General features: G+C 35.3%; 89 protein-coding genes and 2 tRNA genes (1 of these 91 running past the window's edge). 41 read left to right on the top strand and 50 right to left on the bottom strand.

Features of this window, described 5'->3' with window-relative positions; genetic code table 11:
- The 3 genes in view from A8143_RS10380 to modA are tightly spaced (each overlapping or abutting the next) and all read right to left on the bottom strand, a layout consistent with a single transcriptional unit that may run on beyond the window.
- A protein-coding gene (locus tag A8143_RS10380) for an ATP-binding cassette domain-containing protein (RefSeq protein ID WP_066758772.1) crosses the window boundary here: on the bottom strand, window positions 1-272 show its beginning. 394 nt of this gene lie to the left of the window's left edge; only the first 272 of its 666 coding nucleotides appear in the window; it begins with the start codon at window positions 270-272; the stop codon falls past the left edge of the window.
- Window positions 265-936 (bottom strand): molybdate ABC transporter permease subunit, encoded by a 672-nt coding sequence (gene modB, locus A8143_RS10375; protein WP_066758770.1) that lies wholly within the window; start codon window positions 934-936, stop codon window positions 265-267. The genes A8143_RS10380 and modB overlap by 8 nt, the downstream gene beginning before the upstream one ends.
- Complete coding sequence (gene modA / locus A8143_RS10370; protein WP_175437529.1) at window positions 933-1,580, bottom strand: molybdate ABC transporter substrate-binding protein; 648 nt, start codon at window positions 1,578-1,580, stop codon at window positions 933-935. Before modA ends, modB begins: the two co-directional genes overlap by 4 nt.
- Before the next feature lie 216 nt (window positions 1,581-1,796).
- Between modA and aspS the strand changes: the two genes are divergently transcribed.
- Complete coding sequence (gene aspS, locus A8143_RS10365) at window positions 1,797-3,566, top strand: aspartate--tRNA ligase (protein WP_066758766.1); 1,770 nt, start codon at window positions 1,797-1,799, stop codon at window positions 3,564-3,566.
- A 108-nt stretch (window positions 3,567-3,674) separates the two neighbouring features.
- Window positions 3,675-4,388 (top strand): SCO family protein, encoded by a 714-nt coding sequence (locus tag A8143_RS10360; protein ID WP_066758765.1) that lies wholly within the window; start codon window positions 3,675-3,677, stop codon window positions 4,386-4,388.
- A gap of 2 nt (window positions 4,389-4,390) precedes the next feature.
- On the opposite strand, the gene A8143_RS10355 is transcribed toward A8143_RS10360, so the two are convergent.
- Genes A8143_RS10355 through A8143_RS10345 form a run of 3 tightly spaced genes read right to left on the bottom strand, consistent with a single transcriptional unit; the run spans window position 4,391 to window position 9,401 of the window.
- Window positions 4,391-5,143, bottom strand: coding sequence for a response regulator (locus A8143_RS10355; RefSeq protein ID WP_066758764.1), 753 nt, complete (start codon window positions 5,141-5,143; stop codon window positions 4,391-4,393).
- A 2-nt stretch (window positions 5,144-5,145) separates the two neighbouring features.
- A complete protein-coding gene (locus A8143_RS10350; protein WP_066758763.1) occupies window positions 5,146-7,905 on the bottom strand; it encodes a histidine kinase dimerization/phosphoacceptor domain -containing protein in 2,760 nt (919 codons plus the stop codon).
- The gene (locus A8143_RS10345) at window positions 7,905-9,401 is read right to left on the bottom strand and encodes a toxin-antitoxin system YwqK family antitoxin (protein WP_066758762.1); all 1,497 of its coding nucleotides are present in this window, start codon (window positions 9,399-9,401) and stop codon (window positions 7,905-7,907) included. The genes A8143_RS10350 and A8143_RS10345 overlap by 1 nt, the downstream gene beginning before the upstream one ends.
- Before the next feature lie 532 nt (window positions 9,402-9,933).
- Here A8143_RS10345 and rpiB point away from each other — a divergent pair.
- On the top strand, window positions 9,934-10,365 hold the full coding sequence (rpiB, locus tag A8143_RS10340; RefSeq protein WP_066758761.1) for a ribose 5-phosphate isomerase B: 432 nt from the start codon (window positions 9,934-9,936) through the stop codon (window positions 10,363-10,365).
- Between the two features lie 2 nt (window positions 10,366-10,367).
- Here rpiB and A8143_RS10335 read toward each other — a convergent pair whose 3' ends face one another.
- A complete protein-coding gene (locus tag A8143_RS10335) occupies window positions 10,368-11,585 on the bottom strand; it encodes a TlpA family protein disulfide reductase (protein ID WP_066758760.1) in 1,218 nt (405 codons plus the stop codon).
- A 112-nt stretch (window positions 11,586-11,697) separates the two neighbouring features.
- Here A8143_RS10335 and A8143_RS10330 point away from each other — a divergent pair, with 112 nt between their 5' ends.
- The 3 genes from A8143_RS10330 to A8143_RS10320 all read left to right on the top strand — a co-directional run bounded on the left by A8143_RS10330 (window position 11,698) and on the right by A8143_RS10320 (window position 15,814).
- Window positions 11,698-12,261, top strand: a complete 564-nt coding sequence (locus A8143_RS10330; protein ID WP_245676498.1) for an RNA polymerase sigma factor — start codon at window positions 11,698-11,700, stop codon at window positions 12,259-12,261.
- On the top strand, window positions 12,251-13,384 hold the full coding sequence (locus A8143_RS10325; RefSeq protein WP_066758759.1) for a T9SS type B sorting domain-containing protein: 1,134 nt from the start codon (window positions 12,251-12,253) through the stop codon (window positions 13,382-13,384). The genes A8143_RS10330 and A8143_RS10325 overlap by 11 nt, the downstream gene beginning before the upstream one ends.
- 105 nt (window positions 13,385-13,489) lie before the next feature.
- Entirely contained in the window at window positions 13,490-15,814 is a 2,325-nt protein-coding gene (locus A8143_RS10320) for a CotH kinase family protein (RefSeq protein WP_066758757.1), read from the top strand.
- A 52-nt stretch (window positions 15,815-15,866) separates the two neighbouring features.
- Here the strand turns inward: A8143_RS10320 and A8143_RS10315 are convergent.
- From A8143_RS10315 to gltX, 3 genes are all read right to left on the bottom strand, one after another.
- A tRNA-Cys gene (locus A8143_RS10315) sits at window positions 15,867-15,937 on the bottom strand.
- A 59-nt stretch (window positions 15,938-15,996) separates the two neighbouring features.
- The gene (gene folB / locus A8143_RS10310; RefSeq protein WP_066758755.1) at window positions 15,997-16,350 is read right to left on the bottom strand and encodes a dihydroneopterin aldolase; all 354 of its coding nucleotides are present in this window, start codon (window positions 16,348-16,350) and stop codon (window positions 15,997-15,999) included.
- 9 nt (window positions 16,351-16,359) lie between these two features.
- A complete protein-coding gene (gene gltX, locus A8143_RS10305) occupies window positions 16,360-17,886 on the bottom strand; it encodes a glutamate--tRNA ligase (protein ID WP_066758753.1) in 1,527 nt (508 codons plus the stop codon).
- Between the two features lie 188 nt (window positions 17,887-18,074).
- Here gltX and A8143_RS10300 point away from each other — a divergent pair, with 188 nt between their 5' ends.
- The 5 genes from A8143_RS10300 to A8143_RS10280 are packed head-to-tail and all read left to right on the top strand — an operon-like array spanning window position 18,075 to window position 25,068.
- Window positions 18,075-21,455 carry a coiled-coil domain-containing protein gene (locus tag A8143_RS10300; protein ID WP_139134330.1) on the top strand — a complete coding sequence of 1,127 codons (3,381 nt, stop codon included), beginning with the start codon at window positions 18,075-18,077 and terminating at the stop codon, window positions 21,453-21,455.
- Window positions 21,456-21,857, top strand: a complete 402-nt coding sequence (locus A8143_RS10295) for an ATP-binding protein (protein WP_066758746.1) — start codon at window positions 21,456-21,458, stop codon at window positions 21,855-21,857.
- The gene (gene ybeY, locus A8143_RS10290; protein ID WP_066758744.1) at window positions 21,850-22,281 is read left to right on the top strand and encodes an rRNA maturation RNase YbeY; all 432 of its coding nucleotides are present in this window, start codon (window positions 21,850-21,852) and stop codon (window positions 22,279-22,281) included. Before A8143_RS10295 ends, ybeY begins: the two co-directional genes overlap by 8 nt.
- Window positions 22,282-22,320: 39 nt before the next feature.
- Window positions 22,321-24,195 (top strand): tRNA uridine-5-carboxymethylaminomethyl(34) synthesis enzyme MnmG, encoded by a 1,875-nt coding sequence (gene mnmG / locus A8143_RS10285; RefSeq protein WP_066758742.1) that lies wholly within the window; start codon window positions 22,321-22,323, stop codon window positions 24,193-24,195.
- Complete coding sequence (locus A8143_RS10280; protein ID WP_066758740.1) at window positions 24,196-25,068, top strand: class I SAM-dependent methyltransferase; 873 nt, start codon at window positions 24,196-24,198, stop codon at window positions 25,066-25,068. It begins immediately after the preceding gene.
- Window positions 25,069-25,250: 182 nt separating this feature from the next.
- Here the strand turns inward: A8143_RS10280 and A8143_RS10275 are convergent, their stop codons facing one another.
- From A8143_RS10275 to A8143_RS10260, 4 genes are read right to left on the bottom strand one after another with little or no spacing between them, the layout of a single operon-like run.
- Window positions 25,251-25,958: a hypothetical protein gene (locus tag A8143_RS10275; protein ID WP_066758738.1), complete on the bottom strand. Its 708-nt coding sequence runs from the start codon at window positions 25,956-25,958 to the stop codon at window positions 25,251-25,253.
- A 46-nt stretch (window positions 25,959-26,004) separates the two neighbouring features.
- Entirely contained in the window at window positions 26,005-28,092 is a 2,088-nt protein-coding gene (locus tag A8143_RS10270; RefSeq protein WP_066758736.1) for a type IA DNA topoisomerase, read from the bottom strand.
- Window positions 28,093-28,108: 16 nt separating this feature from the next.
- Window positions 28,109-28,627, bottom strand: a complete 519-nt coding sequence (locus A8143_RS10265) for a dihydrofolate reductase (RefSeq protein ID WP_066758734.1) — start codon at window positions 28,625-28,627, stop codon at window positions 28,109-28,111.
- Window positions 28,628-28,637: 10 nt separating this feature from the next.
- A complete protein-coding gene (locus tag A8143_RS10260) occupies window positions 28,638-29,462 on the bottom strand; it encodes a thymidylate synthase (RefSeq protein WP_066758732.1) in 825 nt (274 codons plus the stop codon).
- 195 nt (window positions 29,463-29,657) lie between these two features.
- On the opposite strand from A8143_RS10260, the gene A8143_RS10255 reads away from it, so the two are divergent.
- Entirely contained in the window at window positions 29,658-30,050 is a 393-nt protein-coding gene (locus A8143_RS10255) for a hypothetical protein (protein WP_066758730.1), read from the top strand.
- Here the strand turns inward: A8143_RS10255 and A8143_RS10250 are convergent.
- The 5 genes from A8143_RS10250 to A8143_RS10230 are packed head-to-tail and all read right to left on the bottom strand — an operon-like array spanning window position 30,047 to window position 37,898.
- Complete coding sequence (locus A8143_RS10250; protein WP_066758728.1) at window positions 30,047-33,931, bottom strand: adenylate/guanylate cyclase domain-containing protein; 3,885 nt, start codon at window positions 33,929-33,931, stop codon at window positions 30,047-30,049. The genes A8143_RS10255 and A8143_RS10250 overlap by 4 nt on opposite strands.
- 5 nt (window positions 33,932-33,936) lie before the next feature.
- Complete coding sequence (locus A8143_RS10245) at window positions 33,937-35,763, bottom strand: SpoIIE family protein phosphatase (RefSeq protein WP_083261325.1); 1,827 nt, start codon at window positions 35,761-35,763, stop codon at window positions 33,937-33,939.
- A gap of 28 nt (window positions 35,764-35,791) precedes the next feature.
- A complete protein-coding gene (locus tag A8143_RS10240) occupies window positions 35,792-36,802 on the bottom strand; it encodes a hypothetical protein (protein WP_066758724.1) in 1,011 nt (336 codons plus the stop codon).
- Window positions 36,799-37,338, bottom strand: a complete 540-nt coding sequence (locus A8143_RS10235; protein WP_066758722.1) for a YfiR family protein — start codon at window positions 37,336-37,338, stop codon at window positions 36,799-36,801. The genes A8143_RS10240 and A8143_RS10235 overlap by 4 nt, the downstream gene beginning before the upstream one ends.
- Before the next feature lie 47 nt (window positions 37,339-37,385).
- Entirely contained in the window at window positions 37,386-37,898 is a 513-nt protein-coding gene (locus tag A8143_RS10230) for a ferritin (protein ID WP_066758720.1), read from the bottom strand.
- A gap of 118 nt (window positions 37,899-38,016) precedes the next feature.
- Here A8143_RS10230 and rnr point away from each other — a divergent pair, with 118 nt between their 5' ends.
- Window positions 38,017-40,146, top strand: coding sequence for a ribonuclease R (gene rnr / locus A8143_RS10225; protein WP_066758718.1), 2,130 nt, complete (start codon window positions 38,017-38,019; stop codon window positions 40,144-40,146).
- 4 nt (window positions 40,147-40,150) lie between these two features.
- Here rnr and A8143_RS10220 read toward each other — a convergent pair whose 3' ends face one another.
- Both A8143_RS10220 and A8143_RS10215 read right to left on the bottom strand, forming a co-directional pair.
- A complete protein-coding gene (locus A8143_RS10220; RefSeq protein WP_066758717.1) occupies window positions 40,151-40,852 on the bottom strand; it encodes a DUF2490 domain-containing protein in 702 nt (233 codons plus the stop codon).
- On the bottom strand, window positions 40,852-41,268 hold the full coding sequence (locus A8143_RS10215; RefSeq protein ID WP_066758715.1) for a hypothetical protein: 417 nt from the start codon (window positions 41,266-41,268) through the stop codon (window positions 40,852-40,854). The genes A8143_RS10220 and A8143_RS10215 overlap by 1 nt, the downstream gene beginning before the upstream one ends.
- A gap of 103 nt (window positions 41,269-41,371) precedes the next feature.
- Here A8143_RS10215 and A8143_RS10210 point away from each other — a divergent pair, with 103 nt between their 5' ends.
- Window positions 41,372-41,596, top strand: coding sequence for a hypothetical protein (locus A8143_RS10210; RefSeq protein WP_139134329.1), 225 nt, complete (start codon window positions 41,372-41,374; stop codon window positions 41,594-41,596).
- Here the strand turns inward: A8143_RS10210 and A8143_RS10205 are convergent.
- The 7 genes from A8143_RS10205 to A8143_RS10175 form a co-directional block, all read right to left on the bottom strand.
- Window positions 41,586-41,918 carry a T9SS type B sorting domain-containing protein gene (locus A8143_RS10205; protein ID WP_066758711.1) on the bottom strand — a complete coding sequence of 111 codons (333 nt, stop codon included), beginning with the start codon at window positions 41,916-41,918 and terminating at the stop codon, window positions 41,586-41,588. The two genes, A8143_RS10210 and A8143_RS10205, sit on opposite strands and share 11 nt — an antisense overlap.
- A gap of 47 nt (window positions 41,919-41,965) precedes the next feature.
- Window positions 41,966-44,767 carry a S9 family peptidase gene (locus A8143_RS10200; protein ID WP_066758709.1) on the bottom strand — a complete coding sequence of 934 codons (2,802 nt, stop codon included), beginning with the start codon at window positions 44,765-44,767 and terminating at the stop codon, window positions 41,966-41,968.
- Between the two features lie 7 nt (window positions 44,768-44,774).
- The gene (locus A8143_RS10195) at window positions 44,775-47,213 is read right to left on the bottom strand and encodes a TonB-dependent receptor (RefSeq protein WP_066758707.1); all 2,439 of its coding nucleotides are present in this window, start codon (window positions 47,211-47,213) and stop codon (window positions 44,775-44,777) included.
- A gap of 53 nt (window positions 47,214-47,266) precedes the next feature.
- Entirely contained in the window at window positions 47,267-48,184 is a 918-nt protein-coding gene (locus tag A8143_RS10190; RefSeq protein ID WP_066758705.1) for a PorP/SprF family type IX secretion system membrane protein, read from the bottom strand.
- A 3-nt stretch (window positions 48,185-48,187) separates the two neighbouring features.
- A complete protein-coding gene (locus A8143_RS16775) occupies window positions 48,188-57,196 on the bottom strand; it encodes a T9SS type B sorting domain-containing protein (protein WP_066758704.1) in 9,009 nt (3,002 codons plus the stop codon).
- Between the two features lie 111 nt (window positions 57,197-57,307).
- Window positions 57,308-58,252 (bottom strand): PorP/SprF family type IX secretion system membrane protein, encoded by a 945-nt coding sequence (locus A8143_RS10180; protein WP_066758703.1) that lies wholly within the window; start codon window positions 58,250-58,252, stop codon window positions 57,308-57,310.
- A gap of 1 nt (window position 58,253) precedes the next feature.
- Window positions 58,254-59,489, bottom strand: coding sequence for a gliding motility-associated C-terminal domain-containing protein (locus A8143_RS10175; protein WP_175437528.1), 1,236 nt, complete (start codon window positions 59,487-59,489; stop codon window positions 58,254-58,256).
- Window positions 59,490-59,738: 249 nt separating this feature from the next.
- Here A8143_RS10175 and pepT point away from each other — a divergent pair, with 249 nt between their 5' ends.
- Window positions 59,739-60,992, top strand: a complete 1,254-nt coding sequence (pepT, locus tag A8143_RS10170; protein ID WP_066758700.1) for a peptidase T — start codon at window positions 59,739-59,741, stop codon at window positions 60,990-60,992.
- Window positions 60,993-60,994: 2 nt separating this feature from the next.
- Here pepT and A8143_RS10165 read toward each other — a convergent pair whose 3' ends face one another.
- Window positions 60,995-62,146 (bottom strand): aminotransferase class V-fold PLP-dependent enzyme, encoded by a 1,152-nt coding sequence (locus A8143_RS10165; RefSeq protein ID WP_066758698.1) that lies wholly within the window; start codon window positions 62,144-62,146, stop codon window positions 60,995-60,997.
- A 92-nt stretch (window positions 62,147-62,238) separates the two neighbouring features.
- Here A8143_RS10165 and A8143_RS10160 point away from each other — a divergent pair, with 92 nt between their 5' ends.
- From A8143_RS10160 to A8143_RS10115, 10 genes are all read left to right on the top strand, one after another.
- Entirely contained in the window at window positions 62,239-62,760 is a 522-nt protein-coding gene (locus A8143_RS10160; RefSeq protein WP_066758691.1) for a glutathione peroxidase, read from the top strand.
- A gap of 118 nt (window positions 62,761-62,878) precedes the next feature.
- Window positions 62,879-63,619 (top strand): electron transfer flavoprotein subunit beta/FixA family protein, encoded by a 741-nt coding sequence (locus tag A8143_RS10155; RefSeq protein ID WP_066758689.1) that lies wholly within the window; start codon window positions 62,879-62,881, stop codon window positions 63,617-63,619.
- Between the two features lie 12 nt (window positions 63,620-63,631).
- Complete coding sequence (locus A8143_RS10150; RefSeq protein WP_066758687.1) at window positions 63,632-64,573, top strand: electron transfer flavoprotein subunit alpha/FixB family protein; 942 nt, start codon at window positions 63,632-63,634, stop codon at window positions 64,571-64,573.
- A gap of 48 nt (window positions 64,574-64,621) precedes the next feature.
- Window positions 64,622-65,209: a bifunctional nuclease family protein gene (locus tag A8143_RS10145; RefSeq protein ID WP_066758685.1), complete on the top strand. Its 588-nt coding sequence runs from the start codon at window positions 64,622-64,624 to the stop codon at window positions 65,207-65,209.
- Window positions 65,210-65,253: 44 nt separating this feature from the next.
- Complete coding sequence (locus A8143_RS10140; RefSeq protein WP_245676497.1) at window positions 65,254-66,996, top strand: NupC/NupG family nucleoside CNT transporter; 1,743 nt, start codon at window positions 65,254-65,256, stop codon at window positions 66,994-66,996.
- A 199-nt stretch (window positions 66,997-67,195) separates the two neighbouring features.
- On the top strand, window positions 67,196-73,465 hold the full coding sequence (locus A8143_RS10135) for a T9SS type B sorting domain-containing protein (protein WP_066758684.1): 6,270 nt from the start codon (window positions 67,196-67,198) through the stop codon (window positions 73,463-73,465).
- Between the two features lie 41 nt (window positions 73,466-73,506).
- Window positions 73,507-74,442 carry a PorP/SprF family type IX secretion system membrane protein gene (locus tag A8143_RS10130; RefSeq protein WP_066758683.1) on the top strand — a complete coding sequence of 312 codons (936 nt, stop codon included), beginning with the start codon at window positions 73,507-73,509 and terminating at the stop codon, window positions 74,440-74,442.
- Between the two features lie 4 nt (window positions 74,443-74,446).
- Entirely contained in the window at window positions 74,447-76,732 is a 2,286-nt protein-coding gene (locus tag A8143_RS10125; RefSeq protein WP_066758681.1) for an OmpA family protein, read from the top strand.
- Window positions 76,733-76,847: 115 nt separating this feature from the next.
- The gene (locus A8143_RS10120; protein ID WP_066758679.1) at window positions 76,848-77,537 is read left to right on the top strand and encodes a LytR/AlgR family response regulator transcription factor; all 690 of its coding nucleotides are present in this window, start codon (window positions 76,848-76,850) and stop codon (window positions 77,535-77,537) included.
- A gap of 18 nt (window positions 77,538-77,555) precedes the next feature.
- Window positions 77,556-77,933, top strand: a complete 378-nt coding sequence (locus A8143_RS10115) for an Hpt domain-containing protein (RefSeq protein ID WP_066758677.1) — start codon at window positions 77,556-77,558, stop codon at window positions 77,931-77,933.
- 16 nt (window positions 77,934-77,949) lie between these two features.
- Here the strand turns inward: A8143_RS10115 and A8143_RS10110 are convergent, their stop codons facing one another.
- The 4 genes from A8143_RS10110 to A8143_RS10095 all read right to left on the bottom strand — a co-directional run bounded on the left by A8143_RS10110 (window position 77,950) and on the right by A8143_RS10095 (window position 81,160).
- Complete coding sequence (locus tag A8143_RS10110) at window positions 77,950-78,402, bottom strand: hypothetical protein (protein ID WP_066758675.1); 453 nt, start codon at window positions 78,400-78,402, stop codon at window positions 77,950-77,952.
- A 200-nt stretch (window positions 78,403-78,602) separates the two neighbouring features.
- A complete protein-coding gene (locus A8143_RS10105) occupies window positions 78,603-79,436 on the bottom strand; it encodes a universal stress protein (protein WP_066758667.1) in 834 nt (277 codons plus the stop codon).
- A gap of 117 nt (window positions 79,437-79,553) precedes the next feature.
- Window positions 79,554-80,477, bottom strand: a complete 924-nt coding sequence (locus A8143_RS10100) for a DMT family transporter (protein ID WP_139134328.1) — start codon at window positions 80,475-80,477, stop codon at window positions 79,554-79,556.
- Between the two features lie 26 nt (window positions 80,478-80,503).
- The gene (locus tag A8143_RS10095) at window positions 80,504-81,160 is read right to left on the bottom strand and encodes a hypothetical protein (RefSeq protein ID WP_139134327.1); all 657 of its coding nucleotides are present in this window, start codon (window positions 81,158-81,160) and stop codon (window positions 80,504-80,506) included.
- Between the two features lie 129 nt (window positions 81,161-81,289).
- Between A8143_RS10095 and holB the strand changes: the two genes are divergently transcribed.
- The 4 genes from holB to A8143_RS10080 all read left to right on the top strand — a co-directional run bounded on the left by holB (window position 81,290) and on the right by A8143_RS10080 (window position 84,560).
- On the top strand, window positions 81,290-82,420 hold the full coding sequence (holB, locus tag A8143_RS10090) for a DNA polymerase III subunit delta' (RefSeq protein WP_066758652.1): 1,131 nt from the start codon (window positions 81,290-81,292) through the stop codon (window positions 82,418-82,420).
- A gap of 100 nt (window positions 82,421-82,520) precedes the next feature.
- On the top strand, window positions 82,521-82,685 hold the full coding sequence (locus tag A8143_RS17245; RefSeq protein ID WP_245676496.1) for a hypothetical protein: 165 nt from the start codon (window positions 82,521-82,523) through the stop codon (window positions 82,683-82,685).
- Window positions 82,673-84,094: a PSP1 domain-containing protein gene (locus A8143_RS10085; protein WP_245676495.1), complete on the top strand. Its 1,422-nt coding sequence runs from the start codon at window positions 82,673-82,675 to the stop codon at window positions 84,092-84,094. The genes A8143_RS17245 and A8143_RS10085 overlap by 13 nt, the downstream gene beginning before the upstream one ends.
- Entirely contained in the window at window positions 84,075-84,560 is a 486-nt protein-coding gene (locus A8143_RS10080) for a gliding motility lipoprotein GldH (protein ID WP_070138046.1), read from the top strand. Before A8143_RS10085 ends, A8143_RS10080 begins: the two co-directional genes overlap by 20 nt.
- Before the next feature lie 10 nt (window positions 84,561-84,570).
- On the opposite strand, the gene A8143_RS10075 is transcribed toward A8143_RS10080, so the two are convergent.
- The 3 genes from A8143_RS10075 to A8143_RS10065 form a co-directional block, all read right to left on the bottom strand.
- The gene (locus A8143_RS10075; RefSeq protein WP_083261320.1) at window positions 84,571-84,894 is read right to left on the bottom strand and encodes a BlaI/MecI/CopY family transcriptional regulator; all 324 of its coding nucleotides are present in this window, start codon (window positions 84,892-84,894) and stop codon (window positions 84,571-84,573) included.
- Between the two features lie 59 nt (window positions 84,895-84,953).
- The gene (locus A8143_RS10070; RefSeq protein WP_066758645.1) at window positions 84,954-85,553 is read right to left on the bottom strand and encodes a suppressor of fused domain protein; all 600 of its coding nucleotides are present in this window, start codon (window positions 85,551-85,553) and stop codon (window positions 84,954-84,956) included.
- 98 nt (window positions 85,554-85,651) lie between these two features.
- Window positions 85,652-86,029, bottom strand: a complete 378-nt coding sequence (locus tag A8143_RS10065) for a hypothetical protein (RefSeq protein ID WP_139134326.1) — start codon at window positions 86,027-86,029, stop codon at window positions 85,652-85,654.
- 276 nt (window positions 86,030-86,305) lie between these two features.
- Here A8143_RS10065 and pheS point away from each other — a divergent pair, with 276 nt between their 5' ends.
- Genes pheS through A8143_RS10025 form a run of 8 tightly spaced genes read left to right on the top strand, consistent with a single transcriptional unit; the run spans window position 86,306 to window position 93,241 of the window.
- Window positions 86,306-87,340 carry a phenylalanine--tRNA ligase subunit alpha gene (gene pheS / locus A8143_RS10060; RefSeq protein WP_066758643.1) on the top strand — a complete coding sequence of 345 codons (1,035 nt, stop codon included), beginning with the start codon at window positions 86,306-86,308 and terminating at the stop codon, window positions 87,338-87,340.
- 10 nt (window positions 87,341-87,350) lie between these two features.
- Entirely contained in the window at window positions 87,351-87,731 is a 381-nt protein-coding gene (ytxJ, locus tag A8143_RS10055) for a bacillithiol system redox-active protein YtxJ (protein ID WP_066758641.1), read from the top strand.
- A complete protein-coding gene (locus A8143_RS10050; protein ID WP_066758636.1) occupies window positions 87,728-88,453 on the top strand; it encodes a LytR/AlgR family response regulator transcription factor in 726 nt (241 codons plus the stop codon). The genes ytxJ and A8143_RS10050 overlap by 4 nt, the downstream gene beginning before the upstream one ends.
- Window positions 88,454-88,456: 3 nt before the next feature.
- A complete protein-coding gene (locus A8143_RS10045) occupies window positions 88,457-89,530 on the top strand; it encodes a glutaminyl-peptide cyclotransferase (RefSeq protein WP_066758634.1) in 1,074 nt (357 codons plus the stop codon).
- Window positions 89,530-90,204, top strand: coding sequence for a 16S rRNA (cytidine(1402)-2'-O)-methyltransferase (rsmI, locus tag A8143_RS10040; RefSeq protein WP_066758632.1), 675 nt, complete (start codon window positions 89,530-89,532; stop codon window positions 90,202-90,204). Before A8143_RS10045 ends, rsmI begins: the two co-directional genes overlap by 1 nt.
- Window positions 90,205-90,209: 5 nt before the next feature.
- Window positions 90,210-91,229 (top strand): quinone oxidoreductase family protein, encoded by a 1,020-nt coding sequence (locus A8143_RS10035; RefSeq protein ID WP_066758630.1) that lies wholly within the window; start codon window positions 90,210-90,212, stop codon window positions 91,227-91,229.
- A gap of 18 nt (window positions 91,230-91,247) precedes the next feature.
- The gene (locus A8143_RS10030; RefSeq protein ID WP_066758629.1) at window positions 91,248-92,189 is read left to right on the top strand and encodes a lysylphosphatidylglycerol synthase transmembrane domain-containing protein; all 942 of its coding nucleotides are present in this window, start codon (window positions 91,248-91,250) and stop codon (window positions 92,187-92,189) included.
- Complete coding sequence (locus A8143_RS10025; RefSeq protein WP_083261319.1) at window positions 92,186-93,241, top strand: glycosyltransferase; 1,056 nt, start codon at window positions 92,186-92,188, stop codon at window positions 93,239-93,241. The genes A8143_RS10030 and A8143_RS10025 overlap by 4 nt, the downstream gene beginning before the upstream one ends.
- 305 nt (window positions 93,242-93,546) lie before the next feature.
- Here A8143_RS10025 and A8143_RS10020 read toward each other — a convergent pair whose 3' ends face one another.
- From A8143_RS10020 to A8143_RS09965, 12 genes are all read right to left on the bottom strand, one after another.
- Window positions 93,547-94,770: a T9SS type A sorting domain-containing protein gene (locus A8143_RS10020; protein WP_066758625.1), complete on the bottom strand. Its 1,224-nt coding sequence runs from the start codon at window positions 94,768-94,770 to the stop codon at window positions 93,547-93,549.
- A complete protein-coding gene (locus tag A8143_RS17060) occupies window positions 94,767-94,934 on the bottom strand; it encodes a hypothetical protein (protein WP_175437527.1) in 168 nt (55 codons plus the stop codon). The genes A8143_RS10020 and A8143_RS17060 overlap by 4 nt, the downstream gene beginning before the upstream one ends.
- A gap of 92 nt (window positions 94,935-95,026) precedes the next feature.
- A complete protein-coding gene (locus tag A8143_RS10010) occupies window positions 95,027-96,532 on the bottom strand; it encodes a T9SS type A sorting domain-containing protein (RefSeq protein ID WP_066758623.1) in 1,506 nt (501 codons plus the stop codon).
- The gene (locus A8143_RS10005) at window positions 96,486-99,791 is read right to left on the bottom strand and encodes a S8 family serine peptidase (protein WP_066758616.1); all 3,306 of its coding nucleotides are present in this window, start codon (window positions 99,789-99,791) and stop codon (window positions 96,486-96,488) included. The genes A8143_RS10010 and A8143_RS10005 overlap by 47 nt, the downstream gene beginning before the upstream one ends.
- A 103-nt stretch (window positions 99,792-99,894) precedes the next feature.
- Window positions 99,895-101,832 (bottom strand): SpoIIE family protein phosphatase, encoded by a 1,938-nt coding sequence (locus A8143_RS10000; RefSeq protein ID WP_066758614.1) that lies wholly within the window; start codon window positions 101,830-101,832, stop codon window positions 99,895-99,897.
- An 80-nt stretch (window positions 101,833-101,912) separates the two neighbouring features.
- A complete protein-coding gene (locus A8143_RS09995) occupies window positions 101,913-103,307 on the bottom strand; it encodes a short-chain fatty acid transporter (RefSeq protein ID WP_066758612.1) in 1,395 nt (464 codons plus the stop codon).
- A 22-nt stretch (window positions 103,308-103,329) separates the two neighbouring features.
- On the bottom strand, window positions 103,330-103,914 hold the full coding sequence (locus tag A8143_RS09990; RefSeq protein WP_066758610.1) for a pseudouridine synthase: 585 nt from the start codon (window positions 103,912-103,914) through the stop codon (window positions 103,330-103,332).
- Window positions 103,915-103,937: 23 nt separating this feature from the next.
- Complete coding sequence (locus tag A8143_RS09985; protein ID WP_066758608.1) at window positions 103,938-104,630, bottom strand: hypothetical protein; 693 nt, start codon at window positions 104,628-104,630, stop codon at window positions 103,938-103,940.
- Window positions 104,627-104,995, bottom strand: coding sequence for a T9SS type A sorting domain-containing protein (locus A8143_RS09980; protein ID WP_139134325.1), 369 nt, complete (start codon window positions 104,993-104,995; stop codon window positions 104,627-104,629). Before A8143_RS09980 ends, A8143_RS09985 begins: the two co-directional genes overlap by 4 nt.
- Before the next feature lie 310 nt (window positions 104,996-105,305).
- Window positions 105,306-105,974, bottom strand: a complete 669-nt coding sequence (locus A8143_RS09975; protein ID WP_066758605.1) for a YceI family protein — start codon at window positions 105,972-105,974, stop codon at window positions 105,306-105,308.
- A gap of 120 nt (window positions 105,975-106,094) precedes the next feature.
- Window positions 106,095-106,448 (bottom strand): DUF3127 domain-containing protein, encoded by a 354-nt coding sequence (locus A8143_RS09970; protein ID WP_066758604.1) that lies wholly within the window; start codon window positions 106,446-106,448, stop codon window positions 106,095-106,097.
- A 15-nt stretch (window positions 106,449-106,463) separates the two neighbouring features.
- Window positions 106,464-107,360 carry a flavin reductase family protein gene (locus A8143_RS09965; RefSeq protein WP_066758602.1) on the bottom strand — a complete coding sequence of 299 codons (897 nt, stop codon included), beginning with the start codon at window positions 107,358-107,360 and terminating at the stop codon, window positions 106,464-106,466.
- A 206-nt stretch (window positions 107,361-107,566) separates the two neighbouring features.
- Between A8143_RS09965 and A8143_RS09960 the strand changes: the two genes are divergently transcribed.
- The 3 genes from A8143_RS09960 to A8143_RS09950 all read left to right on the top strand — a co-directional run bounded on the left by A8143_RS09960 (window position 107,567) and on the right by A8143_RS09950 (window position 110,000).
- The gene (locus A8143_RS09960; protein ID WP_066758597.1) at window positions 107,567-108,055 is read left to right on the top strand and encodes an RNA polymerase sigma factor; all 489 of its coding nucleotides are present in this window, start codon (window positions 107,567-107,569) and stop codon (window positions 108,053-108,055) included.
- Window positions 108,056-108,059: 4 nt separating this feature from the next.
- The gene (locus A8143_RS09955) at window positions 108,060-109,106 is read left to right on the top strand and encodes a hypothetical protein (protein ID WP_066758595.1); all 1,047 of its coding nucleotides are present in this window, start codon (window positions 108,060-108,062) and stop codon (window positions 109,104-109,106) included.
- Window positions 109,107-109,193: 87 nt separating this feature from the next.
- The gene (locus A8143_RS09950) at window positions 109,194-110,000 is read left to right on the top strand and encodes an outer membrane beta-barrel protein (RefSeq protein WP_070138045.1); all 807 of its coding nucleotides are present in this window, start codon (window positions 109,194-109,196) and stop codon (window positions 109,998-110,000) included.
- Between the two features lie 277 nt (window positions 110,001-110,277).
- Here the strand turns inward: A8143_RS09950 and A8143_RS09945 are convergent, their stop codons facing one another.
- Together A8143_RS09945 and A8143_RS09940 are read right to left on the bottom strand one after the other, a co-directional pair.
- A complete protein-coding gene (locus A8143_RS09945; RefSeq protein WP_066758591.1) occupies window positions 110,278-110,898 on the bottom strand; it encodes a polysaccharide deacetylase family protein in 621 nt (206 codons plus the stop codon).
- Window positions 110,899-110,907: 9 nt separating this feature from the next.
- On the bottom strand, window positions 110,908-114,948 hold the full coding sequence (locus A8143_RS09940; protein WP_066758589.1) for a glycosyltransferase family 117 protein: 4,041 nt from the start codon (window positions 114,946-114,948) through the stop codon (window positions 110,908-110,910).
- A 238-nt stretch (window positions 114,949-115,186) separates the two neighbouring features.
- Between A8143_RS09940 and A8143_RS09935 the strand changes: the two genes are divergently transcribed.
- Window positions 115,187-115,259: transfer RNA gene (locus tag A8143_RS09935), tRNA-Gln, on the top strand.
- Window positions 115,260-115,343 lie beyond the last annotated feature (84 nt).

Raw genomic sequence — 115,343 nt, 5'->3', positions numbered from 1 at the left:
GGAAACAAATTGTCTTCCTGAAAAACCATCCCTATTTGCCGATCTGCAATAGGTTTGTTAATTTTAGCATTAAACCAAATGTTATTTCCGAATTGAAGTGTTCCTGAATCAGGCTTTTCTAATCCCGAAATCATTCGTAATACAGTGGTTTTTCCTATACCAGATTTCCCATATATAGCCGTAGTTTTACCCGCAAGTATCTCTGCTTTGCAAGAGATTGAAATTTTGCGCCTTTTATGATTATAAGCTTTATTTACATCTATTTTAAGCACCGGGAATAGTGTTTTTCTTTCGCGACAAAAGATTGATTATTAAAATAAGGATAAAACTAATTATCAGTAGAATGAAAGCGTATAAATCTACAGCTTCATAATTCATGGCATTCATTTCATCATAAATGGCAACTGCAGCAACTTTGGTGTCATTTAATTTTCCTCCTATCATCAAAACTAATCCAAATTCACCTATCGTATGGGCAAATGTTAATAAAGTTGCATTTAGCAAGTTCTTTTTAATCATCGGAAGATATACAAACCATAAAGCATTGAATCTCGATTTATTTAATATCATGGTTGATTCAATAATATTCTTAGGTATTGATTTAAATCCGTTTATAATCGGTGTCAACATAAAAGGTGTACAGAAAATTAGAGAACCCAATAAAATTCCTTCAAAAGTAAACGCTAATTGTATTCCAAATACAGCTTCTAATAGTTGACCAACCCTACTTTCCGGACCCAATAAAACAATAAAATAGTATCCCAAAACTGTGGGAGGTAAAACAATTGGTAATAATAAAATACTCTCAATAAAAATTTTGCCCTTCATTTTCGAAAATGCCAAAAAATAACTCAAAGGAACGCCAATGATAAATAAAATTAACGTTGTGAAGAACGCCAATTTAAACGTGATATAAAATGGTAAAAAACTTATCATATTCGGTAACCAAAATAGGTTAAAATTTGCTGAGCCCTTTCATTTTTTAGATAACTCGTTAGTTCTTTCACAAATATATTTTCTTGTTGTTTTTTAGAATTTAAAACAATATAAGCCTGATTTATTGGTTGATAATAACGCTGATCTATTTTGAAACATTGCGTGTTCTGTAACTTTGCAAAGTAAGAAGCACTTGTAAATCCAGCATCAATAGCATTACTTTTTAAATAAGCATTTATTTGCCCTACATTTTCTCCGATTATTATTTTAGATTCCAATTTATCCCACCATCCCTGGTTATCAATATACTCTTTTGCTGCCATACCATATGGTGCAGTTTTAAGATCAGCAATACCTATCCGTTTTATCTTTTTATCAAATAGTATTTCTTCTATCTGATTATATTTTTGATTAGAATTCACCATTAAAATCAACTGTCCTTGAGCATATACTTGCGGTTTATTTCCAAAACCCAAATGGTATAAGTCTTGCGGAAATGTCATATTAGCAGAAAAAAATATATCGTATGGAGCACCGTTTTTAATTTGGTTGGTAATCATCCCTGAAGCACCATAAGTAACCTGGCAATCAATCCCAAAATCTTTTTCAAAATGGACTAAAATAGAATCCAAAGCAAACTGCATATTTGACGCTGCAGCGATATTTATGGTATTCTTCCCTGGTGTTTTACACGAACAAAAGAGAATTAATGTCAAAAAATATATTCCGTTTCTCATTGATAAAAGGGGAATTAACCAGTGTCAAAATTAAACATTAAATTCTGACTTGTTCTCGTATCAAATAGCAATATGACATCTGAATTAATTATCTTTACAGCTTAATTTTGAGAACTGAAATAAATGTATAGATCACATAATTGCGGAGAGTTAAGAGAAACTCACATTGGAGAACACGTAAAACTAGCTGGATGGGTGCAAACCATTCGTGATAAAGGAAATATTATTTGGGTTGATTTAAGAGATCGTTATGGTCTAACTCAAATAGTTGGAGAAAAAGAAGTTGTTTCTGACGAAGTATTGAATGCTATGAAACAATTAGGACGTGAGTTTGTGATTCAAGTTGAAGGGGAAGTGATTGAACGTTATCAAAAAAATCCTGACCTGATTACCGGTGCAATTGAAATTAAAGCAAGTAAAATAACTATTTTAAATGCAGCATTGACACCACCTTTTACCATTGAAAATGAAACAGATGGTGGAGAAGAATTAAGAATGAAATACCGTTACCTTGATCTTCGCCGAAACCCAGTACAAGATAAACTAAAACTCAGACATAAAGTTTCATTAGAAACTCGAAAATATTTAGATTCGGTTGATTTTATGGAGGTTGAAACACCCTACCTTATTAAATCCACGCCTGAAGGAGCACGAGACTTTGTTGTTCCAAGCCGAATGAATCCTGGACAATTTTATGCTCTTCCCCAATCCCCACAAACGTTCAAACAACTCTTGATGGTTTCAGGATATGATCGGTATTATCAGATTGTAAAATGCTTTAGGGATGAAGATTTAAGAGCAGATCGTCAACCTGAGTTTACGCAGATTGACTGTGAAATGGCTTTTGTCGAGCAAGAAGATGTCTTGAATACATTTGAAGGATTGGTAAAGCACTTATTTAAAACGTGCCGTAATCATGAATTTGAAGGTGATTTTCCAAGAATGACTTATGCTGAAGCCATGGAGCGCTATGGTTCTGACAAACCAGATATTCGATTCGGAATGGAGTTTGTTAACATGAATGAAGTTACTCAAAATAAAGGATTTGGTGTTTTTGACAGTGCTGAACTTGTTTTAGGAATTACTGCTAAAGATTGTGCTGTTTATACAAGAAAACAATTAGATGCACTTGTCAATTGGGTTAAACGACCACAAATAGGTGCAAAAGGATTAATTTATTGTAAATACAATGAAGATGGTACTTTTAAATCTTCTGTTGACAAATTTTTTGATCAAAATGCGTTAGCAGAATGGGCGAATAAAGCAGGCGCTGAAAAAGGTGATTTAATTTTAATTTTATCGGGTGACACAAATACAGTTCGTTCTCAAATGAATGAATTACGATTGCATATGGGGAATGAATTAGGACTACGAGATCCTAATAAATTTGCACCATTATGGGTTTTAGATTTTCCGCTGTTAGAATGGGATGAAGAAAGTCAACGCTATCATGCCATGCATCACCCTTTTACTTCTCCCAAAAAAGAAGATTTAGCACTGATTGATTCCGATCCAGGAAAGGTTAGAGCAAATGCTTATGATTTAGCGATGAATGGCGTAGAGTTAGGAGGAGGATCTATTCGAATACACAATAAAGAATTACAAGCCAGAATGTTTGAATTACTTGGCTTTTCAGATGAAGAAGCAAAAGCTCAATTTGGATTTTTAATGAATGCGTTTGAATATGGCGCTCCACCACATGGAGGATTGGCTTTCGGATTTGATCGTTTGGTAGCTACTATGGGAGGTTCAGAGTCGATTCGAGATTATATTGCTTTTCCTAAAAATAATAGTGGAAGAGATGTGATGATTGACTCTCCAGCATCAATTGATCAAGAACAATTAAATGAGCTGTTTTTGTCCAATACAAATTTACCAAACCCAGAAAATTAATCGCCTGATTGAAGAAATTATCGCGCTTGGTTGAAATATTTAAGCTTTTCGATTAAGTGCGATTAAAATTCTGCCTTTTTACCCTTATTTTTGCAAAAAATAAAGGTTATGAACAAAGCTGTTTTAGGTTTTATAATTATTGCAGTGTCCGGAATAATTATTGCTGGAATTTTAAATTATACACATTATTCTGATGATCCAGAGTCTGCGTATAATCGAAGTGAAACCAATCGATTAAAAGTATATAATCCTGCAGACATAAATCCAACTCTTGTTGATACCTCGCTTCGCGCAATTCAAAAAGACCATAAAATCAGTGATTTTTCATTTCTCAATCAACTTGGCGATACCATTACCAAAAAAGATGTTGACGGTAAAATTTTTGTAACAGATTATTTTTTCACGACATGTGGAGGAATTTGTCCAAAAATGACTAGACAATTACAACGGGTTCAATCCGAATTTTCTGATGACCCTAATTTCTTAATTCTCAGTCATACCGTTAACCCTTCTCGCGATTCAGTTGAGGTAATGTATAATTATGCTAATCGTTTTAAAGCAAATCACGAAAAATGGTGGTTTTTGACGGGATCAAAAGCAGATTTATACACAATGGCACGAAAATCTTATCTCATCGTTCCTGATGAGGCTGATGCCAATTTCGATCATGGTGGTGAATCTGACTTCATTCATACAGAGAACTTCGCTCTAATCGATCCTGATGGCCGCATAAGAGGAATGTATGATGGAACAAATGTAGAAGAGGTCTCAGAACTTATTCGAGACACCTATGATTTAAAACGAGAATATAATTTTGAATAAACTTAAAGTAGGTTTAATTTCTCCATTAATTGATCTTTAAAGGATCCTCCAATTGGAATTGTCTTTTTGTCTTTCTCCAATTGTAAATTAGGATATTCAATTGAAGCAATCTTATCAATGCGTACGATAAATGAACGATGAACGCGGATAAAATGATCCGAAGATAATTTTGTTACAATATCCTTCATTGTCGAATGGATAGTATAGCGTGTTTCAAGCGTATTAATTACCACATAATCTTTTAACGCCTCTACGTAGTAAATATCATTCGTTTTTATCTTAACAAGTCTACTTTTTGATTTTACAAAAATGAAATCTTTAGAATCTTTATTTTCAATTAACGAATAGAATAGATCACGTTCTTTTAAAACCTCTTTTTCTTTTGAGTATTTATACAAAGCCATTTCAATGGAAGTATGAAGATCAACTTCTTTGAAAGGTTTGATTATATAACCATATGGTTCGGTTACTTTTGCTTTTGCCAATGTAGCTTCATCCGCATAAGCTGTGAGATAAATAACCGGTATATTCAATTCTTTTTTAACTCGCTCTGCAGTTTCAATACCGTTAATGCTCCCTTTTAACATGATATCCATAAGAATGATATCTGGGCGTTCAGAACTTGCCAATTCAAAGGCTTTTTCACCCGTAGAAGCGGCTCCTACAACATTATAACCTAGTTTTTTCAAACTGTGTTGAATGTCTTTAGAAACAATACTTTCGTCCTCAACGACGAGTACATTAGTTTTGGCCATAGCTATAGTTCTTGCTTTTCAAATATAATTAAATATTTGGTACCTTTCTCAGTTTTTAAAATTAACTCCCCATCTATCTGATCTACTAAAGTGTCAACCAGACCCAAACCGAGCGAATCACTTTCTTCAATTTTAAATCCTTCAGGCAATCCAACCCCAAAATCCTCTACTCTAATTTGAACCTTCCCATCCATTTCTTTAATTTCAATTTGTATTTCGCCACTTTCTCCTTCTGGATAAGCATATTTTAGGGAATTTGAAACTAACTCATTTAAAATCAATCCACAAGGAATTGCTTGATCTAAAACCAATTCCACTTGATCAATATCCAAGTTCAATTTAGTTTTACCGGAGTATAATTGGTAAGAATGTACTAAATTTTGAACCAAATTTGTAATGTAATCGTGAAAATTAATTGAAGCAAAATCCTTTGTTTGATACAAACTTTCATGAATATAAGACATCGATCGAATTCTATTCTGACTTTCATTAATGATTTCTAACGTTTTTTCGTCTTCTACATAGGATGATTGTAAATTCAAAATACTACTAATAACTTGTAAATTATTCTTGACGCGATGATGAACTTCTTTTAATAAAATTTCTTTTTCCTTAACTGATTCTATTAACCTCGTTTCAAACTCCACTTTATCTGTAACATCTCGAGTTAAAACAATTACTTCCGAATCATCAACACTTGAATATCGATTTTCGAAAACCATTTTTTTATCAGTTTTTCCAATAATAAATGGAATGATAAAATTTTGCGTATGCACTGTTCCTGTACCAATTGCTTTTTTAATATTGTATAAAAAGGAGCGTGCAATTCTTTTATCTTTAAACACTTGCAAAACATGTTCTCCAATCAATTCTGTTGTTACTGCAAAATTCTTTAATATTTTCTCGCCATCTTCATTCAACCTAAAATCAGTAAAATAACCGTCTTTGCTTACTTTAAAAAGCATATCCGGAATGGCAGAAACTGTTGCTCGATTATTGGCTTCACTATCTAAAACTTTTCGTTCATTTTCTAGTTTTTCAGTTATATTATGCGCAATAAATGCAATCTCTTTTATCGGTTCATTTTCTACTTTAACAGGACTTATAAAGCATTCTAACCAAACCTCTCCTTTTTTAGTAGGAAAATGAATAATTATATTTACTGATTCTCCTCTCAACGAAGATTTAAAATCTTTAATTAATTCACTGTAAGTATCTTCGTGTATTGGAACTGTATTTAAAAAATCATCCCCAACATTTAAATCAACGTCTAAATAATCCTTCATCATTGTTTTAAAACTTTGATTAAAGGTTGATATGGCTAAATCACGGTCAATGGTAAGGACAAATAAGTTTTTTGAACTTTCAAATAAGGCATTTAACTTAGACGTATTCTCTTGTAAATCAATTTGAGTTGCGCGGTGTCTTTTAATTTCTTCGGATAATTTCTTATTGGTTTCTTCAGCAATTTCAGCACGAATTTTTTGAATACTATATTCATTTTGTAAAGTGATGTCTGTTAAAATCAATAAAATCGAACTTTCTCCTTTATAAATTACTTTTACTAAACTGATGCTAAATCGTTTTTCATAACCCGGCTCACCTAAATCAATTTCAGTATAAGAACTCACTTTTTGACTAGCCTCTGCCAATAATTCGCGCAAAAGAAATTTTTGTTTACTCGGAAAAATTTCAAAAATATCTTCTGAATCTTTATTTAAAAACTCACCCGCCAATTCATCCGCTTTCGGATTTTTATAAACTAATTTGTTTTTGGTAAAAATAAAGGTACTTGCTTGAGAATTATCAACAATATTTTTAAAACTCTGCGCCATTTCAGATAATTCAAGCGCATGTTGTGTCTTAGATGATACATCATTAATTAAAACTTGATAAACCGCTCCTTCTGATAAGTTTAATCGAACAAAAGAAACTTCAGCTTCAAATATGCGCTTGTTTTTAGTTTTAAAATTGCAGTCAAAATCAATTCTTTCTAATATATTCAACTGTAATATTTGTTCACCAATACGTGTTTTTTTTTCAGTTGTTTCAATCGACAACTCACCAAAATATTGCGATAATAACTCATTTCTAGAAAATCCAAAAACATCCTCAGCTCTTGCATTTGTATCCACAATCAGAAACTTTTTATTGACCGGTTTTAAAATTAATATGGCACTATTTCCATGTTCGAATAAAATACGGTACTTGTTCTCAGAAATCTGCATTTCTTTTCCACTATTAATCAAAGTACTCAGCCAACGAGTAACCACAAAAGAAGCGGATGAATAAATGAGTGAATATGCAATGTAACGGTATTCAAAAATATCAAATTGCGTTGCTAATAGAAGTAAGGTTAAATGATAAATAATAAAAAAAAGGATCGTAATTTGGCGCTCAAATAAGAGGTAACAACTATTAGCACCTACTATTAAAACAAGTAAAACAGCATTAATTGTGGGATGAAAAACAAACCAAATCAAGCTTGTTAAGCTCAATAAAATAACTAATGTTTGATGAATTAGTAATTGGTTTTTCTTTAAAAACAATGAGTTACGGCCCAATTTGAATATTAATAAACCAACCAATAAAAATGCTAAAAGCGTAATAATTTCATTGTTATTATCTATAACTATAAAATAACCTAGAAAAAAAGTGACGAGCGGAAAGGCAAATATAAAAACCTCATTATATAGCTTTAAAGTTGTATCATTTGACTGTTCATCAAATGTACTTTTATAATCAAATTGTGGTTGTTCCATTAAAGTTCTTCTGTTACCGGTATCACTTTTACCCCGTCAATTTTATAAATTTCTCCTCGTTTGTATATAATTTCTTGAGTAATTATTCCCATTCTATCGTAGGTCCTCCATTTTCCATGCATCTCACCTCCTAGATATTTCCCCACTTTTTTTGTTATTCCATTTTGATGATAATAATAATGTTTTCCTATTGGTTCACCATCATTATACTCGCCTTTAAAAGCTATTTTTCCGTTTTTATAATAGGAATGCCATAAACCATCTTTATACCCTAATACAAAACTTCCTACTTCCTTAAAATCGTTCACATGATAAAACCATGGCCCTTCCCTTACGCCATCGAAATAATCACCTTCTGTTAAAGCTGTTCCTAAGGAATCGTATTCATATACGGTGCCTTCTAAGTTTTCGTTTCGATTATAATATTCTTCTCTCCTAACTTGTCCATTATGATAATACCAAATCCACGAACCACTTAACTTATCTTCTTTAAAACTTCCTTCTTGTTCTTTTTTACCATCTGAAAAAAAGTAAATCCATTTCCCTGTCTTTTTACTATTTTCATAGGCTCCTTTTGCCTTAATCGCACCAGACTTAAAGTAATAAACCCAATCACCTTCATAAATTCCATAGCCAGTTATAATACCTTCAGCTTCAAGTGTATCATTAGCATAGATATACCCGTTTATAATCTCTCCATCTTCACTATACTCTCTAAATATTCCATTCTTCTTACCTTGATTAATTCCACCAATCAACTTTAAATTTCCATTTGGATAAAAAGTTTTATACAAATCAATAATTACCAGCTCATCACGATGCCCGGCTACGGTATCTCCCTGCATTTTTTGAAGATCTATCAATTTACCTTTCTTATTATAAATTTTTGATAATCCATTTTTACTTCCAGCCTTGTACACAATTTCAGAGGCAATATCTCCATTCTTAAAATAGGTTCTCCAAACTCCTGTTTTTTTCCCCTCTTCATCATAGCGGTTATATTTTTGTTGATCCTTTAGAAACCCATTATCATAAAGAGCTTCAGTGATTACAATTCCGTCTTCATTGTACTCTAATAATAAACCTTCCTCTTTACCGTCGATAATTTCTACGAATGATTTTATGTTGCCATCTGGAAAATATTCTACCCTTTCCCCTTGTGGTACATCATTGATATAAAACATTTCTTTCACAACATTCCCCAACGTATCTAAAAATACCGCACAACCATTCTTTTTATCATTCTCATATTGGAAAGTTTTACGTTTCCTTCCTTCTTCATCATAAAATATCCAAAGACTATCAGAAAGACCGAGCTTCTTTTGCCCAATGCTCTTTATAGTTCCATCTTCGTAATACGATTTCCAGATTCCAACAGGCAAGCCATCTTTAAAATATCCTTCGCTTGCTTTTCGTCCATTTTCATAATAAAATACATTCTTTCCATTCGGATCTATTTCTTGCGCATTTCCTTCAAAACATAATCCAAAAATCATTATCCATAAATAACTATATCCAATAAATTTTTTTTTAAAAAGAGAGAAGTATATATTATTATTAGGGCTGTTCATTTGTTAATAAGTGCGTATGTTTTTTTAGGATTTCTAAATTACGTCTTTTTTTTAATAAATTGCTAACAGTTCATAACATAAATATGCCTTGTAAATCAAAGGGAAATGTAGGTTATTAACAATTTATTATTTTTTCAAATTGTGTATATTTCTTTTTTTAAAACCTCATTTTTGTGTCGATAAATTTGTGTCAAAATATCTGCTAAATAATTATTGTTTTACAAATATTCCGTTACCTGAAATTATTTTTTTAGAAAACAAATAAACTTATTACAATTAATTCATGCTTTGTTATGGGTTTATTAACATTGTGCTAATCTTACTTGTGAATTACGGAGCTTTTTTAAGCTGTTGATTTTCTTAAGGTTTCAATTTTATTAAATAAGATATAAACATTTATCAACAGGTGCTTTTGGGTGTTTAGTTAGAAAAGCATAGCTTTGTAAAAAAAGATTTTATGATTATTCCTATAGGTTGCGATCACGCTGGTTTCGAGTTAAAAGAAAAGGTAGTGAAATACTTGAAAGAACAAGGCTTTGAAGTTAAGGATTATGGTGCTTATTCAGAAGAAAGTGTTGACTATCCTGATTTTGGTCATAAAGTAGCAAAACATGTAGTAGAGGCAAAGGATGGTTTAGGAATTGTTATATGTGGAAGTGGAAATGGAATAAACATGACGGTTAATAAATACCAAGATATTAGATCTGCTTTGTGTTGGACCGTAGAAATTGCTGCTTTAGCAAGACAACATAACAATGCCAATATCATTGCTGTGCCAGCTCGTTTTGTTGCTGAAGAATTGGCATTAGAAATGGTTAATACTTTTTTAACAACCGAATTTGAAGGTGGACGTCACGAAAGACGTGTGAATAAGATTAGTTGTTCGTAGTTTTATTCTTTGATTAGCGTGTTGAGAAAAGCATCTGTTCTCTCCACAAAATTTTCATAATATATTCCTGTTCCAGGTCCGTTAAATCCTGTGTGCACTTTACGAATTTTACCTTTTTTATCAATAAAAATTAAGGTAGGGAAGGAGATGATGTTATTCAGTTGCGGAAATAATTCTGATGCACATGATTTACAGGCACTTCCTCCCATTAAAAAAGTATAATTGAGACCTAAAACGGCTTTATAGTTTCTTATTTTTTGAATACGATCTTCTAATTTTTCGGGCATTTCAAATGTTACGGCGATAATTTCTAATTCATCACCATATCGCTGTTTTTGTTGAGCTAAATAACGACTTTCGTCTAAACAATTAGGACACCAACTTCCCATTATTTGTATTAAGGTCACCTTGTCTTCAGTATCTTTATTTGGGTAGGTGTAAGGTAAATTATCACTACTTGTTAAGGATAATTCCAAAGGAATATCGTTAATGACATAGGTTAACGAATCAGGATGTTTTAATTCAAAATTTTCATTTTTAATGGCGTACCATTTACTTTTATAATGTGTACCAGATAAAAATTCACCCCAAAGGGTATCTTGCTTCAATTGTGCACTGAATAAAAAAGCATGTGATCCGTCAAAGGTGGAGAGGTATAAACTGTCTTTAGTCGCAATTCCTTCTAAAAATCTATAGTCTCCCGTTTCAGTTAAAAATGTTCCTTCAATTTCATTTAAATTATTGACGGATGAATAATGGAATAAACCTATGGCTTTTTCTGCTTGCTTTTCATAATTAAATGTGACTTCCCATTTTCCTGGAATAGTTGTTTTTTCTTTTTTGTAGGGAAAGCGCTTTTTAATACCGAATTCCGCTGTAAAAGGTATTTTATAATTTGGCCCTTTAGAATAATTATGCCAGTTGCCAAGTATCTTATTTTTTGATTTTATTTGTGCTCGTAATTCAGAGTCAAAAGTTGCAAAAGGAATGTAAAGTGAGTCATTTTGGAGGTTAATATTGGTTAATTCAATTCGCTCTTTCCCGTTTATTATGTAAACTAGGTAAGATTTTTTTATCTTTATTACATCAATAGTTACAGGTAAATTTTTTTTTGCACTTAATTGAAATTCTACATGCCAATTCCCGGTTTTAATTTTTGTGTTTTTAGCAATAGCAGGAATTGTAAATAGGATAATAAAGAAGAAGTGAATAAGTTTCATTTAGTGTAGGCATTTATTGAATGAAAGTAGATTCAGCCAATTTTTGAGGGTTAAATATAGGAATTTTACAATTAGCCGTGCAACTTTTAAAAAGATTGACAGGTCTACTTATATGGAAAGCGTAAATATGACGGAAGAGCAATTAGTAAAAGAATGTATTTCCGGAAATGCGAAGGCTCAGAAAACGTTCTATGATTTATTTGCAAGAAAGATGATGGGTGTTTGCTTACGCTACACAAAAGATCCTATTGAAGCTCAGGATGTATTACAAGATGGGTTTGTTAAAGTGTTTACGAAATTGCCAAAATTTGTAAATAAAGGATCGCTAGAAGGGTGGGTGAGAAGAATTATGGTGAATACCGCATTAGACCAATATCGTAAGAATAAAAAATTTCAACGAGACGTAGAAATTGATTCAGTTTCGTTTAAATTGGAAAAGGATGATTTTATTGTGGAAGCAATGAATGCTGAAGATCTTTTAAAAATCATTCAATCTATTCCAGAAGGTTATCGTATTGTGTTTAATCTTTTTGCAATTGAAGGGTATTCGCACAAGGAAATTGCACAGCAGCTTGGAGTTACTGAAAGTACATCAAAATCTCAGTATTCTCGAGCAAAAAAAATGTTAAGGAAATTATTAGTAGAAAACAATTTAGTTGAAGAAGGTGAAAGATAATTTAAATATAGAGGAGCTATTTAAAGAAAAATTTAGCTCATTTGAAGGGGAGGTAAGTCCAGATGCTTGGACTAACATTCAACAAGGAATGCAGGCAGCCAAAGCTACGTCTTCGGTAGTTGCGGCTAAATCTGGACTGAGTTTATTCTCTAAAATTGCGATATTATCGAGTGGTGTTATTCTTGCAACAGCAACAGCTTTATATGTGGTTAATGACAATCATGAATCATTGGCGGAGAACAATATTATTAATGATGCCCAATCTAAAGATACGAAAGAATTACATTTTGATGAGCAGGTAAATTTCGAAGAAAGTGATGAAATGAACACTCATTTAAATGAAGCGTTAAATCCAAGTAATTCGAATGATAATCAGAAATTAAAAGATAGCGATAATGGTGTTAACAATGATAATATCGATGAATCAGAAATACACAACGATGAGCTTTTAATTGATGAAAATTCTTTTCAAAACGAACAAGATATTTTTGGTTTAGAAGATTCGGATAACAGTAAGGAGAGTACCTCTAAAACAAATACTACGGTTGATAAGACTGAGCAAAATAAGAGTGAAACTGAAATGAATAGTACGGCTACTTCAATTGCCGAAGTTAAAGGGCGTATAACTTTTACAAAAGGAGATGAATTTGCTCCTTCAACTTATGTTTTTAATTCGAATGCTGAACATGCTAATCGTGTTGTATGGGATTTAGGTAATGGTGACAAATTAGAAGGCGAATCAATTGAATACACCTTTGAACAACCTGGCGATTATACAGTTGTAATGAATATACATGGTGATGATCAAATTTACCAAGAAACGCAATTGGTTACTATTAAAGCATTATCAGGTATTGATGAAATTTCGAATGTGATAACGCCAAATGGTGATCGAATTAATGACTTTTTTATAGTAAATACGCACAACATCGAAGAGTTCTATATTATCATTAAAGATAAAAATGGACAAGTTGTTTTTGAAGAGACTGATCCCGAGTTCAAATGGTATGGTGTAGATTTAGGTGGTAATCAACTTCAAAAAGGTTATTATTATTATTCTGTTTATGCAAAAGGTGTTGATGGCCAAGAGTATAAAAAGGGTGGACATGTTGAAATTCAGTAAATTTTAATTTGATAATAAAAAAAGAAACGCTTGCCTAATATGGTAAGCGTTTTTTTATTTTACCTTTTCAGTTAACTTTGACTGTATTATTCAAGTACAATTAATTTGAAAAATTTATTGACTTATATATTCATTTGTGCTGTTTCCTTGGCTCATAGTCAAGGAAACGATACGTTAGTACGTTTTAGTCCTGTTGGAGGATTGTATGAGCAACAAATGGAAGTCCAACTCTATGCTGAAGAGGATGTTTCAATCTATTATACCTTAGACGGATCAATTCCTAATTCAACTAAAATCAGGTATCGCGATCCAATTAAAGTAGATGGAGTAGCTGTTATAAGGGCAATAGCTTATAAGAATGGTCAAAAATCTGCTATTGTTACACATTCTTATTTTACGGATAGAAAATATACTTTACCTGTTGTGTCAATAACAACAAATCCTGGTAATTTATGGGATTCATTATACGGAATCTATGTGAAAGGATGTTGTGCCGACACGGTAGAACCATATTTAGGAGCCAATTTTTGGAAAGATTGGGAAAAATTAGCGCACATTGAAATGTATGAACCGGATGGTAAACTCTGTTTTAATCAGGATGTCGGAATAAATTTGTTTGGTGGTTTTAGTCGCGCTTTACCGCAAAAATCCTTGGCAGTTTTCGCACGAAAAAAGTATGGAAATAATCGTATTGAATATCCAATTTTTCCTGAACGAGATCATGATAAGTATAAATCTTTTATAATTCGTAATTCAGGTGGTGATTTCCTTCGAACGCATTTTAGAGATGCATTAATGACTCAGATGGCTGCACCAACAGGTTTAGCAATTCAAGCTTATCGACCTGCTGTTATTTTTTTAAATGGTAAATATTGGGGAATACAAAACCTAAGAGAGAAAATAAATGAACATTACTTAAAAGCCAATTTTAATGTCGACAAGGATAATGTTGATATATTGCGACATAACGGGGTGAAAAGGCATGGTTATTCAACCAATTATAAAAAGTTATTGGCCTATCTAAGATCTCATGATTTAGGTCTTGATTCTAATTTAAACTATCTACGAACTTTCATGGATGTTGATGATTATATTCGTTATAATATCGCAGAAGTATATTCTGATAATCGTGATGCAGGTGGTAATATTCGTTATTGGCGTGAACGTAATGATTCGGCAAAATGGCGTTGGGTTTTTTATGATTTAGATTTGGGATTGGGTAATAACGAGCCGAATGGTTATAAACGCAATACACTTAAAAAATTTACATCTGCTAATGCAGAGGCTTGGCCTGATCCTGCATGGTCAACGTTTATTATCAGAAAATTATTGGAGAATAGAACGGTACAAATTCAGTACATTAATACCTTTTGTGACCATTTAAACACAGTATATCATCCCGATACTGTATTAACCATGATAGATGAGTTTAAAATGACGTTACAACACGAAATGCCTTATCATCTTAAACGCTGGGGTTCAAGTTATGAGAATTGGGAGCATCATATTGAAATAGTGAAGCATTTTGTTAAAGAAAGACCCAGTTATTTAAGAAAATTTATTGCGGAAAAATTTGATTTAAGTGGTGAAATAAAAGTAACTATCAAATACCCAGGTTCAAATAAAGGTATCGTTCAATTTAACTCTTTAACGATAAATCGTGATTTTGTGGGGACTTATTTTAAAGATATACCGTTAACAATTGAAGTTAAACCCAAGCATGATTATGTTTTTGTTGGATGGGAGGGAAGAGTGGAAAGTGAACCTCTAATAAGCGTACAAAGTTTAACAGATATTGAATTAATTCCAATAATTGAAGCAAAACGTAAAAGTGAATATTATGATTCACTCCTTTTTACTGAGATCTGTGCTTTTCAAACAGAAAGTGATTCTTCAGAAGATTGGATTGAAATTTATAATCGATCCAATTCTAGTATAGACATTTCTAATTGGATTTTTACAGATAAGTCTTATCACGATGGTTTTGTTATTCCAGAAAACACAGTGATTTTACCAAATGAATATGTGATTTTAAGTGAAAGTATTAACGCTTATAAAACGCGGTTTAATACGGATACTGTAAAGGTTATTGGGGATTTTGATTTTGGCTTATCAGCAGATGGTGAATTATTAAAACTATATGATAGTGATGGTTTTATGGTAGATTCTATCAGTTTTGGTGGTGTAGATTTGGATTCATCTGCATCCTATAATCTAATTCATCCTGATTCGTTATCGCATCAAATTGTAAGTTGGAAATTAGAACAACCCAATCCTGGTATTGGTAGTAGAACTTATCGTGATTTCTTAAAACATGAGGCGGATAAAAAACGTTGGACCCAATTGTTTTATATCGGAGGGGGTAGCTTTTTTTTTATCTTGGTGGTTGGAATATTGTGGCGCCGATTTTCTAAAAAAAGAAGAAAATAATTCGTATTTAGGATATAAAAAAACCTTCACGTAGTACGTAAAGGTTTTTTAGAGGTCCCGAGCGGATTCGAACCGCTGTAGATGGTTTTGCAGACCACTGCCTAGCCACTCGGCCACAGGACCATTTTTTGGTAGGGGCAAAGATAAAAATAAAATTCTAAAAGAACAGCAATATAGTTGAATTATCCTTCAATTATTACTGCCACCTCTTTAACAACTCCTTGAATAGGTGGATTTAGCTTTCTAACTTTAACTTTAGCTTTAATTAAACTCGGAAATTCTTTTTGAAAACGTGTAATTATACGATGTGCAACATGTTCGATTAGCTTTGATCGTATTGCCATTTCTTCAACTACAATATTTCTCACTTGTACGTAATCTATGGTGTCGGCTAATTCGTCTGTTTCTGCAGATTTGCTAAAATCAGTTTTGAGTAGTGTATCAACAATATATTTTCCACCAAGTACGGATTCTTCATTCATACAACCATGGTATGCAAATACTTCAATCCCGCTAACTTCTATTTTATTAATCATTTTATAACTTTATAGGGAAGCTTTTAAGGCATTTACTTTTGCGATTCCTTCTTCCATTCTATTTATAACTTTTTCTTTGCCTAGTAGGGCGCAAATGTCAAACATTGATGGACCCATTCCTTTTCCGGTAACGAGCAATCTAAATCCAGGGCCTACTTTACCAAAACCATATTCGTTCTTGTTAAGGTATGCGCTGAAACATGTTTCAATATTTTCGGTGTCGAAATTATTAATCGTTTTTAATTCGGCTAATAATTCTTCCATTATTGGGGTGGTGTCGTCTTTCCATTTTTTTCGAACGGTTTTTTCATCGTAGGATTCTATCTCGTTGAAAAAGTAATCACCTTCCGCAAAAATATCACCTAAAAATGTTGCACGTTCTTTCATTAAGCTACAAACAGCTGCTACATATTCATTTTCATAGGTAGATAATTCGTTGAATTCGCTCTTCATTTGTTGGGCCAATTCAGAATTATCGGTAGCTCTTAAATACTGTTGGTTAAACCATTTAGTCTTATCAGGATCAAAACGAGCGCCAGATTTACCTACACGATCTAAGCTGAAGATTTCAACTAATTCGGCTAAAGTGAATAATTCTTGATTATCACCAGGATTCCATCCTAATAATGCTAACATATTAACAAATGCTCCCGGAAAGTATCCATTTTCTTTGTAGCCTTGATAGGTTTCTCCTTCTTTACTAATCCAGTTAATCGGAAATACGGGGAATCCTAATCGATCACCGTCTCGCTTACTTAACTTACCTTTACCATCAGGTCTTAAGATCAATGGTAAATGAGCAAATTTTGGTCGTTCCCATCCAAAGGCATCATAAAGTAATACGTGAAGTGGGGCAGAAGGTAGCCATTCTTCACCTCTTATCACATGAGTGATTTCCATTAAATAATCGTCTACAATATTGGCGAGATGGTAAGTAGGCATTCCTGTTTCTTTAAACAAAACCTTATCATCAAGATTATTTGTGTTTACAGTTACCCAACCTCTAATTTCATCTTCAAATTTTACATCAACATTCCTTGGCATTTTCATACGAATGGTGTAAGGCTCACCAGCGTCTAATCTTTTCTCAACTTCTTCTTTTGATAATGATAAGGAGTTTTTCATCGAAGAACGTGTCACACCATTGTATTGCCAATTGGGTAAACCCATTTCCTTGGCTTGTTCTCGCATGCGTTCAAGATCTTCACTGGTATCGAAAGCTATGTAAGCTTTTCCACTTTCAACGAGTTGATCTGCATAAGGTTTGTAAAGTGCTTTTCGTTCTGATTGAATGTAAGGGCCTTTATCTCCACCGTAACCAACACCTTCGTTGGGTTCAATGCCACACCACTTTAATGATTGGAGGATGTATTCTTGTGCCCCAGGAACAAATCTTTTTTCATCGGTATCTTCAACTCGGAGAATAAAATCTCCGCCATGTTTTTTAGCGAATAAATAATTATACAAAGCTGTTCTTACACCTCCCATGTGTAAAGGACCTGTTGGACTTGGAGCAAATCGAACCCTAACTTTCATAGTTGTTTATTTTAATTATTGGCGCAAAGATACAATATTGATGCGAATAACTTGTTCGATTTATGGTATAGGGAGATTTGTGAAAAGGTCTTCGAAAATATTTGTTAATTAATTGAACTAAATTAAGGGATTATTGTATGATCTTTATGATTTCCTTAATTTAGTCTGTATAATCTAAAAGTTTACCATTGAATAAGTTTCAAAAGTTAATCGAACAGATAGAACGTTTCATAAAGAAGTTCTATAAGAATGAAATGTTAAAAGGGGGTGTACTCGTTTTAATCGTTTTATTGTTGACCTATTTAACTGTTACAGGTCTAGAATATTTTGGTCGTTTTGGATCTTCGATGAGATTGTTCTTATTATTGAGTTTTATTGTTGTAAATAGTTATATATTAGTTAGATATCTGATAATACCTTTATTGAAATTATACAAACTTGGTAAACATCTCAGTCTTTTAGAAGCTGCGGATATGCTTGGTCGAATCTTTCCGGATGTGGGGGATAAGCTTAGAAACACCTTGGAGTTAAAAAGTGATGAAGCTGCCATGGTACAGAATGTCGAACTTGTTAACGCGAGTATAGAACAAAGATCTGATGCACTATCTGCAATTCCCTTTTCTGGCGCAATTGATTTAAAGGAGAATTGGCGCTATGGTAAATTTCTTATACCTGTTATAATTTTGTTTGTTTTGGTTGGCGTGTTAAACCCTAATTGGTTTATAGGCGGGTCTGAACGGGTGATTAATTTTAATACAGAGTTCATTGAGCCGGCACCTTTTAATTTTGTTTTAGTTAGTGATAATAAGGCAGTAGAAGGAGAAAATTATAAGTTACAATTAAAATTAGTTGGTGAAGAAATTCCTAATGAGGTCAAAATCTTTACCAACAAAGGAAATTATAATCTAAAACAAAGCTCAAACATAGAGTTTGATTATGAATTTGTAAATCTTTCTGAGCAGCTTAGTTTTTATTGTGTTGCCAATGATTATCAATCTAAAAATTTTAAGGTTGATATCTTAAAGAAACCAATTATAGAAGATATGAAGTTATATGTCTCTTATCCTGCACACACTGGACTTGAGGATGAGGTTTTCGAAAATTCTGGTGACATTGAAATTCCTGAGGGGTCCAATGTAAAATGGGAACTTCAATCCAAAAATATGGCCGAAGTTAAGGTTATGTTTAGGGATTCTTTATTCGAATTAAAAAGTACTATCTCAAATAAACACACTTTTTCAAAATCATTTTTTAAGTCTGAAGAATACCAGCTTTTATTCAGCTCTGATGACATTAAGAATGCCGATTCTGTGAATTATATGGTTGGGGTAATTAAGGATAAATTTCCTGTTATTAGTGTTGATGAAATTGTTGATAGCACGGATGCGATGGTGCGTTTTTTTGAAGGTAAAATTTCAGATGATTATGGCTTTACCAATCTTAATGTTCGCATGCGTATTAAACGTAATGATTCCACGAATACAATTACTAGGGCGCTTAATTTTAGTCCGAGAGCTGGAACTCAGTTGTTTTCTTTTGGTTTAAATTTGAGAGATTTCAATCTAAAGCCGGGTGATGAGCTTACTTATCTTTTTAGTGTTACCGACAATGATAAGATTAATGGTTTCAAGTCTAGTGCTACTCACAGAATGAAATATGCAGTTCCTGAGCTTGATCAACTCGAGAATCAATTGGGTGAGAATGATCAAAAAATAAAAGATAATATCGATAAAGCCACCAAGGATGCAAAGGATTTAAAGGAGGATGTTCGTAGGACAAAACAGGAGCTATTGAACAAACCAAATTTAGATTGGAAGGATAAACAGCAACTTCAAAATTTAATTGATAAGCAGAACGAATTAAAGGATAATATAGAAGAACTTAAGAAGGATTTTGATGAGAATAAAGACAATAAAGAACAATTTCTTGAGAATTCTGATCAATTAAAACAGAAGCAAGAGGAGTTACAGAAATTAATGGAAGAGTTATTGGATGAAGAACTACTGGACTTATTTGAGGAATTAGAAAAATTACTTGATGAAATGAATAAAGATGATATCATTGAGAATTTAGAGGAGATGGAAATGAATTCAGAAACATTAGAAGAGGAATTAGATCGTACATTGGAGTTATTTAAGAACATGGAGCTTGATCAAAAGCTCGAAAATTTAGAGGAGCAATTGAATAAATTAGCGGAAGAGGAAGAGGCTCTCAAAGAGAAAAGCGAAAATAAAGAATTGACCAATGAAGAGTTATCTAAGGAACAAGAAAGGTTAAATGAAAAGTTCAATGAAATTCAAAAAGATATCGATGAAATAGAGGAGAAGAATGACGAATTGGAGCGACCTAGGAATATGGAATTTGATCAGGAGATGGAAGATGCTATTGAGAAAGAAATGAATGAGTCAAAGGATAATTTAGATAAGAATAAAAGAAAAAAGTCTGAAGAAAATCAATCTAAGGCGTCTGAGATGATGAAACAAATGGCTGAAAGTGCGCAAGCGATGCAGTCAGTGGGTCAACAACAGCAGAAAAAAGAAGATATGGAAGCCTTACGTTTTTTATTAGAGAATCTTATAACGTTATCTCATGATCAGGAAGATTTAATGGGAACTTACAATATAACGGATAAGAATGATCCATTTTATTTAGACTTGAATAGAAAGCAATTGGCTGTGTCGAAAGCAACCGTTGTGGTTAAAGATTCTTTAATAGCATTAAGCAAAAGAGTATTTGAATTGTCTGAAACCATAAATAAAGAGTTAAATGATTTAAGTTATAACTTAGATAAGTCATTGAATTATTCGGAAGATCGAAAAACAGGTATGTTGATGCAACATCAGCAATATTCGATGACGGCGTATAATAACTTAGCTTTGCTTTTGTCAGAAGTCTTGGATCAAATGCAAAATGCGATGAAGAATCCTATGCCTGGAAATGGAAGTTGTGATAATCCTGGTGGGCAAGGGCAAGGTAAATCAGGTAAAAAACCATCAATGCAAGACTTGAAACAACAACTGCAAGATCAAATAAACCAAATGAAAGGTGGAAAGCAACCAGGCGGAAAAGAAGGTAAAGGGGAAAAAGGAGAAGGTATGGGTGAAACTCCAGGCTCAGGTTCGAATTTAATACCGCAATTAGGAGCAAAGGAGCGTGCAAAAATGGCAGCTGAACAAGGTAAATTAAGAGAAGGACTAAAACAACTCAAACAAGAGTTAAATAAGGATGGTAGTGGTGCTGGAAATGGATTAGATGAGATCATAAAAGATTTAGAAGATTTACAGAATGAATTATTAGATGGTAAGGTAGGTTCTGATTACCTTAAACGACAAGAAGATATTTATACGCGTTTATTGGAGAGTGAAAAGGCTTTGAGAGAGCGAGGTTATAGTGAAGAACGAGAGTCTAAAGAAGGAAAAAACACAAAGGAAGGTAACCTAAAAGAATTTACTGAGTATAATAGAAAAAAGGATGCGGAGATAGAATTTCTACGTACGCTTCCGTTGGAATTAAAGATTTATTATAAGTCTTTAATCAATGATTATTTTAACGCAGTAAATAAGGAGTGAATGCATAGTATAGAGATTAGGTCTGATTTGAAGTTTATGTCAGAAGTTGAACTTTTGGTTGATCAAGTTTGTGAGGATCTAAAATTAAATGAAGATCATTATGGTAATATTTTAATTGCAGTTACAGAAGCTGTGAATAATGCAATCATTCATGGTAATAATTCGGAGGAGGATCGTAAGGTGAAGATTGAAGTAGAGGAGGAGAACAAGGCGGTTACATTTACTGTTTATGATGAGGGAAATGGATTTGATTTTATGAATTTGCCAGATCCTACTGCTCCAGAAAATATTGAGAAGCCTGATGGTAGAGGTATTTTCTTAATGAAGAATTTAGCAGATGATGTGAGTTTTGATTTGAATGGTTCCAAAGTTAGTATTACCTTTGCATCGAAAAATGGATAAGAACATTATATATAATTTCGAAGATGTAAAAATTCCGGACTTCAATCCGGAATTTTTTAGTTTATGGCTTAAAGAAGTTATTAAACAATACGACAGAGAGGTCGGTGAAATAGCGTATGTTTTTTGTTCAGATGATTATTTACTCGATGTGAATAAAGAATATTTAGACCATGATTATTATACCGATATTATAACATTTAACTATAACGAAGGTTCTAGTTTAAATGGAGATTTATTTATAAGTTATGATCGTGTTTTAGATAATGCTAATCAATTAGAAATAGATAGATTTGATGAATTGTGTCGGGTGATGGTGCATGGTGTGCTTCATTTGATCGGTTTTAATGATAAAACGGAAGAAGAGGAAGTCGAGATGCGAAGAATAGAAGATGAATGTTTAATGTTAAGAAAAAGTTTCACGTGAAACATTTTAGAATTGTTCCACGTGAAACATAGGAATTTTATGTTGCCAGAATATGATATAATTGTTGTGGGCGGTGGTCATGCAGGTTGTGAAGCTGCTTATTCCGCTGCTAAAATGGGGTCGAAGGTTTTGTTGGTGACAATGAATCTTGCGACTATTGCGCAAATGTCTTGTAATCCTGCTATGGGAGGTGTTGCTAAAGGTCAAATCGTTCGTGAAATTGATGCGCTTGGTGGGGGTTCGGGCTTGATTACTGATCGTTCTGCTATTCAATTTAAAATGCTGAATTTGTCGAAAGGGCCGGCGATGTGGTCGCCTCGCGCCCAAAGTGACCGAATGCGTTTTGCGGAAGAATGGAGGTTGTTGTTAGAGCGGACGGAAAACGTGCATTTTTGGCAAGATATGGTGAATGGACTTATTGTTGAAAATGATGAGTTGAAAGGTGTGACTACGTCAATGGGACAACGAATATTTTCAAAGTCGGTAATTCTAACCAATGGAACTTTTTTGAATGGTTTAATTCACTTAGGAGAAAAGAACTTTAAAGGAGGTCGTTCAGGTGAAGGAGCAAGTTATGGAATAACGGAACAATTGGTAGAATTGGGCTTTGAAACTGGACGAATGAAAACAGGAACTCCTCCGCGTGTTGATGGACGTTCTCTGGATTATTCGTTAATGGAAGAACAGCCTGGAGATGAAAACCCTTTAAAATTTTCATACGATGTAAATACAAAACCTCTTAATAAACAAAGAAGTTGTTACATAACTTATACTAATATTGAAACGCACGAAATTTTAAGGTCTGGTTTTGATCGAAGTCCAATGTTTAATGGAGCAATAAAAAGTGTAGGTCCAAGGTATTGTCCTTCAATCGAAGATAAAATTAATCGATTTGCAGAACGTAACCGCCACCAAATTTTTGTTGAGCCAGAAGGATGGAATACAGTTGAAATTTATGTCAATGGATTTAGTACTTCTTTACCAGAAGAAATTCAGTTAAAAGCATTAAAGACGATACCTGGATTTGCAGACGTTAAAATGTTTAGACCGGGTTATGCAATCGAATATGATTATTTTCCGCCAACACAATTAAAACATACATTGGAAACTAAATTATTGAGTAATTTGTTTTTTGCCGGTCAAATAAATGGTACAACTGGTTATGAAGAGGCAGCATCTCAAGGTTTGATGGCGGGAATTAATGCTCATCTTAAATTGAATGATAAACCAGAGTTTATTTTGGGAAGAGCGGATGCGTATATCGGAGTATTAATTGATGATTTAATTACTAAGGGAACGAAAGAACCTTATCGTATGTTTACCTCTCGGGCAGAATATCGTATTTTATTAAGGCAAGATAATGCTGATTTACGATTGACTCCTAAAGGTTATGAAATTGGATTGGCATCCAAAGAACGTCTGAATAGAGTAAATGAGAAATTGAAATTTACGGAGGAATTGAAAAAGGTCTTAGCAAAAACTAGCGTTAATCCCGAGGACATAAATTCGTATTTAGAAGCAATAAATTCTGCGACGATAAAACAAAAGGTTAAAGCAGATTCAATTTTGAAAAGACCACATATAACATTAAAAGGTTTAATGAATAGTTCAAATGATTTGCGAAATGAATTGTTGGCTGTTTGTGATGCAGACGATGATGCATTTGTTCAAGCTGAAGTTCAAATTAAATATGAGGGTTACATCGTTCGTGAAGAAGAACAAGCAAACAAGATGGATCGTTTGGAGAATGTAAAAATTCCGCCTGATACGGATTATTCTTTACTATCATCATTGTCGGCAGAGGCGGTTGAAAAATTAACCAAAATTAAACCAGTAACAATTGGCCAAGCGAGTAGAATTAGTGGTGTTAAACCGTCTGACATTTCTATTTTATTGGTATATCTCGGAAGATAAATGAATACAATATCAAATTGTCCTATATGTGATCATGATGCTTTTAAATTGTTTTTAAAAGGGAAAGATTATAGTGTTTCGCAAGAATTTTTTAATATAGTTTCATGTAATAAATGTGGATTTCATTTTACAAATCCAATTCCTAGCGAAGCCAAAATAGGGGCGTATTATAAATCTGAATCCTATGTGTCGCATTCTTCTTCTAACAAAGGATTAATTAATAAAATCTATCTACAGGTTAGAAAATATACACTTAAGAAGAAAGTCGATTTGGTTAAACAATTTACGAAATCAGATGGATTGTTAGATATAGGAGCTGGTACGGGACATTTTATTAATGCATGTCAATCAAAGGGAATTAATGCTTTGGGCCTAGAACCTGATGAGGATGCACGAAATTATGGTGTTAGTAATTTTAATGTAAATGTTAAAGATATTAATGAGCTCCATGTATTAAAAGATAATTCACGTGACGTTATAACGATGTGGCATGTCTTAGAACATGTGTACCATTTAAATAGGGACGTTGAAAAGATTACTAGAATCTTAAAGGATGATGGTAAATTAATAGTTGCTGTTCCTAATATGAATTCTTATGATGCAAAAATTTATGGTGAGTTTTGGGCAGCTTTTGATCTTCCGATTCATCTCTACCATTTTACCCCATCTGATATAGAAGCTTTATTTGATAAGTATAACCTTAAGATTGATGAAATTCTTCCAATGAATTTTGATTCATTTTATGTTTCAATGCTCAGTGAAAAATACAAAGGAGGAAATCTTATGCGTGCCTTTTGGAATGGTCTTTTATCTAATATTAAGGCAAAAAAGGGTACATATTCTTCTCAAATTTATATTTTATCTAAAAAATAGCTTTTTAAGCGTTTTTAAGCGACTTTAATTGTTTTTTGATACAAACGTATAGGATGGTTGGTGTTCGTTGATTAGGTTAGACGTAAATTTCACACCTTAAAAATGTATTAATACATTAATATTCAGCTAAATATAGTAATACGGCTTATTATTTAACTTTTTATTAAGATTTTAACTCAATGTTATATTTTAAATCGTATTGAATTATGGTTTTCTTTTAGGTTGAATATTTCTTTTTCTAAAATTGTTCGATATAATTCTCCTAATAAAACTTGCATGCCAAAACTGTAGTAGGGTTTATTAAAAGCGGTCTTAATTTCTGGATTGGTGTTAAATAAAAATCGCTGGCCAATTGAAATTCTTGGAGCGAGCCAATTAAAGACAAAATATTTTGTTTGAAAAGCGATAGATAAGGCATTATAAGCTTCATTTGTTGTTTTTTGGAATATTCCCACGCTGTCTTCATAATATGCGCTTATTTCTCCTGTGCTGAACTCTAAAGGTGTTGCGAATTCCCATTTGGGTAACCGGTAAATGACGCGTTCGTAGAAAACAGAAGCATAGTTTGTGGTAAATACCATTAGAGAGGTATCGGTGGCATCTGGATAATTAAGGGGAATGTCGGAAAATATTACATGTTTGTCAAGTTCATAAAATCCAATGCCGAAACGGTGAACTCCCCTGAATTCAGAACCAAAACGTATGCCGTTAATTTTGACAGGTTTGGTTTTAAAAAAAGAGCGTCTAGCGTCTAAGCCTAAAACAATTTTCCAGTTTTTCTCACCGATAGAATGAGGAAAGAGTATATTATAGCCTTCTTGCTTAGTTTGGGCCAAACTTGGAATCGTTAGCAACAAAATAAAAACGAATATTAATAAACGCGTTGGCATATAATTTATGTGTATACTTCTGATTTAATTCTAATTAAAAAGTGAATTAAAGTTGCTCTTCAAAACTGATATTAAAATCATCTGTGAGTATTAATTTACCGTTCTTTTTTTGATCATTTGCGGTTTTAAAACCCTTGATGAGTTTTGTTTTTCCCTTTTGTATTAATTCTTTGGTTTGGTTTTCGGTTAACTTTTTACCCATCATTACAAAAGGCAGAACAAAGTCGCATCCACTTTTGTGGTTGGAACAACCATAAGCTTTTTTACCTTTTAAAATACTTCCTTCTTTGCACTTTGGACATTCTAAGGATACAAGTATATTTTGATTTGCACTATCGTTTTTCTTTTCATTCACTAAGGCAATTTTTTTATGATCGGATTGCATGACTTCATTTGTTAAGTCTACAACCATATCAATAAGTTCATTTCGAAATGCTTTCACATCGTATTCGCCTTGTTCTATTTGTCTTAATTTGTATTCCCATTGTCCCGTTAATTCTGCAGATTTTAATAGATCGGATTGTATTACGTTTATCAAATCAACACCTGTCACAGTGGCGTGAATATTCTTTTTTTTCTTAACGATATATTTTCTTCTAAATAGAGTTTCAATTATGTTTGCTCGGGTGGAGGGCCTTCCAATTCCGTTTTCTTTCATCGCTTCACGTAAATCATCGTCGTCAACATTTTTACCAGCAGATTCCATTGCTCTAAGTAGAGTTGCTTCAGTAAAATATTTTGGTGGCCTCGTTTCTTTCTCTTGGATTTCTGGAGTATGAGGACCACTTTCACCTTCTTTAAATTCTGGCATTATGTTTTCCTCATTTTTGCTTTTAGCGTCTTTTTTTTCATTCTCAAAAACGGTTCGCCATCCCGGTTCAATAATTTGTTTGCCAGTTGCCTTAAACTCAACTTTATCAACATTTCCTATAACCGTTGTATTGGATACTTTACAGTCTGGATAAAAGGCCGCGATAAAACGTTTAGCAATAGTTGCATATATTTTTTGCTCATCAGGATTAGTTCCAGATGGACTTATTCCAGTAGGTATTATCGCGTGGTGATCAGTGACCTTATTATTGTTAAAAACCTTTTTAGATTTTGGAATTTTTTTTGCCAATACTGGGGCAGTTAGCTGAGAATAAAATTTTAAGCCTTCTAAAATTTTAGGGACTTTCGGATAGATGTCATCAGAAAGAAATGTGGTGTCAACTCTAGGATAGGTGACCAATTTTTTTTCGTAAAGCCCTTGAACAAGTTTTAAAGTTTGTTCGGCTGAGAAGCCAAATTTATTGTTTGCTTCAACCTGAATTGAGGTTAGATCAAACAAACGGGGTGGTGATTCTTTTCCTTCTTTTTGCTTATAGTTTTTAATTGTAAACGGCTTATCTTTAACGTACTCAATTGCCTTTTCGGCTTTTTCGATCTGGTTGAGTTTGCCAACCGTGGAAGAAAAAAGGACATCGCGATAGTTCGTTTTTAATTCCCAATATTTTTTAGGTTTAAAGTTTTCTATTTCTTGCTGACGTTGAACAATCATTGCCAAGGTTGGTGTTTGGACTCGACCTATGGACAATACTTGTTTATTTTGACCGTATTTTAAGGTATATAGACGAGTGGCATTCATTCCTAATAACCAATCTCCAATAGCACGGGAGCTTCCAGCAGCATATAGATTAATAAAATCATCTCCGTTTTTGAGCTGTTGAAAACCTTCTTTTATTGCTTCTTCAGTTAGCGAAGAAATCCATAATCGTTTAATGGGTTTTTTGTTATTTGCTTTTAATAAAACCCATTGTTGAATTAGTTCTCCTTCTTGACCAGCATCACCACAATTTATAACCTCATCACATTGTTGAACAAGCCGTTCAATCGTTCTAAATTGTTTTTGTGCCCCAGAATCTTTCATGAGTTTTATACTAAACTTAGAAGGTATCATAGGCAAAGTTGCCAAGTTCCACCATTTCCAAATAGGCATATAATCATGGGGTTCTTTTAAAGTACAAAGGTGCCCAAATGTCCAAGAAACCCAATATCCATTACCTTCAAAATATCCATCTTTTTTTAGGTTGGCACCTAAAATAGTGGCAATTTCTCGAGCTACACTTGGCTTTTCGGCAATACAGAGTTTCATTACTTTCGTTCAGTGTTTATTTTTTCGTATAGTGATAAACAGCGAATGCATATGGATTTTTCTCATCGACTGGATGTTCAAAATGTAATTTTTTATTCCATTTCTCTTCATCAAATTCAGGAAAAAAGGTGTCTGCTTCAAAATATGCATCAATAAACGTGATAAACATTTCATCTAAAAGGTTATGCGTAAGGCAATAATCATATATTTGCCCACCACCAATGATATACAGGTCTTTACCTTTAGAAATATCTGAATTTGTTTTATAAAATTCAATTGCTTTTTCAATTGAATGGAAGACGGTGCAATCGTTATGTTCGAAGTCCTCGTTTTTAGTAATCACTACATTAATACGGTTGGATAATGGCCTATACTTGGGAGGAATTGAATCCCAATTTTTTCGCCCCATAAGAACAATATGCTCTTTTGTTGTTTCCGTAAAGAATCGCATATCAGCAGGTAAATGCCATATTAAATCATTGTCTTTACCAATTTCGTTATTTGCTGCCTTTGCAACGATGAGTTTTATCTTCATGCTCTAAACTTTATACAGAAACGGCCCCTTTTATGTGTGGGTGATATTCATAATCCACCAATTCAAAGTCCTCGTAGGTAAACTCGAAAATAGATTTTATTTTAGGATTAATCTTCATTGTCGGTAAGGATTTAGGCAGTCGTGTCAATTGTAAGTCAATTTGTTCACGATGGTTGTTGTACATATGAACATCACCGAATGTGTGAACAAAATCACCGGGTTCTAGATCACAAACTTGCGCAACCATCATAGTTAAAAGCGCATAGGATGCAATGTTAAAGGGCACCCCTAAAAATACGTCTGCACTTCGTTGATAGAGTTGACAAGATAATTTTCCTTCAGCTACATAAAATTGAAAAAAGGCATGACAAGGTGGCAAAGCAGCTTTATTATTGGCTACATTTTCAGCAAAAGACACTGTGGTATCCGGCATTACACTCGGGTTCCACGCTGAAACAATTATTCGTCGGCTGTTTGGATTGTTTTTAATTTGATCAATTACAGCCGATAATTGGTCAATGCCTTCATTATTCCAATTCCTCCATTGTGCTCCGTAAACGGGACCAAGATCACCGTTCTGATCGGCCCATGAATCCCATATTTTGACGCCATTTTCCTGAAGGTATTTTACGTTTGTATCTCCATTAATGAACCATAATAATTCGTGAATAATGGATTTCAAATGTAATTTTTTGGTGGTTACCATTGGAAACCCTTTAGACAAATCAAAACGCATTTGATGACCGAAAATACTCTTCGTGCCTGTACCTGTTCTGTCGCCCTTTTCGACGCCATTTTCTTTTATTAATCGGAGTAAATCAAGGTAATTTTGCATAATGGAAAAAAAATTGAGGTTTAAAGTTAAGGCATTCGTAGCTCATATCCGATGTTTAGTAGCCTTAAAAACTCAACAAAGCGAAATTTTTATTCACAATCTTGTATTTTGTTGGTTTCAGAGCTATATTGTAACTGGAAAATGAAGATGAAAACCCCCTAAAAATCAGCAGTATTTTAGGGAAAAGGAACCAACATGAAATACATTACCCTATTCTTACTGTTTTTTCTAACAGTATCGGCGACCTATAGAGGAGAGCTTCCTAAAGATTGTTATGGAAAGTATGGAGGAGAAATGCCTGCTTATTCAGTTGAGCATAAAGGCATGCAAATCGATATTGATAAACATGACATTTACATCACCATTAATGAGGATGAAATAATTTACATTGGCGGGCACCTAGAATTGTCAGGATTGTATAGCGTGTTCAAGCAAAGTAGAGATGAATACTTGTTTAAAACGAAATTGAGTAACGGAAAATCATTGTCTTATGATTTTGATTTTATTTTGAATAAAAAAGAACAACGGCTTTATATTACCCCAAAAAATGGACAATCGGAAGCAGTTTTAGAATTATTAGATGCCTAATCTTTATACTCGTTTCTTGCGTATCGTTCTTCAATTTCTCGTATGTGCTTTTCTTTTTTCTCTTGTCTTAGTTTTATGGCGGATTTAGTAAAATAAGTGTGTTGGTTTAGGAACTTTATTTGAATTTCATCCCATAATCGATCACTATCTAGCTTGCCATGTTCTCGCAGTTCTCTTCTTAAATAATCGGCTATCACATGAAAATCATCTCTACCTAAGTAATCCAGGTCAGCGTCGCACATAATTTGTTCTAAGTGAGTTTTAGGACTTTGTGGTATTTCTGTCGATTTTATCAAACCATCGATGATGTCTAATTGAGCTTGTGTATAACCATATTTAGGTAAAATGTCTCGTGCCATTTTAATACCTATTTCTTCATTTTTGTCATAGCGTTCCACAAAGCCAGCATCGTGATATGTGGCTGCGGATTTTAATAGGAATAAATCTTCATCTGTTATTCCTTCCATTATTGCAAGCCTTTCTACCGCTTGTGTAACATCTATGGTGTGATTGATACTATGATATAGTAATTTGGGAGACAATTCTTCTTCTAACAATTTCATGATATGGCGTTCAGCCTTCATGTAGTTAATCGAACTATATAAGTGGAGGTCTACAATTTTCCAAAAATCATCATTCGGTTCAATTCCTTCTCGGTTAACCGATAATTCTGGTTTAATTCCCTTGACATAGTACATGTCCAACATCCCTTTATGTTTGGTCTGTATTTTCCCACGGTAAACGCAATCAAAATAGGGTGCAATAAACTCATAGGTATTACCGGATACATTTACGGTTCCTGGTTGGCCATGCATTTCCATTCGCTGTGCTTGATTTACGGTAGATCCCCAAATATCATAAGCAAATCGCTTTAAACCAATTACACCTGCAATGACTTCACCCGTGTTTATTCCAATTCTAATTTTCCACGAATTTTCACCTCTTTTTTTAGCTTTTTCGGCAAAATCCTGCATAAAGTTCTTAATTTCCAATGCAGCAAGGGTCACTTCGATTGCGTTACTTTTGTTTCGAATTGGAACACCTCCAGCACACATGTAAGAATCTCCAATTGTCTTAATTTTTTCTAAATCATATTTTTCGATAATACCGTCAAAAGAGGAAAAATAATCATCCAATTGTTGGACAAGTTCTTGCGGCTTCATGTCTTCCGCAATCTTAGAAAATCCTACAAAATCAGTGAACATTACGGACACATTTTTATAATAACGCGCTTTTGATCTACCTTTATTTTTTAATTCTTCAGCTGTTCCAACTGGTAAGATGTTTAAGAGCAATTGTTCAACCCTTTCTTTTTCTTTTTCTAGTAGTTCGTTTTGATGTTCAATTTTGGCTTTTTGGACCTCTACTTTCTGTTTTTGATCTTGTATTTTTTTACTTTGTTCGGTGACCTGTCTTGTTCTTTTTACGACTTCAATTTCAAGGCGTACTTTTTGTCGTCTAATAGTATCAATGCGTCTTCGATAGAAAACTAATCCAACAATAATTACAAATAGTGCAGAAATTGTTCGAAACCACCAAGTTGAGTAGAATGGTGGTGTTATAATTATTTTAATTGTGGTTGGTTCTTTTGACCAAACTCCGTCGGCACTTTGTGCATAAACCTTAAAGGTATATGTTCCATGAGCGATGTTCAGGTAATGTACAGTATTTTCGAGTTTTGAACTGGTGAAATCCGGATCGTGTCCTTCTAAACGATATTTATAATGATTTTGACGTGGATTAGAGAAGTTTGTAGCGCTAAACGTGAAGGAGATGTCATTTTGATCGTGATTGAGTCTTAAAACTTCATTTGTGACTACATTTTCAGCGATTATATTTGTTGCGTTGCTGCCTTTTGTGGAAAGCGTAATTTGCGTAATAATTGCTTTTGGTGGATTGGGATTAATCGTAATTGATCGTGGATCGAATATATTATACCCATTAATTCCACCAAAATATAATAAGCCGTTCTGTGATTTCATATAGGCTTGCATGTTAAATTCATTACTTTGCAATCCGTCTTTTACACTATAATTGGTAAATCGCTTCGATTTAGGATTGAATTTAGAAATTCCCTTATTTGTGCTCATCCATAAAAAACCGTCATCATCTTGCAGTAATCCGTAAACAACATTATTCGACAAACCTTCTGTTTCGGTGTAGTTCGTTGTTTTTCGTGATACAAGGTCTAATTTTTTTATACCCTCTCCGTAAGTACCGAGCCATAAGCTACCAGGCTTGGTTTGTAATATACAGGTAATGTGTGCGTTGGATTCATCATAATCTTCAATATTACAATATTCGAATACATAATTGTTTTCAGAATTTTCATGAATGGCGTAAAGGCCTTTGTTTGTTGTGACGACCCAAGTTTGGTCGGATAAATCTTTGTAGATTAGTTTAACCGCCCCTTCATCTAGGCCATTGGCACTTGAGTAAAAATTGAAATTGTGGTTGGTGGTATTTAAGTGCGTAAGTCCTTCTCTAGAACCTACCCATATGGAATTTGAATCGGCAGCAGTTATTGAATAAACTCTTACATTAGGACGTAAATCATCGGGCAAAAAATTGATGCGCTGTAGCTTATAATCGAAATTTCTGTTTTCTTCAAGGGTTAATAAGAATAGGCCGTCATCAAATCCTAACCAAATTCGATTGTTTTTCTCAACATGGATACTCAATAAATTATGTGTTGTGTTAATATCACGTATGATGTGAAAGAATTTTTGCTTTTGATAATTATAGATAGTTAGGTCTTTTTTGGTACCTATAAAGGTATTGCCTAAACTGTCTTCTGCAAATGACCATACACCATAGTCGATAAGGCCCTTTGATGGTTCACTATTTAATGTAATTGTTGTAAATCCTTGTTTGTATTTATCAAATTTTGATACGCCTTGAGCTGTTCCTACCCAAAACACACCAGATTCATCTTCATAAATACATGAAATATTATTGTCGGCAATTGAGGCATCATCCAATTGATTATTTTGATATTGTGATATTATTTCTTTGCCGTCTTTAGTTGTTTGTAAGAGAATGAGTCCTGCATCTTTAGTTCCGATCCATAGGTTTCGATGGTCTTCTTGATAAACACAGTTGATATTGCCGTAACGAACTTCAAGTATGTCGGTATAGGGATGAAGTTTTTTAGTAGAATCAATTTTAAAAAGGCCTTTTTCTGTTAGCATCAACAGATCGCCTAAGTCGTTTTCGTAAAATCCATTTACCGGGGCAATTGAAAATATAGAATTGTAATCGATACTTTTGAAATCACGATAGGGGTAAGGGGCATAAAATGCTTGACCTGAGGCTGTACCAATCCATAAATTTTGGGATTTGTCAATGTAAATGGAATTGAGTTCTGCATCACCGTTAATGGAACGAATGGTTTCTATATCTTTTGTTTTTAAATTGATACGATTTATTCCGTTCTTTTCTGTTAATGCCCATAAAGAGCCATCTTTATCAAAGGTTAATGATTTAAAAATAAACCCTTGGAGATTTTGAATTGTGTTTTTACTTATTCTTTTTACGGAATAGTCCTTGGGATTCATGGTGCCTATTCCTCGATTAGTTCCAAACCATAAATTACCTGTTAAAGGATTTTCTTTAAAGAAGTGAATATAGTTGTTAGGAATAGTGTTAAGGCTGTCAGGGACGTTCTTAAAAACGCGAAAACCATATCCATCAAACCGGTTTATACCATCTTGGGTTGATATCCAGATATAACCATACTTATCTTGTACTATTCCTGTAACGGAACTTTGAGAAAGTCCATCCTCTAAAGAATATGTGTCAAATTTGATGGTTTTTTGTTGACCCAGTGAAGTAACTGATAGACAAACTAGCAGGATTAATGTGGTCAGTACTTTAGGCATACAGGTTATATTCTAACACCAATAACAAGAATATCATCTACTTGTTCAAAGTTTCCTTGCCATTCTTGCATTGTTTTTTCTAAATATGATTTTTGGGCAGTCATTCCTTCTTGATGGATGGCTAGAAGGTGTTTTCTAAAGCGGTTGTATAAGAATTTTTTCCCTCTTTCACCACCAAATTGATCGGCGTATCCATCGCTAAATAAATAAACTAAATCACCTCTTTGTAGTTGTATTGAATGTTGTGTGTACTCTTTCGTGTTTGGCTCAAAAGATCCGATTGCGTATTTATCTGCCTTAATAATAATAAATTCGTTATCTCTGATGATATAGAGTGGGTTATTCGCTCCGGCATATTTTAATTCTAAAGTTTCGTAGTCAATCGAGCAAAGGGCGATATCCATGCCGTCTCTAATCTGATTTTCTTCTCTACTTTTATTTAATGCCTCACTAACAAAACTATTTAAATTGTTTAGAATTTGCGCAGGTTCAACATTATTGTATTCTCTAACAGAAGTGTTTAAACCATTGGCACCAACTAAACTCATGAACGCTCCAGGTACACCATGTCCGGTACAGTCGACTGCTGCAAAGAGGTTGGCGTTTTTATTTTGCTCAAACCAATAAAAGTCTCCACTAACGATATCTTTTGGTTTGTATAAAACAAATGATTCAGGGCAAATTGAGCGTATGGTTTCCGTTGGAGGAAGAATTGAATTTTGAAGTCTTTTCGCATAGCGAATACTGGCTGTGACGGCCTTATATAAATCTTCCAGTTTAAGTCGTTGACGCTCATTTTCATCACGTTGTTTAACAACTTCTTCGGTTCTTTGTTGTACCTTTTGCTCCAGTATTCTTTCCGTTTCAGCTAGTTCATCACGCATTTTTAAAAGTGCATGACCAAGAACATCATCTTTACTAAGTGGTTTGTATGGAGAATTGAAATTACTTTGACCGACTTCTTTCGCAAAATGAGTGGTTTTTTCTAAACCATCAACTAAATCAACAACCGCAGAAGACATATCTCCAATTTCGTCATTTCTAACTTGAATGGATTCCTTTGGAAAAATACCTTTGCCTAGCTTCAAAAGAATTTCTCGAAGATGATTTACTGGTTTTACTATTGTTCGAGTAGTGAATACAGCGATAAAAATGGCTACAAATATTAAAATGGCTCCCAAATACCAATAAAATTCTAAAGCTTGGAAATTAGCACGAGACTCTTCTGAAGATTTACTGTTTAATTTTAAAGCTTCTTCTTCTTTATGAATAAGGTTGTCTTTTAGTTTATCAATGTTTTCACTTAAAGTAAATTCGCTTTGACCTAAGTTGTTTTGGTCGACTAACAAACGGGCGGAAAACACCATAATAGGATCATCATAACTACTGATATCTGGTAGTAAAGTCATGATTTGACTGTAGTTTTCGCGCAAATCATCGCATTGTTCAACGATATCCTCTAAAATGAATACATCAGAACTATCCGACCATTTTTGAGCAATAATTTCGAGCTGTTTTAAATTTGCAGGAATAGAGACAGCTATAATTTCTTTTAATTGTCTTTTACCAGCCACATCATTCACGCTTTGATCATTTACCCATTGGGTCGCTAATTGTCGCGATTCTCCCGTAAGTGATTTTAAAGCCATCACATACTCTTTTGAAGGAGTTAAAACGTTGATAAGCTGTTTCGAAGTTTTGTCGTTTTCTTCAAACGTTTTGATACCGTTGTTAACAGCAATAAAGGTAGCTCCAAACACAATGATAATGAATAGTATAAGCACCCCAAATCCAGTACCAATCTTTTTTCCTATCGTAAATCTAAAGCTCATGCTATTGATCAGGGGTTTTATCTATTCGTTATTGTGGAAGTTCTTGTAATGCTTTTCTGTAAAATTTTTCTTTTTCAGGGTTAACAATAGTAAAGGAATATACACGAATCAATTCCTTAATGTTTTTTTTGTCTTTAGGATCTTTTCGGTATTGCTCTTCGTAAAAAGCGATATTCTTTTTATCAACTAATGTTTGGTAATGGATATATCTTTCGTTATTGTTTAAACCATAATAACAACCCATTAAAGCTTCGTGTAACTCTTTACTATTTGGTTTTATTTTTTCAGCTCTGTGAGCATAAGGAAGAGCTTTTAAAAATGCGTCTGCGGCTTTTTGTTGACTTAAAATTAATTGTTCTATTGTAATTTCTGCTGGTTGATCCATGATGAAGTCCGCACCAGTATTGTAATGAATAATGGCTATGTTGAAATTAGCGGTGTAGGCAGTTGTGTCTAGGTCGAGTGCCTTATGACAGAATAAAAGTGCTTTATCCCTTAAATCATCTTTCTCTTTTGTAGATACTACAGTTGCTTTAGTCATATATTCGACACCAACAGCATTGTAGTAATTAATGTCTGCTTCAGTAAAATCGTGATTTGGATCGATTAATGTAACATAATGATTCTTGTAAGTTTCGTATGAGTCTAAAGATTTTTCAAACTCTTTCTCAACGAGTAGCCAAGTTACGGCATCATTAAAATAACGAATTACGGTGTTTTTTATGTAGCCATCGATTTGTGCTCTGTACAACCCTAAGCTGTCAATATCTTTCGCTTGAACAAAAGATTCTAATGCAATTTTTCGATTAAACAAAGAATCCCCCTTAGTGACATTACGATAAATAATACCACGTAGTTGCCACGTTTGTGAATCGTAGCGTTCATTCGTTTTAATGGCCGAATCTATCGCTATTTGCGCATTGTTATAATCATTCGCTTTATAAGCTTCATAGGCCTTTCCTGTCCAGCTCGTTTGGCTGAAGGTTTGCCCTGCCGAAAAAACGACGATTAAAAATGATATGTATTTAATCAACCTCATTTGACTACCTTTGCTGCTAAATTCGAGAGCTTTTTAGCAATTACTAATTTATTTTTCTTTGCGTTTGTCTTGTTAATTTCATATTTCTGTTGATTATCTTGAATGATGAAATTAACAACCGCCCCGCTTGATAAACCACCTGATTGTTCGGTTACCAACAGTACATTGTTCTTCTGCGATATAGACACTAAGCTCGGCAAATTTTGCGAATTACGTTTCGTCACATATAGTATATGACTTTCGTATACTGCTTTTTCGTCCGTATAGTTACGAATTTCTATTTTTTGACTTCCAATATAGCGATCAGAATATTTCTTTTTTAACTCATCAAAAACAGCTGTTTGATCTCCATAAACACCAATAATGAAGTTACCGGTACGTTTCTCAGCAGGCCATTCAACTAGAGTAGCAAAAGTGTAGATATACAAGGCTTTAACTACGGATCTTGTGTCCGGCATTTGCGCTGTTCTTACAGTTGTACTTTGTAAGCCAATCAACGCAATAAATAAAAGTAATATGTAAGGTGCTCTTTTCAAAAAAAACTTTTTTTAAATCGATTGACGTATTACCAAAAGCATGCCAATTATTCAATTCCGCTGCTTGTATTAATGTTTTGAAGTGTTTCTAAATCTCTGTCAAATAAGTAAAGACCAGCCTTATCGTTGCCAATCATTTTTAACTTATCTAAGATGTTTCTCGCTAATGCTTCCTCCTCTAGTTGTTCCGCCACAAACCATTGCATGAAGTTGTGTGTTGAATAGTCTTTTTCTTCTAAACAAACAAAGACAACTTCATTAATCATATTTGTCACTTTAATCTCATGCTCGAGTAATAAACTGAAAATTTGTGTTAACGATTCAAATTCTGTTTGTGGTAATTCAATTGAAGGAATTTCAGCTTTTCCTCCGCGTTCATTGATAAATCGAACCAGCTTAAGCATGTGCATTCTTTCTTCATCAGAATGTTTGTATAAAAATTCTGCCGTTCCATTGATTCCAGCACACTCTGCCCATGATGCCATAGCCAAATATAGCTGAGAAGAAGTTGCTTCGGCTTTAATCTGTGTGTTCAATATGTCTTCTATTCTCTTGTTCAAGGTTCAGTTGTTTTAAAGTTTGTAAAATACTTAAGCGATAAAAATAATCTAAAATTTAGAAACAAAAAGAGTTTAGACTCAAATAATTCATAATTTTATTGTGAATTTAAAAGACTTCATGGGAAATAAGAAAAAGAAATCTGGGCAAAAGTTGAACAAAAGAATTCGTGAAGATATTGTCAATATTTTTAAAGATAATCCAAACTCAAGTTTTAATTATAAACAAATTTCGGGCTTTTTAGATATCACAGATAAAGCGATAAGAAAATTGGTTTTTCACATTTTGTTAGATTTAACAGATGATGATGTATTGGTAGAAACGCAACGTGGAAAATTTAAGTATTCTCAAGTGCGTCCAGTGTTTGAAGGTAAAATTGATATCATTAGGAGAGGTGCTGGCTACTTAATTACACCAGAATTAGACACCGACATTTTTATTCCTGCTAAATATCTTGATCGTGTTATTCATGGAGACACTGTTCAGGCCGAACTAACATCTTCAAAAGCTAAGAAAAAAATTGAAGGTAAAGTTGTTGCCGTGATTGGACAGACTGATCGCCGATTTGTAGGAACAATTGAAGTGAACAGAAATAACGGATTTATTATTTTGGATGATCCAAAAATCGATGTTGACTTGTTTATTCCGAAGTCTAAATTGAAAAACGCTGTAACAGGTGATAAGGTTATTGCCCGTATTACCGATTGGCCTGAATCAGCCAAGAGTCCTTTTGCTGAAATTATCGAGGTATTGGGTAATGTTGAGTCGCATGACGTTCAGATGAAATCTATTTTAGCGGCACAGGGAATTAGTTATGAGTTTCCAGAAGAGGTTTTAACTGAGGCGAATAAGATTAATTTTGATTTAACTGATGAGGAAATTTCAAATAGATTGGATTTAAGATCAGTATTGACTTTTACGATTGACCCGATAGATGCGAAGGATTTTGATGATGCAATTTCATTAGAATATTTAGAAAATGGAAACGTAAAAATTGGTGTACATATTGCGGACGTATCTCATTACGTTCAGCCTGGTTCTGCCATTGATAAAGAAGCCTTGGAGCGTGGAAATTCGGTTTATTTAGTGGATCGTGTTATACCAATGCTTCCTGAACATCTGTCAAATGGTGTTTGTTCTTTACGACCGCATGAAGAAAAGTTTGCATTCTCGGCGATTTTTGAAATGACTGATAGCGGATCCGTTGTTTCAGAATGGTTTGGAAAAACGGTAATTAATTCTAACAGACGTTTTACTTACGAAGAGGCGCAAGAGATTATCGAAACAGGGACGGGTGATTATGCCAAAGAGATTCTTTTGGTTGATAATTTTGCTAAAAAGTTAAGAGCTGAACGATTGGGTAGAGGCGGTTTGGAAATCATGTCTTCTGAGATTAGATTTGAGCTGAATGATGAAGGTTTTCCCATTGCTGTTCACAAAAAAACAAGTAAAGATGCCAATAAATTGGTGGAGGAATTTATGCTTCTCGCGAATAGACGAGTTGGTCAATTCGTAGGAAATACAAAAAGGAAAACTAAAATCCCGCTTATTTACCGCATCCACGATAAGCCGGATCGTGAGAAAGTTGAGCAATTTCGCGTGTTCGTATCTAAATTTGGTAAATCCTTTAATTTTAAAGATGATCATGATATAGCTGTTCAAATGAATCAGCTCTTTAAAGAGATGAAAGACGATGGCAATTTTAACATGGTGCAGCAAATGGCAATCAAATCGATGGCTAAAGCTATTTATGATACCGAAAACATTGGTCACTATGGTTTAGGATTTGATTACTATGCACATTTTACATCTCCAATTCGAAGGTATGCTGACCTAATGGTACACCGTATTTTATTTGAAACTTTAAACAACACACCAGTTAAGCATAAAGATTTGTCTGATATAGCCAATCATATTTCATCGACAGAACGGAGAGCTGTAGAAGCTGAGCGTGCTTCTAAAAAGTATTTTCAAGCTCAATTCTTAAATGATCGGGTAGGTGAACGTTTTCAAGGCTTTATAACCGGAATTACGGATTGGGGAATTTATGTTGAAATGTATGAAAACTATTGTGAAGGTATGGTCACGTTAAAATCGATGAAATGGGATAATTTTCAATTCGATGAGAAGGAATATGCAATTGTTGGTCGTCGATCAGGAGAAACCTTTACTGTTGGAGATGAGGTAGATGTTGTGTTAACTAGAGTTAGTTTAGTTAAAAAGCAAATTGATCTGGAGTTTGTGGATTAAAGGTTTATTTCTTTTTTTTGAAGAGTTTATTTGGAAGCTTATAAGCATATTCAATAGCATAAATATGGCCGTTGAATGGCGCATTACCCAGCTCTTTTTCGAAAATATATTTTACGCTAACTTCGTGTCGAGCAGGTAAATCAAAATCCATTCCTGCGTAAAGCCGATAGGCGTCTACTCCATTTTTAATTGAAGGTTCGTATAAAGTTTTAAAAATTTCTGCCCCGGCAAATGGCTCAATACGCTTAATTTTTTTGTCGCTATAGGATAATTCGAGTTTAAAACGAAATGTCGATTTTTGATCGGGATAAATGACATCATTGATAACTTGAAACCGGTCATATGCAAACTGATAACGTGCTCGTCCTTTTACTTTTAAGTTTATCGGTTTTATCTTATCTCCATATTCCAAATTGAAGGAAAAACGATTTTCATTCTTAAAATTAACGTCGTTCCATTTTTGAGAAAACCGATACGATAATCCTAATTCTACATTGTTAATCAATTCGTAATCTAAGGAAATTTCGTTGTAGATTTGACGTAAAACAGATGCATTTTTAAAGAATCGCGTTTGACCTTCATATTTGAGGCCAAATTTGTCGCCAAGATCTGCTTTTAGAGCAATCCCTGTCCATAATTCAGCATCTTTGGTTTGCGTAATGCCAATAAATGGGAGGAATAGAAAGAAGATTAAAATTTTTTTCATTACTCTAAAATAACTATGTCTTCTAGCACTATTTCTTGTTTCTTTTCTGATATTTCAACGGTACGAATTACGGCCCTTTCACCAGATGGACAAGCATCACACCCCGTAGGGCATTCAACACATTCTGAATAAGCATAAATGGTATACGATCCAGGAGTGAGATAGTTAAATTCAAAACTGCCGTCGAAGCTGGTTGCAAATTTATCATCATAGGTCTGGTTTTCATCTCCGTATATAATAAATACATCTTGATCCATAGCGTAATATGGAGCTTGAACTGTATCACCTTCAGCGTTTAGGTTTACGACGAGAATTTTACCTCTTATGGTTGATGTTCCTCCTTCACCTGGTTCTTTTTGGCAAGAAATTAAAGTGGTAAAACATAGTAGTGTGAGGAATGTCGTAAAATTTTTCATCGCAATTTTTTTTCAATACTACAAAATTAATAAAATGGTTGTACCAATTATCACCTAAATAATTTGAGCAGAAGTCAGAAGGGATTTTTAATTTCTACTAATTTTGACAAGAACAAACTTCAAGAAATTTGTGACGCAAGAAGATAAAAAATTAGACTTAAGAAAATTTAAAGGTCATCAAAGAAAATTTCCTTGGAGACTACTGTTGAAATCTATTTTAATGCTTGGTTTTGTAGCGATGTTTTATTACGTAAGCAAAGCGCTATCCGATAAGCGACAAGAAGAAATTAAGAAGATTGATTTAGAAATAGAAGTGATTAGTAATTAACTTGTAATGTGCCTTGCTGTGTGACAATTTCACCGTTTGGCAGTTCAAGCTCGACCAGCACAAAGTAGGTGCCTGATGATACTTTTATTCCTGCATGCGTAAAACCATCCCAAGATCCATTTAATCCAAAAAAGCGATAAACAGGCTCGCCATACCGGTTAAAAATAGTACAGGTTAATCCATCATATCCTACAGTACGTATAGAAAACAGGTCGTTTATGTTATCTCCGTTGGGCGTTATAATATTCGGAATATGTGCCTCTTCTTGGGCAAAAGAACTTCCTGCCAAAAGAAAGATTAATACACTGAATACTCGAATCATTTTCATACGTCTGGTAAAGTTATTAAAAAATATAATTGGGAATTTGTCTATTCTGTTTTTTTGTATTCTAAACCATAATTTTTTCCTTTTTCCGTGGCTGGTAATCCTTCTGTCATCCAGCGCGGTGCAGGTTGGTTTAATAAATAGTGATCAAAAAATTGGCGCATACGAATACTTAAGTCAATGCGATTCGCTCGTTGCATTAAATTGTGTTCATCACCGTTGTAGTTCAATAACCATACTGGTTGATTTAATCTACGTAATCCCATGAATAACTCAATTCCTTGGTACCATGGCACAGCACCGTCTCCATCATTGTGCATAATTAAAAGTGGTGTCCGTACATTTGGAAGTCCAAATAAGGGAGAGTTTTCGATGTACAATTCTGGTTTTTCCCAAATTGTATAGCCTATTCTACTTTGCGTTTTTTCATATTGAAACATGCGACTCAAACCGGATCCCCAACGAATCCCACCATAGGCAGAAAACATATTACTGACAGGTGCACCTGCCATTGCCGCTTTATATTTTGTGGTCATGGTAATTAATTGAGCGGTTTGATATCCTCCCCAACTTTGCCCTTGAAGACCAAGTCTTGAAGAATCTATCCAACTATATTGCTCTAATAAATAATCTGTTCCGCTAACAATACAATTATATGCAGACTTAGCTGGGTAACCAGGGGTATATTCTATGTCTGGAATGAAAATAATATAACCATTACTTACATATTCTGTTGGGTAAACAATTGATGCAGTAGGTTTTGGTAAATAATGGTTATGAATGTTGTTGCTATATTTTTCATAGAAGTATACGATCATAGGGTATTGCTTCGTTGAATCGAAATCTTCTGGCTTATACAGTAGTCCTTTTAAAGGTATGCTATCATAACTATTCCAGTTGACCATTTCAACTGTTCCCCAGTTATACGTTGACTGTTGAGGGTTTGTTTCGCTAATAGTTGTGGGGTTGTTAAATGATAAATTGGAAATTTCTAATTCAGGATAGTCCTTAAAGCTCATTCGACGGAAGGCTATTTGGTTACCTTGTTCTGACTTCTGAATAGACACAAACTTGTGGTTAGTTGCTATTAAAGGATTTTTACCGGTGAATTGTTCTGAAGGGGCGTGGTAAGATTCAGATTTAGTAAGGTCATTCCGGCCATGGATTAAATTGGTGTTAATTTCGGTGTAAGTACTATCATAATCAAATCGTTGGTAACGATAAACTGTATTAAGTTCTTTTCCTTTTTCGCGTGTTATAGAATGTGATAATTGAGTGTCTTCCGGATGAAGCGCCCATATGTCATATTTCGAATTTATTAAATAATATTCTTTAGAGTTTATTAGCGTCCAACCAATACTTCCTTGGGAGTATGGTATAAATGGGTTGCCATTGTTTTCGTCAGCAAATTCAGCCGTTATATTTTTAGTTAGATTTATTGACTGACCATTCGCTATATGTGTTGAATACCAGGATGAATCGGAGCCAGAGTACCAGACTAAATATTTTCCGCTCGGAGATAAGCTTGCGGTGTAAGCTTGGTTTTGGAGAATTAAACGATGTTTACCCGTTTCAATGTTGGTTAAATAAATATCTTTTTTCCAAGGAAAATCCCAGGTAGATGATTTTTGATAAGGTTGATAATTATAACTTAAGCCAATTGTACTATTTCCCTTGTTGATAGGTCTAAAATTTTCTAATGAATCATTTTCTATTGTAACTACTTCTTTACTTAGCAAATGAAAAACGGCAAGGTGTGTTTTTCTTTCATCCCTCTTTTTTTCTTTTAATTGTTGAGGTTGAATTCTTAGGTCATTACCACGCCATACATCAACTGTTGCTTTTTCTGTTTTTAGAAGTGTGTCTTTTAATTCTTGTCGCACTATAGGTCTTGTTCCAAAAAATATTTTTTCGCCATTTTTTGAAAAATAGGGAGCTTTATAAATTGATACCGTGGAATTAGAATCTAGCCCAATTGTTGTTGAATCTACGATTACCACGGCCTGGGGTAAATCTGTATTCCAATATGCAAGCTGATAATTTTTAAGTTTATTGGTGTCATTACTTTGCAGAAAGACCAATTGCTCGTCCGTCTCGTCAAAGTTTAATTTTGATATTTTTAAAAGGTTATTTGTAATTACATTATCTTGACCAGTCTCAAGGTTAACATGATGCAACGATAAACTATCGGCTTCACCTTTTTCGCTTTTTATGTATACTAATTGTTTTCCTTTTTTATCAAGTTTATAACTGACAACTTGATGATATAAATTTTCTTCAAATGTAAGAAGGTTAAGAACAACTAATGTTTTACCGCTAGTCTTAGGTAATTTACATTGTTTCTTACGGCCAAATAGTTTACACTTTTTTTGAGGACAAGGGGATCTTTCATCTTCTGAAGACAAATAAGCGAGAGTATTTCCGTTTTTACTAAGTGAGTAGGAGGTAACTAATGGAATTTTTATAAGTGAGTCATTAGTCACGCTATAAATTCCTAAACTGTCTTTCGGAAAATTTTCTTCCTTTTCTTTGGCTAGTTTTAGTGCGCGAATTGTATCAAATTGAGGCTTAATTCTAAATGTGAAAAATTGTTCATTTTCGCTAAAGCCAGTTTCAATAGCTCTTTGAAATTTTATGGATTTCTTAGTTGAGGTATTGTATAAAATTGTTTCTCCATCTCCTTTCTGCGGGGAAATGGCATAAGCAATCAACGTTCCTGTTTTACTTAGTTTTACATCGGATAATGTTTTCCAATCATCGTAAACCGTATGGTCGATGGTTAATTTGTTTTGGGAAAAGTTTATACCAGTAAAGAGCAGTAAAAATAATGTCAAGGATTGTTTCATGTTTGATCTAATTTCGGTGGGAGGAAGGATTGCCAGCTATTTTAAAGTCAATTTTGTAGTAGAAGATAGGTAAACGACCAAGTTGATATCTTTCGGAGGTTAAATTAGCGGTATTTGGTGTATATGTTAATCCTAGTATATTTTGTGTGTTTAGTACGTTCACTAAATCTAGTCCAAATTCGTGTGTTACTCTACTTGCATTTAAAGTGTAATTGGCTTTTAGATCTAATCTAAAATAATCGTTAAAACGGTTTTCATTATATCCTTCGTCTAGATAGATGATTTCTTTCAAAGAATCAGTCATTACCAGGTCAACGTTTCCATACCGCATGCCGCCTGCATACGTTAATTTGACACCAAAAGCAAGGGTGTTTTTATCGGATTTTCCAACGGAATATTCTTTACCTGCTAGAAAATTAAAAATATAGTTTCCATTAAAGTCTGTACTGCGTTCTATACCATCGCTACCGGTATATTTCGAATCATATAAGGTAGCGGTCGTCATAAAGTAAAAACTGTTGTCAAAGAATTTTTGAACGGTTAATTCTAATCCCATATTACGCCCTTTACCATCATTTACCAACGTATCAGGAAAGAATCGAGCAAAACCACTACCTTGGTTAAGTAATGAAAAAGCTGATGGGTTTACTTCAACAGGAATGTTATAGAGGTATTGATAATAAATCTCTGATTTAAATTGCATTGATTTATTCAATTTTAAGTTATAGCCAATAACTGCATGAATACTTCGGGAGAAGTCCATTTTTAAGTTGTGTGGTTCTTCGTTACCATCTAACATATATCCATAAGTGTATAAAGGATGCGTTTGCGAATGTAAACCTATACCTGCCGTTAACGTACTGCTTTCCGTTGTTACATATTTTAATCCAATTCTAGGTTCAATTGGAGAAACAGATTCACTTAAGCTGAAGTACTGACTGTGAATACCTGTGTTTAATGTTAGTCGTTTATTCATTTTAAATTTCCACTGTATAAAAGGTTGAATCAGGAAAGCAGGAGTGCTTGATTTAAAATTCCAGCGGTAATAATAAGGTGCGTTAGAATCGGTAATGTCAGTTCGAATCGAGTCTGTTAGTTCGTAATCGTATACGTCGATATTTAATCCATATTTCAAAATATGTTTAGTAGAGAGTTTTTGATTGAAAGAGAAGTAACCTGCCGTGGTTCCAATATTATAAATATAGCCCATCATATTAAAAGGTTCTGCTTGATATTCCCACTTGTTTTCGTTGTTTAAAGTTCTTAAAATGTATCGATGGTCGGTATATTGTATTTGTTTAGCATATGAGATTGTTGATTTAAGATATAGATTTTTATTGATGGGTTTCTTATAAGTTAAGCCGCCAACAATCATCTTGGACCCAAAATATTGATCTCGGTCTTGTTCGCCAAAAGCGTCTTGTGCAGGTTCAATTTGATCGGATATTAGGATGTCTATAGAGCTTGCTCCTCCCATTCCCCAAAATGAAATTTGTCCGCCTTTTTTTGTGGGAAAATTAAATTTAAAAGCGCCATCTCCATAGACTGGTATTGCATCAGTACCGTAAGGAATTCCTAATTTATCAATGATTGTAAGCGTTGAATATCTTCCCATTACCAGATAACTAGCGCGTGATTTTTTTGATAAAGGGCCTTCAAATAGAACTTCTGTACCTAGAAAACCAAACTGCCCAGTAAATTCGTGGTTTTGATCATTACCATTTCTAAGCCGTAAATCAAAAACACCAGCAGTTGAGTTACCATATTCGGCAGGAAAAGCACTCATAAAAAAGTCCGAATTTCCTAAAAACTTGTTGTTTAAAATGGATACTGGTCCTCCGGTCGAACCGGCTATGGCAAAATGGTTTGGGTTAGGTATAGAAACTCCTTCGATACGATAAATTACTCCTAAAGGTGAGTTTCCTCGAATAACTAAGTCATTTCTCGAATCGTCTGTTCCTGTTGCACCCGCGTAATTGGCCATCATACGAGCAGGATCACCTCTGCTTCCTGCATATCGATTGGTTTCTTCAACAGAGAATGATTGAGCACTAACAGTAGCCATGTCATTAATAACTTCACCTTGGCGCACTCCTTCAACAACAACAGCATCACCGGTTATACTTTGTTCCTCCATCTGAATTGTTAAGAGAAGTTCTCTTCCTGAAGTAACAATAACTGATAATTGCTGAGGGTTATAACCTATGGAATTAATTTCTAAAATGTGCTTTCCTACCGGGACATCAGATATTGTAAATTTTCCATTCACATCACATACAGCTCCCACTATACGGTCGGTAATACTTGATACTTTTATTTTTGATCCAACAAGAGGGAATTTTGTTTCAGAATCAACAACCGTTCCTCGAATGTTTTGAGTTGGTTCTTGATTTATGCCTATTGTTAATAAAAGAAAAAATTGAAAAAAAAATAGATAAAATTTCATTGGTTGAGGATTTTATGTCCTGTAGTGAATTTAATGATATTTACTAAAATTTACTACTCGATTTTTCTTTTTCCTTTGCCAAATGAAATTCCTAGCATCAACTCATGTGTGCCAGAATTATAATTTTTTAAATCAGTAGTAGTAACATCAAATCCATACCCAATGGTTAGCATATCGTTATATTTAAAACCTGCCATATAAGTGATAGCATCTCGAAGCCTTACACCGGCACCCGCCCAGAACATATTGTTATAAGTAATTCGTAAATTCAGGTCAAGTTTAAAGGGTGCAGGTGGTCCTAACTTTAACAGCGTACTCGGTTGAATCTCCCATTTTTCACCAAGATGGAAGTCATACCCCGCGAGAAAATAGTAATGGTCTTCTAAAAAGCTTTCTGATCCTACTTGTGTTTCTAAAAAAGATAATCTATCGTGAAAAATTTGTTCGATTGATGCGCCAACAAACCAATCATCGTGATAAAGATATAAACCGAACTTACCGTCAGGATCAAACGATTTTAATAATCCGTTAGAAAAGTAGAAATCATCGTTATGATAAGGTGTTATTTTGTCTGCGTCTAAAATCCATTGATTAAACCCTAAGGATAATCCAAAGGACAATTGAATGGTTTGAGTTAAGCGTAAATGGTACGAAAAGGATGTTTGAAAACCAAGTCTTCTTGTTGGTCCCACAACATCGGTATAAACGTATCCACCTAGAGCAAGATTGTCTTTTTTAAGTGGTCCGTTAGCAGCGAGAGTAAAAGTGCGTGGAGCGTCAGTTATTCCTACCCATTGATAACGGTTATTGGTTACTGCTTCCCAATTATCTTGAACACCAGCATAAGCCGGATTATAAGCATACTGGTTAAACATGTATTGCGTAAATTGCGGCAATTGTTGTGCTTGTCCGTTTGCCGAAATTAACAAAAGTAAACCGAGGGTAATATTTTTAATCATTTCCTTGTTCATCTTTTACCACATTATAGTTAAAGGACCAGTCATTGGATCTGGAAAATCTTCGTGATCAACTTCAATTACATAGTAATATGTACCCGCTGGTAATCTTTTTCCTTCAATTGTTGTACCTGCCCAATCATCTTGGTAGTTTTCGTCACTTTCAAAAAGCAGATCTCCCCATCGGTTATAAACATTTATTTTAACGGGAACGCCAGGATATTGTTCCAAAAACTCTAAAATCCACGTATCATTCTTACCATCCGAGCCTGGTGTAATGCCATCAGGTATAACGATATCCGGCAATACTTCAACGAATACTGAATCTAGATTAGAACATCCATTAGTGTCAGTAGCAACTACGTAATACCACAGTGAACTATCCGGTTCAATGACCATAGGATTTGTAAGAAGAGGATCATTTAAATAGATATCAATTGGAGTCCATTCAATTGTGTATTCACTTCCAGCTGTTGGGTCTCCACCGATTTCTTTTTCTTGATTAGAATACATCTCTATGTCTTCCCCTGCATCAACAATTATCTGATCTGCTGTAACTACGGCTACGGTATCAAATCCTATACACCCTTCATATTCAACTGTTAGCACATAATACTCTGTTCCAGGAGCATTGTTCTCTATGACAAGTGTACTTGAATCTGATAGTTCGGTACCCAATAGATTATACCAAGAGTAAGTAGGGTCATCAGCTATATTAGATGTACCAACAAGAATTAAATCTGCTTGATAACAAATGATAGTATCTAATCCGGCGTCCGCAACAATTGATATAAGCGTATCAACGGTTAGGGTGTCGAAATAGGTACATCCGTTTTCGTCTGTAATTTCAAGATAATAATCCATAGGCATTAAATCACTTGGATCTTCATCATAAAGTGTATCAGTGAGTGTTTCAGAAACCCATTGAACATCATATGCTCCTGTTCCACCACTTATAGTTATATAGATATTACCGTCATTCGCATCTTGACAAGTTGCGGGAAGTATACTATCAACAACGATTGTTATTGGCGAAGGCTCTATTAGTGTTTCAGTTTTAGTAGCAATACATCCATTAGCATCTTCTACTGTAACTGTATAAACACCGGCACATAGATCAGTTGCCTCAAAGTCGGTTTGATTTAATGGATCATCCCATGATATTGTGTATGGGAATGTACCTCCGATAGGATTAACGATTAGTAAACCATCGCATGCATCCGCACAAAGTGGGTGATTAGCAAATAATGGATTGATTAAAATCGAATCTGGAGAAGTGATTGTACTAGTGCTATATGAAACGCATCCAGCTGCATCTGAAATTTCTAATAAATAATCACCTGAACATAAATTTTCGATGAGCGGGGTTGTAATTCCTGTTGTAGTTCCATCTTCATTGAACCATTCGTAATTGAAAGTTGGTGTACCGCCTACTATAGATAGTGTGTCAATTGTTCCATCACAAGCACCATAGCATGTCTCATCGGTCGTAATTAATTCAGCAAATGGTGCTGTAAGATTACTTAAGCCATAGGTGAACTCGGAGGTACAGCCGTTGTCATCGGTAATTGTGAGAATATAGATTCCTGCGCCAACTCCTTCAAGATTGGCATCTGGGTCCCCAGTGTTCCAACTATAGGTATGAGGTAGTGTCCCTCCTTCAGAAATAACAGTTATGGATCCATCAGTTGCTCCACAATTTGGATTAACTACGGATGCTTCAGCTGAAATAGGATTAGGGCTGTTGAGTTCAATCTCAACGGTGTTTGTACAACCAGTTGCATCAGTTATCTCAACAAAATAAACACCTTCACATAAATTATCTATAAAATCAGATGTTGAACCGTCATGGAGCCATTCATAAGTATATGGAGGTGTTCCTCCGCTCGCGTTCACCGAAATTGTGCCATCACATGCGTCACTACAAGTTATGGCTGTTACTATTGGATCCGCAGTAAGTCCTTCGCTATTGTTAATTGTAAATGTTTCAGATTTTGTACATCCGTTTTCATCAGTAACGAGTACTTCATAAACGCCTGAGCATAAATCGGAGATTGTTAAATCCGTAGATCCCGTATTCCATAGTACGTTCAATACTCCTGTTCCGCCTGTTGGGTTTATCGTTATTGACCCATTACAAAGACCACATTCCGTAGAAGTTATGTCGGCAGTAACAATTATCTCAGAAGGATTGAATAAAGTAGTATCAGCAAAACTCTTACACCCTACATCGTCAGTAACTTCCAGAGTATATTCACCAGCACATAGGCCCGTTGGGTCTTCAGCAATTATTCCATCAGGATTCCAACTATAAACAAAAGGAGGGTTTACACCTGTAGCGGTGATTTCAATGCTACCGTTGCACGCTTCAAAACAAGTTGGGTTTGTAACAGCATCAAACACGATTTCTGGTCCATCTGAATCACTGATAGTTGCTGTGAAAGTTTCTTGACAACCATTGTCGTCTGTAACTGTAACAAAATATACTCCAGCGAACACATCTATCAAATGAAGGTCTGTTTCTCCGGCAATTGGTGACATAGCATCGTCAAACCACTGGTAAGTAAAAGGAGGATTTCCACCAGAAGCAAAAACACTTGCGCTACCATCTGCTACATTACAAGTGGCTTCATTTGTAAATACAGTAGCGTTTATTTCATCATAACTGTCGATGACAACAGGGTGTGGTCCTGAAGTACATCCATTCGCATCGGTCACTTCAACAGTGTAGTTCCCTTCGCATAAATCTATTACACTTGGGGCTGTACCACCTACAATTGGATCACCAAATATAGTTAACCATTCATAAGAATAAGGCGGTGTTCCTCCAGAAACAACGATATCTGCTGTTCCATCACAAAATCCTTCACATGTTGCGTCTGTAGAAGAAATTGTGAATGATAATTCGGTTGGTTCTAATATTTCAATTGTAGCGGTTGTCATGTTACAACCGTTATTGTCTGTAATTACGGCGTAATACGATCCTGGGCATAAGCCCGTTGCTGTTGGTCCTGAAGGCCCGATTAATGTTCCAGTAATCGCATCGTACCAATTTATACTATATGGAGCTACACCACCTGTAATTGAGGTTGTAATCGTTCCATCACATTCTCCAAAACACGAGACATCAGTTTTTGTTAATGTAGCATTTATTTCAATTGGCTCACTAATTGTTACATCGTCAGGTAAAGTGCTTGTACAACCATTAGCGTCAGTGACGATAACGTTATAGTTACCCGGACAAATTCCTGCTAATAAAGGAGATGTTTCTCCTGGCATAATAGCGCCGCCATTGAACCATTGAAAGGTAAACCCACCAGCACCACCACTAGCGTTTGCTAATATTGATCCATCACATTCTCCATGACAGGATGTGTTATTTGGGTCTACATCAATTATTATTGGTGCAGGTTCGATTAATTCAAATTCGAAAGTTTCACTACAACCGTCTCCATCAGTAATGGTTAATTCCCATATTCCAGGACCAAGGTCAAGTGCTTCATTCGTACCATCTCCATTTGGTGGAACTGGAGACCAACCATAGGTGTATCCACCACCTGATCCTCCAGATGCGCTTACTGTAATTGTCCCATCACCGCTTCCGTTACAGGTGATTGGTGTGATGATTTCATTTGCGAAAATTTCTGGTTTAGAATTAATGATTACAGATTCAACTGTAGTACATCCTGAACCATTTATTACTTCGACAAAATATTCACCTTCGCATAATCCAGTAATTGAACTAGAGGTAATTCCGGTTGAAAGACCAGTTAATGCATCATACCATTCTTGGGTACAAGTAGGGTCACTACAAACATATATGGCTTCGGCGGTACCATCACAGGCTCCAAAACAAGACTCGTCGGTAGACACAACAGTGACATCTTCTCCAGGAACGTCTGTAATACCAAAAGTTTCAACAAGTTCACATCCGTTTGCATCAGTAATGGTGACAGATACAACTCCAGGACATAATCCTGTAGCATTATTGGTGCCTTCTCCAGCAAGAGGGTCAGGTGTCCAATCATAATCGTAGCCAGGTGTTCCTCCACTTACATTTACAGTAGCACTTCCATTACATTCACCACATGTGGTATTATTAGAAAAGCTGGATAAAGTTGTAATTTCTGTAGCTTCGTTGATGGTGAAAGTAGTATCTATATTACACCCTAAAGCGTCTGTTATTGACAGGGTAATAGGTCCTGAGCATAAATCAATAGCGTGATCTCCTGTTTGACCGTCTGACCAGTTAAGTGTGTACGGTGGCATTCCACCAATTGGATTAACGGTAATTTCTCCGGTACATTCTCCAAAACAATCCACATGAGTAATGTCAGTCATGTTAGCAAATAGTGGGTCGTTATCAACAATATTAAAACTGATAGTTGTATCACAAACGCCGGCATCGGAAATGGTTACAGACCAAGTGCCTTCACATAAAAAGTTTGCCGTTGGTGTAGTTTGAGAAAGTGGATCGTCCCATAAATAAGTATATGGAGGGTTATTGCCGTCCAGTACGACTACAGTTGCTGTACCGTCACAATCTCCTGCGCATGTAATATCTGTTTGACTGATCATTACATCCCATGGAGATGATGGAGCAGTCATATCAATTGGGCCAAATAACGATGAACAACCGTTTAAATCTGTAATTTCTAAATTGTAAAATCCTTGACAAACATTTTCTAGGCTATCATCTGTTTGTCCGAGAATAGGGTCACCAAATTCGTCTAACCATTGGTAAAAATAGGTGCCAGATCCACCAGATGGTTCCGCCCAAATTAAGCCATCGCAATCTCCATAACAAGAAATGTTTTCAATATTTATGATAGCAGTTATATCACTAGCGTCAGCAACGGGAATGCAAGTGCTTGTAACATTACAACCGTTGTCATCGGTAATTACGCATTCATAAGATCCTGGCGGAAGACCTGTAGCTAGTGGACCTGTTTGACCAATTGGCAGACCTGTTGCACAGTCAAACCATTCATATGTATATGGAGGGGTACCTCCGTCGGCAATCACAGTTGCAGTTCCATCATCATCACCTACACATGTTACGTCAGTAGATGTTTCGCTTATTAACACTACAGGATCCGGTTCATCAACAATCGTTGTGAATGTCACTGTACATCCCCAATCATCTGTAACATCAACTTGCCATGGTCCGGGACATAAACCACTTGCATTCGGTGTTCCTTCCCCACTTCCAGGGAACGGAATACCCCAATCATAGGTGTAAGGTCCAACTCCTCCAGTTACGGTTATACTTGCTGAACCATCGCAGGCACCATTACAGCTAGCGTCAGTTGTCGTAATTGGTCCAAGAATTTCATCAGGTTCGATTATTGTAATTACCTCAGATGTAGTACATCCCGAAGCATTTGTTAACACTGCTAAGTATTCTCCAGCACAAAGCCCTGTCGCTGGAGTTCCAAAAATACCTGTTGTTAATCCTGTAGCGTTGTCGAACCATTCAAGTGTATATGGGCCGTCAAGATCAGCCCAGGTAGCACTAGCTTCACCATCGCACCCACCATGGCATGTTACGTTTACGGAATCTAAATCGAGCACTTCTAGCACTATATCATCTATACTTATTACACTTGATTCTTCACAACCATTGGCGTCAATTATATTAACAGTGTATGTGCCAGCGCATAACCCCGTTACACTTGTTGTTCCGTCTCCAGTAAGTGGGTCAGGAGTCCAGTCTATTATGAATCCGCCAGCTCCTCCTGAAACACTAATTTCAGCGGTTCCATCACACATCGCGCAAACTGCATCGGTCGTTGAAATTATATCAATATTTATCTCGGGATCTTCAGTAATTGTGATATCGATAGATTGCGTAATACAACCGTTGTCATCTGTTACGATAGCGTAGTAATCCCCTGGACATAATCCAAATATAGAGTCGTTATCTACACCTAAAGGTAAATCTGTTGCCGCATTATACCATTCATATGAATAGGGTGGTGTTCCACCAATAACTTCAACCGAAGCTGCTCCTGTGCAATCGCCAAAACAAGAAGCATCTACGCCATCGGCATTTACAATTAGTTCATCAGGTTCTATTATTATAATTTCGACTATAGTGTCGCATCCGTTATCATCGGTTATTGTTGCGTTATAGGTCCCAGCACAAAGTCCGATAGCAGTAAAAGAGGTCTGGGCTAAAGGATCATCCCAAAGAATTGAATAATCTGGAGTGCCCCCACCCAATACAGTGACTGTTGCGGTTGCATCACAATCGCCAAAACAGTTTAAGTCAGTTTGGCTCGTCGATAAATCGAACGGTGCGGGTTCATTAATTGTTATTGTTTCCGTCTCCACACATCCATTGTCATCAGTTACCGTTACAGTGTAAGTATCAGCACATAAATCACTTGCCACTAGCGAAGTTTGCGCTAAAGGATCATCCCATAGAATTGAGTAAGTTGGTGTTCCGCCAGTAATTTCAATTTCAGCAGAACCATTACATTCTCCGTTACAACTCGCGTGAGATATAACGCTTCCGTCTACTATTAATTCAGAAGGACTTGTAATAGTGAAAGTTAGAGTAGTGTCACAGAATTCGGAATCGGAAATTGTTACACTCCATGTTCCTTCAGTTAAACCACCTACGTTCGGAGATCCATCACCAATTGGAGGCGTTGGTGACCAAGTGTAAGTGTATCCTGCACCACTTCCACCACTATTAACAATAATGTCAATTGCACCATCTGTATCTCCAAAACATGCTAAATCTGTAACGGTACTTGAAATGTCATACTCATCGGGTAAAGTAAGTGTAAATGAAGCGACATTATCGCATCCGTTATCATCGGTTACAGTAACTGTGTAAGTATCTGCACACATATCGGATGGAGTTGGAGTGCCGTCACCTGCGCCTGGAGTTGGGGACCATGTATAGGAATACCCCGGTGTACCTCCACTAGCTGTTACTATAGCACTACCATCGCATAAATCATAACATGAAGGGTTTGTACTCGCTATATCTATAATTATTTCTGTTGGTTCCGTCACTTCAACAATAGATGGGGAAGACACACAGCCGTTATCATCGGTAATTACAATTTGGTATTCTCCTGGACACAATCCGCTAATAGAATCTGTTGCCCCAATACCTACTCCTCCAGGGACAGTGGTCCAGCTGTAGGTATAATCTGGTGTTCCACCCGTGACGTCAACAGCGGCAGAACCATCACAAACTCCAAAACATGAAGTTTCATAAACGCTAGGGTCAAGAATAATAGGGTCAGGTTCACCTATGGTAAAAGTCGAGCTATTAATGATACAACCTAAGTCATCTGTAATAACAACATAATAATCGCCTGGGCATAATCCGGTCGCTGTTGGATCTGTAATACCTGTAGTTAAACCAGTAGCATCGTCAAACCATTCGTATGAATAGGGAGCGAATCCACCAACGGGATTTGCAGTAGCTTGACCATCACATGAGCCAAAGCAACTGACGTCAGTAATATCTGATATTGAAACCGTTAAAACAGGAGGGTCAATCACATTAATGATAGTGTCATATGCACAGCCATCAATATCGGTAATTTCAACATTAATTGCGCCTGCACAAAATCCGTCACCAGGGTTTGTACCTGGACCACTAGCAGGATCAGGCGACCATACAATGGTATAAGGACCACCGTTTCCACCAGTTGGGTTTAATTCAATAATGGCATCGCAATCACCGTTACAAGTTGGTGGTGTAATTGTTGGACTCGTAATGAGTTCAGGTGGAGCCATAATTTCAACTACATCTGTAATCATACAGCCGTTAGCGTCTGTAATTTCAACTGTGTTGTCTCCAATACATAGTGCTGTTGGATTAGGTCCGGTTTCACCACTGGTTGGCCAGAAAATAGATAATGGTGCTGTTCCACCAGTTGGGAATGTAAATGCTTGACCATCACAAACTCCGGGGCAAGAGGCGTGGATTGTTGCTGGAGGATCGAAAGATAATACAGGAGGTTCTGTTAAATCATCACTTATTGTGCATCTGAAATATACCCCAGGTGCGACTTGGTTGGATGAATCCTGCACTGTTACTGAATGCGATCCAACACATAAATCGGAAAAGACATTTGATGGTCCGAATGGGTTTGGTGCTGGTCCGTATCGATATGAAAAAGGTCCAGGTGTTCCGGTAGCGTTGACTGTTATTTCACCATCGCAGGAATCAAAACAAGAAATATCTTCACCGTTATAATCTGAAGTAATTAACAATTCTAATTCTAAACTTGATCCAACACAGGAAACAATTGCGTCTCGTTCGTCATCACCATCTCTTGTAAAATGCTCAATATCACCAAGACTTGTATAAGCAGATAAAACCATGTAGGTAGCGGTTCCACCGATATTAATCGCCTCTGGAATGTCGAATTTTTCATAAGTTAAGACATGAGAACCTGTGAAATCTAATTCAACAGGAGAATTATTTGCTAAAATATCTTTTGCATGAACGGAGAATCCTTTAGAATAGATTTTACCTGAATTGAATTTTATTACGTGTTGTTCACTTGTTTTTAAATGATTTTTTAATTCCCAAGTACCACTTTTAAAAACTAAATCTGTATAAAACTCATTATTAAAAGTTTCAATATAGTTTGTTCCACTAGTTGTATTGTCAAAAATCAATTCTCCGCCCAAGATAATACCGAAGGGTGAGTCTATAACGAGACTTCCTTTAATAGTAACGTCGACACTTCCTCCATGTATTGAAGCGAATTGAGGTGTATTAATTGTAAGGTTTCCAACGATAATATTCGCACTGATTTCGATGATTGAAAATTCTGATAATCCAGAGTTTTCATCAATAAAAACACGGTCGATTTCACCGGGGATAGAACCTACAGGACTACCGCCAGATGTGTTTGACCAATGGCCTGAATCATTCCAATTTCCAGCACCATTAATCCAATAATAATCTCCTGCAAAAGCAGATAACTGACCTATTATCAGTAAAAATAAAACGAGTATTAAGCGTTTCTTGGGCTTCGCGTTTGTCATAGTCGGTTATTTTTCAATTTCAATTGACCACGATTGGTAATTAATTGAAATTGTATGCCTTAAATATCGCACCCTAGGTTAAACGTGATTAAGGCACAAAAGGTTGTTTTTTTATTCAAATGTAGCGCATGAGGTTGTGCTCGAATTCCCGTAGTTAGAACAAGAATTAAAACCAGCAGTAATTTCATGAGTTTGCCACATGTCTCGGTTTAGTTTTGATATTACATAGTCAAAGGAATATCCTATTGACAAAAAATTAAATAATTTAAATCTGATTTGAGCGGTAATTGCGTCGGTGCGTCTTATCCCTGCACCAATTGAAAATTTATTGTCTAAGTTAAAAAGAGCGCTGAGGTGAAAATCAAGCGGTGTGTTTTTAGTTTTAAGTACAAAGAAGGAAGGAACAAAAGTCCAGCTTTTTTCCAGTTTAAATTGTTTTCCCGCTGTTAAATAGAAATGTCTTTCGAATCTTGAATCTGTTGAGATTTGATCGAGTTGGTTTCCTAATAGATTAAATATTGAAAAACCAAAATAGTGTTTTTTATGCGCTAACCATGTCCCAAATCGAAGGTCGGGGAAAATAGTGAAGGATTGAACCGTATTTGGAAGAACTGGGTCATCGAATTCTGTTGTCAATTCACTTGCTCGAAACGCTGCTTGTTTAACACCTAATGAGGTTCCAAACGAAAGTGTCCAGTCTTTGTTTAATGGGAGGTGTAGCGCGTATGACAAGTGAGCTTGTAGAAATGAAAATGATCCGAAGCGATCTCGGTTTATTGCTAAACCAATTCCATTTTTTGGGCCGAATAAATTGCGTTTTCGTTTATTAAAAACCAAAGGGCCATGTGCGTTTATGAACCCAGTTTCCGGAGCACCATCAATACCCAACCATTGAAATCTATAACCTGATCGTATATCAATACACTTTTTAGTGCCAGCAACTGCAGGGTTAAAGTTGAACTGATTAAATTGATATTGCGTTAAATGCTCGTTTTGTTGTGCAATACTAAGAGCAGTAAGGGTAAAACTGGATATGGCAATTAAAATATTTTTCACTTTATCTTAATAAATTTACATATCCTTTATACTCCGTTTTTTCCGTATCATTTAGTCGGATGACATAGTAATAGACCGAAGTAGGTAAGTCTTTGCCTTTAAAAGTTCCATCCCACCATTGATCTTCGGAAGTGTAGTTAACAGCATTAAAAACAAGTTGTCCGGAGCGGTCGTAAATGTAGACTTCCATATTTGGGAAGCGCTCACTGTTCACAATGTGCCATTTATCATTGATATTATCACCGTTTGGAGTAAATGCAGAATAAATAGTGATAATATCTCCAACATAGATTGTCACACTATCCGTCGCAAAACAACCTTCATTTTCCATGGTTAGAAAATATGTGGTAGTATTAGTTGGGTTAGCGATTGGAGATAAAGTCGTTGTTGTGGTTAATGTCGTTCCTGGTGTCCAAGTTGGAGATCCTATACCTGACCCATCCAAACTTACTTGTTCACCTTGATCGATAACTTGATCTTCACCGGCTTCCGCAGATACTGGTGTGATAATTAGGTCTAAGGAATTTGAAGTGTCTGTTAGTGGACAAACTAATCCACAAGTAATAACAAGCTCTAAAGTTCCGTTTTCATCCAATTCAGCGGTTGAAAATGTGTTTTCATTTTCCGAAAATACTGTCGTTCCGTTGTAGATCCATTCATAATTCGTCGGTTCATCACAATTTAAAATGTTCAGATTTAACGGCTCTTCTTGACCTTGACAAATTGTAGCGTTAGCGACATTAATTGAGGCATTTGGTGCTGTTTTTTCTACGCCAGTTCCTGAAATACTAATGTCAAACTCACATTCAGAAGGATTGATTGCACCATCACTTGTTCCACTTACCTGGATATAGTAGGTGGTGTTTGGAGCTAAGACAATTAGCTCTGATATACTGAAATCTATGCCAGAATCACCACAATCCGACATCGGGGTATACGGTCCAAGACATGGTCCGGATGCCTCGAAAAAATTTGCTTGAAGTGATTGTCCGAAAGTTGGATCTGGATTAAATATTAAATTATCAAATGAGACGGTAACGCCTCCACCTACATCATTGGTTGTGAATTTATACCAAATTGTGTTTTCAGGAGTATAACAAATATCGTTATCAGATGGCACTGTCGTTGCTCCTGCAGTATTACCATTGATTGTTTCGTCTGGACAAAGTTGAATAGCATTTGAGCAGTCATCGTTCATGGGCTGTGAAAACCCTATTGAACACCAAAAAAGACTCATGATTTTAACTTGTCGCACCACGCTCATAAATACATTGTCAATTGAAGATTGTAAATATAATTAATTTATTCACCGCAGTGGTCTATATCCTTATTTTTAGCGGTATAATGACTTAAATTTTCGATAAACGTACTTATTCGGTTGTTAAGTTTTGTTTCGTAATCGTTTAGTTGTTGATTTTTAAGGGTTTAAAAATTTCCGTTTTTTCGGATGGAAAATACCTTAAATTAGTGGCAAAATTGAATTGTTATGAATATAGAAAAATACGATTTTACGGTTGCAAAACGTTTTATGGAATATGTGAAGATTGATACTGAAGCGGATCCAAATTCAACAAGCTTTCCTTCTACAATGAAGCAAAAAGATTTAGCAAATTTGCTTGTAAAAGAATTGTTAGAATTGGGAGTGAATGATGCTGAGATGGATGAATGGGGGTATGTCTATGCAACTATACCTGCTTCTGATGGCTGTGATGACGTTCCTGTGATTTGTTTTTGTGCACATATGGATACAGCTCCGGACTGCAGTGGTAAAAATGTAAAACCAATTCTTCATAAAAAATATACAGGTGATCCAATTGTGCTTCCAGATGATGCTTCTCAAGTGATTACAATTGAACGTCACCCTTATTTAAAAGAAAAAATCGGAGATGATATTATAACAGCGAGTGGATTAACACTTCTTGGAGCGGATGATAAAGCTGGTGTAGCTTGTATAATGGATTTTGCTAGGTTTATGATGGGGAATCCAGGATTTAAGCATGGTAAAATTCGAATTTTGTTCACTCCTGACGAAGAAGTGGGTCGAGGTGTCGATCATGTGGATATGAATAAATTGGGTGCTGATTACGGTTATACACTTGATGGTGGTGTCCTAGGTTCAATTGAAGATGAAAGCTTTTCTGCAGATGCAGTAGAAATAAAAATTCATGGTGTAAGCGCTCATCCCGGTTATGCAAAAAATAAAATGATTAATTCCTTAAAAGTTGCTGCTGAGTTTATCGAACAGCTGCCAAAAAATTCATGGTCTCCTGAAACAACTTCGGGAAGAGAAGGCTTTGTACACCCAACTTCTGTTACAGGAATTATGGAAAGCACGACGGTAAAATTCATAATTCGCGATCATATCACGGATAAACTTAAAGAGTATGAGGATCGTTTGGAAGAAATATTAAATGGTGTCGTAGCAAATTATGAAGGAGTTGTTGCAGAATTTAAAGTTACTGAACAATATAGAAATATGAAGGAAGTAATTAAGGATGTTCCATTTGTTACGGATTACGCTATTGAGGCTATGGAACGAGCAAATGTAAAACCTCGTCCAGTAATTATAAGAGGGGGGACCGATGGTTCAAGACTTTCTTTTATGGGTATGCCTTGTCCAAATTTGTTCACGGGAGAAATGGGAATCCATTCTAAGCATGAATACGTGAGTGTTCAGGATATGCAAAAAGCCATTACAACAATGGCCCATATTTCTGCAATCTGGACTGAGAATAATTAAAGCTATAATAGGGTGGTTGATGTCTTGATTTTTCGAATGGCATCAACCAATTTTTCTATATCGTTCGCAGTATTATAAGGTTGGAAAGAAAGACGTAAATACACTTTGTCGGAATGCTCCATTATCGGTATTTCAATGTTTTCCTTATGATAGAGATATTCTTTTAATTTAATTGGTTGTGTTGTTTTTATAGGAATACTACACATCTGACCTAAAAAGTCATCGAAATTTGTGGTGAGTAAATTACTCTCTAATTCTTTGGCCACAATTGGCGCTAAATTTAATAGGGTGTTTCGACTTTGTTTTGTTTCTTCTTTCCAATTGTTTTGATTGAAAAATTCAATACAGTCTGGAATAGTTAAGTAGGAAGAGAAATCTGTTGTACCCTGCATTTGATGGTAGTCCTGGAATTGCGAGGCAGTTGGATTGTCTGAGTTATAGCCCCACGAAATGACCAGAGGATCAATTGATTTTTGAAAATCTTTTTTGACAAATAGAAATGAAGTCCCTTTTGGCGCAAGCATCCATTTATGACAAGCACCAGTGTATATAGTTGGATCAAGCGCTTCGATGTTTAAAGGAATATGTCCAGGAACGTGTGCGCCATCAATAATACTCAGTATTCCTAGTTCATTTGACTTTTTACAAATTTCTTCAATTGGAAATATAAGTCCGGTCGAACTGGTGATGTGAGATAAAAATACAATTTTGGTGTTTTTTGTCAGGCCTTGAAAAAAAGCATCTAAAAATCTATCTTTCGAATCGACAGGAAGGTTTATTTTTTGCTTTTTATACACAGCTCCTGTTTTCTTGGCGTAATAATTCCATGTTCTATCCATGGCACCATATTCTTGATCTGTCGTTAAAATTTCATCTCCTGGGTTTAAGTTTAAGCTCCGGATAACTGTATTAAGTGCATAAGAGGGGTTGGGAGTAAATACTAAGTCAATTGGATCACATTTTATAAAATCTGCTAGTACCTTTTTAGATTTATTCATCGCTTCTTGACCTTTGTTTACAATAAAATGAACCGGATCCATTTCAAGTTGTTGTTGCCAGTTTTGATACGATTCAAATATTGGTTTTGGACAAGCTCCAAATGAGCCATGATTTAAGTACGTGATTTTGGGGTTTAATAAAAAATATGATTTCATGGAAATTAATCTTTTTGGAATACTTAACTTTCTAGAACATTTTATGCTTTGATGAGTTAATCATTAAAACTCGTCAACAAAATAGAAAAAATATGAGAAAAATAAGTTTAATAATAACAATCTTAATGTCGGTTATGGGATTTACGCAGGATAATATTTATGACTTTAAAATTCAGTCCATTGAGGGTGAAATAGTTGATTTGAAATCGTTCGAAGGAAAGAAAATTCTTCTTGTAAATACAGCATCGGAGTGTGGATATACACCGCAGTATTCTGAATTGCAAGAGTTACATGAAAAGTACAAGAATGAATTGGTGATAATTGGTGTTCCAGCAAATAATTTTGGAGGGCAAGAACCAGGAACAAATGAAAGTATTGAGCGATTCTGTCAGGTGAATTATGGTGTTACGTTTTTAATGGCAGAAAAACAAGATGTAGCTGGTGAAGGAATTTCTCCCCTATTTAAGTGGTTGTGCAATCAAGAAAATGAAGCGTTTAATGGAGCAATTAAATGGAACTTTGAAAAGTTTTTGATTAATGAAAAAGGGAAGTTAGAATACCGTTATAGAAGTGGTGTTAGTCCTTTAGATGAAACATTAACATCGCGTATTTAAATAAAATTGAATTAAGAATAGTTGACAGTGTGTTTTAAATTAATTCGCTTAATATCGAGTTTGTTAAAATTTTGGTAAATTTGGCATACTTTAAAAATTAATAAAATAAAAAGATAATATGAAGTTTTTAGTTTGTATCAGTAAATCGCCTGATACGACCAGTAAAATTGACTTTACAGAAAATAATACAAAGTTCAATGAAACTGGTGTTCAGTATATCGTAAACCCTTACGATGAATGGTATGCTTTAGTTCGAGCATTAGAGTTGAAAGAACAGAATGGAGGGTCGGTAACGACGATTACAGTTGGTACAGCTGCTGACGATTCAATAATTAGAAAAGCTTTGGCTATTGGTGCGGATAATGCAGTTCGAATCGATGCTGAAGCAAATGATGCTTATTTCACTGCGTTCCAAATCGCAGAGTATGCCAAAGCAAATGGTTTTGATATGGTACTTACTGGAAAAGAAACCATTAATTACAATGGTTCTCAAGTTGGGGGTATGGTAGCAGAATTGTTAGGACAACCTTTTGTAAGTCTTGCTACAAAAATGGAAATGTCGGGTACTACGGCGACAATAGAAAAAGAGACTGTTGGTGGAGTGGAGATTGTTGAAGTTAATACACCATTTGTTTTAAGTGCTGCAAAAGGAATGGCAGAACAGCGTATACCGAATATGCGAGGAATTATGGCGGCAAGAACAAAACCGTTAGAAGTGGTGCCAGCTGTGGAATGTGAAGAGTTGGTTGACTTTGAGGCTTATGAATTACCACCGGCTAAATCTGAATGCAAATATGTGGATGCAGATAATGTTGCCGAATTGGTGAATTTATTGCACAACGAAGCTAAAGTAATTTAAAAAGGAATTAGAATGTCAGTATTAGTATATATAGATACATTAAACGGTAAAATTGCAAAAAATGCAATGGAGGCTGTTCAATATGGAAGTAAAATAGGAGAAACTACTGTTGTAACAAATGGTAGTATTGATCATGAAGAATTAAAAAGCTTAGGTTCAGTTGGTGCAAAGAAGGTACTTGTACACACTGGTTTAACAAACCACGATGCGACTCAAGTGAGTAAGCTGGTAAATGCAGCTGCCAATGAAATAGGTGCAGAAACAATTGTTTTTTCTCAAGATTTGAGTGGCCGCGCAATTGCGCCAAGAGTTTCGGCTAGTATGAAAGCAGGATTAGTTTCAGGGGCAATTGAATTACCTGCTGAAGATGGTTCGGTAAAAGTGAACGTGTTTTCAGGTAAAGCTTTTGGAAAGGTAAAAGTTAAAACTAGCAAAAAGGTTATTGCTTTAACTCCTAATTCTGTTGGAGTTGAAATAGGGTCTGGTGAGGCTACAGTTGAAAATTTTGATGCCGATTTGGGTGCACCTTCAATGACGGTTAAAGAGGTTAAAAAACAAGAAGGTGACGTCTTGTTACCGGAAGCAGAATTAGTAGTTTCTGCTGGTCGTGGATTAAAGGGACCGGAAAATTGGGGGATTGTAGAAGATTTAGCGAAATCACTTGGTGCAGCTACTGCTTGTTCGCGTCCTGTGGCTGATATTGGATGGAGACCGCATCATGAACATGTTGGTCAAACAGGAGTAGCTATTAGACCAAATCTTTATATTGCTGCTGGTATATCAGGAGCAATCCAACATCTAGCAGGTGTTAATGGAAGTAAGGTAATTGTTGTTATTAATACTGATCCGGAAGCACCATTTTTCAAAGCAGCGGATTATGGAATTGTTGGGGATGCATTTGAAGTATTACCTAAATTGACAGCTGAAATAGAAAAATTGAAAGCTCAGAATTAATCATCTTATAATAAAAGGGAGTTGCGAGCAGCAACTCCTTTTCGTTTTATGGAAAAAATTGAATTAAAAATTATCGGTCTTTCCTACAGTCAAACTCAATCAGGTGCCTACGCGCTTGTATTGGCTGAAAAAAACGGCGCTAGAAGGTTACCGATTATTATTGGTGGATTTGAAGCGCAGTCAATTGCCATAGAATTGGAAAAAATGAAACCTTCTCGACCATTGACACATGATTTATTTAAGTCCTTCGTTGAAGCTTTTAATGTCACAATTAAAGAGGTTCTAATTTACAATTTAGTTGAAGGTGTTTTTTACGCCAAGTTGGTCTGTGATAAGGAAGGTGAGATTATTGAAATAGATGCGCGAACTAGTGATGCCATTGCAATTGGTATTCGTGCGAATTGTCCCGTATATTCCTTTGAGCATATTTTAAGTTCAGCAGGTATACAATTAGAAGATGAAATTGAAGGCGAGTCTGGTACTGCTGAAATTGATGATTCCTCAGCCGACAAAGAAGAAAATAGCCTTGCATCTGCTTCAACAAAAGAACTAGAAGCTTTGCTTGAAGATGCAATTGGCCGTGAAGACTATGAGAGAGCATCTGAAATTAGAGATGAGTTGAATAAACGAAATTAATCCTTCTGAAAAATTTTAAACTGATATTGTTTCCATGGCTTTTTATGCTGATGCTAATTTCTTGTGGAAGCGATAAAAGTCATGACCCTATTCTTGGGTCTTGGTCGGAAATTAATAGCGAAACTAAAGATTCTGCATCAGTTAAAAAGGTGTACTTTTTTAGTAAAGAGTCTGGGTCAAAGTTTATTGCTGAAAATTGGAGAGATAAACCCATAAAAGGTACCTGGGAAAAGGATAACAATGAACTAATTCTTTCGTTTGTTGAGCAAGAGACATATTTTGTTGACTCAATTATGGTAACCCAAGGTCCAGACGGAAAAGTATCGGCAGACTATTTTCAAAAGAACATATTAAAAACACACGTTAAGCCCAAAAGTTTAAAAGCCGTTCCAAGTCAATATAAAGTTCGAATTGATGTGTTATCCAACAGTGAATTAAAATTTAAATTTGATCAGAAAGACCATCATTATATTAAAATAAAACAAGAAACATTATCAGTATCTTTTTGGTCCATTCTGCGTGGTGGTTTTGGAATAATGGGCTTGCTCTTCATTACTTTTCTTTTCTCGAATCAAAAAAAGAAAATAGATTGGAAACTTATTGCAAAGGGAATGGCTCTTCAAATTATTATAGCTATCCTCGTACTAAAAGTTCCCTTTGTTGAGGGTGCATTTCATTGGGTCAGTGGTAAATTTGTTCAATTAATTGCTTATACTAACGATGGAATTGATTTTCTTTTCGGAGAGTTTGGTGCTGGACAAAAGTTGCAATCGAGCTGGGCAAATTTTGCGATTACTGTTTTGCCCACGATAATCTTCTTTTCTGCTCTCATGAGTGTGTTATATTATTTGGGCGTCTTACAGGTTGTTGTTTTCATGTTTGCATTTATCATGAAGAAATTTATGAGACTCTCGGGAGCTGAAAGTCTCGCGGCAGCAGGTAATGTCTTTTTAGGTCAAACTGAATCACCATTACTCGTTAAACCGTATTTGTTGGGAATGACAAAGTCAGAAGTCATGTGTTTGATGACTGGAGGAATGGCGACTATAGCGGGAGGTGTTTTAGCAGCTTATGTTAATTTTTTAGGTGGAGATGACCCGGTGCAACAAGTTTTTTTCGCGAAACATCTTCTAACGGCTTCAATAATATCTGCACCTGCAGCTATTGTTGCTGCGAAAATTCTCGTGCCAGAAACTGAAGAGATTAATGAAAATTTAGAAATTGATAAGCAAAAAATAGGGACCAATATTCTTGAAGCTATTTCAAATGGTACAACGGATGGTTTAAAACTTGCAGTCAATGTCGGTGCAATGCTTCTCGTTTTTGTTGCATTAATGGCATTATGTAATGGTATTTTAGATGGAATAGGTGGAGTAACCGGATTAAATGAAATTATCGCTCGTAATACTGCTTACGGCGGATTATCGCTGCAATTTATTCTTGGATATATTGGAGCACCGATTGTATGGCTTATTGGTGTAGATTATAATGAGATTGTGTCCGTCGGTGAGCTACTTGGCCAAAAGACAGTACTTAATGAGTTTATTGCATATCCGAGGTTAAATGAAATGAAAGAAAGCGGAATGCTATCGGAAAAAGCGATAATAATAAGTACATATATGCTTTGTGGATTTGCGAACTTTGCCTCAATAGGTATACAAATTGGCGGTATAGGTGCATTGGTGCCGAGTCGAAAAGGTTTGTTGTCTAAACTTGGTATGAAAGCATTGTTGGGGGGAACAATAGCGAGTTTATTAACGGCTGCTATTGTAGGAATGTTTTATTAAACTTTTGTACTAAAGTAGTTTTTAGTATTTTAGATGGGATTAACTCAGGTTTTGTTAATTCATTTAACATAAATCCGAACATTGGTTAAATTACGCACTTTATCGTTTAAATAAGTTGATATGACGATATTATTTTGACACTTATGATTTTATCAATAATTTCGCTTTTTATTAGGATGCTACAACCATACAAAAATCTATGAGAAATTACCTACTCCGATTTTCAATATATTTTGGTGTCTTGCTAATTGCCTGTGACGCTTACAGTCAGACCATTGTACCTTTTGTTACACGTTATCAAAAATCGGCAAAAGGAAGTATTGACTTCGTTTCTAATGCTATTATTGAATGTAATGGTTCTGGTGGTGGTGGAGCAAATTGTGTTGATTTAGCTGGACAACTTCCTCCTACATATGACGTTTGGAGCCAAAATAATGACCATGGCGCAAATTATATTGATATTGACGGTGATGCCGCTACTTTCAGTTCAAGTTCTGATAGCCTTAATTTAATGGACTGTAGCAATATTCTTTTTGCAGGAATCTATTGGGGTGGGCGTTCAGATGATGCTGATGTTACATTTCCAAATCGAAATCAAATCAAGATTGGTGCTAATGGAGGCAGCTATTCTGATGTTACTGCAGACCTGCTAATTGATGCGGGCGCAGCTGAAGGTTTAGGTAATAGAGTTTACTATTGTTTTGCTGATATTACTGAAATTGTTAAGTCCAATCCTGTAAAATCGCGCTATACAGTTGCCAATGTGTATAGTAGGTTGGGTATATCCTATAATCTATGGGGAGGTTGGAATATTGTCGTTGTTTATGAAAATGATAGTTATCCAATGAGAAACCTTAACGTTTTTGATGGTTTAGTAAATATTGATAATGCAGGAACAGAAGTGGAAGTTGGAATTACTGGTTTTGAAACACCCCCAAGTGGACCAGTTACTTTTGATGTTGGTGTTTATGGTTATGACGGTGATCGAGGTTTTAATGGCGATTCACTTTTATTCGATGGGGGGAGCGGGTTCGTTCCCATTTTTAATGCATTGAATCCTGCAGATGATATTTTTAATTTTTCTCAAACAACGGAGTCTGCAGCAAGTACCTCGCAACTTCCGTTAATTCATAATAATATCTCAATTGATGCAGATATATTTAGTCCAGATAATTCGAGCTTTGCTTATATCGGGAATTCGGAAACAAGTGCAACTGTTAAAGTAACAACGAACAATGAAACCGTTCATGTGCAGGTGATTACTTTAGCGATGGATGTCCATGAACCGGATATTCGCGCAGAAGTTAGGGTTGAGGATGTCGATGGTGGAACAGTCGAACCTGGAGATGTTCTTAAATACACTGTAGTCGGAAAAAACATAGGTTCAAATCCTTCTGAAAATACTTTTATTGTTGATACTTTATCAGAGCATTTAGAATTTGTTCCTGGATCAATTGAAATCATTCATGGACCAAATTTAGGCGCTAAAACCGATGCCATGGGTGATGACCAAGGCTTTTATGACGCAGTAAATCGTGTAGTTCGTGTGAATATTGGAACAGGTGCTGATGATTCATTTGGAGGAATCGTGTTGAATAGCCCTACTGGTCTTGATAGTACGGTGTTTACTTTTGAAGCTACAGTCATTGAAGATTGTATATTATTGGCGTGTGATAATCTAATTGAAAATAATGCCTATATAAATGGAATTGGTCAGGCCTCAGGAGCTGTATTCAGTGAACAGAGTACACCTGGACTACTAGATGGTTTTGGATGTGAGTTAGCAGGTTCAACTGATTTGTTAGTTGATGATGCTTCCTGTGTTTTCCCAAGCGATACAACAGTTGCAGGTTATTGTGAAGGTGTTTTATTTGCGGATTTCCCCTTTGTAGGGTATGATTATTATAATGCAGTTTTTAGTCCAGTAACTGAAGCGACTGCTGCTGGATTATATTACGGGATAAACACAGCGGACGGAGGTTGTGCTGATACGATAGAAATAACTGTTGATACATTTTATGAATATCCTACTACTGCAGATGCTGGAATAGATTTGACTGTTTGTATTGAACCTGGAACAGCTACATTGGCAGGGAATGAACCATTAATAGGTACGGGTGAATGGACCTTAACATCAGGTGATGCGGTAATAGTATCTCCAACTAGCTTCGATTCGGAAGTTAATAGTTTGGGGTATGGAATAAATACATTTCAATGGGCTATCACAAACGGACCTGATTGTCCCGCAAGTACAGATGCAGTAACCATTGATGTTGACACAATACCTACTGTTGCTGATGCTGGACTTGATCAGATTATCTGTGACAATGATATCGCTATCCTCGATGGTAATTTAGCGATCTATGGAGCGGGGTCTTGGAGCGTAATTACTGGACCGGGTTCAGTAACAACTCCTTGGCTTAATACTTCTGGTGTTACTGGGTTGGGAGTAGGTACAAATACATTTCGTTGGACAATTATTGGAGGATCTTGTCCTTCTACATTTGATGAAGTTGACCTAATTGTACAAGTTGATTCGGACGGTGATGGTGTTTGTGACGAAGATGACGAAGATGATGATAATGACGGTATACCTGACTTAACGGAAGGCGATAGTGATTTGGATGGTGACGGTCTTCCGAATTATTTGGATCTTGATTCTGACAATGATGGTGTGACAGATTTGATTGAGGCTGGTGGTGTGGATGCCGATGGTGATGGTCTTATTGATGTATTTACTGACGCAGATAGCGATGGTTTGGCTGATGTTGTGGATGCTGATGAAGGGGGTACTATATTACCTTTTCCAGATTCTGATGGTGATGGTCTGTTCGATATAGATGATTTGGATTCGGATAATGATGGTACGCCAGACATTGTAGAATCAGGCGGAATTGATGGTGATGGTGATGGTATAGTTGATACTTTTGTAGATGCAGACAATGATGGATTAGCCGACCTAGTAGACCCAAGCGAAGGCGGTACACCTTATGAAAATCCTGATACTGATAGCGATGGTCTGCAAAATAGAGTGGATCTTGATTCTGATAATGACGGAATTGCGGATATAACTGAACAAAATGGTGTAGATATCAATGGCGATGGTGTTCTGGATGGATTTGTAGATTCTGATGGAGATGGATTTGGCGATGCTATTGATCCAGATGCTGGAGGTACTGCTCTGTTAGGTTTAGATTCGGATATTGATGGTTTACTGGATTATTTGGATATCGACTCGGATAATGATGGTATTGTTGATGCTATAGAAGCGGGTGGAGTTGATGCGGATGGCAATGGTCATTTAGATGGATTTGTTGATGTAGATAATGATGGATTTAACGATCTTGTTGATACAGATGACAATACCATTCCTGGACCTGGGGACGGAGGAACAGCATTACCAATTCCAAATACTGACGGATTAAGTGGTCCTGATTATCTTGATATAGACTCTGACAATGATGGTATTCCTGACAATGTGGAGGGACAGGCTTCGGTAGATTATATAGCGCCCGTTGCAAATGACGCGGATGGAGATGGTTTGGATGACGCTTATGATCTTGATGCTTCAGGGACTTCTATACAACCTGTTAATACCGATGGTACCGATACCCCGGATTATATCGACACGGATGCTGATAATGATGGGGAATCGGATTTGATTGAGGGGCATGATATGGATGGTGATGGAATACCTGAAACGTCTCTTTCTGGTTTAGATTCGGATAATGATGGTCTAGATGATGCATTTGACACCGTATTTTTAATTGACTTAACGAGTGGAACAAATGCAGCTAATGGAACAGTAGACCCTTTAACTGACGGAGTTTTCGCAGATGCTGATAATCCCTTAGAGGGAGATTTAGATTTTAGAGAATATGATTCGGATAGTGATGGAATAACAGATGATATTGATTTGGATGATGATAATGATGGAATACCTGATCTAGAAGAAGGAGATGATGATAATGATGGAGATGGCGTACCGAATCGCTTAGATTTAGACTCGGATAATGATGGCATTGCAGATATTGTTGAAGCGGGAGGTGTTGATGTAAATGGTGATGGTGTTGTAGATGTGTTTGAAGATACCGATGCTGATGGTTTGGCGGATATTTACGATTCGGATAATGGTGGTACCGCTTTGGCAAACCTTGACGCTGATAACGATGGGGTATTAAATATCCATGATTTAGATTCAGATAATGACGGAACACCGGATATTGTTGAGGCAGGTGGCGTCGATACAGATAATAACGGTCAATTGGATGATTTAACAGATTCAGATGGTGATGGGTTTGGTGATTTAGTGGATACAGATAACAATATGATTCCTGGAGATGGTGATGGAGGAGTGTCTTTAATTGATCCTGATACAGATGCCGATGGTTATGCCAATAGAATTGATTTAGATTCGGATAATGATGGTATTCCAGATTTGTACGAACAACGTGGTTTAGATGAAAATCGTGACGGAAGAATAGATGGGTTTACAGATATGGATGGAGACGGAATGGCGGATTTAATTGATCCAGATAATGGAGGGTTAAGTCTTCCTGGGGCTGATTTTGATTTGGATGGAATCCCTGATTATTTAGATTTAGATGCTGATAATGACGGTATAGTTGATGCAATTGAAGCGGGAGGTATGGACTTAGATGGTGACGGACAACTGGATGGTTTTGTTGACGCTGATGATGATGGTTTTAACGATCTGGTAGACACAGATGATGACACCGTACCGGGTGGAGCAGATGGCGGAACGTCCTTGACTATAGCGGATACGGATGGAGAAGGTGAAGAGGATTATCGAGATATTGATGCAGATGGTGATGGTATTCCAGATAATGTCGAAGGTCAAGTAAGTGAGGCATATAGTGCACCAGCGAATGTAGATGCAGATGGCGACGGTATAGATGATGCTTATGATAATGATACAGGAGGGTTATCTATTCAACCGACCGATACGGATGGTGACGGCATTCCAGATTTTCAAGATTTAGACAGTGATAATGATGGAGAATTGGATCAAATTGAAGGGTTTGATTTAGACGGGGATGGGACACCAGATACTGAAGCTATTGGTGAAGATAGTGATAATGATGGACTCGATAATGCTTTTGATATCATTGAGTTGACCGTGGAAACATCTTTTACGAATGGTGCAAATGGAACGGTTAACCCGTTAACTGATGGAGTTTTTGCAGATGCTGATACACCTGGAGTTGGAGATCTTGATTTTAGAGAGGCTGATACGGATGGGGATGGAATTTCTAATGAGTTTGATTTGGATGATGATAATGATGGAATCCCTGATTTAGTGGAAGATTTAAATGAAGATGGGGATAATAATCCGTTGACTAATCCTACAGACACGGATAACGATGGCGTTATTGATTTGTTGGATTTGGATTCGGATAATGATGGTATTCCTGATATTGTAGAGGCTGGAGGTATTGATGATAATGGAGATGGTAAAGTTGATGATCTTGCTGAAGATGGTTCATTGTTAAACGATTCTAATTCAAATGGTTTAGATGATTTTTATGATGTTGATAATGGTGGAACGGCAATCCCTAATCTTGACACAGACTCCGATGGTTTGGTAAATTATCGCGATTTAGATTCAGACGATGATGGAATATTTGATCGTGTTGAAGAAGGTGGATTGGACAGTGATAATGACGGATTGGTTGATACATGGGCTGATGAAGATGAAAATGGAATTCCCAATTATGCAGATGCATACTTTACAGGTGGTTTAGATGAGGATCATGATGGCATTGATGACGATTTTCAAACTGGTATCGATTCGGATAATGACGGTATAGGAGATGAATTCGATCATGATGCGAATGGTGATGGATGGGATGATGAGAATGGCTTATTAGGAAGAACCGATACGGATAATGATGGAACACCTGATCGTCTTGATTTAGATTCGGATAATGACTCGGTTCCAGATGAAATTGAAAATGATCCAAACGAAGATGGTATTGGTCCGGATGACACAGATAATGACGGTATTCCTGATTTTCAGGATGATAACGATGATAATGATCAATTCCCAACAATTGAAGAAGCGATCCTTGAAGGTAACAATTATGTTGATTGTGATGATGATGGCATCCCTGATTATTTAGACCCGGGACCATGTGGTTTAAAAATTCCAACCGGCTTTTCTCCTGATGGAGATGGAATCAATGATTATTTCGTAATTGAAAAAATAGAGGCTTATCCAAATGCAACATTGGTGATTTTTAATCGATGGGGAGAAAAAGTTTATGAAACAACTAACGGATATTCAAACGATTGGGACGGAACAAGTCAATTTGGGGTCGTTGTTGGAAACCAATTACCAGAAGGCACGTATTTCTATGTACTAGATTTAAAAGATGATAGCGGATTGGATTTAGCCGAGGATAATGATGGCGGTGTAATCAAAGGTTATGTTTATTTGAAAAAATAAGGAATGGAAATAAAATCATGTTTTAAATCATTCTAGTAGCGATGAAAAGGGTAGTGGCTTTTATAATTTTTATTGTTGGTGTTTTCCAAAGTTTTGGACAGCAGGAGGCCGCCTTTTCTCATTATTCGTTCAATACTTTAGGTGTTAACGCTGCTTATGCTGGCAGTAGAAATGCTTTGACTGTAACGGGTTTACATCGTTCGCAATGGGTAAGTTTTCCCGGTGCGCCTCAAACGCAAACTATAACACTGCATACGCCTTTGTTTAAAGATAATCTAGGTTTTGGTTTGAGTATGTTAAACGATAAGATTGGCCCTACACAGACCTCTGGAATTTTTATTGATGTAGCGTATAGAATGCGTTTAGGATACAAAGGTAAATTGTCTTTTGGTTTAAAAGGTGGGGTAAATCTGCGAAAAGTTGATTTAACTGAAATTACAACAATTCAAGAAGACGATCCAAACTTTTTAAGTGGAATTTCAAGTCAAGCATTGCCTAATTTTGGTTTTGGGATGTACTATCAATTACCAAAATTTTACCTTGGTTTATCAACGCCAAAATTATTGCAAAATACATTTTTAACGGATCCAGAAAATATAAGTCCAGAACTTGGTAAAGAAAATATTCATGGTTATTTAATTGTTGGTGGTGTGGTTGATGTGAGTAAAGCAAATGGAATTCAATTAAAACCTTCTGCACTGGTGAAATATACAAGTGGTGCTCCTATTCAAGTTGATTTAACCACGTTGTTCTACTATAATGAGTTTTTATGGGCAGGTCCAATGTTCCGAACCGGAGATGCGATTGGTGTCTTAGCGGGTGTCAATATTTCAGAGCAATTTGCCCTAGGATACGCATTTGACTGGTCATATGCCAATACTACCGGACGCTATAACAACGGCTCTCATGAGTTGATGCTTCGTTATGATTTTATCTTCAGTCGTCAATCGAAAATTGAATCTCCCCGTCATTTTTAAAGATATGCTGAATAAAGTTGGTCAAAATATTGAACGTGTAATAATACTTTGCTTATTCATCCTCAGTAGTGGAATTTCAGTACACGGCCAAATTATGCTTTCTAAAGAAAAAGCGGTGAAGAAAGCGTTTCTCGATTATAATTATCCAAGAGCAATCGAAATTTATCAATATTATGAGGCAAATACGATTGAACAAAAACGCCAAAAGGCGTTGAGCTATTGGTATGTAAATCAACCTGAAAAAGCAGACTCAATTTATCAAAACATCCTAAAAACGAAAGAGTTTACAAAAGAAGATGTGATTAATTATTCGCTAATTCTTGGTGAATTGGAACGATATGATGAATCAGAACGCTGGATGAAAAAATACCATGAATTGGATAAAAACGATTTGCGTGGTCAACTTTATCGCACTAGACCAAAAGCACACACTTACTTGAGTAGAAGAAATGATAATTTTAGAGTAAAAAATTTATCCATCAACTCAAAAGATCAGGATTTTGCGCCTACCTTTTATAAAAATAAAGTTGTTTTTACATCCACGCGTCAAAAAGTAAGTCCGGTAGCAAGAACTTATAATAAAAATAAATTAAACTTTTTAGATGTTTATATAGCAGATAGAGATTCTACTTTTGAGCTTTCCAATCCTCATTCTTTTAGTACCACTGTGAATAAAAAATTCCACGAAGGGCCGGTTTGTTTTAGCCCAAAAGGGGATAAAATGTACTTAACAAGAAATAATTACAATGGAAGAAGCGCGAATGGTACCATGAATTTACAATTGGTGGTATGTGATTGGGAAGGTGATGATTGGTCCTCTCCAATTGAATTGCCATTTAATAGCCTTGAATATTCAGTGGGTCACGCAAGTATTAGTGAAGATGGTAAAACGCTTTATTTTGCGTCAAATATGCCTGGAGGAATGGGAGGTACAGATTTATATAAAGTTGCTGTTCACCCGGACGGAACATATGGTGAACCTGTGAATTTAGGAATAAATGTAAATACGGAAGGGGATGAATCTTTTCCTTTTATTCATCCGGGAAATGAGATGCTTTTCTTTGCCTCTAATGGACGTGTTGGTTTGGGAGGAATGGATGTTTATATGGCTCAGGTTAGAAAGGATGAATCAATTGTAAAGGTTATGAATTTAGGAGCTCCTATAAATAGCTCAGGTGACGATTTTGGCTTTATTCTTGACAGCATTCAAACTTATGGTTATTTTTCATCAAATCGAACTGGAGGGCGTGGGAATGATGATATTTATGGATTTGAATTGACTAAACCTTTTGTCATCGGTAAAGTAATTAAAGGAACTGTAAATGATGAAAAAGGAAATCCTTTGGCAAATACCGAAATAACGCTGTTCAACCTGCTTTCTGGTGAAACGGAAATTATTATGACCAGTGAAGATGGATTGTTTGAGTTTGTTGTAGAATCAGACAATACGTTTAATTTACGAGGTTATAAACAAAAATATTTGGTTCAAACAAAAACGATTGATACGTACACAAAGGCGGAAGTGATCCAAAAAGACTTGGTATTAATTAAAGATTCTGGCTTACAGTTAAGCGCTTTTGTGAAAGATAAAGTCACTAATCGTCCGCTATTGGATGTAAAATTGACGATTATTGATAATGATACTCAGAAAAAAACAGAGGTATATACACCGGTTTCTGGCCTTTTCGAAATGCCCGTTCAAAATAAGAAACTCAATGATAAAGGAAACTATACAATTCAATTATCGAAAGATGGTTATATCAGTAAATCGTTGAATTATCAACCTCATTTTAATCGATTGGGTAAATACGAAATTCACCGCACATTAGATTTAAGCATGGACCCAATTAAAATTGGTGCAGATTTATCTAAGATGATTGAAATTGAACCTATTTTGTTTGATGTCGATAAAGCAGAAATTCGCCCTGATGCTGCACTTCAATTGGATAAAATAGTGCAAGTAATGAACGAAAATCCTTCAATGGTAATTGAATTAGGTTCGCATACAGACTCAAGAGGTAGTGCGGCCAAGAACGCTAATTTATCTTCTCAAAGAGCTAAAGCATCTGCAAATTATATTGCGGAACGAATTTCTAATCCAAGTCGTATTTCAGGTAAAGGGTTTGGAGAGTCTCGACCAAATACTGTTTTGCTTAAAACAGAAGACGGTGATGAAAGGAAAGTATTAACTGAAGATTTTATTAATTCTTACCGAATAAAAAACCCTGATTTATTTGAAAAATTCCATCAAATGAATCGTAGAACAGAATTCATCATTGTACGAATGTAGAAATTTTGTATAATTTGATTATATTAACCCTATCCTAACAATGGTATGAATTATAATTCGAAAGAATTTATGATTTTTACAAGGAACATTTTTTTTGAGGAGCTAAATAACGAGCATGTTGAAAGTAATAATCTTGGATGATGATCGAGTATCAAGAGAAATCATTCACTCATACATTAATTTTACAGATACCTTAACGTTGGTTACGGAATTTGAGAATCCTATAGAGGCACTTGAAAAATTGCCAGAATTGGATTGTGACGTTATTTTTCTTGATATTGAAATGCCCGAAATGACAGGTATTGATTTTATCGAAAAAGCAAAAAATATCCCTCAAGTAATCATCATGAGTTCTAAACCTGAATATGCTGCAGAGTCTTATAATTATGACGTAACTGATTATTTAGTAAAACCGATAGAGTATAAACGCTTTTTAAAAGCCATCGACCGAGCGTCAGAAATTAGTGAGAGTGTCTCTTTAAATGCTAAAGAAAATGAAGATTTTATTTTTGTGAAAGCTGGCGGTGATTTCGTAAAGTTGTTTTTTGCTGAGATTAATTTTATTGAGGCCTTTGCTGATTACGTTCAAATTCATACTGACGATAAAAGATATACAGTTTTATCGACGATGAAATCAATACATGCAAAACTTGGGGAAGAGAATTTTTTAAGAGTGCATAGATCATTTATCGTAGCAGTCAATAAAATAGATTCATTCACTGATACAGGTATACACATAGGAGATAAAGTTGTTAAAGTGAGCAGGAAGTATAAAAAGGATTTAAAAGAACGTCTAAATTCATAAAACCATTTTCTTTTAACTATGAGTCAAAAAAAGAAAAATCAAGAGCAGGGGTATACAGGAGGGGATAAGTTCTTTGGTCAACTCGTAAATGAAGGAATAGGAGATGATTCTTTTATTCATGAAATTGTGACAATCTTTTTGGACGAATCTAATCATTGCCTAAAACATTTAAAACAGGCATCTAAAGAACAAAATTTAGAGAATGTACAGCTATATTCGCACAAACTGAAATCCAGTTTTTTAATGTTCGACATGATTGAGGCACACGAATTAGTTGCAAAAATGGAGAATATAGAAGCAAGTAAGTTGTCGACTGTTGGTCAAAAAATAAAACGATTGGATGAAATTTGTGAAAAGAGCTTTACGCTCCTAAAAGACAAATACATGACCAACTAAGTCATCAATCAAGTTTTTATAAATCTTTTTGTCTATTGCTTCGGGATTGAATCTCTTGTCTTGGAAATAAAAGAGACATACCAGTATTTATAGTGTTCGTTTCATCAAGGGAAAAATTGATTTGATGCTCCTCGATTTGTTGCAACTCTGTTTTGGTCGATAGCGGCTTGATAACTTTTTGTTTCTCCTTAATGTCTTTTACTAAATTTGCAGTTTCAACATCTTTTTTAATTGATTGTTTGAAAATCAAATACGTTGATTTAAAATCTATATCAAATGATGATTTTGCTCCAATGGTAAATCGCTCTTGGTTAAATTGGGCAACATTTTCTGGTTGATTACCAGCTCGCTTAAGCAATTTATTTTCAAAAGTCGGTGTGTGTTGAGTATCCTCAATGTTTACATTCGCTCTAAGTAGAACCATGGTGGTAAGCAAAATTGCTCCTATTGTTGAGGCTTGTTTTATCATTAGGTTATTTTTCCCTTTCCAGACGCTTGAGATCTTAAAAGGAGGCTATTGTTTTGTAAATTTAAAGAATTAACCAATTTGTAAGTTTAATTCTGTCATAAATTTACGTTAACCAAATGGTTTGGGATTTAAAATTGGGATATTTAAAATAAAAAAAGGGAGCTGTTCACTCCCTTAACTATAAATAATTTCCTGCGTTACTAGGTGAAAATCGCTTGGTAAGCATTCGTTGCATTGATTGGGTTGACCAATAAAACCGGAATCTTTGCATCATTAGTAATCATAAATTGCTCGTGAGAAGCTCCAAATACACCTAGTAATTGGTTCTTTTGGATGTTCATAATCGCAATTAAATCGGCATTTACTTTAACAGAATGAGCAATAACTTCTTTGTCGAAATCTTTCGAAGAGGCTAATGTTGTTGTAACTTCTATATTTCGTTCACCAAAAAATTTGTTCGCGAAAATAATATTAGCTTTAACTGTATGCTGTAAAAACTCATCCGACTCATCAGGAATAATCACATGCACTCGAGAGTTAAAGTATTTAGCCATATTGGCAACCAAGGTTAATTTTTGCTTGGTCTCCTTGTGTAAATCTAAGGGTACAACAATATCATCGTATCCCGAAGCATTGATACGATTTTCTTGAACAACAATAAAAGGAGTTGGGGAATTGGTAACAACTTTCAAGGCATGACTTCCAGTAATGTGTTGCCAACCATGAGCGCCATGTGTACCCATAAAGATCAATTCCGCTCCAATTTCCAAAGCAAATTCAGCAATATCGTCAAAAATATTTCCAATTCTAACGTGATTTATTATTTCAATGCCCTCAGAAATAGTGACTTTTTGAATTTTTTCAGAAGCTTCCTCTAATTTTACTCTTGCTTCTTTCACCGTATCTTTTTTAGATACTACATGTAAGAGGTGGACATCTGCACCGACTACTTGCGCGGTGATTAGGGCATGTTCCGCTGCCGATTCTGCAACATCGCTAAAATCAAACGGAACAATAAATTTTTTCTTGGTCATAGTTTAAAGATTTGAACTGAATTAATTTTCAAGTAAAAGCACATGTTTTAACACACGTCACTTTACAGTGCAAAATAACAATAAATATTAATATGCTGGGGCAATTAAATCAAAAAATCAACGGCGTGATTTTTTCTTTTTTAAGTACGCGTTTATGAAGATAGCACCTAAAATTACAGCAGTTCCTAAATAAAAACCTCCAGACATTCGGTCGGCTATTTCACCACGGAAAAAATCTATAATTAATACAATTAAGATGGCGTAAATGGGTTCCATATTAATACTCATACTTACCGTGAAAGGGGATAAAAACTTCATTAACCAAACGCTGAGAAGAAAAGTTGCAGTTGTGCATACAATGCCGAGTATAATTAGGTAAAACCAATCAAGACCGGCAATTTGAAATGTGGTTGCATTTAAACCGCCCGAAAACCACAATAAAAATGTCATAGTGATAAACCCGCCAAGCATTTCATATTTTGTAATTTGAAATGAAGGCATGGTTTGAATAAATTTTCCGTTCAGGACATTAAATAATGCGGCTAAAACGGCGGCAATCAAACCAACCAAAATTCCCGAAATATATTCAGGTTCAAAACCAATAATTAAAATAATACCACCAATAATAACTGCGCTCAATATTAGCTCGGAAAGGAGCACTTTTCGTTTGAAAAAGAGCGGTTCTAGCAGAGCAGTAAATAAAGTTGCGCTTGAAAGGCAAACAACAGCGACTTCTACTGAACTCAACTTAATGGACTGAAAAAAAGCAAACCAGTGAAATCCAACTACTAACCCTGTAATCATTACATAAACTATTTCACGAGTATTTAGTTTTCGTTTTTTTCGATAAAATGAGCCTATGGCAACCAAAGAAATATAAGCAATGCCCATCCGAAAAAACACAATTTCATTTGCATTTAAACTAATTTCTCTTCCTAATACTCCCGTAAATCCCCATATAAATACGGTAAGATTTAGTAATAAATAATGTTTGAATTGCGCAGACATAAAAAAGCCATTCCAAATTATAGGAATGGCCAAATGTACTTTATTTTTAAATCAGATTTCTATTTAATATCTGCTTTTTTCTTCTCAACCGCTTTAAGTTTTTCTGTCTGAGTTTTAATTTCACCCTTTTTCGTTTCTTGATTCTTTTTACTTTCTTCGATTGCTTTTTTATTCTCTTCTATCTTTTTGTGATAATCCTCTATCTCTTTTTCGAGTTTTTCTTGTTCTTTCTCCAAATCCTTTAATTCTTTCTCCTGTTCTTTTAATAGTTTTTCCTCTATTTTAATTTCCTCACCTACCATGTTTTTCGAAGCATTAACGCCAAATTTATATAAACGGGTGTTAATTATTTTTGCCTGTGCTGAATGATCACTAGAGTTTAAATATGCTCCCCCTAAATCAACTGCAACTGAAATAAATGCACCTCCATCAGGATTTTCTTCTACTTTAGCAAAAACATCAAAGGTGTTTTCTCCCATTTCTTTTAACTTGCAATCATCAACTTTTATAATATCTCCACTGGTAGAATAACTTCCTTTCCAGCTCTTTAATTCGTCTTTTAGCTCTTTTTCCAGTTCTTTTTGTGTGCCGTATGGAATTGTTAAATAAAAGCCTTCTTTGGTTCCATCAACATTTACTTTTTTTTCGTCAACTTTAACTTGTGCGTATGTTCCAAAGGCAATTAAGGCAACAAATAGTGTGGTTAATTTTTTCATCTTCATTGGTTTAAATTGTATTTATTTTGGGTGACTTTTGGCAAATGTCGTGCCCGTTCCTCACGAATTTAAACATTTGTCATTAGGTATACAAAATTGAATGCATGAATATGCTTATTTTTACGCTTTATGTTATTCAAGGAGGTTGTCGGAAATAAAGAAATTAAGGCTGCTTTAATTAAGGAGGTTAAGGCGGATAGAGTGAGTCATGCTCAAATGTTTCTAGGTCCAGAAGGTACCGCTAAGTTGCCATTGGCGACTGCTTTTGCCCAATATTTATTATGTGATAATCCTGGGAGAAATGATGCCTGTGGTGATTGCCCAAATTGCAAAAAGGTTGAAGCATTAACACATCCTGATTTACATTTTGTTTATCCAATTGTCAAGTCAAAAAAAAAGCACATTGCATCATCCAAAGATTGTATTAAAGAATGGAACGCTTTTTTCTTAAAAGAACCAAATTTTGCGCTTCGTAATTGGTTGATAGAATTAGATGAACTTGGCAAAAATCCGGTTATTGCCGTTGAAGAGAGTCAACAAATTTTAAAAAGATTAGCCTTAAAATCTTTCAGCGGTAAGTACAAAATTATGATCATTTGGTTGCCTGAAAAAATGAATCCTTCAGCGGCCAATAAATTATTGAAACTATTAGAAGAACCACCTGAGAAAACTGTCTTTATTTTAGTGAGCGATAGCGTTGAAACAATTCTGCCAACAATTATTTCTAGAACACAAATAAAACGTATTCCAAGCCTCCAAACCGAAGAAATTTCGGATTATATTAAGAAAAAGTTTAAAGTAAGTGATGAGGTTGCACAATCAGCAGCTAACCTAAGTCAAGGTAATTTAACCGAGGCAATTGATTTAGTTCAAGGAGCTGAATCGCAAAATATTTATTTTGATTTATTTGTTAAATTAATGAGAGCGGCTTATACTGCTAATCCAATGGATTTAATGGCTGTAAGTGATGAAATAGCTTCTTGTGACAAAGAAACGCAAAAGAACTTTGTGAAATATGGATTGCATATTTTTCGTGAATCGATGATTCAGAATTATATGAAAGGTGAGCTAGCTAATTTACGTGATAATGAATTAGAATTCTTAAAGAAGTTTGCGCGGTTTATCAATAATCACAATATAACAGAGCTAATGGAAGAGTTTAATTTAGCACATTATCATCTTGAGCGAAACGCGAGTGCAAAAATACTTTTTGCAGATTTGAGTATCAAGTTGACTAAACTTATTAAAAAAGGAGTTTAATGTTGATTTGTAATGGATAAGCAATTGTAATTAGAATAATTCTCAATCATTAAAAATGAACTGTTGACATCAAGTCGTTATTATCCTGCTGTTAATTCAAGTGAAAGCCTTATCTTTACATGTTGATAAATTAACTACTACGGAAAAATGGGATGCAGTAATTGTTCGAATGGAGGAGGTGTACCTAACGGCTGTAAAAGCAATGGGAATTGCGGAAGTGGCAGCTGTGGCAAATTATCCGTATTTGATTGGTTGGCAGATATAGATTTACCCGGTGGGCAAAGTACCTACGATGTTGTTGAATTAAGATTTAAAAACAGTAGAAAAGGGTTTTACAGAAATATAAAAGGGTTTAATTTGCAAGTTGGAGATGCTGTTGTTGTAGAGGCAAGTCCTGGTTACGACATTGGTGTTGTTTCAGCTGTTGGTGAACTCGCCAGAATTCAAGTAAGGAAAAAAACACAAAATTTTAAGGCGCATGAAGCGCGGTCAATCCTTAGAAAAGGATCGAAGGATGATATCGAAAAATGGAAGAAATTCCGGGAAAAGGAAGCCGATACAATGTTTGCTTCGCGAAGTTTTGCTTCTGAGTTAGGTTTAGAAATGAAGATCTCTGATGTAGAGTATCAAGGAGATGGATCTAAAGCAATTTTTTATTACACAGCAGAAGATCGCGTAGATTTTAGACAACTTATTCGCCATCTAGCTGATGCCTTTAAGGTGAAAATTGAAATGAAGCAAATTGGTGTGCGACAGGAGGCGGCGAGACTAGGAGGGATTGGTTCTTGCGGTCGCGAATTGTGCTGCTCAACCTGGTTAACTGATTTTCGTTCGGTTTCAACGGCCTCAGCTCGTTACCAACAATTGTCTTTAAACCCGCAAAAATTGGCAGGACAATGTGGGAAATTGAAGTGTTGCCTTAACTACGAATTGGATGCCTATCTAGATGCTTTAAAAAAATTCCCACGTTCTGATGTAAAATTAAAAACGCAAAAGGGAATAGCTTTTCATGTTAAAACGGATGTTTTTAAAGAGGAAATGTGGTATATCCAAGAGGATAAAGCAAACCCAGGATCAACCAATTTTATTCCACTTACTCCAGACCGTGTGAGAGAAATCATTCGAATGAATAAGGCAGGCGATTTCCCTGCAGATTTGAAGGATTTTATGATTGAAGTCGAAGCTGAAATTCCGGACTATACTGATGTGGTTGGGCAAGATAGTTTAAATCGATTTGAGCACGTTTTTAAACGTAAGAAGAAAAAACGTAAGAAAAAAGGAGGAGAACAGCAAGCGCAAAATAAAGGAAAGCAAAATACACGAAACAATGCTTCTCCTCAGCAAAAACAAAAAGCCAAACCACAGCAACAAAAGGAAGGGCAACGAAACGATCCAAATAAAAAACGACGTAAACCTAAGACTAATAATAAAAATCAGCAGCAAGTTTCAGGTCAAAAACAAAATAACGGAAATAGATCTAAGAAAAAGACAAATCCAAACGCGAAACAAGGTCAACAAAGCAAGGGACCAAATAAGGCAGCAACGGGAGGAGGAAAAAAACGAACGAATTCGAATAATAGGAATAGAAATACCAATAAACCCGGTAATAAACCATCCAGTCAAGGAAAAGGCAAGGGCAATCAGCAGGCGAAAAATGATAAAAAAGAAGGTTAAATTCAATTTAGGCGTAATAGGGTTAATGGCGATTCTATTAATATTTCAATCGTGTGACAGCAATCGAATTTATGAAGAGAATCTAGCAATCTCGGATAATTCTTGGAATAAAGATGATATAAAAATCTTTGAGTTTGACGTTGCAGATACTTTATCGCCCCTTAATGTATATATTAACCTAAGAACAACTGTAGATTATCCGTACAGCAATATCATTGTTTTTATGGAAAGTGTTTACCCTAATGGAATTGAGAATAAAGACACACTAGAATTTATACTGGCTCAACCTGATGGTAAGTGGAATGGTGAAAGCTCAGGGACTATTATTGAATTTCAGGGTTTAATTGCTTCTGGCGGTCGATTTTCTACGCAAGGCACATACAAGTTTAGTTTACAACATGCTATGCGTGAGGACGATCTAAATGAAGTTGTGGATATTGGTATGCGTGTTGAGATAAAAGAATAATCAAAGTTTTCTATAAGAGCTCATCTAAACTTTTATTCTGATTAAAATAGTTAATGACGTCCTGATTTGAGCAATCAAAATAATTGTCAAGTAACCAATCTGCCAAATAATTACGGTACGCTTCTTTGCTAATTTTAGCGAAATAGATATAGCCTCTTCCCTTTTTTTTATGGCCAATAAATTTTTTCTTTTCTAAAATACGAACGATAGTAGAAGTAGTATTATACGCGGGTTTTGGCACGGGGTAGAACTGGATAATATCTTTTACGGTGGCCTCCTTTAACCCCCATAACCTTAACATCACTTGTTCTTCCGCTTGCGTCAATCGTTGCATGATATAAAGCTATAAATAAATATTAAAAAATCACTCCACTAGCTTGAAATGATTAAATGCTAAAAGAGCCCTAGTATTCGCTTGCGGCAAACGGGCGACCTGAAGGGGTCTACAGTTTCATCATACCCTTTCTTCGTTAATCGATGGGTTAAAATTGTAGCTGAATTTCGTAGTTTAAAATCGACCTCATTTTGAGTGATGGGTATTATTCCCATAAATTTTATACCGAGTTTTTTGAGTTTTTCATGCTCAAAAACTGATTTGGTGATAATAGGATTACAAAGCATAAAATGATTAGCAGGTAGCTTATCCATAAACTCTACTGGAGGATTGCCCGCTGGGATGGTATCGCCTGGACCAAACCAAGTTTTGTTTTTTTGAGGAATTTCAGCAATTTTGCTGATCCAAGTGACTGGCCAATTTACTTCATCTATTTTCCAATAGTCTGGTAAACAAAAAAAGATTTCAATCCGTTTGTATTCCTTGAATTTTTCACTTGAAATTTCTTGTTCATTTTCAGACAATCCCACAGTCATGACCAGTTGCTTTTTAAGTTGTGGTAACTTAACAACAACTAAATCAAAAGCGAAATTGTCTCCAGTTTGAATGGTTTCAAAAATGATTTGATCATCAATCGTCGATAAGGCGTTTTCTAGCATGTTACAAAAATAGCCTTATTATTGCCTAAAAGATTGTTTCAAGCATAAAAAAACCCTTGACTTTGTGTCAAAGGTTTCTTTATTAAAATATTTTGATTCTATTGAATAATTACCGTTTCTTCTGAGGTAGTTTCTTGTTCAACTTTTATCACTCCAGTACCCGTTAAAGTATCACCACTGCGAACTTCGATGTCTAAGACAAAAACACCTGCCTGCCCTAAATTATAGTTTTCAGAATAGTTGAATGTTGCGTAGCCTGTTGCATCAGTAAAGAGTGTATCGTCAATTATAATTGAGCCATGCTCTTCAATAGTTGATGTAGCATACAATCGAACCATAGCATTTGGGAATTGAACATTTGCAGTATCCACAACTTCCACCTTAGCAATTGTGTCGGCCTCTTTTCTACAAGATGTTAATGTTACAAGCACTCCTGCTAATAAAAATAACCCAGCTTTTGCAATTAATCTATTCATTTTTTTCATTTTTATATTCGTTCCAAGTCTCATGGTCCTAGACAAAAATACGATTATTTTGTTTAAAGATTCGTATTTATGTTAAAATCACAAAACAATAAGCATTTATAGTACTACTTTAAGCGCTAAAAAGTTGCCTAAATTGAAAATTATTTTCGTGGTATTTAATTCATAAATAATATTTCACGAATAACTAGTCCAATTTTAGTAATTTCGCATAGCCTTGCAGATGCAATAGGTAAAACAATCATTACGTTAATAAAGTTACAAGCCTCCATGGGTTTAGAAAAGAAAATTGAAGAAATAAGCAGTGAAATGAATAATTTTCAGGTGACTACTCCTGAGGAATTAGAAGCATTTCGTATTAAATTTTTAGGGTCAAAAAATTGTATTAAAGGTCTATATCAAGAATTGAAGACCGTTCCTAATGAATTGAAAAAAGAGTTTGGTCAAAAAATTAACGCACTAAAACAAGAAGGTGAGGTAAAATTTGAAACTGTAAAGTCTCAGGTTGGAGCTGCGAATAATGGATCAAATAAAGAAATAATTGATTTAAGTCGACCTGCCGAAGAAATGGCAGTTGGCTCTAGACACCCTTTAATGGTTGTAAGGAATGAAATTATAGAAATTTTTAATCGAATTGGTTTTAATGTTTCTGAAGGTCCAGAAATTGAGGATGATTGGCATAATTTTTCAGCATTGAATTTTCCTCCTGAGCATCCGGCAAGAGATATGCAGGATACCTTTTTCATAGAAAAGGGTGAAAACGAAATGGCCCTAAGAACACACACATCTTCGGTTCAAGTGCGGGTAATGGAAAACTCAAAACCCCCAATAAGAACAATTTCGCCGGGAAGAGTGTATCGTAATGAAGCTATTTCTGCGAGAGCACATTGCTTTTTTCATCAAGTTGAAGGTTTGTATATTGATAAAAATGTATCCTTCGCCGACCTGAAACAAACCTTACAATATTTTGCAAAAGAGATGTTCGGAGATAAAACTCGTATTCGATTACGTCCTTCTTATTTTCCTTTTACTGAGCCCAGTGCAGAGGTAGATGTATCTTGCACATTATGTAATGGAGATGGTTGTAATGTTTGTAAATATACAGGCTGGTTAGAGATTTTAGGTTGCGGTATGGTCGATCCAGCAGTGTTGGATGCGGCAAATATCGATAGTAATATATATTCCGGTTTCGCTTTTGGAATGGGGATAGAACGAATTACGCAGTTAAAGTATCGCGTAGGAGACCTGCGTCTTTATTCTGAAAATGATATCCGATTTTTAAATCAATTTAAATCGGCCTATTAATATTAAGGTTATGGGATTATTTGGATTTGGTAAGCAAAAATCAAAAGAAAACAAGATAAATTGGGTGAGTTTAAAAGACCCAGAAACGTTAAATCATCTGATTGTCAAAGATTCATTTGAAAAACCAGTTGTGTTCTTTAAGCACAGTACACGATGTTCTATTAGTTCTATGGCATTGAATAGATTAGAGTCTAATTGGAATATAAAGGATGATGAAGCAGTACCTGTTTATCTTGATTTAATTCAATTTCGGGCAATTTCTAATGCGATAGCTGAACGTTTAGCAGTTGTTCATCAATCTCCTCAAATAATAATAGTAAAGGAAGGAAAAGCCGTTTATTCTAGTTCACACAATCAAATCGATGCAGAAACAATAAAAGCAAATTTATGATTAGAGCGGTTATTATTGATGATATTCCCGAAGCTAGAAAAGTACTTCAAGCTGATTTGGAAAACTATTGCGTAAACATCCAAGTAGTTGGAGAAGCCGAAGGAGTAGTGTCAGGTGCAAAAATCATCAATGAACTAAAACCTGATTTGGTATTTTTGGATATTCAAATGCAAGACGGAACAGGATTTGATTTACTTGAAATTTTACCAGATCCTAATTTTAAACTCATATTTACAACAGCTAGTGACGAATACGCTGTCAAAGCGTTTAAATTTAGTGCGGTCGATTATCTTTTAAAACCAATTGATCCAGACGAGTTGATGGATGCTGTTAGTAAAGTTGAACAGCAAGATCAACCAACTGACCGCATAGGGCTATTAAGAGAAAATTTCAATCAACCTAAAAGAATAGCGCTGAATACATTAGATAAAATTCATATTGTCGAAGTTGTAGAAATTCTCAGATGTGAATCAAATGTTAATTATACGCAGTTTTATTTTACGGATGGCAGTAAACTCTTAGTCACCAAAACACTTAAAGAATTTGATAAATTGTTGAGTGATCATTATTTCATTCGTGTGCATCAATCTCACTTAATTAATGCAAGGTTTATCAAAGAATTTACTAAATCCGATGGCTATATTTTTATGAAAGATGGAACTAAGGTGCCTGTGTCCACCCGAAAAAAACAGGTGTTAATGGAAATGATTCAAAACTTTTAACGTATGAATATTCGCATAATAGCTTATGCTTTTTTAATGGTTTCGTTAACCTTATCGAGCTGTAAAGATGAAGAAAGACCGGCTGAAAAACCAATAAATACTCCAAGTATACCAGCTCAACTGACAAAGCCTTTTCAAGGAACTAAATTAAACCTTGGGCAACCATTACTTGTAGAGATTAAAGTCAATAAACCTGAAGAGATTAAAACAATGACGGTTTTTGTTGCGGATACCGTTTACAAGGATAATCTTCCAGTCGAAAATCAAACCATTACAGTGCAAACCTCAGGAAATAACAAGGTTGGTCGCGTAAATATTCGATTAGAATATACGAATAATGATGGTGAATTAATGGCGGATAATCGGGAAGTTATTTATTTTTCGGATATGACACCCGGATATAAATCGGCAAGTATAGTTGAAACATATAATCATGATGTATCCTCCTATACTCAAGGGTTGGAATTCTGGCAAGGTAAACTTTTTGAAGGAACGGGGCAATATAGTCAGTCAATATTAGCTGAAGTAGATTTGGTTACCGGTAAAAAAATTAGGGAATATAAGCTTCCTGATGCCAACTTTGGGGAAGGAATTTCGATCTTGAATGATACTATTTATCAATTAACCTATCGTGCTGAAAAATGTTATATCTACGATATGAACTTTAATTTGATTGGTTCGCATATGTATGACGGAGAAGGATGGGGATTGACCAATGATGGTAAACACCTAATCATGACGAATGGAAGTGATCATATTTATTGGAGGAATCCAAAAACGTTTGCTGTTGAAAAAAAGATTTCTGTTTATGATGATAAAAGAAATGTGGGGAATTTGAATGAGCTTGAATTGATTGATGGGTTTCTGTATATTAATTTGTACACAGAGAATAGAATTGCACAGGTAGATACTGCGTCAGGTAAAGTAGTCAACTATATTGATTGTTCGGTATTGGCGGACGCAGCTGTTCAACCCGGAGTTGATGTTATGAATGGTATTGCGCATAACCCTTTAAATGGTAAAATTTATATGACCGGTAAATGGTGGCCAAAACTATTTGAAGTAAGTTTTAACTAATGGGAAAATTAACAGTTGTTCCAACTCCAATTGGGAATTTGGAAGATATGACGTTTCGAGCGATTCGGATCTTAAAAGAATCAGATGCCGTTTTAGCTGAGGATACTCGAACCACATTAAAGCTATTTCAAAAATTTGAAATTGAAAATAAACTTATTGCTCATCATTTAAATAATGAACATAAAACTGTAGGTCGAATTGTAGAAGAATTGCAGAATGGACTTGAATACGCTCTTGTTTCAGATGCGGGAACTCCGGCTATTTCAGATCCTGGGTTTTTATTGGTTCGTGAATGTTTGAAGGCAGGAATAGAAGTGGAATGCTTACCCGGCCCAACGGCATTTGTGCCTGCGCTGGTAAATTCGGGTTTTCCTTGTGAAAAATTCGTTTACGAAGGTTTTTTACCTACCAAAAAAGGTCGTCAAACAAGGATTCAAAAGATCGCGGAGGAGGAAAGAACGGTAGTACTTTACGAATCGCCGCATAGAATTTTAAAAGCGCTAGGTCAATTTCAAGAGTTTTTTGATGAAGATAGGAGGATTTCGGTGTCCAGAGAGATTTCTAAGAAATTTGAAGAAACCATTCGTGGTACAGTCAGTGAATTGATTACACATTTTACGGAAAACCCAATAAAGGGGGAATTTGTAATTGTCATTGAGGGAAAATCAAAATAGCACCTATGAAAGCAGTTTATTTAGAAAAAAAGGGAGATCCTAAAGTTGCTTTTCAAGTTAGAGACAAAGAAAAACCGGTACCGAAAGAAAACGAAATACGTATAAAAGTAGAAGCTTTTGGATTAAACTATGCCGATGTAATGGCCAGAAATGGACTTTATCGTGAAGCTCCTCCAATGCCTTGTGTGTTGGGCTACGAAGTGGTTGGTGTGGTTGATCAAGTAGCTAACGAATCTGACAAGGATTTAATTGGAAAACGTGTGGTTGCATTTACCCGATTTGGAGGATATGCAGAATATGTTGTTACCAATAATTTGGCGGTTTCAATCATCGATGATTTAGAAGTAGGTAAAGGTTTATCGATAGCAACTCAATTTGTGACCGCGTACTATATGAGTCATGTAATCACACAATTTTTTCCTGGGGATAAAGTCTTGATTCATGCCGGTGCTGGTGGTGTTGGTATGGCCTTGATTCAATTTTGTAAACAGCAAGGATGTGAAGTTTTCGCTACAGCTGGCTCCAATGAAAAATTAGATTTTATGCGCCAATTAGGGGCTGATCATGTGATTAATTATCGAAGCGATGATTATGAAGTTGAAATTGACAAAATTTTGGGAAAAGACCGTTTAGATGCCACTTTTAATCCAATCGCAGGAGAGACATTTAGAAAGGATTTTCGTTTGATAGGTGCTGGAGGACGTTTAATTCTATTTGGTGGTTCTGCACGTTCGGCAGGTAAATGGGGAATTTTTTCTACTCTTAATTTTGTGCGTAAAATGGGGTTGGTATTACCGATTGGTACGATGATGCGTTCCAAATCGATCCTTGGTGTTAATATGTTGAAAATTGGTGATCAACGCCCAATGGTTTTAAAACATTGTTTGGATGAGGTGGCAAAATTAATGCTGGCCAATAAGTTGCAAGTACATATTGGTGGTGCTTTCTCGGTTGATCAAATCGATGAAGCGCATGAACTTTTGGAGTCTCGAAAATCAAAAGGGAAGCTATTAATTCACTGGTAATAGTTATCTTGGATTCAAATGACTGAATTTAAAATACGATCATCTCCATTACTTTTTGGACTGAAACTTGTTTTTGGGGTGGGTTTGATTGTAATGGTCATTTATCGTTTGTATGAAATGGTCACAAATCAGGCCTACGATGATCTCTTGGATAATACGAAACATTATCAGTACGCGATTTTGGCTATTTTACTGATGCCTATAAATTGGTCGTTGGAAGCATTAAAATGGAAAGCACTTATTCTGCCAATTAAACCCATTCGGTTTGCTGAAGCCATAAAGGCTGTATTGGCCGGGTTGTCTACTGGAATTATGACGCCTAATCGGGTGGGGAATTTTATTGGTAGAATTGCATTCATTGATAAAGCGGATCGTACGCATGCCGCGTTTTTTACCTTAATCGCAAATCTTGCTCAGTTCGTAGTTTCAATTGGTTGTGGCACAGTTGCATTTCTATTTACGCAGCAAATAAACTTTGAAATTTCAACTTACTTTTTGCAAATAATCAGTTTATTTATTTTAATTTTTGGCATACTGATATATTTAAAACCATCCCGAATTGTCCGGAAACCTCTCAAACGATTTTTGCCAAAGGATATCGAAGAATCAGTTAAATTTGTTAGTGAAGCAAGTAGTGGAATAAAGCTAAAAATTATTGGATTAAGCTTGTTTCGATATGGCATATTTGTAAGTCAATACGTTTTAATTGTATTTACTTTTATGCCCCATTTATCGATTTATGAATTGTACATGCACATCATGTTAGTGTATCTATTAGTCACTGTTCTTCCATCTTTGATTTTTGGCAAATTATTTATGCGTGAAGCTGCTGCATTGATTGTTTTATCTGCAATTGGGGTGTCTACCAGTGTCATTTTATTAACTGGATTTATTTTGTGGTTCGTAAATATTGCATTACCGGCACTGGTTGGCGGTTTCTTTTTAATTCGAAACAAATGATTTGGTGGGTCTGCTTTATAATAGTTTGCGTACAATTTTTGCTGGTCATCTTATTGAGGTTAGTTGCACTTTTTAAACTTTCATCTAGTAATATTGTAACAGGAAAAAATGCGAACATAAGCGTAATCATTCCTTTTCACAACGAATCAGATAGAATTATTGAACTAATTAATTCGTTAAATAAATGTTTGATAAATCAAGGGGTTGAGCTGCTTTTTATCGATGATCATTCAACAGACAATAGCATTGAATTAATAGAACAAAACTTAAAGCACCCATTCAAAATAATATCGAATTCGGAACAGAAGGGTAAAAAATTTGCAATCAAAAAGGGTGTAAAGGTTGCCCAATACGAAACGATTATTACCTGGGATGCTGATATTCAATTGCCGTCCGATTACTTTATTCAAATTCAGCAATTGCAGACGTCTGATATGGCTGTTTTACCGGTAAACATGAAGGCAAATTCGTTAATTGGTGCATTATCGATTATTGAATTTAAATTTTTAAGTGCCTTAAATTTCGGATTAGCTTCAATAAAACAGCCTATTTTGGCAAATGGAGCTAACCTCTTATTTTCAAAAAAGGCGTTTTTAAAAGTCGATAAGCAAAGAAATGATTATTTAGTACCCTCCGGAGATGATGTTTTTTTATTAAATGCATTTTTACAGAATAATCTTAAAGTTGAGTTAGTTGATTCAAGTAATTGTGCTGTGACAACGCAGGCGCCAGGCACTATGGTTAAGTTATTACAACAACGAAAACGCTGGGCGGGTAAAATCAATCGCATGTTATCTGCTCCGGTAATTTTAGGATTTATCTTATTGCTTGCTGTCCAGGTATTATTGTTTATTTCGTTAATCAATTTGGGGAAAAATCCACTTTTTGGTGTAGTAATTGGATTGAAATACCTTGCTGAACTTATTTTAATTTGGCGATGGGAAACTAGCATGCGTATGACTGCTTTAACCTTGCTCTTGCATCAAATTTGGTATCCTTTTTATTTGTTGTTACTGCTGTTACCATTTAAAAAAGAAACACGGTGGCAATGATCATTGAACGGACAATTGCCGTTAAATAAATCGTCTTCGTATTTTTCACATTCTAAACGTACCGTAACTTTTGAATTCTCTGAAAGTGTAAACGTTAATTTATTAGTATTAAAATAGCAAGTATAATGGTGTTCGCAAGCAATGATTAGAAAAGCAATGGACAATATTAAGGGTACAAATCGTTTCATTTTTAAGCTTTATCTAAAAATATCGAAATTGTGAGTTGAAAGCAATAGCGTTAAAATAATTTAACAATTTTCTTGATATAAATAAAGTACAACGAAGCTTCCCTATCAAAATATACATTATTGAAGCTTTAAGAATTTAATGACATTCATTTCCGTGTCATTTGTTATTGAAATTGTATAAACCCCAGCAGAAAGATTACTTACGTCAAGTATTTTACGATTGCATTTGCAATCATTTTGATAAACCGTTCTTTGTCCAAGAGAATTTATAATGGAAACCTCAGAAAAATCAAATGAGGACTCAACCGTTAACACATTTTTAACGGGATTGGGGTATAAAAAAATGGTTGCATTTTCGGGAATTTTAGGATTACACTCTTCAGTCCAAAAAGCCACATTACCCATACAATCAGTTTTTGAAACCACCATTGTTCCTCCTGACCAAGATTGTGATAATACAATATAGCCCCCATCTCTACTTTTTATTATTTTCTTAAATCCTCCTTCAGGAGCATCAAACGTGGTTTCATAGTAGGCAGCTGAATCTAATCGATTGAACTTTCTAAAATTAAATTTTTGTTCTGTTATTTCCATTAAACCTGTTATCACATCAGAATCATCACATGAGTTATCTACTACTTGATCTATTAATTCGATTTGGATAGAATCGTTTATATTTTTAAAGTCACCTGTTGTAGGATTAAGTGAATATAATTCACCATCAAACATATTATCCTTAAAATAATAACGATCGTTAAATTTAAATATGCTACTTACCTTTATATCATTTGCTGGAAAATGACGTGGCACCCTCAATTCCCAGATAATATCACCTTTTAAGTCAATTTTATATAGCAAAGCATCAGAACCTACTTCTTCAGGGGAACCAATAGATGCACCAACATATACAGCCGAATCTATTTCTGTCAATGAAGTGGCACTTTCCCATGAAATTAGTTCTCCATCCCAAGGTCTTTCAATAATATTTTGCCAAATAATAACACCTTCATCATTAATTTTAGTTATTAAGAGGTCGATCGTTTCTGTATACCGAACTCCTAAGAGGATATAATTACCATCAGATGTAGCAATTATAGAGTTAAACATACGCGCAGCTATTACTTTTTGCCATAGAATTTCGCCCTCTTCATTGATTTTCCATACCAAAATATCCTGAATACCATCTTGATCATCAACAGGGTATGAAAAACTTGTGGAAGCCACAAGTACACCACTATCATGGGCGTTTACAATTTTTGGACCAAATTCATGACTGGGCGTAAAACCATAAATAGTATCCCATTCTACAACGCCATATTGGTTTATTTTTATTAGTCTCACATTTTTTTTGAATAAGTAACGTCTGACATGGCATAGATATCGCCTGCTTCATTTTCCACAATATCATGTCTAATTTGTGTTACTGATCCCTCTGGATTTTCTAAAAAAACCTGAAAGGTTGATTGTCCGATGACGGGATAAGAAACAATCAAAATATAGATCAACCATAAAGTTTTCATACCTATATAAAGAAACGAAAAACCCGTACCATTTGTTGCCTGGGTTACTAAAAGACAGAAATCTTAAAAATTAAGATTTAAAACTTCACAAACTTTGCTGTCACATTTTGTTCTTTCCCCTCAATTAAAACCGAATAAACTCCACTGGCTAAATCACTCACATTTATTAATTTACGATTGCAATTACATTCGTTTTTATATACCGTAATTTGCCCTAAAGCGTTTATTAACGATACCTCTGAAAAATCAAATACTGCCTCAATGGTCAATCTATCTTTCACTGGGTTGGGGTATAATAGGAGTTCCTGACCTTCCGGAATTTTTGAATTACAATCCTCGCTCCAATAGGCAACATTGCCCATACAATCTGTTTTTGTGACTAGCACGGCACCAGAGGTTTGTGACAACATTATATATCCCCCGTTTCTACTTTTAATAATCTTTGCAAAAGCATCCTTGAGTGTGTCATATGGTACTTCGTAGTAGGCAGCAGAATCTAAACGATTATATTTTTTAAAATAAAACTGTAATTCGGTTATTTCCACTATACCTGTTAAAGCATCTCCGGTCCCGTCACATGAATTATCTATTACCAGGCCGTCTAAATCCAGTTGTATTGAATCTGTAATATTCCTAAAACCTCCCTGCTCAGTGAATGTATAAGTTTCAATTATGTCACGATAGTCTGCTATAAAATAAAGTTTATCATTAAATTTAAAGATATACTCTATCATGCGGACGTCATGTTTTTCTCTACTGGGTATGCGAATCTCCCAATTTATATTTCCATCCAAATCAAACTGATATAACAATCCATCTTGCCAATTAGATCCTACTAATGGGTATGTAAAATAGGCAGCAATGTAAACAAAACCATTAATTTCTACTATTTTTTTTTGGTTTACCCAAGCTATTTCACCCTTATCAAACATACGTTCAATAATTTTTTGCCAGAGGATATTCCCGTTTTCATCTATTTTCGTAATCAATAGACCCAGCCTTTCGTTATAATGACTTCCTAGAAGGATATAGTTGCCATCAGATGTAGCAATCATAGAATGAAATGAACGAGCAGCAATCACTTTTTGCCAAACAATTTCTCCTAACTCATTTATTTTCCATACCAAAATATCTTTATATCCATCCTGATCATCTACCGGGTAGGAATAACTGGTGGAAGCTACGATAACCCCTCCGTCATGCGCATTTACCAATCTTGGGGAAAATTCCTGATGAGGGGTAAAATCATAAATGGTGTCCCATAGCACTGTACCATTCGCTTTTATTTTTACAAGCCTCACATCTCGTTTACCTCCGTCAACTGAAGAAACAGCATATATTTCGTCTGTCTGACTTTCAACAATATCATCTCTTACTTCTACTGACCATTCTGGACTCTTTGAAGAAAATTGGAAGGTTGATTGTCCTATAACAGGACAAGAAATAATCAAAATATAAATAAACCATAAACTTCTCATACCTGTATAAAGAAACGATATACCCGTACCATTTGTTGCGTGGTACGGGTATTTTTGTTTATTTTTTAAGGATTTTAACAGTAGTGTTTCTTTGTGTTTTTTCATCAAATACACTTAAAAAGTATATGCCATTGGCAAATGATGACATATCAACATCAAAGGTGCTTGTGTTTTTATAATTACTATCAAAAACAAGTTGTCCTGTAGGATTGTACATGATTACTGAGAAATTTTGTAAATCATGAACATTAACATATAAAATATCCGTAACAGGGTTAACATAAGTGATGTTTATCAGGTTGGTTTGATCTTCTTCTGTTTTCAACTCTTCATTATTAAAATAAACGGCCGTACAGGCATTTATTCTACCATAACCTAATTCTAAACACCTTCCATTTGGTTCCATGGTGGTGTAGTCATATCCCCCAACTTTATCCGAACTGAGTCGTATTATTTCATACACTTCTTCATTGGTCAAATCGGCATCTTTTTCAAGCAAAAGTGCTGCTAACCCACTGACCATTGGTGCTGCTGCAGAAGTACCGGAAAAACCATAATAATCTCCTACCGCATAACCAATTCCTATATCTTCAGGAAACCCGGTTCCTTCATCAGAAAAATCAGTACTCATAATACAAACTCCGGGTGCTACAACGTCTAAATCTTTAAAGTATGAGCTGCCCCAATTGCCTTCAATGGGATCAAAACCATCATACTTTTTCTTGATTTGATCAACCGGATTGGTTGCTCCAACACTGAATACCATTGGCATTGCAGCCGGGATGGAAATATATTCACCATTTCTGTTTCCGGCAGATGCCACTAAAACAATTCCTTTTCCATCTCTACCTGATAAGTGGCAAGCTTGTAAGGATGAATAGAACCCAAATCCCATTGCCTCTTCAACGGTCATCCCATTATACCCAAAACTCATATTGATAATATCAACTTGTCTTTCAATTAGTGGATCGGTAAGTAATTCCTGAAGCAGACCATCAAACTGTGCCGTTGTGCCTGACCATAAACTTGGTATGAGCATGCTTTCATGGGCAACACCAACAATTCCCTCGGTATTGTCAATGTCCGCAGAAATAATTCCGCTGACATTTTGCAAGTGTGCTTCATTCCAGGCAGCGTAATAAACGTCATCAGCATCATTATAAATCGGTACCACCGCAGCTTCCCCTTCAACGTCTCCAAAAGCTGCCCAACCATCTAGAAAAGAACCATCCAGATCCGGGTGGTCCCATTGTACACCGTGATAATCAATAACACCTACCACAACACCATCTCCACTATAAGAAGGTCCTGTACCGTAGTCAAACTCAAAATTCCAAGCACAATCTAATCCAATATTTGCAGTGGGGTCCGTTGCTGTACCATTGCAAGTGGTTTCACTGCCAATTGCCCACCACATATCATCATAATAAGGATCATCAGGGCCGTCATGTGGTCTAAAAAGCCGTAAACTTGGGGTGACTATTTTTATAAATTCTTCGGTGTCTTCTTCCCATAAATCAGCGGCAATGTCCATTGTTAGTGTTGCGCTCGTTAATGAATGATTGGTGTAATTTTGATTTGCTTTTAGTATAAAAACACCTCCATCAATACCTGAAGGTGGGTAATAAACCACATCTAACTGATTACTTGTGGCAAATGAATCCACTTGCGTATCGGTTAAATCAGGATCATTGAAAACAATCTCAATATAATTATCTATTCCTGCGTATAATTCGTTTGCATATTTCTGAGTATTATTTCTGGTCTGTGTAGCAACTAAATATTCTTTATAAAAATTGGGTTGACTTTCAATAACCGTAATCATAGAATCAATTTCTGATTCACTCGCTTCCGGATCAAAATAAATATAATGAATCCCATCATCAGGAAAAAAATCACTATGGCTTACTATTGTTGAATCGACATCAACAAAGCGGCTCGAATCTATCAATGCAAATGAATACATTCCAGGTTGTTGACACCATACAGACTTTTCTCCGTTAAGATAAAAGTAGGAGTAATCAACATTCTGTAGTAAAACAAATTTTATAGCAGTCATCTGTGTTGTGCCAACATAATGAGACAGCCCTGTAATGTAAACAGAATCAGCAACGACATGGATATTATAAGCTGTATCTCCCAGCCCCAGACTATTATACTCAGTAGAAAGTAAAACCAGCCCGTCAGCAGAATATTGAGTAAAAAAGAAAGAGCTGATGTTCCCCTGATCCGCAATTGTTCCAGTTATAAACACTTCACCACTATCATTGAGTGCAATTTTTTCGGCGCGTCCTTCCACAGAGTTTTCAATATTTCCAAATTCCTTCACCCAAATTTCGTTTCCTGATGCATCATATTTTATAGTTAATGCCTTGAATAGACCAGCTGACTTTCCAGTATAACCGGTCACATAAACGTTTCCGTATACATCAACGGCCAAATCTTTCCCTTCATCATCAAAAGTACCACTGTAATTTTTGATCCAAACTTCTGTTAAATTGGAATCCAGTTTTATAGTTTGTACATTTTTGTTACCGGCTATTTCAGCATATCCAGTGATGTACATATTACTTAGTGAATCAGTTACCATATCAGAAGCTTCAACCATTGTAGCCCCGGCAATATCTGTCCTGTTTGTTGAACCTATTGCTCCCGTTGCCGGATTGAGCTTTATTGTTGCTAAATCCCAATCTCCAATACCACTTGCGGAAATTCCTGTAACAACAATTTGACTATTGATCACAATTTTAGTTGCAGCGTCATGTAAACTTGTATAATCATAATATGCTGCCCATTGGAAGGTTCCGGTTGAAGATAATTTAATTACTCCGTAATCACCAAAACCACCTAGAGCCTCTGATCCACCGGCCACATAAACGTTACCAGAACCATCTAATTCAACAGTGGTGGGAATATCATTACCTCCTCCTGTTCCATTCCACGTGTAACTCCAATCTAAATTACCGGTGCTACCATCATATTGATAAACGGCGTAATCATAATCTGTCCCAGTATTTTCAATTGCAGCAATTACAATTACGTCACCAGAAGCATTTATTTTGACATCTACACCATAATCAGCTCCATCAGTTAATGAACCTGATTGAGTTTTCATCCATAGTGTATCTCCATTAACACCATATTTCAATGTAACCACGTCAATATCCCCTCCGACATCTACGTTACCTGTTACTATCAAATTACCTTGGTGTACCACACTTGAAGAATGATAGATTGCTTCACTAATCTCAGGTGTTTGTGCCACCCAAGCTGTGTCCAAAAATGGATGTTGAGCGGTACAAATATTTGGTAAGACAATTGTAATGGCTAAAAAGCCAAATAATTTTTTACATAAATTCTTCATGATTTTTAGTTTTGGTTTATTTTTTTCTTCAAAAGCTACGGCTATTTATGAAGGCAAAAAACAGTATAAATACTTAATAATCAATATTAAAATGATAAATTATTCAAGTAATATGCCTAAAGGCTAAGAAGCAAATGTCGTCTGTTTGATCGTATTTTCCGCGCCACGATGCTAAATTGGTTTCTATCGTTTTTGCGATATGATCAGGAGATAGCTCTGAATTTGTAACCAATGTTTTATATAAGGCGTTTCGTGTAAATTTTTTATGCTTTTTGCCGCCAAATTGGTCTACCGTTCCGTCGGTGTACATAACGATAAGATCATTTGCTTCTAGTGGAATATCTTGCTCGTTAAATTGCTTTTTGGCACCAGGTAATATCCAACCAATTGGAAATTTGTCAGGTGCTATACGGAGTAGCGAATCACCTCTAATAATAAGTAATTCACGTTGGGCTCCGCTGAATTGTAATTCATTTGTTTTTTTATTTATACGAATCAGTGATATATCCATTCCGTCTTTTACTTCAGATTGCATTCCGTACTGCCCCAAGACTTCGGCAACTTTACTATTGAGGTAATTTAATAGTTCTGCCGTATTGAAAATGTATTTATCTTTTACACCATAATTCAAATATGAAATTCCTAGGATACTCATTAATGCGCCAGGAACGCCATGACCCGTACAATCAACAACAGCAGCGAAACGATAATTTTCGTTTTCATAGGTCCAATAGAAATCACCACTTACGATGGATTTTGGCCGATAAAATAACCCAAATGGCCCTAGTACTTCCTCCAATAATTCTGGTTTTGGTAAAATACTTTTTTGTATACGTCCTGCGTACCTCAAGCTATCTGAATAATGTTGAATTTGATCGTTGAGATTATTTCTAGATTCTAGTACAAGGAATTTTTGAATCTCTAATTTTTCTTTTTGTTCTTCAAGTTCTTTTTGTCGTTCTTTTGCATTGATTTTATAAGCGGCAAAATGATCCGCAATTTCTGTTTGTAAGGTGTTAAAATTTCGTATTAAATCTCCAATCTCATCTTTACGATTTTCAGAAACAAATGTGGTTTTAGTTTGGAAATCACTCTGTATAAAACTGTATATACCTTGAGATAATTCAAGTATAGGCTTTGATAAGTTTCGGGCAGTGTAAATAATTAAATATCCTAGCGCTAAGATGAATAGTGCACCATAAATGATGAATAGAGTACTGGTTTCTGTTCTATAAATATTACTTCTCTCGATAGATTTTTCGGTAATATTATCTAAATGAGCTAACAAAGCTTTTGAGTTAGTATCTATTTTCTTTCGTAAACCATGATTTCGGTTAAATCCGATACTTGTATCCAGTTGAACATATTCTGAAAAAGTTTTTTGATAGCTTGATAATAGAAATAATGCAACATCTGTTTCTTCATGGCTATTTGTTAACGTGTTTTCTATTTTAGCTATTAGGCTGAGATTATTCTCGAAATAATTAAGATCATGGCGCAGCATGTAATCTTTCTCGCTCCGCCTTAATTGTAACGTCATTGCTAAAGGAATAATGTGTGCATACTCATCTTGCAGTTGATGGATGTAATTTCTAAACTCTCCTTCTTTACCATAGTTGTAGAATCCTTTTTGCAAGGTTTTGTCTTGTAGCTCACTGGTGTTTTGATTGTGTTCGTTGATGAGATCTCGGAGATAAATAATTTCATCAGCTAGTTCGAATTTTAAAGTTAATTCATGTTTTTGAATACGCGCTGTTACGTTCATTAAACTATCAATATTCCGAGTAAAATATTGAAGGCTTTGACAAGTCTTATTGATATGGAATTCGTTTGTTCGGCTATCAGTTAATAGAAATTCACCTTGTAATTGCAGACTTTTGTAAATCAACGTTCGTGTATCTTCAATGTGATGTTGGTATTGAGATAGTTTTACTTTACCCTTTTGATAGGTGTCATTGATGTAAACAAATACAAGTGTAAAGAGGGAGATAACGATTAGAGAAACCGCTATTTTAATACGGATGGGAATGTTTTTTATCACATTGCAAATCTACCGCTCATGTGTTGTGAAAGGTTAAATATAGTGTTATGGGATAATTAGCCTATGTTAATAGTATGTTACTAAAAAAGTAATAATCCAAAAGTAAAGATGAAAAGTCCTGCTCCAAAAAGGATCATCGTATAGGGTAAAATTTCTTTTGCTTTCAATCCCGTTATGCCTAGTAATGGTAAAGCCCAAAAAGGTTGTATCATGTTGGTCAATTGTTCACCATAGGCCATTGCCATAATTGATTTTCCATATCCAACGCCAAGCTCTTGCGCTGCGGAAACTAAAATTGGACCTTGAACCACCCATTGACCGCCTCCACTCGGTACAAATATATTGACTAAAGCGGCTGAAATAAAGTTGAACAATGGTAGTGTGGACTCTGAAGCGATTGCTACAAAAGAATCTGTTATTAAATTAATCAGACCTGTATGAATCATTATGCCTAAAATTCCAAAGTATAACGGGAATTGTAATAAAATTCCTGTTGCGTCCTTAATAGCCTCTCCTGCAGCTTCAGTAAACTGTTTTATGTTGTCATGGAGTAGGATTGCACCCCCAAAAAGGCAAAAATTGATAAAGTTTGGGTTTATAAATTTTAAATTTATTTCATCGGGTAGAATAAAAGCTTTGTAAATGGCGTATCCAATAAATAAAGCACCAATTAATTTATTAAAAAATTGTATTTGGTCTAATTTTTCTAAACCTGTATGAGTTGCATTATCACTTGGTGGTGAGATAATTTTAGAAGGGAGGTTACTGGTCGGTTTAGTTCGTTTGCCAATTAAATACATAATGCCTGGCAGACATATTAAAAGTGAAATAGTGATAAATATGTTTAAGTTTGAAAACAAGGTTTCACTGAGGTCTAACCTTTCAGGAATTTGTGTTAAATCAATCCCATTAACATTTTCAACTAAGTTTTTAAGATTTCCAGATTCTGCAGCTTTTATAGGGGCTGAGCCTGATAATCCTCCATGCCAAACCATTAAACCTACGTACGCGGCTGCACCAATCATTGAATAATTCAATGGACGTTTTTCCCGGTTGAACTTTTCACCGATTTGTCGAGCTAATATAGCGCCAAAAATTAGTCCTAAGCCCCAGTTGAGGTAAGAAACTAGAATGGTGGAAAAGGTAACAATAAAAACGGTGTTTGCCGTATTTGTACAAGGTTTTAATAATTTGTTAATTAAGTTGTATACAGGGGTAGATAAAGCTATGATGTGACCGAAAACAAGCATAAACATCATTTGAAAGGCAAAATAAATTCCACCGTCGCTTTTGTTCCAAAGGCCCTTTTCCCAATAACCAGCAATTTCCATGAAATAAGCACCCGTAGAAATCTTGTTAGGTTTGGTAAAAATTAGCGCAATGATTACCGTTATAAAGGTTAGTAATAGGGCAATGGTAAATGGACTTGGTATCAGTTTTTTATAAGTGTTGATGAAACGCTCAGTAAAGGCCATAATATAAAGATAGAAATACTAATTAGTCTTTGTTTGTAAATAAGGTGTTTACAGGTAGTACATCTCCTGGTTGCATGTTATTTAGATAGATGGTGTCTATTCTGATTCGAATAAGCCTGAGTGTTGGAAATCCAACGGCAGCAGTCATTTTTCGAACTTGTCGAAATTTTCCTTCACGTAAAGTGATAGATACCCATGAAGTAGGACCATGTCTGCTATCTCGAATTTTTTTTGTTCTTGCTGGTAAGTCTGGAGTCGTAATTTTTTTTGCTTTGCAAGGTTTTGTGAAGTATTTTTTGCCGTTAATGCCAATTTCTACACCTTTTTTCAGCTGTTCAATGGCTTTATTGTCAACAAGGCCATCAACCTGAACCCAATATTCTTTTTCATATTTTGCGCTCAGAATTTCAAAACTTACCTTGCCATCGGTGGTGAGCAAGAGAAGACCTTCAGAGTCTTCATCTAAACGACCAATAGCCATGGTGTTTGGAGCGAAATCAAATAGTTCACCGAGCATTTTGTGCTTTTTTTTACGTTTCCCGTTGACAATGAATTGGCTTAAAAAGCCTTGGGGTTTAAATACGATGTAATGGTGATGCTTTGGCATATTGCGAAGGTAATAACTTAACCCTAAAAATTAACACCAAACCCAACTTGTAGTTTTGTCATATTCCGAGAAGCTCCTTTGCCCCAGTCATTGCGATAAAGATAATTCGAAACTATCCTCGAAGAATAAATAAAAGGAAAAACAGTATGTTCTAGTTCCAAATTAACATGAAGATGTTTGCCTAGATAATACATGTAATTTAGCCCTATTGGAATACCAGCATCTAGCATTATATGTGTTTGTACATAGGCATGAGCTGGTCCATACCAGCCACCATGTACTGACTCATACCCGCCTCGAAACATTAAGCCTGCTGAAGCAAATATACTCGAAGTTTTCGTAGCATAAACCTTCATATAATAATCGAATTGCCCAGTCATAAAATTTTTGTAAGTAACTGTTCCTATCGAAAAAGTAGAACTTTTTTTTTCGAGTAGGTAAAAATATAAATTAGTTGACAGCGACCAAGCTCTTTTATCAGAAGTCATTCGCAAATAGCTTATTCCAAACCCTCTTGAAAGCCTGGTTTTACCATTGTAAGCACTTTTATGGGTAATAGGCATGCCATCATAAAAGGTATATAATCCATAACTTAGGTTGATAGCGTTTTTGGTTTTTGAGGGAATTTTGTCTTTAAAGTCTTGTGCAAAAAGTCTGTTTGACCCTAAGAAACTAAGAATTATCAGAATTAATTTAATGCGAGTTAAATCAATCATTGAATTATTATTTTCTTATTAATCGTGATTTCCTCGGCAGTTAAGGTTAGTATATAAACACCATTAGAAATATTGGGTAATTCAATTTTAACAAGATTATTTGTTGAGGAATATTTTGAAATTAACCTTCCTTTTAAATCAAATAACGAAATTTGATAGTTTTCGTAATTTTCCCAATTTATAGTTATTTGATTGTCAAAAGATGGGTTAGGATAAATGCTGCAAGCATTTGCTGTTTCATCGGGTTCAATTGACAAAACCTCAGTACATGTACTTGGATCTCCTACGCCAACTGCATACCAAGCATTTTCTTGCCAAAACATAAAACCGTGCTTTAAGGTGTCTGTTAATAATGTATCTATCATTAAGTGATAGTTGCCAAGTTGTACGTTGGATTTTATGGAATTAAACACTCCACAAAAGAATAAAATTATTAAGATGGTACTTTTTCATAATAGAAGGGTTTAAGTTAAGAATTACATCAACGTATGAAATTAACTGGTAAAAACCAAATATATAAGTACTTATGTAATACGTTTATAGCTCTCCTATTAAGTTAACTTTGTGTTTAAAATTGTTGGCTTCAATCAAATCTTTCTCAGGCCAGAGAAGCATACAGCAATGATGTCAGGTATGTATGGGATAGCAAGTAAAAATAGGGGAGTATATTCTAACTTACTCCTTTATCAACTCACAATAAAAGTGAATGGTAACCACGTTGCCGGCACCTGATACTTCTTCCATCCCATATTTCGTTCGATCAAAAGTAAATTTGCCTTCAAATGCTTCAAATTCTTCATTGTTTTTATTGGTACCATTGCCAAGGTGGTTAAAGGGTACTTCAATTGGGTTATTTGCATCCAATAGCTGTAAGTTTCCAACTGCCATATAAGAAGTATCGCCCTCAGTTATTTGGTCTGCTTTAAAAGTGATGGTTGGGAATTTTTCTGTGTGAAAAAAATCAGGATCTAATAAATGCTCATCTCTCATCGTATTATTTGTATTGATTGATTTCGCATTTATTTCAACAGTTAATTCGCCTTGCGTAAAGTCTTCGGGTAAAATGAAATCAATTTTAAATTCCTCAAAAGCTCCTTTCGTTGATTTCAGTCCGTCCACGTCAAATAGAACTTCAGCTTGTGCATGCTCCCCACTTTGTACTGAATAATGTCCTTGCACTAGTGAGAGTGTTGGTATTGTGTTTCCGGTAGAATCTTGAGCATTTTGTTGTGTCACTTCAGATTTTTCAATCGTGCTCTCATATTCACCCCACGGAATAAAATAAAGAACACCTAAAACAAGCGCGACTAAAATGATTGCTATAATGATAATTTTCTTTAACATAATCTAATTTTTTACAAATATATGTTACAACATCTAATTGTGCAAATATATTTAAAAGGCATAAAAAAAGGCATTTATAATCAATAAACGCCTTAACTTTTAATTTTGTTTTATTTTGATTTAGAATGGTAAATCGTCATCACCTTCTGCAACAAAGGTTTCTGCGTTATCCGCACTAGTTGCTGTTCCCCCACCAAGTGGTTCAATTTTCCATGCGTCTAGTGAGTTAAAATATCGAACTTGGCCATCTTTAGGGTTAGTCCACTCTCTTCCTCTTAAAAAGAATGTTACTTCTACATTATCTCCTAATTTAAAGCTGTTTAGCAAATCAACGCGATCTTGTACCGCTTGAAACATAATTGTTTGCGCGTATTGTCCGGAAGCGTCAACCACCACGAACTCTCTCTTCTTAAATGAATCAGAAATTTGTTGAACATCTCCAATCACTTTTAGCTCTCCTTTTAATGTGTACATAATATTTGGTTTGTTTTAGTTGTTGTTAAACGAAAGTAAGGTTTTCCAAGCTTCTTCCAGTTTATTTTCAGTTAATAATTTTTTTGCCATTTTATGCAAGGTCTCCTCTAAGACTGCTTGCTCGTCTTCTAACTCCACAAATATATCACTTAATTCGACTAATTTGTATTCGTTTACATCCGTTTCATTTGGTAATTCTTCAATGCCACCTAGCTGACCTAAATCATTACCTGTCAATATTTTTGAGTTTTTTATGTCTGAAGGAATATTTTCAAATCCAATGCCGCATGTCGTGATTGGTTTTACAATTTCAAACATTGAATTATCATCTGCTCTGCAATACCAATTTCCTCCCATTCGAGAAACAAGATCTATTTTCTTTTGGTCTATTTTACCATCTTCAGTCAATAAATCTTCTCTAACATGAATCTTTACAACTTCACAAATAACGAGATTTCCAGCTCCACCTTGGTCCCCCAGTTCTTTAACTTCAATGACTTGGCATTCAAATTGAACCGGTGATTCAGCAACACGGAATGGTCGAATCAGATCTGATTTTAATTTTGTAAAACCAGCTTTATCAAATTCATCTTCTTCTGGTTTATAAGGTGAACTCGCCAAAGACATTTGGTGTACGATTGAATGATTAACCACATTAATCACAACCTCAGGTATTACCTTTACATTTTTATAGGTGTCTTTGGTTTCGTTTGTTCGTCCACTTCGAGCTGGTGAAAAAACCATGATAGGTGGATTAGCACTAAAGACGTTAAAAAAGCTAAAAGGCGCTAAATTTGGAACTCCTTGTTCATCAACTGTACTAGCGAAAGCAATTGGACGTGGTCCAATAGCACCAAGTAATAACCCGTGAATTTTAGGAATTGGAAGTTCTTTAGGATCGAATGTTACCATACTGCAAAGCTAGTAAATTCTCTTAAAAATTATGGATATTTAGTCGATGGACTGCTAATTTTATTAACACAAAAATAGCTAAAGTAACACCGAGTTATATAAACGAAAGCTGTCGTAAATGGAATTAAATCAATAATTTAGAATTAAATTTAATATTGGTGTAACTTTTGTTTTATTCGAACGTCCCACCAATAAGTTCAAAAAAAATGACAACCAGAGAGTACAATATTTGTGTAGATAATTATTCTGATAATATTTATCGGTTTGTGCTGAAACATATAAAAAATGTGGATGCTGCAAAGGATATTGTGCAAGATACTTTTGCGAAAGTTTGGGTAAAGAAGGATGGAATTAATTTTGGAAAAGCAAAATCGTATTTGTTTACAACAGCGCATCATACGTTAATTGACTTGATAAGAAAAGAGAAGTATATGGATGAGGTTGGAAAGATAGATGAGGTGATGGTGGAAAAACCGATACGTAATTTAGATTTGCAAAAACAATTAGAGCTGGCCTTAGATCAATTAACTGAAATACAGCGTACTGTTGTTTTGTTGAGAGATTATGAAGGATACGGTTACGACGAGATCGGTGAAATTACTGACTTAACAGAAAGTCAAGTTAAGGTTTACATCTTTCGTGCTCGTAAAAAATTAAAAGAAATATTAATTAGTGTTGAAGCAGTTTTAGAATAAGAAGATGGAGAAAATTAATAGACATAATTACGAGGCATACTTTTTAGATTATGCGGAAGGGAATTTAAGTCACGAAGATCGAAATGATTTGAAGTGTTTTCTTGAGGTTAACCCAGATCTTAAAGCTGAATTAGAGGAAGATTTTGGTGACTTTGAATTATTTCCAACCACCGCCACATTTGTGGACAAGAAGGATCTCAAATTTGATGAGGGGAATTTAATTATAAATCCTGCAATTGTAGATGATTTTATGGTGGCTGCGGTGGAAGGTGAATTATGTGATCAACATTTAGTAACGTTACAACAGTATATTCTAAAGCATGGCCTTGAGAAGGAGTTTAAAACCTATCAAGCCAGTTTTTTAAAACCAGATCCTCAAATTACATATTCGGAAAAGTCTGAATTGAAGAAAGGTGGATATATAGTGCGAATGAATGTTGTTTCTCGTGTTGCTTCGATCGCTGCTGTAGGATTAGTTCTCATTGGATTTGCCTGGAATGGGTATTATCAATCATACTCTCCAAAGATGGACAATACAGATAGAAATTTGGTGAGATATGTTAGAACGATTGAAAATCGACCATCGCTAAATCATACTACTATTATTGAAAATAATGAGAATTTAGCAGAGAGTAATCATGAACATTTGAGTGTACAGAACAAAGAAAAATTTGAAAATAAAGCGGAGAAGAAAAGTTTCCTAGACGAGTCTGTTTCCTATGAAATTGCTGAATCGAAAGATAGTATTCCAGCCATTGATTTATCGCCGCTTGAAAAGATAGAAAACGCAGATCCAGATTTCAATTTAACGTTAACTCCACTTGACTCATTATCCGAAAAGCCTATTAATGATGAAGCGGAATTCATAGCATTAAACAGGCCGTTAAAAATTAGAAAAGAAGAACCATATAAACTATTGACCCAGGCTGCTGGAGATGTAGTAAATCGTGAGGTGAAGTTTACACGTGATAAAGATATAGAAAGTGATACTTATGTAGCGTATTCCTTTTCTTTTGGAAAATTTGAATTTGAAAGAAAAAAATCAAGATAACTGTAACTTATTTCTTGTTACAGCGTCCCAAAAATAACCAAAGTTACCTGCAGTAATGGAATTAGATTAATTAAAAAAATGAAGACAATGAAACATATATTACTATTAACTTTTGCAGCTTTTTTTAGTGCAAATTTGTTCGCACAAGTAGAAACTGATACCACGCGATTTAAAATTGGAAATTTAGAATTTATTGTAATAGGATCTGATACTTTACAAGTAGATGATGAAGATAATGGCAAAGAATCGAAAAAAGCATCCCATGGAGACCTTACCTATTGGTCGGGATTTGAAGTCGGAATTAATTATCCAGTTAACGGCAATTTTAATAATGATTTTCAAAGTGAACACTTGAATTTAGACCCTGCTCAATCTTTTGTCTATAACATTAACTTCGCGGAGCAACGCATTCCTATTATTAAGGAGTATTTTGGCCTTGTAACGGGATTAGGTATTACCAATAGTCGGTATGGATTGTCAAATTCAAAAGCAGAGTATTTTGCGAATGGTGATACGACACTTGCAATAATCGATACAAATATGACTTCTGGATTTACCAAAAATCAATTACGAATGACCACATTGCGTGTTCCTTTAATGTTTCAAATCAACACATCTAAGAATGACAGCAAAAATTTTCATATAGCTTTTGGTGCTATTGGAGGTGTAAGATTAGGATCAAACGTTAAATACAAATATGATACGCCTGACGGTATGTTTAAAACCAAGATAAAAGGAAGGTATAATCTTAATGCGTTTGAGTTGATGGGAACTGTACGGGTGGGATATAATGATTTCGGTTTGTTTGCGAATTATAACTTGTTATCGCTGTATGAAGAAGAAAAGTCTGAAGTGGCATATCCTTTAAGTTTTGGGGTCTCATTCCACTTCTAATAAGCCTTTAACAAGTTTTAACTTAATACAAGTTTTGTTTAACGTTTCGTTAACCTTTGGATATGAAAAAACAACCGATATTTGAATCAGTAATAAGAAAGCACGGTAAGCGAATCGGCAACTTATTTATTCTAGACTATTTTCATTAGTAAGCGTAGTAAAATAGTAGTCGCAGCGGACATTTCTTATATGTCCAAAGCAGTAGATTTTTTCATGGAATCCCGATCATTTAGCCAAGGTGATCGGGATTATTCGTTTATACCGTTAATCTTAATTTTTAATGGGGTATAGCGCTAAAACTGTAGCCCGCTTTTGACCATGTTTCTAGCAGATACGGTAATTCACCCTTCAATTGAGGAAAGGCTTTGTCCGAATCGTGAAACACCACTATACTTCCGTTTTTCACTAAACGTAATGCTTTTTCAACTCTTTTTTCAGAACTGAATTCACGATCAAAATCATAACTAATGTGCGACCAGAAAATAGTTTTAAACCCTTTTTTCTTAAGGACTTTATATTGTTTTGGACTTAGTTTACCATAGGGAGGTCGAAATAGTTTTGATGGAATTAATTGTTCAGCCGCCAAAACATCATCAATATAATTGCTGGTTTTAGTTAATGCACCATTCGGATGGTTGTTTGTGTGGTTGCCAATCTGATGTCCTTGACGAACGATTTGATCAAATAACTTGGGATATTTTTTTACATTTTTACCTAAACAAAAGAAGCTTGCCTCTGCATCGTATTGCTTCAGGAGGTTTAAAATCCATTCTGTTGTACCCTTATTTGGACCATCGTCAAAAGTGAGGTAGATTGTTTTAGTATTCGGAATGAAAAAATCCCAAATAGCGCCAGGATAAACTTTTCTGAGCCATTTGGGAAATTTAAAGTATCGCACAGCTGTTAATTAGCTGTTGATTCGCTGAAAAAACGCATCAAAAGTTCCTTGAATTAACTGAAGAGTAGCTGTTTTGTCTTCGTCAATACAGTATTTTCTTATGGCTGTTAAACCATTTTGTAGTTCGGAAGTGATAGAGAAGAATCGGTCACTTACAAGTTGTTGATGAGTTTCATCCGTTCCAAAAACAGCTGAAGCTTGGTATAAGCTAAATATACCTCGGTAAGTACTGTACATGTCTTCAATCATTCTAGCGCTAAATTCAGGATCTACGCTTAAATAATAATTCATTTCTTCTCCAAATAAATCTAACATTTGATCTGTATAAAGCTTAGCTTTCTCTTCATTTTCACCAATATAATATGCTTGGATATAGGAAGGGAATACTTTGCCAAACGGAACATTGCTATGTGGCATAATCTCTATACCTCTATCTAAAACTTCAGAAATTTTTGCCTTAGCGTCGGCCATTTCGGCTTCAGCAATTTTAATTTCAGCTGGAATTTGCGAAGGAATGATATCACCCACTGGAGTTTTAATTGGCTCATTGCTAATCTCAACACCATCATTTTGTGATTGGATTTGCTTCATGATTTCAATCTTACGTTTTGCTTTGTCGTAAGCATCACCGTACGCATCTGCTAATACAGCAAATTGTACACGATAGTTATTAGTTAATCTTCTGGTATAGTAATCCACTAAAACACCTTCTTTTTCAATGTTGCCCCAATTATAGGTTGACATTAAGTTTTCATACATTTGGTCGAGATTAACTTCACCTAAAGAATTTGGATTTTGGTTAGGTTCTACTTCTATTGGAACAAGTTTATAAACTAACCCTTCGGCAAAGAAGTACTTGTCTAAACCAAGGTAGGTTTGACGACTTGCTGAACTTGCAAAGTATACTGGTCGTTTCCAGTCTGAATGAGCAACAATGTCTAAAATCATTAAATCAGCTTTCATCAGCGTTGTTTTAGCCAGTTTCCAACGGATGAAGTCTACAGCTCGATCAGCATCTTCTTCTGCTAATATACCAGAAGCAATAGCATTTTCCTTATTTACATCTAAACGTAAACCAGTTGTAGGGAAGAAGATTACTTTTTGATCTTGGCGGTCTTCAAGGTTATCATCATCTCCCATATACTCCATTGCATATTTAGCTGGTAAAAAGTCAAAAGCATCATTGAAGGCTACCATAACATTTTGAATGGCCATTGCAGTACTTTCATCAATTTGATAAAGGTTCACCGCTTCTTGATTTAAAATGTTAAAGATTAAGCTACGGAATGTATAATAATTAGAGGCTGTATCCATTGAAGGGATGTAAGCCAATACGTCCGGCTTTTCGGATGCAAATTTAGTTTGAGCCAAAATGCCGTATAAATCTCGCGTTGCTTTAGTGAAAGCAGGTTGGAATAAATCCGGGTTGGACTCTATTTTCTTATCAATTACTTTTTTCCATCGCGGTTCAATCTCTTTATTCCCCATGGTTAATTGATTTGTACTCAATACGTACATATAATCTCGTGCCCCATGTTGACGGTACTCTTCCTCACTAAATGAAATTGGTAAAGGCTCTGAATCGTAAGCTTTACGAGTCATTTGTTCGGTATACCAGTCTGTGTTCAATAAACTCAAACAGCAAACTCGAACGCTTGTTTTTGTTCCTTCAACCTCCTGTAAATACCATAATGGGAATGTGTCGTTATCACCATTGGTAAATATTACCGAATTGTCAACGCAGCTGTTGAGGTAGTTTTGTGCTAATGCTTGTGCAGTATATCTTCCACTTCTATCATGATCATCCCACGATTGCATTCCCATAATAATTGGAACAGGAATGGTTAATGCAAAGGCAATTATTGCACCTGAACGCTCGTTTGAAAGAGCTTGTTTGAGAATCATCATAAGGGCAAAACCAACACCTATTACACCACCCATATAAAATAAGCTCATTCCAGCTGTGCGGTCTCCAAATAACAAGATTAATCCAAGTCCAAATATTCCCATTAAAATCATTCCAAGTTCTCGCCATACCATCGTTTTAAAGGCGTCGTATAAAGCAAGAACAGACATGCCAATATAAATAGCGAAGGCATAAAAAGATGCGGCATAAGCATAATCACGCTCACGCGGCTCACTTGGTTTTTGGTTAAGGTAAATTATAATTGCAAATCCTGTTAACAAAAATAATAGCATTACTAACCACCAGCCTTTGGTAGCTTTAGTTAGCATAAATATGAAACCGATTAAACCTAATATTAATGGTAACATATAAAACTTGTTGTGAGAAGGATTATCCGTAATTACACTCGGGGCATTTGATTGGTCACCCAAATGATATTGATCAATAAAATTGAGACCAGAAATCCAGTTTCCATCTCTTGGGCTACCGTGTCCTTGTTCGTCATTTTGTCTTCCTGAGAAATTCCACATGAAATATCTCCAATACATCCAGTCTACTTGGTAGTTAGCAAAATAAGTTAAGTTCTCACCCATGGTTGGCAAATTCGCAATTGCCATCAATTCTGCACGCTCTTTTTCGCTCGCTCGTGTATAGGTTTTACTTCTCATTAAATCATTCACACGGTCCTTGTTGTCATATGCAGACCAGCTCTTGTATCCAGAAACATGACGTTCGTCAGGACTGTACATTCTAGGGAAAAGTGTTGTATGTGACGATTTATAAGTTGGTTTTTGGTTTGAACCGTCGTAAGTTTTAAAGTATTTTTCTTCAATTTTTGAAAGGTTCTTTTCTGCTGCATATTCTTTTGCTTCTGCTTCCGTTTCAAAACCTTTAATCTCTTTGTCCTTATGGTCAAATACAACAAATCTTCTTAAATAAACATCACTTGCATCCGCCCATTGTGAACGATCAATATTTCCGGCAGCATCTCTGGTGTAATCAGAGTTGAAGTAAGGACCTCGAAGGATTGGCCAGTCTCCATATTGTTCACGTTTTAAATAAGACTCTAAACTTACCAAGTTCTCAGGGTCATTTTCATCCAAAGGTGTATTAGCGTTTGAACGAATGACAATCATAGCAAAACAAGAATAACCCAATAGAATCATAGTTGCGCTCCACGTAATTGTGTTCACCAAAGAATTTCCTTTCTGCTTCGACCACATTAAGAAGAATACAATCAATCCCGTTAAAAGAATGAAAAAGAAAATCGTTCCGGTATAAAATCCTAATCCTAAACTATTCACAAAGAAACGCTCGAACCATCCAGCAATCTGAACTGTTTTAGGAATCATAACTGCTTGAATAAAACCTAGAGAAACAACTCCAATTAAACCAGTTAGAATAAAGCCTTTAATGGTTGTTTCTTTGTATTTTCTAAAATAAATAACGTACGCAATTACCGGAATACAAAGGAGGTTCAAGAGGTGCACACCAATTGAAAGACCAATCATAAAAAAGATAAGTACAATCCATCGATCTGCATTTTTAGACAGTAAAGTGGTGTTTTCAGGATCGTTTTCCAACTCTCCTAATTCATGATCCCACTTAAAAATGGCCCAAACAACTATAGCGGTAAAGAATGAGGACATTGCATAAACCTCTCCTTCAACTGCTGAAAACCAAAATGAGTCAGTAAAGGTATAAGCAATTGCACCAATAACACCACTCCCAATAATTGCCCATTGGTAACCAGGTGATAATTTTCTTTTTTCTTTGTTTTCCTCGCTTAAATCAGATTCAGCATTTGGATTAAATAATGAAATGCCAGGATTTAGTACGATTTTTTTCCCCAACATGGTGATGGTCCAAAAGAGGAACAAAATAGTGAATGAACTGGAAAGAGCCGACATTGCATTGACCATCATCGCAGCACTATCAGGACCAGAGAACATGGTAAACAAACGACCAAGCATCATAAAAAGAGGGGCTCCCGGTGGGTGACCAACTTCTAATTTATAGGCCGTCGTAATGTACTCTCCACAATCCCAAAGGCTGGTGGTTGGTTCAATTGTCATCAAATAAACAGTGGTAGCAAAAATGAATACCATCCACCCAACAATTGTGTTAATTCTTTTATAGTCCATATGCAATAGTTATAGCACTGCGAATTTAAAAATATATTTTAATGATTATTCTTAAAAAACCGTAAATACCAATATAGGTTGCATTATTAACGGTTTACTTAAGTTTTTTTAGGATTTAAGAGGTAGAAACCAGTCGTAAAACAATTTTTTTAAATTTTCTCTAAAAGAAATTGTTGTGAAATAAAAAAAAGTATTTAAATTTGCACCCGCCTAATACGATAGGCACATCTATAAATCTTGTCCCATGGTGTAATTGGCAACACGTCGGTTTTTGGTACCGAAGAGTCTAGGTTCGAGCCCTAGTGGGACAACAAAAAGCCTTGCATTTGCAGGGCTTTTTTATTTTATACTGTCAGTTTTATTCTCAGAATTTAAGACTTAATCGGATCAAGTAC

Source organism: Crocinitomix algicola (genome assembly GCF_001661595.2).
Lineage (GTDB): Bacteria > Bacteroidota > Bacteroidia > Flavobacteriales_D > Crocinitomicaceae > Crocinitomix > Crocinitomix algicola.
Note: the sequence above shows the minus strand (reverse complement) of the source record. Positions and strands in the feature narration are given on the sequence as shown.

Bases quoted from the DNA above. Each gene is read 5' to 3' on its own strand.
- A8143_RS16775 (WP_066758704.1), bottom strand. From the start codon at position 57,196: ATGACAAACGCGAAGCCCAAGAAACGCTTAATACTCGTTTTATTTTTA.
- A8143_RS10295 (WP_066758746.1), top strand. From the start codon at position 21,456: ATGCATAGTATAGAGATTAGGTCTGATTTGAAGTTTATGTCAGAAGTT.
- pheS (WP_066758643.1), top strand. From the start codon at position 86,306: ATGGGTTTAGAAAAGAAAATTGAAGAAATAAGCAGTGAAATGAATAAT.
- A8143_RS10105 (WP_066758667.1), bottom strand. From the start codon at position 79,436: ATGACCAAGAAAAAATTTATTGTTCCGTTTGATTTTAGCGATGTTGCA.
- A8143_RS10280 (WP_066758740.1), top strand. From the start codon at position 24,196: ATGAATACAATATCAAATTGTCCTATATGTGATCATGATGCTTTTAAA.
- A8143_RS10045 (WP_066758634.1), top strand. From the start codon at position 88,457: ATGAATATTCGCATAATAGCTTATGCTTTTTTAATGGTTTCGTTAACC.
- folB (WP_066758755.1), bottom strand. From the start codon at position 16,350: ATGATTAATAAAATAGAAGTTAGCGGGATTGAAGTATTTGCATACCAT.
- A8143_RS10270 (WP_066758736.1), bottom strand. From the start codon at position 28,092: ATGAAACTCTGTATTGCCGAAAAGCCAAGTGTAGCTCGAGAAATTGCC.
- A8143_RS10115 (WP_066758677.1), top strand. From the start codon at position 77,556: ATGAGTCAAAAAAAGAAAAATCAAGAGCAGGGGTATACAGGAGGGGAT.
- A8143_RS10135 (WP_066758684.1), top strand. From the start codon at position 67,196: ATGAGAAATTACCTACTCCGATTTTCAATATATTTTGGTGTCTTGCTA.
- A8143_RS10330 (WP_245676498.1), top strand. From the start codon at position 11,698: ATGGAAAGCGTAAATATGACGGAAGAGCAATTAGTAAAAGAATGTATT.
- A8143_RS10260 (WP_066758732.1), bottom strand. From the start codon at position 29,462: ATGCAAAATTACCTTGATTTACTCCGATTAATAAAAGAAAATGGCGTC.
- A8143_RS09985 (WP_066758608.1), bottom strand. From the start codon at position 104,630: ATGATTGATTTAACTCGCATTAAATTAATTCTGATAATTCTTAGTTTC.
- A8143_RS10345 (WP_066758762.1), bottom strand. From the start codon at position 9,401: ATGATTTTTGGATTATGTTTTGAAGGAAATGCGCAAGAAATAGATCCG.
- A8143_RS09990 (WP_066758610.1), bottom strand. From the start codon at position 103,914: ATGCCAAAGCATCACCATTACATCGTATTTAAACCCCAAGGCTTTTTA.
- A8143_RS10010 (WP_066758623.1), bottom strand. From the start codon at position 96,532: ATGAAAAAACACAAAGAAACACTACTGTTAAAATCCTTAAAAAATAAA.
- mnmG (WP_066758742.1), top strand. From the start codon at position 22,321: ATGTTGCCAGAATATGATATAATTGTTGTGGGCGGTGGTCATGCAGGT.
- A8143_RS10240 (WP_066758724.1), bottom strand. From the start codon at position 36,802: ATGAGGTTGATTAAATACATATCATTTTTAATCGTCGTTTTTTCGGCA.
- A8143_RS10130 (WP_066758683.1), top strand. From the start codon at position 73,507: ATGAAAAGGGTAGTGGCTTTTATAATTTTTATTGTTGGTGTTTTCCAA.
- rpiB (WP_066758761.1), top strand. From the start codon at position 9,934: ATGATTATTCCTATAGGTTGCGATCACGCTGGTTTCGAGTTAAAAGAA.
- A8143_RS10355 (WP_066758764.1), bottom strand. From the start codon at position 5,143: ATGGCCAAAACTAATGTACTCGTCGTTGAGGACGAAAGTATTGTTTCT.
- rnr (WP_066758718.1), top strand. From the start codon at position 38,017: ATGGGAAATAAGAAAAAGAAATCTGGGCAAAAGTTGAACAAAAGAATT.
- A8143_RS10160 (WP_066758691.1), top strand. From the start codon at position 62,239: ATGAGAAAAATAAGTTTAATAATAACAATCTTAATGTCGGTTATGGGA.
- aspS (WP_066758766.1), top strand. From the start codon at position 1,797: ATGTATAGATCACATAATTGCGGAGAGTTAAGAGAAACTCACATTGGA.
- A8143_RS10120 (WP_066758679.1), top strand. From the start codon at position 76,848: ATGTTGAAAGTAATAATCTTGGATGATGATCGAGTATCAAGAGAAATC.
- A8143_RS09970 (WP_066758604.1), bottom strand. From the start codon at position 106,448: ATGTACACATTAAAAGGAGAGCTAAAAGTGATTGGAGATGTTCAACAA.
- A8143_RS10350 (WP_066758763.1), bottom strand. From the start codon at position 7,905: ATGGAACAACCACAATTTGATTATAAAAGTACATTTGATGAACAGTCA.
- modB (WP_066758770.1), bottom strand. From the start codon at position 936: ATGATAAGTTTTTTACCATTTTATATCACGTTTAAATTGGCGTTCTTC.
- A8143_RS10075 (WP_083261320.1), bottom strand. From the start codon at position 84,894: ATGCAACGATTGACGCAAGCGGAAGAACAAGTGATGTTAAGGTTATGG.
- rsmI (WP_066758632.1), top strand. From the start codon at position 89,530: ATGGGAAAATTAACAGTTGTTCCAACTCCAATTGGGAATTTGGAAGAT.
- A8143_RS10080 (WP_070138046.1), top strand. From the start codon at position 84,075: ATGATAAAAAAGAAGGTTAAATTCAATTTAGGCGTAATAGGGTTAATG.
- A8143_RS10125 (WP_066758681.1), top strand. From the start codon at position 74,447: ATGCTGAATAAAGTTGGTCAAAATATTGAACGTGTAATAATACTTTGC.
- A8143_RS10255 (WP_066758730.1), top strand. From the start codon at position 29,658: ATGAAATACATTACCCTATTCTTACTGTTTTTTCTAACAGTATCGGCG.
- A8143_RS09955 (WP_066758595.1), top strand. From the start codon at position 108,060: ATGGAGAAAATTAATAGACATAATTACGAGGCATACTTTTTAGATTAT.
- A8143_RS09980 (WP_139134325.1), bottom strand. From the start codon at position 104,995: ATGATAGATACATTATTAACAGACACCTTAAAGCACGGTTTTATGTTT.
- A8143_RS10095 (WP_139134327.1), bottom strand. From the start codon at position 81,160: ATGAAAAAATTAACCACACTATTTGTTGCCTTAATTGCCTTTGGAACA.
- A8143_RS09975 (WP_066758605.1), bottom strand. From the start codon at position 105,974: ATGTTAAAGAAAATTATCATTATAGCAATCATTTTAGTCGCGCTTGTT.
- A8143_RS10005 (WP_066758616.1), bottom strand. From the start codon at position 99,791: ATGAAGAATTTATGTAAAAAATTATTTGGCTTTTTAGCCATTACAATT.
- A8143_RS10245 (WP_083261325.1), bottom strand. From the start codon at position 35,763: ATGAGCTTTAGATTTACGATAGGAAAAAAGATTGGTACTGGATTTGGG.
- A8143_RS10360 (WP_066758765.1), top strand. From the start codon at position 3,675: ATGAACAAAGCTGTTTTAGGTTTTATAATTATTGCAGTGTCCGGAATA.
- A8143_RS10215 (WP_066758715.1), bottom strand. From the start codon at position 41,268: ATGAAAAATTTTACGACATTCCTCACACTACTATGTTTTACCACTTTA.
- A8143_RS10025 (WP_083261319.1), top strand. From the start codon at position 92,186: ATGATTTGGTGGGTCTGCTTTATAATAGTTTGCGTACAATTTTTGCTG.
- A8143_RS10050 (WP_066758636.1), top strand. From the start codon at position 87,728: ATGATTAGAGCGGTTATTATTGATGATATTCCCGAAGCTAGAAAAGTA.
- A8143_RS10220 (WP_066758717.1), bottom strand. From the start codon at position 40,852: ATGAAAAAAATTTTAATCTTCTTTCTATTCCTCCCATTTATTGGCATT.
- ytxJ (WP_066758641.1), top strand. From the start codon at position 87,351: ATGGGATTATTTGGATTTGGTAAGCAAAAATCAAAAGAAAACAAGATA.
- gltX (WP_066758753.1), bottom strand. From the start codon at position 17,886: ATGAAAGTTAGGGTTCGATTTGCTCCAAGTCCAACAGGTCCTTTACAC.
- A8143_RS10155 (WP_066758689.1), top strand. From the start codon at position 62,879: ATGAAGTTTTTAGTTTGTATCAGTAAATCGCCTGATACGACCAGTAAA.
- A8143_RS10205 (WP_066758711.1), bottom strand. From the start codon at position 41,918: ATGATTCGAGTATTCAGTGTATTAATCTTTCTTTTGGCAGGAAGTTCT.
- A8143_RS09940 (WP_066758589.1), bottom strand. From the start codon at position 114,948: ATGGACTATAAAAGAATTAACACAATTGTTGGGTGGATGGTATTCATT.
- A8143_RS10030 (WP_066758629.1), top strand. From the start codon at position 91,248: ATGACTGAATTTAAAATACGATCATCTCCATTACTTTTTGGACTGAAA.
- A8143_RS10140 (WP_245676497.1), top strand. From the start codon at position 65,254: ATGCTGATGCTAATTTCTTGTGGAAGCGATAAAAGTCATGACCCTATT.
- A8143_RS10190 (WP_066758705.1), bottom strand. From the start codon at position 48,184: ATGAACAAGGAAATGATTAAAAATATTACCCTCGGTTTACTTTTGTTA.
- ybeY (WP_066758744.1), top strand. From the start codon at position 21,850: ATGGATAAGAACATTATATATAATTTCGAAGATGTAAAAATTCCGGAC.
- A8143_RS10275 (WP_066758738.1), bottom strand. From the start codon at position 25,958: ATGCCAACGCGTTTATTAATATTCGTTTTTATTTTGTTGCTAACGATT.
- A8143_RS09950 (WP_070138045.1), top strand. From the start codon at position 109,194: ATGAAACATATATTACTATTAACTTTTGCAGCTTTTTTTAGTGCAAAT.
- A8143_RS10200 (WP_066758709.1), bottom strand. From the start codon at position 44,767: ATGAAACAATCCTTGACATTATTTTTACTGCTCTTTACTGGTATAAAC.
- A8143_RS09965 (WP_066758602.1), bottom strand. From the start codon at position 107,360: ATGGTAACATTCGATCCTAAAGAACTTCCAATTCCTAAAATTCACGGG.
- A8143_RS10145 (WP_066758685.1), top strand. From the start codon at position 64,622: ATGGAAAAAATTGAATTAAAAATTATCGGTCTTTCCTACAGTCAAACT.
- A8143_RS10110 (WP_066758675.1), bottom strand. From the start codon at position 78,402: ATGATAAAACAAGCCTCAACAATAGGAGCAATTTTGCTTACCACCATG.
- A8143_RS10065 (WP_139134326.1), bottom strand. From the start codon at position 86,029: ATGAATAGATTAATTGCAAAAGCTGGGTTATTTTTATTAGCAGGAGTG.
- A8143_RS10195 (WP_066758707.1), bottom strand. From the start codon at position 47,213: ATGAAATTTTATCTATTTTTTTTTCAATTTTTTCTTTTATTAACAATA.
- A8143_RS10070 (WP_066758645.1), bottom strand. From the start codon at position 85,553: ATGCTAGAAAACGCCTTATCGACGATTGATGATCAAATCATTTTTGAA.
- A8143_RS10175 (WP_175437528.1), bottom strand. From the start codon at position 59,489: ATGAGTCTTTTTTGGTGTTCAATAGGGTTTTCACAGCCCATGAACGAT.
- A8143_RS09995 (WP_066758612.1), bottom strand. From the start codon at position 103,307: ATGGCCTTTACTGAGCGTTTCATCAACACTTATAAAAAACTGATACCA.
- A8143_RS10150 (WP_066758687.1), top strand. From the start codon at position 63,632: ATGTCAGTATTAGTATATATAGATACATTAAACGGTAAAATTGCAAAA.
- A8143_RS10335 (WP_066758760.1), bottom strand. From the start codon at position 11,585: ATGAAACTTATTCACTTCTTCTTTATTATCCTATTTACAATTCCTGCT.
- A8143_RS10265 (WP_066758734.1), bottom strand. From the start codon at position 28,627: ATGAAGATAAAACTCATCGTTGCAAAGGCAGCAAATAACGAAATTGGT.
- A8143_RS10165 (WP_066758698.1), bottom strand. From the start codon at position 62,146: ATGAAATCATATTTTTTATTAAACCCCAAAATCACGTACTTAAATCAT.
- pepT (WP_066758700.1), top strand. From the start codon at position 59,739: ATGAATATAGAAAAATACGATTTTACGGTTGCAAAACGTTTTATGGAA.
- A8143_RS09960 (WP_066758597.1), top strand. From the start codon at position 107,567: ATGACAACCAGAGAGTACAATATTTGTGTAGATAATTATTCTGATAAT.
- holB (WP_066758652.1), top strand. From the start codon at position 81,290: ATGTTATTCAAGGAGGTTGTCGGAAATAAAGAAATTAAGGCTGCTTTA.
- modA (WP_175437529.1), bottom strand. From the start codon at position 1,580: ATGCAGTTTGCTTTGGATTCTATTTTAGTCCATTTTGAAAAAGATTTT.
- A8143_RS10035 (WP_066758630.1), top strand. From the start codon at position 90,210: ATGAAAGCAGTTTATTTAGAAAAAAAGGGAGATCCTAAAGTTGCTTTT.
- A8143_RS10250 (WP_066758728.1), bottom strand. From the start codon at position 33,931: ATGCCTAAAGTACTGACCACATTAATCCTGCTAGTTTGTCTATCAGTT.